The 85302-nt window shown below is 59.0% G+C and carries 81 protein-coding genes and 1 tRNA gene (1 of these 82 running past the window's edge); 32 read left to right on the top strand and 50 right to left on the bottom strand.

The genetic code is table 11. From position 1 onward, the window contains the following. Positions 1-246 precede the first annotated feature (246 nt). Positions 247-1098: a D-alanyl-D-alanine carboxypeptidase family protein gene (locus tag FHT73_RS23880; RefSeq protein ID WP_112610323.1), complete on the bottom strand. Its 852-nt coding sequence runs from the start codon at positions 1096-1098 to the stop codon at positions 247-249. 5 nt (positions 1099-1103) lie between these two features. On the opposite strand from FHT73_RS23880, the gene FHT73_RS23875 reads away from it, so the two are divergent. After that, positions 1104-1352 (top strand): hypothetical protein, encoded by a 249-nt coding sequence (locus FHT73_RS23875; RefSeq protein ID WP_162708081.1) that lies wholly within the window; start codon positions 1104-1106, stop codon positions 1350-1352. A 15-nt stretch (positions 1353-1367) separates the two neighbouring features. Here FHT73_RS23875 and FHT73_RS23870 read toward each other — a convergent pair whose 3' ends face one another. After that, on the bottom strand, positions 1368-1595 hold the full coding sequence (locus FHT73_RS23870; RefSeq protein ID WP_246712207.1) for a DUF1127 domain-containing protein: 228 nt from the start codon (positions 1593-1595) through the stop codon (positions 1368-1370). Positions 1596-1650: 55 nt separating this feature from the next. Here FHT73_RS23870 and FHT73_RS23865 point away from each other — a divergent pair, with 55 nt between their 5' ends. After that, a complete protein-coding gene (locus tag FHT73_RS23865) occupies positions 1651-2577 on the top strand; it encodes a LysR family transcriptional regulator (protein WP_112610317.1) in 927 nt (308 codons plus the stop codon). Positions 2578-2632: 55 nt separating this feature from the next. Here FHT73_RS23865 and FHT73_RS23860 read toward each other — a convergent pair whose 3' ends face one another. Next, positions 2633-3289 (bottom strand): dihydrofolate reductase family protein, encoded by a 657-nt coding sequence (locus FHT73_RS23860; RefSeq protein WP_112610315.1) that lies wholly within the window; start codon positions 3287-3289, stop codon positions 2633-2635. A gap of 227 nt (positions 3290-3516) precedes the next feature. Here FHT73_RS23860 and FHT73_RS23855 point away from each other — a divergent pair, with 227 nt between their 5' ends. The 6 genes from FHT73_RS23855 (at position 3517) to FHT73_RS23830 (ending at position 10354) form a co-directional block, all read left to right on the top strand. Further along, entirely contained in the window at positions 3517-5406 is a 1890-nt protein-coding gene (locus tag FHT73_RS23855) for an ABC transporter ATP-binding protein (protein WP_183715242.1), read from the top strand. A gap of 2 nt (positions 5407-5408) precedes the next feature. After that, entirely contained in the window at positions 5409-7310 is a 1902-nt protein-coding gene (locus FHT73_RS23850; protein ID WP_183715240.1) for an ABC transporter ATP-binding protein, read from the top strand. Between the two features lie 37 nt (positions 7311-7347). Continuing rightward, positions 7348-7938, top strand: a complete 591-nt coding sequence (locus FHT73_RS23845; RefSeq protein WP_112338394.1) for an NAD(P)H-dependent oxidoreductase — start codon at positions 7348-7350, stop codon at positions 7936-7938. Between the two features lie 146 nt (positions 7939-8084). After that, complete coding sequence (locus tag FHT73_RS23840; RefSeq protein WP_112610307.1) at positions 8085-8591, top strand: helix-turn-helix domain-containing protein; 507 nt, start codon at positions 8085-8087, stop codon at positions 8589-8591. A gap of 17 nt (positions 8592-8608) precedes the next feature. Next, entirely contained in the window at positions 8609-9874 is a 1266-nt protein-coding gene (fabF, locus tag FHT73_RS23835; RefSeq protein ID WP_112338392.1) for a beta-ketoacyl-ACP synthase II, read from the top strand. Between the two features lie 57 nt (positions 9875-9931). Next, positions 9932-10354, top strand: a complete 423-nt coding sequence (locus FHT73_RS23830; protein WP_183715238.1) for a DUF4864 domain-containing protein — start codon at positions 9932-9934, stop codon at positions 10352-10354. Positions 10355-10534: 180 nt separating this feature from the next. Here the strand turns inward: FHT73_RS23830 and FHT73_RS23825 are convergent, their stop codons facing one another. The 7 genes from FHT73_RS23825 to coaD all read right to left on the bottom strand — a co-directional run bounded on the left by FHT73_RS23825 (position 10535) and on the right by coaD (position 16308). Further along, on the bottom strand, positions 10535-11425 hold the full coding sequence (locus tag FHT73_RS23825; protein WP_183715254.1) for a cell wall hydrolase: 891 nt from the start codon (positions 11423-11425) through the stop codon (positions 10535-10537). A 253-nt stretch (positions 11426-11678) separates the two neighbouring features. Further along, a complete protein-coding gene (locus FHT73_RS23820) occupies positions 11679-12104 on the bottom strand; it encodes a VOC family protein (RefSeq protein WP_183715252.1) in 426 nt (141 codons plus the stop codon). Positions 12105-12347: 243 nt separating this feature from the next. Further along, the gene (tgt, locus tag FHT73_RS23815; RefSeq protein ID WP_183715236.1) at positions 12348-13478 is read right to left on the bottom strand and encodes a tRNA guanosine(34) transglycosylase Tgt; all 1131 of its coding nucleotides are present in this window, start codon (positions 13476-13478) and stop codon (positions 12348-12350) included. 6 nt (positions 13479-13484) lie between these two features. Then, positions 13485-14570, bottom strand: a complete 1086-nt coding sequence (gene queA / locus FHT73_RS23810; protein WP_183715234.1) for a tRNA preQ1(34) S-adenosylmethionine ribosyltransferase-isomerase QueA — start codon at positions 14568-14570, stop codon at positions 13485-13487. Positions 14571-14658: 88 nt separating this feature from the next. After that, a complete protein-coding gene (locus FHT73_RS23805; protein ID WP_015339890.1) occupies positions 14659-15159 on the bottom strand; it encodes a peptidylprolyl isomerase in 501 nt (166 codons plus the stop codon). A 34-nt stretch (positions 15160-15193) separates the two neighbouring features. Further along, positions 15194-15766: a peptidylprolyl isomerase gene (locus tag FHT73_RS23800; protein ID WP_183715232.1), complete on the bottom strand. Its 573-nt coding sequence runs from the start codon at positions 15764-15766 to the stop codon at positions 15194-15196. 29 nt (positions 15767-15795) lie between these two features. Then, the gene (gene coaD / locus FHT73_RS23795) at positions 15796-16308 is read right to left on the bottom strand and encodes a pantetheine-phosphate adenylyltransferase (protein ID WP_015339888.1); all 513 of its coding nucleotides are present in this window, start codon (positions 16306-16308) and stop codon (positions 15796-15798) included. Positions 16309-16510: 202 nt separating this feature from the next. Between coaD and FHT73_RS23790 the strand changes: the two genes are divergently transcribed. From FHT73_RS23790 to FHT73_RS23780, 4 genes are all read left to right on the top strand, one after another. After that, a complete protein-coding gene (locus FHT73_RS23790; RefSeq protein ID WP_246698826.1) occupies positions 16511-16735 on the top strand; it encodes a hypothetical protein in 225 nt (74 codons plus the stop codon). Positions 16736-16826: 91 nt separating this feature from the next. Beyond that, entirely contained in the window at positions 16827-16985 is a 159-nt protein-coding gene (locus tag FHT73_RS23785; RefSeq protein ID WP_015339886.1) for a hypothetical protein, read from the top strand. A 39-nt stretch (positions 16986-17024) separates the two neighbouring features. Continuing rightward, positions 17025-17159 carry a hypothetical protein gene (locus FHT73_RS29755; RefSeq protein WP_257713997.1) on the top strand — a complete coding sequence of 45 codons (135 nt, stop codon included), beginning with the start codon at positions 17025-17027 and terminating at the stop codon, positions 17157-17159. A 179-nt stretch (positions 17160-17338) separates the two neighbouring features. Beyond that, positions 17339-18259, top strand: a complete 921-nt coding sequence (locus FHT73_RS23780; RefSeq protein ID WP_246712206.1) for an NAD(P)-dependent oxidoreductase — start codon at positions 17339-17341, stop codon at positions 18257-18259. Positions 18260-18406: 147 nt separating this feature from the next. On the opposite strand, the gene gyrA is transcribed toward FHT73_RS23780, so the two are convergent. After that, the gene (gene gyrA, locus FHT73_RS23775; RefSeq protein ID WP_183715230.1) at positions 18407-21193 is read right to left on the bottom strand and encodes a DNA gyrase subunit A; all 2787 of its coding nucleotides are present in this window, start codon (positions 21191-21193) and stop codon (positions 18407-18409) included. A gap of 224 nt (positions 21194-21417) precedes the next feature. Between gyrA and FHT73_RS23770 the strand changes: the two genes are divergently transcribed. Together FHT73_RS23770 and FHT73_RS23765 are read left to right on the top strand one after the other, a co-directional pair. Beyond that, entirely contained in the window at positions 21418-22050 is a 633-nt protein-coding gene (locus FHT73_RS23770; RefSeq protein WP_069612164.1) for a MarC family protein, read from the top strand. Positions 22051-22220: 170 nt separating this feature from the next. Continuing rightward, positions 22221-22415, top strand: a complete 195-nt coding sequence (locus FHT73_RS23765; protein ID WP_162701001.1) for a hypothetical protein — start codon at positions 22221-22223, stop codon at positions 22413-22415. Between the two features lie 69 nt (positions 22416-22484). Here FHT73_RS23765 and FHT73_RS23760 read toward each other — a convergent pair whose 3' ends face one another. Then, positions 22485-23030, bottom strand: a complete 546-nt coding sequence (locus FHT73_RS23760; RefSeq protein ID WP_112415241.1) for a single-stranded DNA-binding protein — start codon at positions 23028-23030, stop codon at positions 22485-22487. A gap of 273 nt (positions 23031-23303) precedes the next feature. On the opposite strand from FHT73_RS23760, the gene uvrA reads away from it, so the two are divergent. Both uvrA and FHT73_RS23750 read left to right on the top strand, forming a co-directional pair. Further along, positions 23304-26225, top strand: coding sequence for an excinuclease ABC subunit UvrA (uvrA, locus tag FHT73_RS23755; RefSeq protein WP_112610291.1), 2922 nt, complete (start codon positions 23304-23306; stop codon positions 26223-26225). 33 nt (positions 26226-26258) lie between these two features. Then, positions 26259-27065: a DUF72 domain-containing protein gene (locus tag FHT73_RS23750; protein WP_183715228.1), complete on the top strand. Its 807-nt coding sequence runs from the start codon at positions 26259-26261 to the stop codon at positions 27063-27065. 2 nt (positions 27066-27067) lie between these two features. Here FHT73_RS23750 and FHT73_RS23745 read toward each other — a convergent pair whose 3' ends face one another. Then, the gene (locus FHT73_RS23745) at positions 27068-28543 is read right to left on the bottom strand and encodes an NAD(P)H-hydrate dehydratase (protein ID WP_183715226.1); all 1476 of its coding nucleotides are present in this window, start codon (positions 28541-28543) and stop codon (positions 27068-27070) included. On the opposite strand from FHT73_RS23745, the gene FHT73_RS29750 reads away from it, so the two are divergent. From FHT73_RS29750 to hspQ, 4 genes are all read left to right on the top strand, one after another. Then, positions 28542-28673 carry a hypothetical protein gene (locus tag FHT73_RS29750; RefSeq protein WP_281409876.1) on the top strand — a complete coding sequence of 44 codons (132 nt, stop codon included), beginning with the start codon at positions 28542-28544 and terminating at the stop codon, positions 28671-28673. The two genes, FHT73_RS23745 and FHT73_RS29750, sit on opposite strands and share 2 nt — an antisense overlap. A gap of 218 nt (positions 28674-28891) precedes the next feature. Beyond that, positions 28892-29230, top strand: a complete 339-nt coding sequence (locus FHT73_RS23740; protein ID WP_015339877.1) for a P-II family nitrogen regulator — start codon at positions 28892-28894, stop codon at positions 29228-29230. Between the two features lie 62 nt (positions 29231-29292). Further along, positions 29293-30702, top strand: a complete 1410-nt coding sequence (gene glnA, locus FHT73_RS23735) for a type I glutamate--ammonia ligase (protein ID WP_112400637.1) — start codon at positions 29293-29295, stop codon at positions 30700-30702. 208 nt (positions 30703-30910) lie between these two features. Further along, positions 30911-31240 (top strand): heat shock protein HspQ, encoded by a 330-nt coding sequence (gene hspQ, locus FHT73_RS23730; RefSeq protein WP_015339875.1) that lies wholly within the window; start codon positions 30911-30913, stop codon positions 31238-31240. Positions 31241-31392: 152 nt separating this feature from the next. Here the strand turns inward: hspQ and FHT73_RS23725 are convergent, their stop codons facing one another. Then, positions 31393-32052 (bottom strand): invasion associated locus B family protein, encoded by a 660-nt coding sequence (locus tag FHT73_RS23725; RefSeq protein WP_015339874.1) that lies wholly within the window; start codon positions 32050-32052, stop codon positions 31393-31395. Positions 32053-32316: 264 nt separating this feature from the next. On the opposite strand from FHT73_RS23725, the gene FHT73_RS23720 reads away from it, so the two are divergent. Both FHT73_RS23720 and FHT73_RS23715 read left to right on the top strand, forming a co-directional pair. Then, a complete protein-coding gene (locus FHT73_RS23720) occupies positions 32317-34128 on the top strand; it encodes an extracellular solute-binding protein (RefSeq protein WP_183715224.1) in 1812 nt (603 codons plus the stop codon). A 93-nt stretch (positions 34129-34221) separates the two neighbouring features. After that, the gene (locus FHT73_RS23715) at positions 34222-34893 is read left to right on the top strand and encodes a DsbA family oxidoreductase (RefSeq protein ID WP_112610283.1); all 672 of its coding nucleotides are present in this window, start codon (positions 34222-34224) and stop codon (positions 34891-34893) included. Positions 34894-34973: 80 nt separating this feature from the next. Here FHT73_RS23715 and FHT73_RS23710 read toward each other — a convergent pair whose 3' ends face one another. Then, positions 34974-35561: a TetR/AcrR family transcriptional regulator gene (locus FHT73_RS23710; protein ID WP_183715222.1), complete on the bottom strand. Its 588-nt coding sequence runs from the start codon at positions 35559-35561 to the stop codon at positions 34974-34976. A gap of 163 nt (positions 35562-35724) precedes the next feature. Between FHT73_RS23710 and FHT73_RS23705 the strand changes: the two genes are divergently transcribed. Both FHT73_RS23705 and ubiA read left to right on the top strand, forming a co-directional pair. Continuing rightward, positions 35725-36147, top strand: coding sequence for a RidA family protein (locus tag FHT73_RS23705; RefSeq protein WP_112610281.1), 423 nt, complete (start codon positions 35725-35727; stop codon positions 36145-36147). Between the two features lie 152 nt (positions 36148-36299). Beyond that, positions 36300-37214, top strand: coding sequence for a 4-hydroxybenzoate octaprenyltransferase (gene ubiA / locus FHT73_RS23700; protein ID WP_183715221.1), 915 nt, complete (start codon positions 36300-36302; stop codon positions 37212-37214). Between the two features lie 48 nt (positions 37215-37262). On the opposite strand, the gene mfd is transcribed toward ubiA, so the two are convergent. Together mfd and FHT73_RS23690 are read right to left on the bottom strand one after the other, a co-directional pair. Beyond that, a complete protein-coding gene (mfd, locus tag FHT73_RS23695) occupies positions 37263-40763 on the bottom strand; it encodes a transcription-repair coupling factor (protein WP_183715219.1) in 3501 nt (1166 codons plus the stop codon). Beyond that, positions 40760-41074, bottom strand: a complete 315-nt coding sequence (locus FHT73_RS23690) for a succinate dehydrogenase assembly factor 2 (RefSeq protein WP_183715217.1) — start codon at positions 41072-41074, stop codon at positions 40760-40762. Before FHT73_RS23690 ends, mfd begins: the two co-directional genes overlap by 4 nt. A gap of 173 nt (positions 41075-41247) precedes the next feature. Here FHT73_RS23690 and recG point away from each other — a divergent pair, with 173 nt between their 5' ends. Then, positions 41248-43353 carry an ATP-dependent DNA helicase RecG gene (gene recG, locus FHT73_RS23685; protein WP_183715214.1) on the top strand — a complete coding sequence of 702 codons (2106 nt, stop codon included), beginning with the start codon at positions 41248-41250 and terminating at the stop codon, positions 43351-43353. 42 nt (positions 43354-43395) lie between these two features. Here recG and FHT73_RS23680 read toward each other — a convergent pair whose 3' ends face one another. The 15 genes from FHT73_RS23680 to pcsA form a co-directional block, all read right to left on the bottom strand. Then, positions 43396-44883, bottom strand: a complete 1488-nt coding sequence (locus FHT73_RS23680; RefSeq protein WP_246712205.1) for an esterase-like activity of phytase family protein — start codon at positions 44881-44883, stop codon at positions 43396-43398. 240 nt (positions 44884-45123) lie between these two features. Beyond that, positions 45124-45816: a DUF502 domain-containing protein gene (locus tag FHT73_RS23675; RefSeq protein WP_112610275.1), complete on the bottom strand. Its 693-nt coding sequence runs from the start codon at positions 45814-45816 to the stop codon at positions 45124-45126. Between the two features lie 176 nt (positions 45817-45992). Further along, positions 45993-47819, bottom strand: a complete 1827-nt coding sequence (gene glmS / locus FHT73_RS23670; RefSeq protein WP_183715210.1) for a glutamine--fructose-6-phosphate transaminase (isomerizing) — start codon at positions 47817-47819, stop codon at positions 45993-45995. Between the two features lie 114 nt (positions 47820-47933). Then, on the bottom strand, positions 47934-49295 hold the full coding sequence (gene glmU, locus FHT73_RS23665; RefSeq protein ID WP_112400643.1) for a bifunctional UDP-N-acetylglucosamine diphosphorylase/glucosamine-1-phosphate N-acetyltransferase GlmU: 1362 nt from the start codon (positions 49293-49295) through the stop codon (positions 47934-47936). Between the two features lie 100 nt (positions 49296-49395). Further along, positions 49396-50142, bottom strand: coding sequence for a FadR/GntR family transcriptional regulator (locus FHT73_RS23660; RefSeq protein ID WP_112400644.1), 747 nt, complete (start codon positions 50140-50142; stop codon positions 49396-49398). Positions 50143-50158: 16 nt separating this feature from the next. Continuing rightward, positions 50159-51127, bottom strand: coding sequence for a galactofuranose ABC transporter, permease protein YjfF (gene yjfF, locus FHT73_RS23655; protein WP_112338369.1), 969 nt, complete (start codon positions 51125-51127; stop codon positions 50159-50161). Next, positions 51124-52152, bottom strand: a complete 1029-nt coding sequence (locus tag FHT73_RS23650; protein ID WP_112338368.1) for an ABC transporter permease — start codon at positions 52150-52152, stop codon at positions 51124-51126. Before FHT73_RS23650 ends, yjfF begins: the two co-directional genes overlap by 4 nt. Next, positions 52149-53672: a galactofuranose ABC transporter, ATP-binding protein YtfR gene (gene ytfR, locus FHT73_RS23645; RefSeq protein ID WP_183715208.1), complete on the bottom strand. Its 1524-nt coding sequence runs from the start codon at positions 53670-53672 to the stop codon at positions 52149-52151. Before ytfR ends, FHT73_RS23650 begins: the two co-directional genes overlap by 4 nt. A 131-nt stretch (positions 53673-53803) precedes the next feature. Then, positions 53804-54766 (bottom strand): galactofuranose ABC transporter, galactofuranose-binding protein YtfQ, encoded by a 963-nt coding sequence (gene ytfQ / locus FHT73_RS23640; RefSeq protein WP_112338366.1) that lies wholly within the window; start codon positions 54764-54766, stop codon positions 53804-53806. Between the two features lie 141 nt (positions 54767-54907). Continuing rightward, the gene (locus FHT73_RS23635; protein ID WP_112400646.1) at positions 54908-55984 is read right to left on the bottom strand and encodes a BMP family ABC transporter substrate-binding protein; all 1077 of its coding nucleotides are present in this window, start codon (positions 55982-55984) and stop codon (positions 54908-54910) included. 53 nt (positions 55985-56037) lie between these two features. Continuing rightward, the gene (locus tag FHT73_RS23630; protein WP_112610267.1) at positions 56038-56958 is read right to left on the bottom strand and encodes an ABC transporter permease; all 921 of its coding nucleotides are present in this window, start codon (positions 56956-56958) and stop codon (positions 56038-56040) included. After that, complete coding sequence (locus FHT73_RS23625) at positions 56955-58040, bottom strand: ABC transporter permease (RefSeq protein WP_112610265.1); 1086 nt, start codon at positions 58038-58040, stop codon at positions 56955-56957. Before FHT73_RS23625 ends, FHT73_RS23630 begins: the two co-directional genes overlap by 4 nt. After that, on the bottom strand, positions 58030-59604 hold the full coding sequence (locus tag FHT73_RS23620) for an ABC transporter ATP-binding protein (protein WP_183715206.1): 1575 nt from the start codon (positions 59602-59604) through the stop codon (positions 58030-58032). The genes FHT73_RS23625 and FHT73_RS23620 overlap by 11 nt, the downstream gene beginning before the upstream one ends. Before the next feature lie 42 nt (positions 59605-59646). Then, positions 59647-60630: a quinone oxidoreductase gene (locus FHT73_RS23615; RefSeq protein WP_183715204.1), complete on the bottom strand. Its 984-nt coding sequence runs from the start codon at positions 60628-60630 to the stop codon at positions 59647-59649. Between the two features lie 61 nt (positions 60631-60691). Next, positions 60692-61417: a phosphatidylcholine synthase gene (gene pcsA, locus FHT73_RS23610; RefSeq protein WP_015339851.1), complete on the bottom strand. Its 726-nt coding sequence runs from the start codon at positions 61415-61417 to the stop codon at positions 60692-60694. A 212-nt stretch (positions 61418-61629) separates the two neighbouring features. Between pcsA and FHT73_RS23605 the strand changes: the two genes are divergently transcribed. Beyond that, positions 61630-62832 carry a UbiH/UbiF family hydroxylase gene (locus FHT73_RS23605; RefSeq protein WP_183715202.1) on the top strand — a complete coding sequence of 401 codons (1203 nt, stop codon included), beginning with the start codon at positions 61630-61632 and terminating at the stop codon, positions 62830-62832. Here the strand turns inward: FHT73_RS23605 and FHT73_RS23600 are convergent. Then, positions 62809-63771 (bottom strand): AEC family transporter, encoded by a 963-nt coding sequence (locus FHT73_RS23600; RefSeq protein ID WP_183715201.1) that lies wholly within the window; start codon positions 63769-63771, stop codon positions 62809-62811. The genes FHT73_RS23605 and FHT73_RS23600 overlap by 24 nt on opposite strands. A gap of 64 nt (positions 63772-63835) precedes the next feature. Continuing rightward, positions 63836-64588, bottom strand: a complete 753-nt coding sequence (locus FHT73_RS23595) for a cytochrome c biogenesis CcdA family protein (RefSeq protein ID WP_112610253.1) — start codon at positions 64586-64588, stop codon at positions 63836-63838. Positions 64589-64870: 282 nt separating this feature from the next. On the opposite strand from FHT73_RS23595, the gene FHT73_RS23590 reads away from it, so the two are divergent. Further along, positions 64871-65152, top strand: coding sequence for a PsiF family protein (locus tag FHT73_RS23590; RefSeq protein WP_112338356.1), 282 nt, complete (start codon positions 64871-64873; stop codon positions 65150-65152). Positions 65153-65339: 187 nt separating this feature from the next. On the opposite strand, the gene FHT73_RS23585 is transcribed toward FHT73_RS23590, so the two are convergent. From FHT73_RS23585 to FHT73_RS23575, 3 genes are all read right to left on the bottom strand, one after another. After that, entirely contained in the window at positions 65340-65540 is a 201-nt protein-coding gene (locus tag FHT73_RS23585; protein WP_162708079.1) for a hypothetical protein, read from the bottom strand. Positions 65541-65984: 444 nt separating this feature from the next. Continuing rightward, positions 65985-66347, bottom strand: coding sequence for a hypothetical protein (locus FHT73_RS23580; RefSeq protein WP_246778834.1), 363 nt, complete (start codon positions 66345-66347; stop codon positions 65985-65987). A 799-nt stretch (positions 66348-67146) separates the two neighbouring features. Next, positions 67147-67222: transfer RNA gene (locus FHT73_RS23575), tRNA-Lys, on the bottom strand. 377 nt (positions 67223-67599) lie between these two features. Between FHT73_RS23575 and FHT73_RS23570 the strand changes: the two genes are divergently transcribed. The 3 genes from FHT73_RS23570 (at position 67600) to FHT73_RS23560 (ending at position 69056) form a co-directional block, all read left to right on the top strand. Further along, positions 67600-67857: a GlsB/YeaQ/YmgE family stress response membrane protein gene (locus tag FHT73_RS23570; RefSeq protein WP_015339842.1), complete on the top strand. Its 258-nt coding sequence runs from the start codon at positions 67600-67602 to the stop codon at positions 67855-67857. A 193-nt stretch (positions 67858-68050) separates the two neighbouring features. Continuing rightward, positions 68051-68257, top strand: a complete 207-nt coding sequence (locus tag FHT73_RS23565) for a hypothetical protein (protein ID WP_112338352.1) — start codon at positions 68051-68053, stop codon at positions 68255-68257. 184 nt (positions 68258-68441) lie between these two features. Next, entirely contained in the window at positions 68442-69056 is a 615-nt protein-coding gene (locus tag FHT73_RS23560) for a GntR family transcriptional regulator (protein WP_183715197.1), read from the top strand. A 53-nt stretch (positions 69057-69109) separates the two neighbouring features. On the opposite strand, the gene FHT73_RS23555 is transcribed toward FHT73_RS23560, so the two are convergent. From FHT73_RS23555 to cysG, 5 genes are all read right to left on the bottom strand, one after another. Next, positions 69110-69922 (bottom strand): ferredoxin--NADP reductase, encoded by an 813-nt coding sequence (locus FHT73_RS23555; protein ID WP_112338350.1) that lies wholly within the window; start codon positions 69920-69922, stop codon positions 69110-69112. Between the two features lie 245 nt (positions 69923-70167). Then, entirely contained in the window at positions 70168-70680 is a 513-nt protein-coding gene (locus tag FHT73_RS23550; protein ID WP_112338349.1) for a DUF934 domain-containing protein, read from the bottom strand. An 11-nt stretch (positions 70681-70691) separates the two neighbouring features. Further along, positions 70692-72371, bottom strand: a complete 1680-nt coding sequence (locus tag FHT73_RS23545; protein WP_183715195.1) for a nitrite/sulfite reductase — start codon at positions 72369-72371, stop codon at positions 70692-70694. Positions 72372-72388: 17 nt separating this feature from the next. After that, positions 72389-72703 (bottom strand): DUF2849 domain-containing protein, encoded by a 315-nt coding sequence (locus FHT73_RS23540; RefSeq protein ID WP_015339836.1) that lies wholly within the window; start codon positions 72701-72703, stop codon positions 72389-72391. 3 nt (positions 72704-72706) lie between these two features. Further along, positions 72707-74143: a siroheme synthase CysG gene (cysG, locus tag FHT73_RS23535; RefSeq protein ID WP_183715193.1), complete on the bottom strand. Its 1437-nt coding sequence runs from the start codon at positions 74141-74143 to the stop codon at positions 72707-72709. A gap of 295 nt (positions 74144-74438) precedes the next feature. Here cysG and FHT73_RS23530 point away from each other — a divergent pair, with 295 nt between their 5' ends. Continuing rightward, positions 74439-75026: a nucleoside deaminase gene (locus FHT73_RS23530; RefSeq protein ID WP_183715191.1), complete on the top strand. Its 588-nt coding sequence runs from the start codon at positions 74439-74441 to the stop codon at positions 75024-75026. Between the two features lie 22 nt (positions 75027-75048). After that, entirely contained in the window at positions 75049-75897 is an 849-nt protein-coding gene (gene mazG / locus FHT73_RS23525; RefSeq protein WP_183715189.1) for a nucleoside triphosphate pyrophosphohydrolase, read from the top strand. Positions 75898-75904: 7 nt separating this feature from the next. Here mazG and hflX read toward each other — a convergent pair whose 3' ends face one another. From hflX to dusB, 8 genes are all read right to left on the bottom strand, one after another. Continuing rightward, entirely contained in the window at positions 75905-77239 is a 1335-nt protein-coding gene (hflX, locus tag FHT73_RS23520; RefSeq protein WP_183715187.1) for a GTPase HflX, read from the bottom strand. Positions 77240-77317: 78 nt separating this feature from the next. Beyond that, positions 77318-77560, bottom strand: a complete 243-nt coding sequence (hfq, locus tag FHT73_RS23515; protein ID WP_003539403.1) for an RNA chaperone Hfq — start codon at positions 77558-77560, stop codon at positions 77318-77320. A gap of 107 nt (positions 77561-77667) precedes the next feature. After that, the gene (locus FHT73_RS23510; protein WP_183715185.1) at positions 77668-78531 is read right to left on the bottom strand and encodes a D-amino-acid transaminase; all 864 of its coding nucleotides are present in this window, start codon (positions 78529-78531) and stop codon (positions 77668-77670) included. A gap of 49 nt (positions 78532-78580) precedes the next feature. Beyond that, positions 78581-79945, bottom strand: coding sequence for a sigma-54 dependent transcriptional regulator (locus FHT73_RS23505; protein WP_183715183.1), 1365 nt, complete (start codon positions 79943-79945; stop codon positions 78581-78583). Then, positions 79935-82208 (bottom strand): PAS domain-containing sensor histidine kinase, encoded by a 2274-nt coding sequence (locus FHT73_RS23500; protein ID WP_112338342.1) that lies wholly within the window; start codon positions 82206-82208, stop codon positions 79935-79937. Before FHT73_RS23500 ends, FHT73_RS23505 begins: the two co-directional genes overlap by 11 nt. A 283-nt stretch (positions 82209-82491) precedes the next feature. Beyond that, a complete protein-coding gene (gene ntrC, locus FHT73_RS23495; RefSeq protein WP_183715181.1) occupies positions 82492-83943 on the bottom strand; it encodes a nitrogen regulation protein NR(I) in 1452 nt (483 codons plus the stop codon). After that, positions 83940-85097 (bottom strand): nitrogen regulation protein NR(II), encoded by a 1158-nt coding sequence (locus FHT73_RS23490; protein ID WP_183715179.1) that lies wholly within the window; start codon positions 85095-85097, stop codon positions 83940-83942. The genes ntrC and FHT73_RS23490 overlap by 4 nt, the downstream gene beginning before the upstream one ends. Then, positions 85094-85302, bottom strand: the end of a protein-coding gene (gene dusB / locus FHT73_RS23485; RefSeq protein WP_183715178.1) for a tRNA dihydrouridine synthase DusB. Its footprint extends 820 nt past the window's final position; only the last 209 of its 1029 coding nucleotides appear in the window; the start codon falls outside the window, past its right edge; its stop codon occupies positions 85094-85096. Before dusB ends, FHT73_RS23490 begins: the two co-directional genes overlap by 4 nt.

Below are 85302 nucleotides of genomic sequence, written 5' to 3'. Positions count from 1 at the left end.
ATATCTATAGAATCTTGCAAATGAAGTAATAACAGATATTATTGTGTCGCGTTTCTAAATTGATTACTTTGTCTCATCTCTAAATAGCCGTGACAGTATGTGGTTTACGGGTACATTCTATTTTAAAGTGCGACATGCCAATGATTTTCAATGGCTTCACTTTGGAGGTTTTGGCATGTCCCACTGCTGTCAGCAACTCACCCTCGCCGATCGACGGCGTCTTCCTCCTCCCTCGATGCGCCAAAATCAGTTGGTGGTGCTCTGTTTAACCGTCACTGTCGAACCGGTAGCGACGGTCGCTGTCGGCACATAAGCGTCAAGAAGGCTCGCCATCTTGTCGTCGCGAATTTGCGCCGTCTTTTCGCCCATCACGACGCCGACTACGCGGCGGCCGTTTTTCGAGGCTGACGTCACGAGATTGTAGCCGGAGGCATCGGTATAACCGGTCTTGATGCCATCGGCGCCTGCGTATCGATACATCAGATTGTTGTGGCCCCGCAGCTTCATGCCGCGGAACTTCATGCCGCGAAGCGAGAAAAGTTTGAACTCTTCCGGAAAGTCGCGCATGAGCGCAACGCCCAGCGTTGCCATGTCGTGCGCGGTCGTGACCTGTTCCGGATCCGGCAAACCTGACGGATTCTTGAAGACGGTCTTGCTCATGCCAAGCTGGTGCGCCTTCGCAGTCATGATCTTGCCGAAGCTCTCCTCCGAGCCACCAAGCTGCTCGGCAATCGCGACAGCCGCATCATTGGCCGACAGGACGACGATGCCTTCGACAGCCTCGCGCGTCGTGACCTTGCGGCCTGCACCGATCGCGAATTTGAAGGGCTCCTTGCTCTCCGCATTCTCCGACATGGTCAGCTTCTGATCCCATTTCAGGCGACCGTCATGCAGCGCTTCGAAGGCGAGATAAAGCGTCATCATCTTGGTGAGCGAGGCCGGATAATTCAGCTCGTTCTCGTTCGATGCTTCCAGCACTTGGCCGCTATGCGCATCCACGAGATAACTCGCCTGCCCGGCCTCCGCTGCCGAAGCTGCACCGAGAAGCGATAGGGTCGAAATCGCCGCGGCGAGGAGCAGGGATTTTGTCTTGAGCATGGATTTTGCGGTCTCGTACTTTGATGTTCCGGGCGAAACAGCAGATCACCGAGGAAACCGGCTGCCTGCTTTCGAGCGGAATGGATCGGGCAAATCTGTGGCGGAAAAAAGAACAATGGGATGAAAAAAGGACGATCGGAAAATACTCCCCAGACCATTTTGCCCGCCCTCGCCCAAATGCCAAGCTTTCAACCGCTTTCCGCCGGCAATCGCTGCAAGATACCGCTATTCCAACCCGCGCGCCGATGGTTTGAACGCCCTCAAGCGCCCTATCCCCAGAACCATGACTTATTGACTTCGGTCCTAGCCTCGGCGCGCGTCATGCCAATGTCTCGAAGCTGGTCATCGGTCAGCTCGCGCAGGTTCCATCTCGTCTCGCGCTTTTCAAGATAGGTCAGGAATCTCTCCAGCGCTTTTCGCCACAATTCTCGCGTTCGCCGACCTCTACCTGCAACGGCGGCCGCTGCTTGCATCGGTCTGTTGATATCGGTCGTCATTTTCCTGCTCCTCAGGCTCATTTGAACATGAGCTTAGGATGCACTGGCGCTGACAATGAATGAAGCTTATGATATTTATACAAACCATAAGGAATTCTTTTTGCTCAGCCTGGATCAGCTAGCCGCCTTTGTCAGTGTTGTCGATCTCGGAAGCTTTACAGCCGCTGCCGATAAGGCCGGGCTCACACAACCGGCTGTCAGCCTGCAGGTGAAACTGCTGGAACAGCGTCTCGGCGTAAAGCTGATCGAGCGCGTCGGCAGGCGGGCGCAGCCCTCGCCGGCCGGGCTTGATTTGCTTGCGCATGCCCGCCGCATCATCGAAGCCTGCTCGATCGCAGAGGAGTCGATGACGCCTTTTCGAGAGGGATCGGTCGGACGCGTGCGAATCGGCAGCGGCGGCACCGCTTCGATTCATCTGCTGCCCCGCGCCATCGCCATAGCAAAGAAGCGCATGCCCGATCTCGAGATCATCGTCCGTGTCGGCAATATCGAGGAGATTCTGCGTGATCTCGAAGCCAATGCGTTGGACCTCGCGGTCGTTGCCCTGCCCGCCTCTGGCCGTTCGCTGGAAGTCGAGCCATTCCATGAAGACGAGCTTCTGGCCGTAGCCCCCAAGGGAAGCGTGATGCCGGAGGGCGGGCCGGATGTAGAGTTCATGAAAACCAAGACGATGCTGCTTTACGAAGGCGGCAACACGCGTCGCGCCACGAATGGATGGTTCGAGGCCGGCAGGGTTCACCCCGAGCCGGCCATGGAGTTTGGGAGTGTCGAAGCCATCAAGGAACTGGTCGCCGCCGGCCTCGGATGGTCCATCCTTCCCGACATGGCTCTGAGACGGGATAGGTCGGGCCAGCTGGTTACCTCGCCACTCAAGCCGAGGCTCGTTCGGCAACTCGGCATGGTGTTGCGCCGGGACAAGCATCTCACAAGAGGTCTTCGCGAAGTCATGAAAGCGCTGCGTGATTTTCAAACATCGGAATAGGCGATGTAAACCTTGGCAGGACATCTAGACAGTGTCCCGCCCCGGCCTTGGCTGCCTATTCGAGCCGCCTGCGGCGCTCCATCTCCTCTTCAGAGGGATTCTGACCAACAAAGGAGCCCGTCTTCACCGGCCCATCGGGTTCGTAGGTCGCGAAGATGACGCCGGTCGGAGAGATCTTGCTGCGCAGCAGCTTCATTGCGCAAGGCACTGCCCCGCCGGCAAACAGCTTCTTGCCGCCGCCCAGCACCAGCGGAAAGATCACCAGATGGTATTCGTCGATCAGCCCTTGGCGGAGCAGGGTCTGAATGAAATCGCCACTGCCCTGGATCAGCAGATCCGGCCCCTCACCCGCCTTCAGTTCCCTGATTGCAGCAACGACATCCTTGCCGAGCGATCGGCTCTTGTTCCATTTCAATTCGGCGTCGCCGCGCGTCGCGACATATTTGGTGACGCTGTTGAATTTATTGGCAATCGGATTGTCGTTGTCGATATAGGGCCAATAGGCTGCGAAAATGTCATATGTCTTGCGGCCGAGCAGCAGATCGAACGGCTTTTCGAACAGTTCGAAGAGCGTCTTGCCGGTTTCCTCGTCAGAGTGCGGGAAGACCCAGCCGCCATACTTGAAGCCGCCGGTCGGATCCTCGTCCGGACCACCGGGTGCCTGCATGACGCCGTCGAGGCTGATGAATGTCGCTGCGATAATCTTGCGCATGATGCTCTCCTTTTCTGGCATGGTGCCCAAAGGACGCCTCATCAAGCTCCATCCCGACATCTCATCGGCAATTTTTTGAACACGCAATCTAACGTTCGCGTGGCACTTGTGACCGATTGACTCTTGAACGTCGCCATGGAATCGGCAAAATTCATCCTATCAATACTTTCCCTGAGATACGAACCCGTCAGCGGGCCCGCCTCGTTCAATTATGCCTGGATAAAAGCGTGAGCAGCGATTCATCAAGAAGCGCGGCGAAGCCATTGGCCTCGCGTGCGCATATCAATGCGGTCGGGTGGGGCCAAGGCCTGTCGACGATTGTCCGGATCACCCATATGACGCTGCGCCACCCATGGCAGACGAGCTTCGCCATAGGGGCAACATTCGTAGCTGCAACGTTGCAGCTGACGATCCCGCGCCTGCTCGGTCGCGCGGTCGATCAGACACAGACAGCGGTCGCTGGTGGTACCGCTGGCCAGATCGCCGAAAATGCTTTGATGACGACCGCTTTGCTGCTGCTCGTCGTCAGCGTTCTGCGCGGCCTGTTCACGATGGTGCAGAACTATTACAGCGAATCCGTCGGCCACCATATGGGCTACGAGCTCCGGCTTGCCTGCTACGAGAAGATCCAGCAGCTCTCCTTCAGCTTCCACGATAAGGTCCATTCCGGTGATCTCATCACCGTCGGCCTGCTCGATCTCGAAGGCGTGCGCATGTATTTCTCCACCGCGCTGGTGCGCATGGTGCTGCTCACCATGCTGATCGGTGTCGGCGCCTATATGCTGCTTACGACGGATGTGGCACTTGGCCTCCTGGCCTTGAGTTTCGTGCCCTTCGTCGCCTGGCGTTCCTCCGTCACGCAGCTGCGCCTGCGTTCGACATGGCTGGAGCTACAGGAACGGCTCTCGGTGCTGACGCGCGTCATGGAGGAAAATCTCGGCGGCATCCGTGTCGTCCGGGCCTTTGCCGCTCAGGCGCATGAAATCCTGAAGTTCGATCGTGCCTCCCACAATGCGCTTTCGCTGGCGCACAAGCGCGTCGGCATCCGCGTGGTTAATACCAGCGCCATGAACTTCTCCTTTTTCGCGTCTATGGGGCTAGTGCTTTGGCTGGGTGGTCTCAAGGTCATTGCGGGCGAGATCAGCGTCGGCACGCTGGCCTCGTTCCTGACCTTCATGACCATCCTGCAGATGCCGGTGCGCCAGCTTGGCCTGATGGTGAATGCTTTTGCCCGCGCATCGACCTGTGGCTCGCGCCTGTTTGCGCTGCTCGATCTCGATATCCCCATCAAGGATGCCCCGGACGCCAAGCCGCTCGTCGTGACCGACGGCACGCTGCGGTTCGAGAATGTCGACTTCAGCTATCCAGGCGCTGAAGAACGCCCGGTGTTGAAGAATATCTGTTTCGAGGCAAGACGCGGTGAAACGATCGGCATTGTCGGCCCGCCCGGTAGCGGCAAGTCCACCATCGCGCATCTCATTCCACGCTTCTACGATGTCACGGCCGGAGGGATCACTCTTGACGGTCAGGATATCCGCAAGACGACACTGCAATCGCTGCGGCAGAACGTTGCCGTCGTGCAGCAGGATTCCTTCCTGTTCACGACGAGCATCGAGAACAACATTGCCTATGGCGATCCTTGGGCAAAGGAAACCCGCATCGAGCGCGCCGCAGAGTCGGCGCAGTTGCATAATTACATTCTCGGCCTGCCCGCCGGCTACACCACGGTCGTCGGCGAGCGCGGCGTATCTCTTTCCGGTGGTCAGCGCCAGCGCCTGACGATCGCCCGGACATTGATGCTGAAGCCCGCCGTCATGGTCTTCGACGATTCCACCGCCGCGATCGACGCCGCGACGGAGCAGCGCATCCGCAGCGCCATGAAGCGTTTTGCCCGCGACCGCGTGACCCTGATCGTCGCCCATCGACTGAGCTCGCTGATGCATGCCGACCAGATCCTCTTCATCGAGGATGGCGAGATCGTCGAGCGCGGCACGCATGAGCAGCTTTTGGCCGCCGCTGGCCGTTACAAGGCGCTTTACGATCTCCAGGTTCGCCCGGAGGACGATGTCGTCAGGACGTCGGGCGACGTGCTCGAAAGAGCAAAGAGGGAGGTATGACAATGTCGGACATCACCGAAACCGAGCGCAACGATGTGCGCGACGACGGTCGCCGCCCTCCCCGCGCAGTTGTCGGCTCGCACCGTGTCGAAGAAGAGATCTTTGGCAAGGTCTTCGACAGCAAGATCATCCGCCGCATCTGGGCCTTCGTCAGCCCCTACCGCCGGCAGGTCTATATTTCGGTCGTCGCCGTTCTGCTTTTCACGGGATCGCAGATCGTCATCCCGCTCGTGATCCGGCATGCGATCGACAAGGCGATGGCACCCGGTGCCATCGATTACTCCGCGCTTTGGCTGTCCCTGGCGATTTTTTCTGCGGCCATTCTCGTCAACTACGGCGCGAGCTACGTGCAAGAAACCTTTGTCGGCCAAGTCGCCGAAGAAGTGTTGTTCGACATCCGCCGGGCGATGCTCGCGCATCTGCAGCGCGTCTCTCTGTCCTTCATGGACAAGACGGAAGTCGGACGTTTGATGTCGCGCCTGCAGGGCGACGTGAACTCGATGCAGGAATTCCTTGAAACTTCAGTGCTTTCCGTCGGCGATATAGCCCTGCTTTTCGGCATCGTCATCGTCATGCTGTCGCTCGATTTCCGGCTCGGCCTTCTGACGCTATCCGTCATGCCGATCCTCTTCATCGTGCGGCTGTTCTGGCTGCCGAAGGCGCGTGTCGCCTTCATGAACGCGCATGAGACCAACTCCGTCACCAATGGGGCGCTGGCGGAGGCCATCCATGGCGTACGCGCTGTCCAGGGCATGCATCGGCAATCCGTCAATTTCGCTCTTTTTGATGACAAGGCACATACGAATCTTCAGTCGCATCTGACGGCGGCACGCTATGCGCAGATCATGGTGCCGATCGTCGATACGCTGACCGGCATGGCGATGGCGATCGTTATCATTGTCGGCGGCTCGATGGTGCTGAACCACAGGCTCGATGTCGGCATCATGGTCGCTTTCCTGTTCTACATCCAGCGCTTCTTCGATCCGATCCGCTCGCTCACCATGCAATATTCGGTGATGCAGCGCGCCATGGCCTCCGGCCAGCGGTTGACCGAAGTGCTCGACGTTCCGGTTGACATCAAAGATGCGCCGGATGCGATCGAGCTCTCGGCCGACATGGACGGCTCCGTGGAATTCCGCGATGTGATCTTCGGCTATGATCCGAAGCACCCTGTGCTGAAGAATGTCAGCTTCAGGGTCAATCCAGGAGAAACGGTGGCGCTGATCGGGCCGACGGGCTCGGGCAAATCCAGTTCGATGGCGCTTATCCATCGCTTCTATGATGTGCAGCAGGGCCAGGTACTGGTCGGCGGTCACGACGTGCGCTCCCTCACCCAGGATTCGCTCGGCCGCCAGATCGCCATGGTGTTGCAGGAGCCGTTCCTCTTCACCGGCACGGTGCTGGAGAACATCCGCTACAACAAGGCGGAAGCGACGCGCGAGGAAGTCATAGAAGCCGCCAAGGCCGTCGGCGCGCATGAGTTCATCATGCGCCTTCCGGATGGCTACGATTCCGTTCTTGGCGAGCGCGGCGGCGGTCTTTCGCTCGGCCAGCGCCAGCTCGTCAGCTTCGCCCGCGCTCTCGTGGCCGATGCCAAGATCCTCGTGCTCGACGAAGCGACGGCGAATATCGACAGCTACACCGAAATGCTGATTCAGAAGGCGTTGGTGAAGCTGCTCGAAGGCCGCACCGGTCTCGTCATCGCCCATCGCCTAGCCACCATCCGCGAAGCCGACCGCATCATCGTGCTGCAAAACGGCCAACTGCTTGAAAGCGGCAACCACAATCAGCTGATGGCAAACGGCAAGCTTTACTCAAAGCTCTATAACCTCAATTATGCGTCCTTCGACGACATTCCGGAGGAAGAGGCGTCTGCTTCAGTGCCTGCGGAGTCGCAGACCTAGAGTAAGGTCACAAAAAACTGTGGGGGCATAATCAACAATGACCGACAGTATTCTGGTTCTCTACGGTTCCTACCGCTCGGATCGCCTCGGCATCCGTCTCGCGAATTATCTCGTAACCAGCCTGCGTCAGCGCGGAAACGATGTGGAGCTCATCGACGCCAAAGCAGTTGGCCTGCCGATGCTGGACCGGATGTATAAGGAATATCCCAAAGGCTCCGCTCCCTCGGCCATGGAGCAGCTTGCCGAGAAAATTCTGGCTGCCGATGCCTTCGTCTTCGTCACGGGCGAATATAATTGGGGCATGCAACCCGGCCTGAAAAACCTGACCGACCATTACCTTGAGGAGTGGTTTTGGCGACCGGCGGCGATTGCCAGCTATTCCGGCGGCCGCCTTTCCGGCGCACATGCGGCGGTTTCCTGGCACGGCACCCTTTCCGAGATGGGAATGGTCGTCATCTCAAGTGCTCTTGCTGTCGCCAATATTTCAGCTGCATTGGACGTTGAAGGCAAACCGACAGGGAGCGGAGGTGATGCCCTTGCAAAAGCGTTTCCCCGTTTTGCCGAGGACCTCGCCTGGTGGACCGAGGCAGCAAAACTGCAGCGTGCCCGCAAGGCACCTCCTTACTGAAAACCTGCCGCCTGGCCGCAGCCAGGCGCATTTCGCTCATCCCCACCTAGCCTCGCATGCCAGCAGATTGAGTTCCAGCTTCGCGCAAATCTGGCTCCGCGATAGTAACTTGCATCATGATAGTTACTCGTGCTATCTGCCTCTGCATGCAAAGAACGAGCTTCAGCAGTTTCAAATGCCCAGCCGCCCGTGCGCTCGAAAGCGTCGGTGACTGGTGGAGTATTCTGATCTTGCGCGATGCGCTTCAGGGGTTGAGGCGGTTTGATGAATTCCAGAAAAGCCTTGGAATTGCACCCAATATTCTGACGCGCCGGCTCAAGCATCTGACCGATGAAGGTCTGTTTGAGCGGCGGCTCTATCAAGAGCGGCCGCCTCGCTACGAATATGTCTTGACTGACAAGGGCCGAGATTTCTTCCCTGTGCTGATGGCGCTCTTCACTTGGGGCAATCGGCACTTGCCTGCCGAAGAAGTCGCCGTGCGGCTAGCCGACGCTAACACCGGTGAAGATCGTGACCCGCTTCTCATCGACCGCGTCACCGGCCGCGCCTTTCAGCCCGAAGACACGATCCTCGTGCCGGGACCGGCCGCCGACGACGCGGTTCACGAACGCATTGCCCAGATGAAAGCATGGTTTCTGGGCTTCGACGCCTGAGATAATAGGAGCAAAAGATGGATCGTATCGTCGTCACCGGCATGGGCCTGGTTTCGCCCCTGGGCGTGGGTGTCAATGCAAGCTGGAAGAGGCTTGTCGAGGGGCGCTCAGGCCTGAGGCTGTTGCCCGAAGAAATGGTGGGCGATCTCGGAGCGAAGATCGGCGGCGTCGTTCCCGATAGCGCCGAAGATCCCGAGGCGGGCTTCGATGCCGATCGCTATGTGCCCGTCAAAGACCAGAAGAAGATGGATCGCTTCATCCTCTTCGCCATGGCTGCCGCCGAGGAAGCGATCCTCCAGTCGGGCTGGCAACCGACTGACGTCGGCGCTCTGGAGCGGACGGCCACGATCATTGCATCGGGCGTCGGTGGCTTTCCCGCCATCGCCGATGCCGTGCGCACAGCCGAAACGAAGGGCGTGCGGCGTTTGTCACCCTTCACGATCCCCTCCTTCCTCGTCAATCTTGCCGCTGGCCAGGTGAGTATCCGCTATGGCTTCAAGGGGCCGCTCGGTGCACCGGTCACCGCCTGTGCGGCCAGCGTGCAGGCAATCGGCGATGCGGCGCGGTTGATCCGCTCCGGAGAGGCCGATGTTGCCATCTGCGGCGGAGCGGAAGCCTGCATCGACAAGGTCAGCCTTGGCGGCTTTGCTGCGGCGCGCGCGCTTTCGACAGGCTTCAGCAATCGCCCCGAGGAAGCCTCTCGTCCCTTCGACAGTGGCCGTGACGGCTTCGTCATGGGTGAAGGCGCGGGAATGCTTGTCATTGAGACGTTGGAGCATGCCCTTGCGCGTGGTGCCACGCCGCTTGCCGAGCTTGTCGGCTATGGCACCGCCGCTGATGCCTATCACATGACGGCAGGGCCGGAAGACGGCGATGGCGCACGCCGGGCTATGCTCGCTGCCCTCGCCCAAGCACGGATTTCGCCTGCCGAGGTCAAACACCTGAATGCGCACGCGACATCGACCCAAGTCGGTGACCGCGGCGAGATGGAAGCAATTAAGACCGTCTTCGGCCGCGAGGGTGCGATTGCCGTCAGTGGCACGAAGGCGGCGACTGGCCACCTTCTGGGCGCGGCCGGCGGCATGGAAGCGATCTTCACCATCATGGCGCTGCGGGACCAGATCGCGCCGCCGACGCGCAATCTGCAGGATCCGGATCCGGCGGCCGAGGGCATCGATATTGTCGGCGGCACGGCGCGACCGATGGCCATGGACTACGCAATCTCCAATGGTTTCGGTTTCGGCGGCGTCAACGCCAGCGCCCTCTTCCGCCGCTGGCAGTAATCGCTTCTGCTTGCGGTCAAAGCGCGCTAAGCTTTCTCCATATGGCTGGGGATGGACATGCGCGCTTTTTCTTTCGCCGTTTTTCTCTTCTGCGCTGCCTTTGCACCGGTCGCTTACGCGGAAGATCCGGTGCAAACGGCGCAGAGCCTTATTGAGCAGCAGATCGAAGCTTTTCTGCACGATGATGCGGCGACCGCCTATTCCTTCGCCGCACCTGGCATCAAGGCGCTCTTTCCCGACAAGGACAGCTTCTTCGCCATGGTGAGGAAGAACTACCTGCCGGTCTATCATCCCGGCAACTATGCCTTCGGCAAAAGCCGCGCGATCGACAATGGCGCAGTCGTCTATCAGGAGGTGTTGATCACAGGTACCGATGACAAGGACTGGACGGCGATCTACCAGATAACTCGTCAGCCGGACGGCAGTTATAAGATCAACGGCGTGCAGATTCTTGCCAAAACGGCAAGTGAGGGCATTTAGAGCATTTCCGCTTTTATTCGAATCGCGAAAACGCTCTATCTTTTTGTTTTTACGCAGTTCCGGACGCAAAACCGCTTCGCACTTTTGCTGGAACAGCTCTAAAGCATCGCTGGCTACAAAACGCAAACAGCGCACCTCTAAACAAGAGACGCGCTGTCATCAAGCATGGGCCCGATCTTATTAACCGCGAACTCTAAGCGAATTTCCTGCGGGCGTGTTGCCTTCGAATTCCGGCCGCGGTTGCGGAATCACAACTGTCGAAGCCGGCATAGGCGTATTCGTGTATGTGGTCTCGCCGCTCGAGAGCGGTCCTGAAATTGCCATGTCGGTAGGTGCGGGCGTCGGAATCGGAACCGCAGTCGGGATGACGACGGCACTCTGCGGCATGGTCACCGTCGGATTCGAGACCGGCGTGAAGGCTGCTACGGCAGACGTCATGGACGCAGGCTGCGTTTCCGGCAGGACGAACGGAGATTGCGGCGCGCCCTGCGCGGGCACGTAATTCATCGCAACTTCATAGGCCGGAAGCGGCGCAGGCGTCTGTAATTCGCCATCGCGACCACGCTTCTCATAGAACGCGTTGCCGCCGGCATAAGCGACGTAGTGCATATTATCGTATGGGAATCTCAGGCCTTCGGTATGAAAGAACATCGCGTCCTTCACCTGGGGATGCCGCTCGCCGCGCAGGATCTTCGAGGCAGCGACTTCAAGATCGGGCTTTGCCTGATCCTTGACTTCCCTGGTCATCACGCCTGGAGCGAACTGCTTTTCCTGGGCAACGACGCCGCATATCGTGGGTGGATAAGCACCGGAGGTCAGCCGGTTCATTACGACCGTACCGACAGCCATGTAACCGCTCGGGTCGGAACGCTCTGATTCGAAGTACATTGCACGTTCGAGACAGTCCTTGTCCTTCGTCGTGTAATTGTACGTTACTTTAGCGCCACGAATGGGCTTGGTGGTATTGCTGGGGGTGGGGGTTGTCTTCTGCGTCGTCGTGCAGCCCGTAGCGGCCAAACCGACAACCAATAGCCCCGAAAAACATGCCCCGAATTTGCGTTGCGCCCTCAACGGCAAGTGCCTCCTATTTTCGGTAGTACAGCCCTTATCGATTAAGAGAATGCGTTTTAGCCGGATTTTTTCAAAATTCCAAGCGGCCACGCAATCAAATCTGCCAATGACGTTTTTCAAAGGCGGATGGACCGTTTATTCCGATTCGCTATTTTTCCCAATGGTTTATTGTCGCCGAGCTCATTTTGAAACACGGCCGGGAACGGAAATTGCCCAAGGCAAGCCCGTTCCGGCCGGCTCAGAATGATGTTTGTTAAGGATAGCAATCAATCGATAATAAATGATTTACCAACAGAGCAAGGTCCATGCGCCAGCCGACTTCGACGAGGATTCGCCCCGGCGCGAAACAATAGAACGACCAATTGCCGCGTATGATCGAAGGTGGCTTCGAAACTTCACAGCCGCTCGATTTCACCCGCTCGAACAACAGATCAACCGCCTCGCGGGAGTGCTGCATGAAGCCGATGTGATAGGTATTGCGACCGACGGAGACGCCATCGGCGCCGCCGAATTTCGCGACAGGCCGGCTGATGACAAGTTCAAGTCCGGCATCGTCGCGAAGGATGGCAAGGCCATTTGCGCCCCGCGTTTCCACCTCCGTCAGACCGAAAACGGAAACAAAAAAATCCCGGGTCGCGGCGACATCGGGAACGTGCAAATCCAGGTGGTTCAGTCTCATGACAGCTCCAAAAGGCTTTCCCGCGGAGACATGTCGGTCGAAACGGCACGCCAACGCGAGACACTCGACCACAATGGTCAAGTTCCGCGTCGCGGGCTCTCATAACCAACGGCTAGGAGCAGTGCTTCCAGATTGGAAGGGGTTGGGCCTACCGAAACCAACCCTGCCTTTTCCGACACGCTTCTGTTAGCGCGAAACCGCCACTGGAGCAAGATCGCGTGGCGCATCCTCGTCGTCATTGAATCAAACGGGCTCGAGATCACCCCTCGCCCAATTTTCCTGCGTCTCGGCCATGAAATCGGCAAAGCGGCCTTCGGCGATCGCCTGGCGAATGCCCTGCATCAGTTCCTGATAGTAGGCGAGATTGTGCCAGGAGAGCAGCATACCGCCGAGCGCTTCGTTGGCGCGGACGAGATGGTGCAGGTAGGCGCGGGAATAATCCCGCGAAGCCGGGCAATTGGACTGCTCGTCCAACGGACGCATGTCTTCGGCGTGGCGGGCATTGCGGATATTCACCTTGCCGCGGCGCGTGAAGGCCAATCCATGACGACCCGAGCGGGTCGGCATCACGCAATCGAACATGTCGATGCCGCGGGCGACGGATTTCAGGATGTCGTCGGGCGTGCCGACGCCCATCAGATAGCGCGGCTTCTCAGTCGGCAGCTCCGGAAGCGTGATCTCGAGCATGCGCAGCATGACTTCCTGTGGCTCGCCGACGGCAAGGCCGCCGACCGCATAGCCCTTCAGGTCCATACCGCTTAGCGCCTTTGCGGAGCGGACGCGCAGCTCCGGCACGTCGCCACCCTGGACGATGCCGAACATCGCCTTGCCCGGCTGGTTGCCGAAGGCAACCTTGCAGCGCTCCGCCCACCGCAGCGACATTTCCATGGCGCGCTCGATTTCTTTCGGCGTTGCCGGCAGGGCGACGCATTCGTCGAGTTGCATCTGGATATCGGAGCCGAGCAATCCCTGGATCTCGATCGATCGCTCCGGTGACATGTGATGCAAGCTGCCGTCGACATGCGATTTGAAGGTGACGCCCTGCTCATCGAGTTTACGCAGACCGGACAGCGACATCACCTGAAAGCCACCTGAATCGGTGAGGATCGGGTGCGGCCAGCGGATCAGCTGATGCAACCCACCGAGGCGGGCGACGCGCTCGGCTGTCGGGCGCAACATCAGGTGATAGGTATTACCGAGAATGATATCGGCGCCTGTTTCGCGTACCTGATCCAGATACATCGCCTTGACAGTGCCGACGGTACCGACAGGCATGAAGGCCGGCGTGCGGATCGTGCCGCGCGGCATGGAGACTTCCCCGAGGCGGGCGCCGCCATCGGTCTTCTTCAATTGAAACTGAAAGCTCTCGCTCATTTCGTTCTAGTCTTTCCGGTGGAGCAGGCTGCCATCGCCATAGGAATAGAAGCGATAGCCCGTCTCGATAGCATGGGTATAGGCCGCGCGCATCGTATCGAGGCCGGCAAAGGCCGATACGAGCATGAACAGGGTCGAGCGCGGCAGGTGGAAATTGGTCATCAGCATATCAACGGCCTTGAAGCGGTAGCCGGGCGTGATAAAAATGCCCGTGGCGCCTTGCCAGGGCTGGATTGTGCCGTCATCAGCGGCGGCGCTTTCGATCAGTCGCAGCGACGTGGTGCCGACGCAGACGACGCGCCCGCCCCTCGCCTTGACGGCGTTGAGCTTCTCGGCGGTGGCGGCATCCACATAGCCGATCTCGAAATGCATCTTGTGATCGTCGGTATCGTCGGCCTTGACAGGCAGGAAGGTGCCGGCCCCGACATGCAGCGTCACGAAATGCCGCTCGACACCCATGGAATCGAGCGCGGCAAACAAGGATGGCGTGAAGTGCAGGCCAGCGGTGGGCGCTGCGACCGCGCCCTCTTCACGCGCATAGATCGTCTGGTAATCGGCGCGATCGCGCTCGTCTTCCGGGCGCTTCGCCGCGATATAGGGTGGCAGCGGAATATGCCCAACGCTGGCAATCGCCTCGTCGAGAGCCGGACCGGACAGATCGAACCGCAGGGTAATCTCGCCGCCCTCGCCCTTGTCCTCGACAGTGGCGTCGAGCGAACCGAGCGCGCAGACATTTTCGCCGTGACCGAACTGGATGCGATCGCCGATCTTGATACGCTTGCCGGGTTTGGCAAAGGCCTTCCAGCGGTCGGGTGCGGCGCGCATATGGAGGGTAGCAGACACCTGCTGGCCGGGCGCGCCTTCGCGGTGACGAATGCCTTCCAGCTGCGCCGGGATAACCTTGGTATCGTTGAAGACCACCGCGTCGCCTGGGCGCAGGAAGGATGGCAGATCCCGTATCTGATAGTCGCTCAGCGCATGCGAGCCATTGTTCGGATCGACAACAAGCAGACGCGCGCTGTCGCGCGGCTCGGCAGGCCTGAGCGCGATACGCTCCTCCGGCAGGTCGAAATCGAAAAGGTCAACACGCATTCAATTGGTCCAGGCAGTTCATCCAGGCAAAGCGAAACCCGCCCCTCACGCCCAAGGCGCAAGAGGCGGGTTTCAGGAATAATCACGATCAGACGTCGGCGGCAACCCGCGCGGAGACGATCGAATCCGGATCCTTTACCGGCTCGCCGCGTTTGATCTGGTCAACAAACTCCATGCCGGAGATGACCTGACCCCAAACGGAGTACTGCTTGTTCAGCCAAGGTGCATCTGTGAAGCAGATGAAGAACTGCGAATTGGCCGAGTTCGGATTTTGCGAACGAGCCATCGAGCACGTACCACGAACGTGCGGAGTTGCGGAGAATTCAGCCTTCAGGTCAGGCTTGGACGAGCCGCCGGTGCCGGCGCGGGCGGTGTTGCCGCCAACCTTGCCATGCTCGACATCACCGGTCTGAGCCATGAATCCGTCGATGACGCGATGGAAAACAACGTTGTCATAAGCCTTTTCACGGGCAAGCTCCTTGATGCGGGCAACATGTTCCGGAGCGACCTGCGGCAGAAGCTGAATGACAACCTGGCCCTTGGTGGTTTCCAGGATGAGGGTGTTTTCTGGATCCTTGATCTCAGCCATGTTCGTTTCCTTGTTCTCTCTGTTTGCTTTGGAGTTATTTCTTGGTGACGGTGACCTTGACCATCTTGTCAGGGTTGCTCACTTCGCCGTTCTGGCCTTCGCCACGCTTGATCTTGTCGACGAGCTCCATGCCCGAGATGACCTTGCCGACGACCGTGTACTGGCCGTTCAGGAAAGCGCCGTCGGCGAACATGATGAAGAACTGCGAGTTGGCGGAATTCGGGTCCTGGGCGCGCGCCATACCGACAATGCCGCGCGTGAACGGAACCTTGGAGAATTCGGCCGGAAGGTTCGGCAGATCGGAACCGCCGGTGCCGGCCTTGTTCGGATCAAAACCCTTGGAGGCGTTACCATACTGAACGTCGCCCGTCTGAGCCATGAAGCCATCGATAACGCGATGGAACACGACGTTGTCGTAAGCGCCCTTCTTCGCCAGCGCTTCGATCTGCGCGACGTGCTTCGGAGCAACTTCCGGCATCAGCTGGATAACCACCGGGCCGTCCTTGAGCTGGATGGTCAAAAGATCTGCAGCTGCGGCCGAGAACGCACTGCCTGCGAAGGCGGCAAGGCTCAGGAATCCTGCCAATGCAATATGAAAGAGTTTCATGGATGCTCCGTTCGGGATTGGATTTCGGCTCAGCTGTTGCCGCTGGCCTTATTTTTGAGTTTGCCGTTCAGCGCTTCCAGAACCGCCGACGGCACGAAGGCGCTGACATCGCCGCCCATGGATGCGATCTGCCGCACCAATGTGGCGGTTATAGGCCGCGAGGCCGTGCCGGCAGGCAGAAACAGCGTCTGAATATCCGGCGCCATCTGCCTGTTCATGCCGGCCATCTGCATTTCATAATCAAGATCGGTGCCATCGCGCAGGCCGCGTACAAGCAAGGTCGCGCCGTGGGCGCGAGCGGCATCGACAACCAGATTGTCGAAAGCGACGACGGAAATATCGCCCGCCTTCTGCGGCAGAGCCTCACCGAGCGATCTGCGGATCAGCTCCGCCCGCTCCTCGAAAGAGAAAAGCGGCTTCTTGCCCGGATGAATGCCGATCGCGACGATCACCTTGGCGGCGACATTCAACGCCTGCACGAGGACATCCAAATGTCCGTTGGTCATCGGGTCGAAGGACCCTGGATAGAAGGCTGTCGTCATTATCAAGCCGGCTCGTTGTTTCGACGCCTTTTGTCATGGATGAGGCCGTATCGCAAGTGATTTGCAACCCGGCGGCAGCCTCTGAACTGCAGATGAACACGCCGTTCAAGCCTGTTTCAGCTCGACAATGCTTTACTGGCATCAACATCGAAACGGGCCTGGTTCAACGGCTCGCCGATCTCGGTTTCAGGGACATCATGCCATGCTCGTCTTCATCATCGCAGGCGCCATCATCGGTTCATTTTTCGTCGAATACCTCGTTCATCTTTTCTCCGACCATTATGAGATCGAATGGGATTCCGCCTCGGAAAACAGCAAAGATATCAATTTTGCCCAAGAAATCGCCACTGCCATGCGCAAGACGCATCGCGAATCTGAACGCCAGATGAACAAGGCATTCAAGGTCGCTTCAGGCACACATTGCTAGATAGCTCTCAATATCGGCGGAACCATTTGGAAAACGCCGCGTTAACAGTCCGAAACTCAGATTGCACATTGCGGCAAGAAGGAAGAAGAGTATGCCCGACAAGATCACCCTTATTAACGTTGTTTGGATGGCCATGATTTCGGGAATGCTTGCAGCAACCGTTGCGCTTTACGATCAGAAACCCGACCAGTCGAAGATCTACGGTCCCTTTGCTTCGGCTCGTCCCTTCGTTGCCTCGAGCCAGTACTAAGGGATCTGAACGCTAGTCCCACCAAAGGAGGGAGCGATCATGTTCACAATTTTGACGCTGCTTACACTTTTCATCAGCATCATGTTTGTCGTGTCAGTCGCATCCACCATTTCGGCGCTTCATCGCGAAAGCGAAGAGAGCAAGAGGCTGCATAAGCGTCACAAGACGCTCTGATCTCCGCGTACCGAGCACCTCCCCCGCCACATAGCTCGCATGGAACCTGAACCGGACGCTTTCCCCGCCAGCGTCCGGTTTTTTTCCCTTATGGTCCCGGCGCTTCCCTTAGGCCCCACTGCCAAGACGCAAAAGCATGATTTTGTAAGAGGAAGCGCGCCGGTTGCTTCAATCATGCTATGGTGATCGCGGTTCATCGAGGGATCAAGATGCGCATTGTCCTGATAGGCAGCTCCGGGCGACTTGGCCGGGCGATCTTTAATGCCCTGGCGCCAAGCCATATGGTGATAGGCATCGATCGTTCACCGTTTTCAACGACGCATCTCCTTGGAGATTTTACCGATGCGGCGTTGCTGCGCCGGGCGCTGACGGATGCGGATGCAGTCATCCATTGCGCGGCCTTGCACGCCCCTCATGTCGGCACGGTTTCCGAGGATGAATTTCGGCGCATCAATGTGGATGGAACACGGCAGCTGGCGGAAGCGGCGCTGGCTGCCGGCGTGAGACGACTGGTGTTTACCAGTACGACCGCACTTTATGGTCGAGCGGTCGTTCCCGGTCATTGCACATGGGTCGATGAAGACACCGCACCGCAACCGAAAAGCATCTATCACCGCACGAAACTGGAAGCCGAGCAGATCCTTAAAGGCATGACTGGCCCGGGTTTGCAGGTCCGCGTTTTACGCATGTCTCGAAGCTTTCCGGAGCCGACCAATGTGATGGCTGTTCATCGCCTGCATCGCGGCGTCGATATCCGCGATGTTGCGGATGCCCATGTCGCGGCGCTGACGAACAGCGGCAAAGATTTTCAACGACATATCGTTTCCGCCGGCACGCTATTTAAACCACAAGACTGCGAAGCGCTCGCGGCCGATGCCGCCTCCGTCATCCAGCTGCGCGCGCCCGGCCTTGCCGCGAAATTTGCACAGCGAAACTGGTCGCTGCCGGACAGAATCGATCGCATTTATGCATCTAAATCTGCGGGCACGGTTCTCGGCTGGCATTTCCGTTTTGGTTATGACGAGGTTTTCGCACAGCTCGAGCGGGAAAGCCTGGAGGTTCTTCCGCCTTTTTCGCAGGGCAACGGACAAGCGGAATAAAGGGTTAGGAACGGCCACCAGATTCGGTGCGCTATGCTCCAAATGACAATTGCGTGAGCCTGTTGCCAAGCTCACGCGATCGAAAACCTTCAGCGTCCAAGATGGGCCAGCCCGGCCCCACTGCTCTCCAAGCGGCCACAGCGAAGACTATTCTTCGCTGCCACCCTCGCTGCCGGCATCTCCGGCAGCAGCATCGTCCTCGGCTGCCGAAGCATCATCCTCGTCGCCTTCCGGCTCGCTGATACGCTCGACGGATACGACTTTCTCGTCCTTTGCAGTAGAGAAGATGGTGACGCCCTTGGTGGCGCGGCTGGCGACGCGGATGCCGCCGACCGGCACACGGATCAGCTGACCGCCATCCGAGACGAGCATGATCTGATCGCCATCTTCGACCGGGAAGGCGGCGACGAGTTCGCCGATCTCGCCCGTCTTCGACGTGTCGGTGGCGCGGATACCCTTGCCGCCGCGACCGGAGATGCGGAAATCGTAAGAAGACGACCGCTTGCCGAAGCCCTTTTCCGAAATCGTCAGGATGAACTGCTCGAGCGCCTTGAGTTCTTCGTAGCGCTCGTCGCCGAGCTGTCCCTCTTCGGTGACTTCTTCGCCGACCAGTGCAATCTCCTCATCGTCACCCGTCGCGGAGCGGCGCTCACTGACGGAGCGCTTGAGATAGGCTGCGCGCTCCCACGGCTCGGCATCCACATGCCGGACGATCGTCATCGAAATGATGCGATCGCCTGGTGCAAGCGTGATACCGCGAACGCCGATCGAATTGCGGCCGGCAAAGACACGCACATCCGATACGGAGAAGCGGATGCACTGGCCGAGCGCCGTCGTCATCAGCACGTCGTCATGTTCGGTGCAGGTCTCCACGGAGAGGATTTCGTCACCCTCCTCCTCGAGCTTCATGGCGATTTTGCCGTTGCGGTTCACCTGAACGAAATCCGACAGCTTGTTGCGGCGCACGGTTCCGCGCGTCGTCGTGAACATGACGTCGAGATTGTCCCAGGTGCTCTCGTCTTCCGGCAACGGCATAATCGTGGTGATGCGTTCGCCGGGCTCCAGCGGCAGCATGTTGATCAGCGCCTTGCCGCGCGATGTCGGCGTGCCGATCGGCAGACGCCAGACCTTTTCCTTGTAGACGATACCGCGAGACGAGAAGAACAGGACTGGCGTATGCGTATTGAGAACGAATAGCCGGGTAACGAAATCTTCGTCACGAGTGGTCATCCCGGAGCGGCCCTTGCCGCCGCGGCGCTGCGCACGATAGGTGGTCAGCGGCACGCGCTTGATGTAGCCGAGATGGGAAACGGTGACGACCATGTCCTCGCGGGCGATCAGATCCTCGTCGTCCATCTCAAGACCGCCATCAACGATCTCGGTGCGGCGCGGCGTCCCAAATTCGTCGCGAACGGCAGCAAGCTCATCTTTTACGATGGTTTGGATGCGGGCACGCGACGAGAGAATATCAAGATAGTCCTTGATCTCAGCGCCGATCTGATTGAGTTCTTCATCGATTTCGTCACGGCCGAGAGCGGTTAGACGTGCCAGACGCAGTTCGAGAATGGCGCGAGCCTGCTCCTCCGAAAGATTATAGGTTCCGTCTTCGTTGATGCGATGGCGGGGATCGTCAATTAGCCGGATAAGCGACTCAACGTCAGCCGCATTCCAGCGGCGCGTCATCAGCTCTTCGCGGGCCGATTGCGGATCCGGCGCCTGGCGGATAACACGGATGACTTCGTCGATATTGGCGACGGCAATCGCCAGACCGACCAAGACGTGAGCGCGATCACGGGCCTTGCGCAGCAGATATTTGGTGCGGCGGCTGATGACTTCCTCGCGGAACGCCACGAAAGCGCGCAGCATGTCCATCAGGTTCATCAGCTCGGGTTTGCCGCCGTTCAGCGCCACCATGTTGCAGCCGAAAGAGGTCTGCAGCGGCGTATAGCGATAAAGCTGGTTCAGGATGACGTCGGCATTGGCATCGCGCTTCAGCTCGACGACGACGCGATAGCCCTGGCGGTCGGACTCATCACGCAGGTCCGAGATGCCCTCGATGCGCTTCTCGCGCACGAGTTCGGCCATCTTTTCGATCATCGACGCCTTGTTCACCTGATAGGGAACCTCGGTGATGATGATCTGCTCGCGATCGCCACGCATCGGCTCGATGGTCGCGACACCGCGCATGACGACGGAGCCGCGCCCCGTCTCATAGGCGGAGCGGATGCCGGCGCGGCCGAGAATTTTCGCGCCGGTCGGGAAATCCGGACCGGGGATGATCTCCATCATCTCAGGCAGCTCGATCGCCGGATTGTCGATCAGCGCGATACAGCCGTTGATGACTTCGGAGAGATTGTGCGGCGGAATGTTCGTCGCCATACCGACCGCGATGCCGCCGGAGCCGTTGACGAGCAGGTTCGGGAAGCGCGCCGGCAGAACCTTCGGTTCTTCCGTCGTCGCGTCGTAGTTTTCCTGGAAATCGACCGTTTCCTTGTCGATATCCTCGAGAAGCTCGTGGGCGACCTTCGTCAGGCGGGATTCCGTGTAGCGCATCGCCGCCGGCGGATCGCCGTCGATCGAGCCGAAATTGCCCTGCCCGTCGATAAGCGGCACACGCATCGACCAATCCTGCGCCATGCGGACCAAGGCGTCATAGATCGAAGCGTCGCCGTGCGGGTGATAGCTACCCATGACGTCGGCGACGGGACGGGCCGACTTCACATATTTGCGGTTCCAGTGATAGCCGCTCTGATGCGCCGCGTAGAGGATGCGCCGATGAACGGGCTTCAAACCATCGCGAACGTCAGGAAGCGCACGGCTGACGATAACGCTCATGGCGTAATCGAGATACGACCGCTGCATTTCCTCGATGATGGAAATCGGCTCGATGCCTGGCGGGAGCTTCCCGCCGCCGGGTGGTGTTTGCTCAGTCAAAACAGATCACGATCTCTTTTAGAATCACTGCGAAATTTATAGCCGAAAGGCCTGGCGAGCGCCAATTTTGGCCGGTGTTTTTGAACAGGTTTTGCCCCTTTAAGCCATGGAATCGAACATTTCCATGGCGAAACTGATCAACACCAGCGCATGACCCTTTGCGAAAGCCCGTTCCTCGCATAACAATGCTCGCTAACAGCGACAGAACAAGCTTCGGGGACTATATGGCGAGCGCGGATACGCTGATCAATGCCTTCACGACTCTGCTTGTCACTGTCGATCCGCCGGGGCTCGCGCCGCTTTTCATCGGACTTACGGCTGGCATGAATCGTTCGGAGCGCAAGCAAGTGGCGCTGCGCGGCTCGCTGATCGCCTTCTTCATCCTGGCGGCCTTCGCCCTGTTCGGCGCCAGCGTGCTTGGTGTGCTTGGTATCTCCATCGGCGCCTTCCGCATTGCCGGCGGCTTGCTGCTGTTCTGGATCGCCTTCGAGATGGTGTTCGAGCGGCGGCAGGACAGGAAGGAAAAGACGACCGAAGTCGCGATCACCAAGGATCATATCCGCAATATTGCGGTCTTCCCCCTCGCCCTGCCCCTGATCGCCGGTCCTGGCGCCATCTCCGCCACCATTCTGTTGGCCGGCTCGCTGCAAACGACGCTTGACCGGGCGCAGCTGATCGGCGTCATCGCCGTCAATCTCGCCCTGGTCTTTGCAGCCCTTGCCATTTCAGACAGGCTCGACCGAATGCTCGGCGCTACCGGCCGCGCCATTCTCACCCGGCTGCTCGGGGTTATTCTTGCGGCGCTTGCCGCGCAGTTTGTCGTGGATGGAGCAAAAGCGGCGCTCACGCTTTCGTGAAAAGCACGTCGGTCAGACGGTTTGTTCGATGAGCCGGGATACTCGGTAACTGAAAGCGCTCGGAGCTCTCGATGTTAAAAAGCGTAATAAGATCAGTCTTCAAAAGGTATGGCTATACGTTTCTCAAGACGGTGTATCTGCGCGACTATAAGGACAGCGAATATGCTTCAATGAGCATTGTCACCGAGGATGACCTCAACAAGAAAATCCTGTTCATCTATCTGCGCGATGAGGTTACCCGAACACATATTCTCACCGAGAAAAATCTCACTCAAACTATCGATGCGTGTGAAGCTATACTGAGAGAAATTAAAGGGGCTACGAAGGATAAATCAATTGATAATCCAGCCGCCCTAGAAGAATAGCGAAGACAAATCGAAGCTGATAAAAACCCGCCAAAAGACGGGTTCCAAAGTCAGTCGGGCACGCCGATCTCAGAACGGGATGTCATCATCCAGATCGCGCGAGAAGTTGCCGCCGCCCTGGCTGCTGCCACCACGGTTGCCACCGCCACGGGAGGAGCCTTGCGATGAGGACTGGCCGTAGTCGTCGCCACCGTAGTCGCCGCCAAAATCACCGCCGCCGCGGCCACCACGACTTCCACCTTCGATGGAACCGCCGCCCTCGCCGCGGCCATCGAGCATGGTCAGGGTCGAATTGAAGCCCTGCAGCACGACTTCGGTCGAGTAGCGGTCCTGACCGTTCTGATCCTGCCATTTGCGCGTTTGCAGCGCGCCCTCGATGTAAACCTTGGCACCCTTCTTCAGATATTGCTCAGCCACCTTGCAGAGGCCTTCATTGAAGATGACGACGCGGTGCCATTCGGTCTTTTCCTTGCGCTCGCCGGAATTGCGGTCGCGCCAGGTCTCCGACGTGGCAATATTGAGGTTGGCGATCGGGCGGCCGTCCTGCGTGCGGCGGATTTCCGGGTCCGCCCCGAGATTTCCAACCAGAATTACCTTGTTCACACTACCGGCCATGATACCACCCTGCTTGCCGCCCATCGACGGCTTTGAAATTCTATGGGGAGCACCTTAACCCATAGCGGGCGTCAGGTGCTATTTATGCGGCCTTCTCAGTTCCGTTCATCCACAAAGAAATCGCCGCGATAATTTTGTTCTTTATTTGTTCTAATTTATCCCTATGATGATGTCAACGGAATCGAAAACCCGGCTCCATCCCTTCATTTCAGCCTCGACTCGCGGGCTGACATCACTAAATAAAGGCAGACTCCAAAGGACCTGCATACGACGATGAGCGAACTGAAGACTATTTCGATACGTGGTGCGCGCGAGCACAATCTCAAGGGCATCGATCTTGATCTGCCACGCAACAAGCTGATCGTCATGACCGGCCTTTCCGGCTCCGGCAAGTCGTCGCTCGCCTTCGACACCATCTATGCCGAGGGCCAGCGCCGCTATGTCGAAAGCCTTTCAGCCTATGCGCGGCAGTTCCTCGAAATGATGCAGAAGCCTGATGTCGACCAGATCGACGGCCTCTCGCCAGCGATTTCGATCGAGCAGAAGACGACCTCGCGCAATCCGCGCTCGACGGTCGGCACGGTTACGGAAATCTACGACTATATGCGTCTGCTGTTTGCCCGCGTCGGCGTTCCCTATTCGCCAGTCACGGGCCTGCCGATCGAGAGCCAGACCGTCAGCCAGATGGTCGACCGCGTGCTCGCCTATGAGGAAGGCACGCGGCTTTATATTCTCGCGCCGCTCGTGCGCGGGCGTAAGGGCGAATACAAGAAGGAACTGGCAGAGCTCATGAAAAAGGGCTTCCAGCGCGTCAAGGTCGATGGCCAGTTCTACGAGATCGCCGATGTGCCGGCGCTCGACAAGAAATACAAGCACGACATTGACGTGGTCGTCGACCGTATCGTCGTGCGTCCAGACATGGCGGCGCGCCTTGCCGACAGCTTCGAGACATCACTGCGTCTTGCCGATGGGCTTGCGGTCGCGGAATTCGCAGACAAGCCGTTGCCGCCTGAAGAAACCGCTGCCGGCGGTTCCGCCAACAAGTCGCTGAACGAGACACATGAGCGTGTGCTCTTCTCGGAGAAGTTCGCTTGTCCGGTTTCCGGCTTCACCATTCCGGAAATCGAGCCGCGCCTGTTCTCCTTCAACAATCCCTTCGGCGCCTGCCCGTCCTGCGACGGCCTGGGCTCGCAGCAGAAGATCGATCCGGAACTGATCGTGCCGGAGCCGGAACGTACGTTGCGCGATGGCGCGATCGCTCCCTGGGCCAAGTCGACCTCGCCTTATTACAACCAGACGCTGGAAGCGCTCGGCAAGCACTATGGCTTCAAGCTCGGCAATCGCTGGAACGAGCTGTCCGACAAGGCCAAGGATGTGATCCTGAACGGCACGGAAGACAAGATCGAATTCCACTATGCCGATGGGGCGCGTTCCTACACCACGCATAAGAATTTCGAAGGCATCGTGCCGAACCTCGAGCGCCGGTGGAAGGAAACGGATTCCGCCTGGGCACGCGAGGAGATCGAACGCTTTATGTCGGCCGCCCCCTGCCCGGCCTGCAACGGCTATCGCCTGAAACCGGAGGCTCTGGCGGTCAAGATCGACAAGCTGCACATCAGCCAGGTGGCGGAGATGTCCATTCGCGTTGCTCGCGACTGGTTCGATGCGCTGCCGGGCACGTTCACCGACAAGCAGAACGAAATCGCGGTGCGCATTCTCAAGGAAATCCGCGATCGCCTCCGCTTCCTCAACGATGTCGGCCTCGAATATCTGAGCCTGTCGCGTAACTCCGGCACGCTGTCCGGCGGCGAAAGCCAGCGCATCCGGCTCGCGTCGCAGATCGGGTCGGGCCTGACCGGCGTTCTCTATGTCCTCGATGAGCCGTCGATCGGCCTGCATCAGCGCGACAATGCACGCCTTCTGGAGACACTGAAGCATCTGCGGGATATCGGCAATACCGTCATCGTCGTCGAGCATGACGAGGACGCCATCCTCACAGCCGACGATGTCGTCGATATCGGCCCCGCGGCCGGCGTGCATGGCGGGCAGGTGGTGGCGCATGGCACGCCGCAGGAGATCATGGCGAACCCCAAGTCACTGACCGGTAAATATCTTTCCGGCGAGCTCGGCGTGCCGGTTCCAGACGAGCGACGCAAGCCCAAGAAGGGTAAGGAGATCAAGGTCGTCGGCGCAAGGGGCAACAATCTCAAGAATGTCACGGCGTCTATCCCGCTCGGTGTCTTCACTGCAGTGACTGGCGTGTCCGGCGGCGGCAAGTCTACTTTCCTGATCGAGACGCTTTACAAGTCGGCGGCGCGGCGTGTCATGGGCGCTCGTGAAATCCCCGCCGATCATGACCGCATCGACGGTTTCGAGCATATCGACAAGGTGATCGACATCGACCAGTCACCGATCGGCCGCACGCCGCGCTCGAACCCAGCGACCTATACCGGCGCCTTCACGCCGATCCGCGACTGGTTTGCCGGACTGCCGGAAGCCAAGGCGCGCGGCTATCAGCCGGGCCGCTTCTCCTTCAACGTCAAGGGCGGCCGCTGCGAGGCGTGCCAGGGCGACGGCGTCATCAAGATCGAGATGCACTTCCTGCCCGACGTCTACGTCACCTGCGACGTCTGCCACGGCAAGCGCTACAACCGCGAAACCCTCGACGTCACCTTCAAGACCAAGTCGATCGCCGACGTGCTCGACATGACGGTCGAGGAAGGCGTCGATTTCTTTGCGGCCGTCCCAGCCGTGCGCGACAAGCTGCAGAGCCTGAAGGATGTCGGTCTCGGCTATATCAAGGTGGGACAGCAGGCCAATACGCTTTCGGGTGGCGAGGCGCAGCGCGTCAAGCTAGCCAAGGAATTGTCGAAGCGATCGACGGGCCGCACGCTCTACATTCTCGACGAACCCACAACTGGATTACACTTCCACGATGTCGCCAAGCTTCTGGAAATGCTGCACGAACTGGTCAATCAGGGCAATTCCGTCGTGGTCATCGAGCACAATCTCGAAGTCATCAAGACCGCCGACTGGATCCTCGATTTCGGTCCTGAAGGGGGTGATGGCGGCGGCGAGATCGTGGCTGTCGGCACGCCGGAGGCGATCGTGAAGGAGAAGCGCTCCTATACGGGGCAATTCCTGAAAGAACTGCTGGAGCGGCGGCCGGTGAAGAAGGTTGCCGCGGCGGAGTAAGGTTCACCCGGACTGACGTCCAAGGAGGAGAGAATGACCAAAGCGGGCGAAATCCGCACAGGTATCGGCGGATGGACCTTCGAGCCCTGGCGCGGGACCTTCTATCCCGACACGCTGAAGCAGAAGGACGAGCTGAATTATGCCAGCCGCCAGCTGAAAGTGATCGAGGTCAACGGCACCTATTACAGCACGCAGAAGCCTGAAGTGTTTGCCAAATGGGCCGCCGATGTCCCCGACGGCTTTATTTTCTCCCTGAAGGCGACGCGTTTCGTCACCAACCGCCGCGTCCTTGCCGAGGCGGGCGAGTCAATGCAGAAGTTTCTGGAATCCGGCATCAGCGAGCTCGGCGATCACCTCGGCCCGCTGCTGTGGCAGTTCGCGCCGACGAAGAAATTCGATCCGGATGATTTCGAGGCTTTCCTGAAGCTGCTGCCGGCCAAGCAGGATGGTCTTGCGCTGAGACACGTCGTCGAAGTCCGACACGATTCCTTCAAGGTGCCGGAGTTCGTCGCGCTGCTCGAAAAATATAATGTCGCGCCCGTTTGCGCCGAGCATTTCGAGTATCCGATGATTGCGGATGTCACGGCCGACTTCGTCTATGCCCGCCTGCAGAAGGGATCGGATGATATCAAGACCTGCTATCCGCCGAAGGATCTGAAAGCCTGGGCGGACCGCTTGAAAACCTGGGCCGCCGGCAAGGTACCGGACGATCTGCCGCTGATCGATGCAAAGCGTAAGGTCAAGGCGGAACCGCGCGATGTCTTCGCCTTCATGATCCATGAGGGCAAGGTAAATGCGCCGCCCGGTGCGATCGCCTTGCAGCAGGAAGTGGCGAAATAGCGCTATAGCGGTTTAACGGCTGCGACCAGGTCTTCGGCAGTGAGCCCGTTGCCGGCACGTTGACCGGCAAGACCATGCAGCCAGACGCCGGCGGCCGCCGCCTCGAAGGCCGGCGCCCCCTGCGCCATCAGGCCGCCGACAATGCCGGCAAGCACATCGCCCGAACCGGCGGTCGCCAGCCAGGGTGGCGCGTTGGCATTGATCAGTACCCTGCCGTCCGGAGCGGCGATCACGCTATCGGCACCCTTGTAGATGATCGCGGCATGGGCTCTGGTAGCCGCCGCTCTCGTCTTGTCGATCTTGCTCAAGCTTTCATCCGCAGCGATATCCGGAAAAAGTCTCGCGAATTCCCCCTCATGCGGCGTCAGCACCAAGCGTGTCGGTCCTTCGGCAAAGGCATCGAACAGCCTTTGCGGCTCGTCGCGAAATGAGGTGATGCCGTCCGCATCCAGCACCAGATGGCGATCCGCGAGCGCGAGGCAGAATTGCCGCGCCTTCTCACCGGCGCCGAAGCCCGGCCCCAGAATGAAGGTCGAAAGACGCTGATCTGTAAGCCATTTCCGTAAAGCGGCTTCGTCGTCGACTGCATGCAGCATGATTGAGGTCAACAAACTGGCGTTAACCCCCAGAGCCTCCGAGGGCGATGCAATAGTGACGAGCCCTGCCCCAGCCCTCAGGCCCCCCATTGCCGACATGCGCGCGGCACCTGTCGCGTTCGGCCCGCCCGAGAAGACGACGAGATGACCTCGCTTGTATTTGTGCGTCTCGACGCCTGCCGAAGGTATGGCCGCCTGCCACTGTGCCGGCTTGTTTTCGGCGAGCAAGCGATCGGCATTGGTGCGGACGATACGGTCGGGAATGCCGATGTCGAAAACCTCAAGCTCGCCGCAAAGGTCACGACCGGGAAGGAGAAGATGTCCCGGCTTGCGCGTCATGAAGGTCACTGTTCGCACAGCGCGAAAGGCAGCGCCGAGAATGTGGCCGCTGCGGCCATCGAGGCCCGAGGGCAGGTCAACGGCAATCACCGGAATGCCAGCCTCATTGACACGCCCAATAATGGCCACCACATCATCCGGCACGGGACGGGAGAGTCCTGCGCCAAAGATAGCATCGATCACCACATCTCCGGTCATCGGGGCATAACCACTGAACGCAGCGCCATCGATTGGACACTCGGCGAAAGCGCGGGCGGCGTCCCCCTTGAGCCGCTGTGGATCGCCCAGATGAAAGAGCTGCACGTCGGCTCCGGCCTGTCGCAGCGCCCGCGCCGCCACATAGCCGTCCCCGCCATTATTGCCAGGCCCGCAAAGGACGACATAACGCAGCGCTTCGGGAAAGTGCCGAAGTGCAGCGGCAGCAACCGCCTGCCCTGCCTTCTCCATAAGGCCATAGGAGCCGATGCCGGATGCGGCCGCAGCGCGGTCGACGCGAGACATGGCGTCAGGGGTGAGAAGCAGATCGGCGAGCGGGAACATCATGGCGGATATTATAGATGCGAAATCTGCCTCAAAAACAACCGCTATTGCGGCGGCCATTTTGGTTTATAAATATGCATTTGCACAACAATTAACCGATAACATTCAAGACCTTGCTGGAGCACAAACATGACGCGCACAGCACTTTTTTGCGAAATTTTGCTTATCCAACGCATTTCGACGCGAAATCGCTTCCATTTTCCCGAAAAATCCTCATCAATTCATCGTCTCGGTGCGAAATCGCCGGGAATTTTTACGGCAGCTTGTTTTCAATTGGCATGATACGTGCATTACGTTGGCCGAGCGGGAAATAGGCCTGCTGTAACAGGAGAAGCGGAGAGACATTTTCTCATGAAAAAGATCGAAGCGATCATTAAGCCCTTTAAGCTCGACGAAGTGAAGGAAGCCCTTCAGGAAGTCGGCCTGCAGGGCATCACCGTCACGGAAGCGAAGGGCTTCGGTCGTCAGAAGGGCCACACGGAGCTTTACCGTGGCGCCGAATACGTCGTCGACTTCCTGCCGAAGGTGAAGGTCGAAGTTGTGTTGGCGGACGAAAATGCGGAGGCGGTGATCGAGGCCATCCGCAAGGCCGCACAAACAGGGCGTATCGGCGACGGAAAGATTTTCGTTTCCAACGTGGAAGAAGTCATCCGAATTCGTACCGGCGAAACGGGCATCGACGCCATCTAATCCGCCCGGCCCTTCGGGCCGCGGCTCGTTCAATCGTCATCTATGTCAAGGGAAGTAATTTCATGACGACTGCAAGCGAAATTTTGAAGCAAATCAAGGACAACGACGTCAAGTTCGTCGACCTGCGCTTCACCGATCCGAAGGGCAAGCTGCAGCATCTCACCATGGATGTGGTCTGTGTCGACGAAGATATGTTCGCCGATGGCGTCATGTTCGACGGCTCCTCGATTGCGGGCTGGAAGGCCATCAACGAATCCGACATGGTGCTGATGCCGGATCCGGATACGGTCCACATGGATCCATTCTTCGCGCAGTCGACGATGGTCATTCTCTGCGACATCCTAGACCCGATCTCCGGCGAATCCTATAACCGCGATCCGCGCGGCACTGCCAAGAAAGCCGAAGCCTATCTCAAGGCTTCGGGTATCGGCGACACCGCCTACTTCGGCCCGGAAGCCGAGTTCTTCGTCTTCGATGACGTCAAGTACAAGGCTGATCCCTACAATACCGGTTTCAAGCTCGATTCCAGCGAACTGCCGTCCAACGACGACACCGACTATGAAACCGGCAACCTCGGCCACCGTCCGCGCGTCAAGGGCGGTTACTTCCCGGTTCCGCCGATCGACAGCTGCCAGGACATGCGTTCGGAGATGCTGACGGTTCTGACCGAAATGGGCGTTACCGTCGAAAAGCACCACCATGAAGTCGCAGCCGCCCAGCACGAACTCGGCATCAAGTTCGATACGCTGGTACGCAGCGCCGACGGTATGCAGATTTACAAGTATGTCGTCCACCAGGTCGCCAATGCTTATGGTAAGACGGCAACCTTCATGCCGAAGCCGATCTTCGGAGACAACGGCTCGGGCATGCACGTTCACCAGTCGGTCTGGAAGGGTGGCAAGCCGACGTTCGCAGGCGACGAATACGCAGGTCTTTCCGAGACATGCCTCTATTACATCGGCGGCATCATCAAGCATGCCAAGGCGATAAACGCCTTCACCAACCCGTCGACGAACTCCTACAAGCGCCTCGTTCCGGGTTACGAAGCTCCGGTTCTGCTCGCCTATTCGGCTCGCAACCGTTCGGCTTCCTGCCGTATCCCGTTCGGCTCAAACCCGAAGGCAAAGCGCGTCGAAGTCCGCTTCCCTGACCCGACGGCCAACCCCTATCTCGGTTTCGCCGCCATGCTGATGGCCGGCCTCGACGGCATCAAGAACAAGATCCATCCCGGCAAGGCCATGGACAAGGATCTCTACGACCTGCCGCCGAAGGAACTGAAGAAGATCCCGACGGTCTGCGGCTCGCTGCGCGAAGCTCTGGAAAGCCTGGACAAGGACCGCAAGTTCCTGACCGCCGGTGGCGTTTTCGACGATGATCAGATTGATGCCTTCATCGAACTGAAGATGCAGGAAGTCATGCGCTTCGAAATGACCCCGCATCCGGTCGAATACGACATGTACTATTCGGTCTGATATAAGTTGTGAAAGCCCCGGCCTTGCCGGGGCTTTCTTCATTATGAGGAAGCCGGTGGCAGGCGTCCCTCCAAATATCGTCTTCACATTGAGCTGCTGCTCGGAGCAGAACCGAGCCGAGTGTGACAGTTCAATGAAGGAATGGGGGCAAAATCCTTGATATCAGTGGTGAAAGTCACCACATGATTGCTTGAAAGGAAGTCGTGCCATGAAACAACGAAACGCAAAATTCAATATTGGCGACGTGGTTCGACACCGGATGTTCCCCTTCCGCGGTGTCATCTTCGATGTCGATCCGGAATTCGCAAATACAGAGGAATGGTGGAATTCCATTCCCGCGGAAGTGCGTCCCGATAAGGACCAGCCCTTCTACCACCTTCTCGCCGAAAACGACGAGACGGAATATGTCGCATATGTATCGGAGCAGAACCTCATCAACGATGAGAGCGGGCTTCCCTTGCGCAATCCGCAAGTCGCTCAGATCTTCGACCAGGCCCCGACCGGGCAGCTCAAGCCCAAGATGAGCTTCGCCCATTAAGCGTGGGTAAAACCTATCCTATTCCAAAGGGAAGGCGCTCCCAACGCCTTCCCTTTTTATTTGGCTTCCGAGCATCGCTTGCCCTCCCCAGCGCAAAGAAAAAGCCCGGATCGCTCCGGGCTTTTTTTATAGGATAATGAAATTCCGCAAGCTTACTGCGCTTTGGCAGCCTTCTGGGCGTCTTCCAGCTTCTTGCGTGCTTCCTCAGCCTTCTTCTGCATGCTGTCCTGCAGGCTCTTCTGGCTTTCGGCGAGCTTGCTGTCGGAGATAGCCGGGCCATCAAAAGCGGCGCCGAAGCCGGTCAGCGAGATCTTGATCGGGTTCGGAGCGCGACGGAAGTTCACAGACGTGAAGGTGACGTCGGTGCCCTTCTTCAGCGAAGCAATCATCGCGTCCGTCACGGGGACTTCCGCGGTGCACTTGTCTGGAAGGCAGACGGCGTAATCGAGCTTCTGACCCTTGCCGCCATCGACCTGCATGGTGATGCCCGGCGGAATGAGGCGGGCCGTCGGAACGGAGATCTGCAGGATCTTGCGGTTTACCTTGCCGTCGACGGAGATGAGGCCAACAGCCGTAACGAGCTGGCCGTTGTTTGCCATGATCAGGTTCTGCACGATGCAGATGTCGGCATCGTCCTGTTTGGTGCAGGTCTTGTACCAGCCCAGACGCGGCTGGTTGGGATCACCACCGCCATCGGCCGGAGCTGCGTTGGACGCATCCTGCGCGAAAGCGGCAGCCGGCATGGCCGCGCCAATCATGAGAGCCAGAGCAGAAAGACCTGCCCGCATTTTGTTGTCAGTCTTGAACATCATAGCGAAACCGCCTCCTGAAATCCGCTGCGGGACGACAGCGCGCCGTCCCATGCAATTCGGGTCAAACCGTCGTCCACCTGTCGAATGAATAAGGCAAATACATGACCCGAGAAACCCGGCACCCCTGTTACATCGCACTGGCACGGATATCCAGCTTTTCTTTGGCCTTTTCTGCCAAGTCCTAAGATTTCCGCAGTCGCGTGTTGAATTCGGCACGCTCATGATAATGTTCGGCCGAATCATACCCTTCCCGGAAAGGATGCCATGCAAGCGCTCCGGATCGCTGCCTTCCTGTTCTTAGCAACCTTGTGCAATGCCGCGGCAGCTCAGCCGCTTTACGGCATCGCCATGCATGGAGATCCGGCGCTGCCGGCGGACTTCAAGCATTTCCCCTATGTCAATCCGGATGTCAAAAAGGGCGGCCGCGTCAGCTATGGCGTCGTCGGCACTTTCGACAATCTCAACCCCTTCATTCTGAAGAGCATGCGCACGACGGCGCGGGGCATGTGGGACCCGGAATATGGTAATCTCGTTTATGAACCGCTGATGGTGCGCTCGCGCGACGAGCCTTTTACGCTGTATGGGCTGCTGGCGCAGACGGTCGAATGGGACGACAGCCGAAGCTATATTCAATTCAACCTCAATCCCGATGCCAAATGGTCGGACGGGCAGCCGGTGACGCCGGAAGATGTGATCTTCACGTTCCAGCTTCTTCGCGACAAAGGCCGCGTCCCGTTTTCATCGTGGCTTGAGACCATTGCCAGCATGGAGAAGGTTGGTGAGCACAGCGTGATGATCCGCTTCAACGATAAAGCCAATCGCGAAACGCCGCTCATCATCGCCTCGTCGCTGCCGATTCTGCCGAAGCATGCGATCGACACGGATAGTTTCGATCAGACCTCCCTGCGCATTCCGATCGGCTCCGCCCCCTATAGGATTAAGAGCATCGATCCCGGCCAGCGCATCGTCTTCGAGCGCCGTTCTGACTACTGGGGCAAGAACCTCCCGTCGAAGGTCGGCATCGACAATTATGATGAAATCACCGTCAATTACTTCCTGCAGGACACGACGCTGTTCGAAGCTTTCAAGAAAGGCGATGTCGATATTTATCCCGACGGCAGCCCGGGCCATTGGCAGCAGGCTTACAATTTTCCTGCGGTAACGTCCGGCGCCATCATCAAGGAGACCTTTAGGCCAAAAACGCCGAGCGGCATGTTGGGTTTCGTCTTCAATACGCGGCGGCCGATGTTTGCCGACAAGAATGTGCGCAAGGGGCTGACCCTCGCCTTCGACTTCGAATGGCTGAACCGAAATCTCTATTCAGGCGCCTATAAGCGCACGGAGAGCTATTGGCAAAATTCCGATCTTTCGTCGTTCGGCATTCCCGCGGATCCGCACGAGCTCGCCATGCTGGGACCGATCAAGGATCGCATCGATCCGGACGTGCTCGATGGCACCTACAAGCTGCCCGTCAGCGACGGTTCCGGGCGTGACCGCAAGATCCTGCGCGAGGCGGTAGCCCTGCTCAAGCAGGGTGGCTATACAATCCGCGGTGAGAAGATGGTCGATAAAAACGGCCGCCAGCTCAGCTTCGAAATATTGACCCAAAATGCAGATCAGGAGCGCATGGCGATCCCCTATCGCCGATCTCTGGAATTGCTCGGTATTGCAGTAACGATTCGCACGGTCGATGATTCGCAATATCAGCTCCGGACGATCAACTACGACTACGACATGATCATCAAGTCCTACCCTTCGTCGCTATCGCCGGGCATCGAGCAAGTGGGGCGCTGGAGCTCCGCTGCCGCCAAGACCGAAGGCAGCCTTAACTTCGTCGGCGTCGCAGACCCCGATGTCGATACGCTGATATCGCATTTTCTGATGGCGCGTTCGGCCGAGGATTTCCGCGACGCCGTGCGTTCTTTCGATCGGATGCTGATTTCCGGATATTATCTAGTGCCGCTCTACCATATCGACCAGCAATGGGCAGCGCGGCGCAGCCGCATCAGTCATCCCGGTGTTCTGCCGCTTTACGGGTACTATCTGCCTGCGTGGTGGGATGCTTCCGCGCAATAATCTCGGCCGGTTCCCTTTCGGTAACCGGTTGAAGCCATCGGCACAAAGGCATAGATGGAGAAGAACAGCGCGAAAAACCGAAAGGATAAAACCATGGAACGCATCACGATCGACATCGTCTCGGATGTCGTCTGCCCATGGTGCTATCTCGGCAAGGCCCGCCTGGAGCTCGCCATTGCCGAGGTGCAGGACGAAGTAGGCGTCGACCTCAACTGGCGACCCTATCGGCTCAATCCCGACTATCCGCCCGAAGGCGTCGACCAGAAAAAGGCGCTGGAGCAAAAGCTTGGCGGCGCCGAGCGTGTCGCCGAGGGGCACAAGATGTTAACCGAGCTCGGCCGCGAAGTGGGAATCAAGTTCGATTTTGACGCCATCAAGATCGGCCCGAACACGCTCGATGCCCATCGCCTCATCCACTGGTCCGTCACCGAAAGCCGCGAAAAGCAGGACAAGGTGGTCGATGCGCTCTTCAAGGCCAATTTCGAAGAGGGCCTCAATGTCGGCGATCATGCCGTACTGCTCGATATTGCCGAAAAGGCCGGGCTCGACCGCTCGGTCATATCAACGCTGCTAGCCTCCGATGCGGACCGCGATCTCATCATCGGCGAGATCGACGCCGCCCAGAAGATCGGCGTCAACGGCGTTCCCTTCTTCATCTTCGACCAGCAATATGCCGTCAGCGGCGCGCAGACGCCGGATGTGCTCGCCGAGGCCTTGCGCGACATCGCCAAGATGAAAGCGGAAGCACGGGCGGGGATGAACTAAGCGGGATTCCGCTTTTTCGATCATAGCTGCAAGAGCTTCCGCGATCTGCGATTCGCGGAAGTAGCCGCGTCATACCGGCATCAGGTTTTTGCCAGTAATCCCGAAGCCATCGCCCGGAAGGCTTCTATCGCCTTGGGCAGCACTTCCGCCGGATTATCGCTGGCAGCAACCCAGAGGGCAGCATTCAGCGCCGCACCGGAAATGAGCCGGGCAGCCGCCTCGGGATCGACCGGCTTGACCATTTCTTGTTCCAGAAGTTTTGAGACCGTCTGCCGGGTGCCGGCGAGACAGCTGTTCTGGCTGGGCCATTTCGAGGGGTCGCCCAGAACGGCCGGACCGTCGAGCAAGACGATGCGCTGGACCTCCGGATCGAGAGCCATCTTGATGTAGGCTTCGCCTTCCGCAAGCAGACCTTGCCAGTCCCCATCCGCCTGCACGCCGATCTCCTTCGCCCGTAGCGCCAGTTCGTTGTCGATCTGATCGACGACGGCGGCGAGCAATCCGCGCTTGTCGCCGAAATTATGATAGAGGGCGCCTCTCGTCAGGCCGACGTCTGCCGTCAACTCATCCATTGAGGCCGCTGCAAATCCTTTCTCCGCGAAGGCTTTCCGCGCAGCGGCAATCAGCTTGCTCCGATTTTCTTCCATGGTTTCCAGGCGCTTTGCCATATCACTCTCAAATTTCACATACGTTTCGTATTTGAAATATTGACATACGTCGCGCATATGAATATTTCACATACATATCGTATATCAAACGAAGCGGCAGTTTGGAAGTCTCGCGCGAGCTTGCTTTCTTCCGATCTTTTCACATCAACGAAAGCCAAACATTATGACGACACGTAACGCAATCTTCCCGAAGAACAGGCATGCGCTTTATGAGGAGCACGGCTATTCCGCCGCAATCCGCTCCGGCGATCTGCTCTTCGTCTCCGGCCAGGTCGGCAGCCGCGCGGATGGAAGCCCAGAGCCGGATTTCGAAAAGCAGGTCCAGCTCGCCTTCGACAATCTGAGAGCAACTTTGGAAGCGGCAGGCTGCACCTTCGATGACATCATCGATGTCACGTCGTTCCACACAGACCCGGAGCGGCAGTTCGGTGCGATCATGACCGTCAAGAACCGGATATTCACCGAAAAACCCTACCCGAACTGGACGGCGATCGGCGTCAATTGGCTGGCGGGCTTCGATTTCGAAATCAAGGTCATCGCGCGCATTCCGGATGCCGCGGAGATGCGCGAGCCACAAGCGGCTTGAGGGTATGGTCAGATTTCAGCTCGCGGCGGAAAATGACCGTCGCGGGCTGGGCGTGGCCGTCAAAGCTAAATTTGTGCAGCCGCGCTTCCAGCCGTTGCGAGATGTGCGGAAGTCGCTACTTTTCTTCGTCGATGAAACTGCGGATTTCGATGATGAACGTTTCCACCCGCCCCGATCTGAGCGATATAACACTGGGAGACTGGGTGGATCGCCGTTTGCCTGCGGCGTTGAGACCGTACACGCGACTTGCGCGGCTGGACCGGCCGGTCGGCATTTGGCTCACGCTTTTTCCCTGCTGGGCAGCGCTCATTCAAGCCTCATATGGTTTTCCAGATATCAGACAGCTGGCCATCTTCTCGCTGGGCGCATTGCTGATGAGAAGCGCAGGCTCGACGGTCAACGACATCGCAGATCGGAAATTCGACGGCCATGTCGAGCGAACCCGCTTCCGCCCCTTGGCAAGCGGTCAAATCGGCGTGCGGCAGGCCGTGCTGTTTCTTGCGGCGGAACTGGCGCTGGCCGCCTCGCTTCTATTCCTTCTGACGCCCTTTACGCGCCTCGTCGCGATCAGTGTCCTGCCCCTCGTCTTTGTTTATCCGCTCTGCAAGCGTTTCACATACTGGCCCCAGTCCGTGCTTGGCGCAGCATTCAATTGGGGAATGCTGATGGCCTGGTCGGAAGTCACAGGCGCGATCCCCGTCGGTGCGGTTCTGATGTGGCTTGGAGCCATCGCCTGGCAGATCGGATACGATACCGTTTATGCCTATGTCGATGTTCGCGACGATACGCGGCTGGGCTTGAAGTCGACCGCCATCCTGTTCGGCGACCGCGGCAGGGCATGTATCGGCCTGTTCTATACCATTGCCATCGCGGCATGGTCCGCCGATGGATGGTTGACGGGCATGTCATTGCCTTATGCGACAGGAATGCTTGTCATCGCCGCCCATCTCGGCTGGCAGACTTGGCGCCTCGATCTTTCACGCCCAGAGATCAGCTACCGGCTGTTTCTAGCGAATATTCTAACGGGTATGTTGCTGGCCGCAGCGGCCTTTGCTGGAACTCTATAAGCCGCGCCCAAAGGAAGAGATGCGGATTTTCGGCTCAGAGCCCACCTCCTATTTCGCCAGCTCCGCCAGCTGCGTCATGACAACTGCCGCTCCCTGCAGCCGCTTTTCCGGCGTCGGCAGGTCGCGGGTCAGGAAGACGCTGTGGTCGGGGCGGATCTTGGCCATGGTGCCCTGCTTGGCGATGTAGCCGACGAGATTGGCGGGGTTCGGGAATTCCTTGTTGCGGAACTGGACGACGACACCCTTCGGGCCGGCATCCAGCTTCTCGACGTTGGCGATGCGGCACAGCGACTTGATGTAGACGACCTTGAGGAGGTGCTGCACCTCCATCGGCAAGGGACCGAAACGGTCGATCATCTCGGCGCCGAACCCGTCGATCTCCTTCAGCTCGGTGATCTCGCCGAGGCGGCGATAGAGCGCCATGCGCAGATGCAGATCGGGTACGTAGTCATCCGGGATCATGACAGACGTGCCGACGGAGATCTGCGGCGACCAGCCGGTATCCTGGATTTCGTCGACGCCCTTGACCTCGGCGACGGCCTCCTCGAGCATCTGCTGGTAGAGCTCGAAGCCAACTTCCTTGATATGGCCTGATTGTTCTTCGCCCAGCAGATTGCCGGCGCCGCGGATATCGAGATCGTGGCTCGCCAGCTGGAAGCCGGCGCCGAGCGTATCCAGCGACTGCAGCACCTTGAGCCGGCGCTCCGCCGTAGTGGTCAGAACCTTGTTGACCGGCAGGGTAAACAGCGCGAAGGCCCGAACCTTGGAACGGCCGACGCGGCCGCGGAGCTGATAGAGCTGGGCAAGGCCGAACATGTCGGCGCGGTGGACGATCAGCGTGTTGGCCGTCGGCACGTCGAGACCGGATTCGACGATGGTCGTCGATAGCAGCACGTCATAACGCCCCTCGTAGAAGGCATTCATGATGTCTTCCAGCTCACCGGCGGGCATCTGGCCATGGGCGACCGCCACCTTCAGCTCCGGCACATCCGATTGCAGGAAGGCATGGATATCGGCGAGATCGGCGAGGCGCGGACAGACATAGAAGCTCTGGCCGCCACGATAATGCTCACGCATCAGCGTTTCGCGGATGACCAGCGAATCGAAGGGCGAGATGAAGGTGCGCACCGCCATGCGGTCGACCGGCGGCGTGGTGATGAGCGACAGTTCACGTACACCGGTCATCGCGAGCTGCAAGGTGCGCGGGATCGGCGTCGCCGACAGCGTCAGCACATGCACGTCGCTCTTCAGCTCCTTCAGGCGCTCCTTGTGCTTGACGCCGAAGTGCTGTTCCTCGTCGATGATGAGCAGGCCGAGATTGGCGAACTGGATGCCGGCGCCGAGGAGCGCGTGGGTGCCGACAACGATATCGGTCTTGCCATCGGCCACTTCCTTCTTGGTGAGCGCCAGTTCCTTGGAACCGACCAGGCGAGATGCCTGCTGTATGCGGATCGGCAGCCCACGGAAGCGCTCGGAGAAGGTCTTGAAATGCTGGCGCGAAAGCAGCGTCGTCGGCACGACGACGGCGACCTGCGCGCCATTCATGGCAGCGACGAAGGCCGCGCGCAGCGCCACTTCCGTCTTGCCGAAACCGACGTCGCCGCAGACGAGACGGTCCATCGGTCGGCCGGCGCCGAGATCCTCACGTACAGCCTCGATGGCGTTCATCTGGTCGTCGGTCTCGTCATAGGGGAAGCGCGCGGCAAATTCGTCATACAGTCCGTCCGGCGTGCTGAGTACAGGCGCATGCCGCGTCAGGCGTTCGGCCGCGACGCGAATCAAGGCGCCGGCCATATCCAGCAGGCGTTTCTTGAGCTTGGCCTTGCGCATCTGCCAGGCGCCGCCGCCGAGCTTATCCAGCTGCGCCTCGGTGCCCTCGCCGCCATAGCGCGAGAGTAGATCGATGTTTTCGACCGGCAGAAACAGCTTGGCATCGTCGGCATATTGCAGCTCGAGGCAGGCGTGCGGTGCGCCGGCTGCCTCGATGGTCCTGAGGCCAACGAAACGGCCGATACCGTGCTCGGCATGAACGACGATCGAGCCTTCATCCAGGCCTGCTACTTCCGAGATGAAATCGGCGGCGCGCTTGCGCCTCTTGGAACGGCGCACCATGCGGTCGCCGAGAATATCCTGCTCGCCGATAACGATCAGATCGCCGGCTTCGAAACCGGCTTCGAGGCTGAGCACGGCCGCGGCCGCCTCACCCTTCGCCAGGCCGCCGAGGTCCTTGAAGGCCTCGATCGTCTTGACGCGCGCCAGCCCGTGTTCGGATAGCACCTGCAGGAGGCGATCGAGCGAGCCTTCGGTCCAAGCAGAAATAAGCACTTTGCCGCCCGCAGCCCGCTTGTCGGCGATATGTTTGACGACCGCATCGAAGACGTTGACGCGCTCGCTATCGGTTGTGTCGGTCGCTGACCGCGCCCAGCGCGGCCCTTGGCGGGCATCAAGCTCGATGACGCGACGCGCCTCGCCCTCATGCTCGTTGAAGGGCGAAATACGGATAGCGTCAAAGGCATCGAGCGCATTGCCGAAAGCCTTACCATCGAGATAGAGCTGGCCGGGCGTTACTGGCTTATAGGGCGTGCCCTGTGCCATCTGCCCCTTGGCCTGCTGGCCGGATTGAAGGCGGGCGTCGTAATAGTCGAAGACGAGCTTGGAGCGCTCCTCTGCCGCTTCGCGCACGGTGTGATCCGTGACCAAGCGAAAGCCTTTAAGGTAATCGAAGACCGTCTCGAGCTTCTCGTAGAACAGCGGCAGCCAATGTTCCATGCCGGCGTATCGCCGACCTTCGGACACGGCGAGATAGAGCGCGTCGTCGCGCGTGGCGGCACCGAAGGCGGAGAGATAGTTCTTGCGGAAGCGGCTGATCGTATCCGGCGTCAGCGTCACTTCGCTCATCGGATTGAGATCGAGCGAACGCACCTGCCCTGTCGTGCGCTGGCTGGCCGGATCGAAGCTGCGGATGCTCTCCAGCGTATCGCCGAAGAAGTCCAGGCGCACCGGCTCTTCCGTGCCTGGAACGAAGACGTCAAGAATGCCTCCGCGCACGGCATATTCGCCGACCTCACGCACGGTTGCCACGCGCTCGAAGCCGTTACGCTCGAGACGAGCCGCAATATCGTCCATCCGGACCTGGTTCCCCGGACGTGCCGAGAACGCCAGGCTTTCGATGATATCCTGCGGGGCGACCTTCTGCAGCATGGCGTTGACGGTCACCAGCACAACGGCTGCATGCGGCTTGTGATGATGCGCGATCAGGCCGGACAAAGCCGCCAAGCGCCGGGCCGAGGCGTCGGAGCTTGGGGAAACGCGGTCATAGGGAAGGCAATCCCAGGCCGGCAGGGTGAGTACCGGAATTTCAGGCGCGATGAAGCCGAGCATCTGCTCGACATCGGCCATGTGCTGGCCGTCGGACATGACATAGGCGACCGGCTGGCCGGCCTTTGCCATTTCGGCAATCAGGAACGGCTCAAGACCAGTCGGAACATGACCGATCGTTGTCGGCTCACTGGCGGCGAGCAACTTCTTCGCATCGAAACCGGGGATCATTTCGTTAATCCGAACCTTTCGGCGATCTCTTCGAAATCGGGCTTGTAGGATGCCAGGCGCTCAAAGAGCGGTGTGCGCAGATGCGGCGGCGTCGGCTGGCTACCGAGGATCCACTTCAGGAGATCGTTGTCCTCTTCGGCCATGATACCCTCAAGCTCATCGAGATCGGCTTCAGCGAGGCCCGGCAGTTCGTTGTCGGCAAATTGGCCGAAGACGAGATCCATCTCACGGATGCCGCGATGCCAGCAACGGAAAAGGATGCGCCGACGGCGAGGATCGAGATCGGCACTGCTGAGGGTCAGCCCAGTCATCAAAAACACCTTTATGTTGATGCGTCTCTATAAAACCAGCGCTCAAAGGTGGGAACCGGTTTTTCAGAAAAAAGCACCCGCGATGCAATTTTCCGGGGAGTGTTAGGCTCAACGGCGCCGAGTTTCCCGCTGCCCCTTGCCAAATGCGCCCTGCCCGTCGCATTTTGCCGGCCATGCGTCCCGCTATCCTCGACCCGCTATTTGCCTCCATTTCTTCGCTATCAGGCGTCGGGCCGAAGGTATCCGAGCTGCTGGTGAAGCTGCTCGATCGCGAGACGATCGACGATTGCCGCGTCATCGACCTTATTTTCCACGCGCCGCATTCGATCATCGACCGGCGCGAGCAGCCCGGCATCGCGAGAGCACCGCAGGGCGCCATTGTTACCATAACCGGTCGTGTTGACCGACATCAGCCGCCGCCCAACCCGCGCAGCAATGTGCCTTATCGTGTCTATCTGCACGATGAGACAGGCGAACTTGCGCTGGTCTTTTTTCGTGGCAAGGCACAGTGGCTCGAAAAGCAGCTGCCGATCGATGAAACCGTTACCGTCAGTGGCAAGGTCGACTGGTTCAACGGCCGCCCGTCCATGGTGCATCCGGATTATATCATGCGCGAGAGCGAGGCGGAAAACCTGCCGCTCGTCGAGCCGGTCTATCCGCTAACCGCCGGGCTTACGCCGAAGTTCCTGCGCAAGACGATGGAGGCAGCATTGCCGCGCATTCCGCAGCTGCCAGAGTGGGATGATATCGCCCTGACGCAGAAGCAGGGCTTTCCCTCGATCGCCGATGCCTTCCACATGCTGCATGCGCCCAGGGATGCGGCGGATATCGATCCGCAGGCACCGGCGCGGCGCCGGCTGGCCTATGACGAATTCCTGGCGGGGCAATTGTCACTTTCGCTGGTGCGCCAGAGGTTGCGCAAGGTTGCCGGTCAACCCGTGCATGCAACTGGAGAAATCAGCGGCAAGATCCTGGAATCGCTGCCCTTCTCGATGACGAACAGCCAGCGTGATGCGGTTGCCGATATTCTCAAGGATATGGCGGGCACCGAGCGCATGCTGCGACTGCTGCAAGGCGACGTCGGCGCGGGCAAGACGCTAGTGGCGCTGATGGCGATCGCCGCCGTGATCGAAAGCGGCGGCCAAGCCGTGCTGATGGCACCGACCGAAATTCTCGCCCGCCAGCATTACGCTACAATTTCAAAATTCGCAGCGAGTGCAAACTTTTCCGTCGAAGTTCTCACAGGCCGCACGAAGGGGCGCGAACGGGATGCGATCCTGGAGCGCATCGCCTCCGGCGAAGCGCAGATCGTCATCGGCACGCACGCTTTGTTTCAGGATAGTGTTGCCTATGCCAACCTCATGCTGGCTGTCGTCGACGAGCAGCATCGCTTCGGTGTCCATCAGCGCCTGCGGCTGACTGCGAAGGGCATTTCGCCCCACATGCTCGTTATGACCGCAACGCCGATACCGCGAACGCTGGTGCTGGCCGCATTCGGCGACATGGACGTTTCGAAGCTCACCGAGAAGCCCGCGGGCCGCAAGCCGATCCAGACGATCACCATTCCGAATGAACGAACCGGCGACATCGTCGCGCGCCTAAGGAGTGCGCTAGCGGAAGGTAAAAAAGCCTATTGGATATGCCCACTTGTGGAGGAATCCGAAGAATCCGATTTAATGTCGGTGGAGGAGCGGCATGAGACACTGACCAAGGCGCTCGGCCCAAGCATCGGTCTCATCCATGGCCGGATGAGCGGCCCGGAGAAAGACGCTGTGATGATGGCGTTCAAGAACGGCGAGATCCGCCTGCTGGTGGCCACGACGGTCGTCGAGGTGGGCGTCGACGTGCCGGACGCGACGATCATGGTCATCGAACATGCTGAACGTTTCGGCCTGGCACAGCTTCATCAGTTGCGCGGCCGCGTCGGACGTGGCGACGAGGCCTCGACCTGCATTCTGCTTTACAAAGGGCCGCTCGGCGAAACCGGGCATGCCCGGCTGTCGATCATGCGAGAGACCGAAGACGGCTTCCGCATTGCCGAGGAGGACTTGAAGCTGCGCGGCGAAGGTGAGCTTCTTGGGACACGCCAGTCCGGCACGCCAGGCTTCCGCATCGCCAGCCTCGAGGCTCATGCCGATCTCCTGGAAATCGCCCGCAAGGATGCCGCCTATCTGATCGAGCGCGATCCGGAACTGACCAGCGAGCGTGGCAGTGCGGTACGCACCCTGCTCTATCTCTTCCGCCGCGACGAGGCGATCCGCTTCCTGCGAGCGGGGTAGCCGGATGGACGCGTTAGCCGCGTCCATCCCCGTTTCATCAGATCACTTTGCGGCGAGACCGGGAATGGTGACCTGGAATACCTGGAACATGGTATCGACATCCGCGCCGCTATCATCCTTGTAGGCAGCACCGACCTGGAAACCATCCTGGGTGATGAAGTCGTTGTCATTGGCGACGAACAGGAAGTAGTCGTCAGGCAGCTTCGGATCCTGAACGCTGACAAGCGACATGGCTTCCCACTTTTCCGAGAGGTTGTTGCGGTCGTTCGGCGCGCCGTTGTGAAGGCCGAATCGGGCCAGATCGGCGCTGTCGTTGATGTCGATGAACTGACTGAGGACAGCCGGCTTGACGGAGGGATCAAGAACGCCCTTCGGCGCGACCGCCGTATCGGCATCGAACTTGCCGCCGGCCATGTCGGTGGCAGCGGACACGTCGACAGCAACGATGCCGCGATAGAGCGACTTATCGCCCTTCTGGCCGTAGCCATTGTTGCTATCGCGCGCCAGCATCAGGAAGCTTGTCGGTGAGAGCGCCACGATTTCGCTCTGGGCGGCAACGGCTGTCTTACCCTTCTCATTGGTGAACACCGGCAGAGGCACGACATATTCGTGCACCAGCTTCAGATTTGCAGAGTCGGCGGCATCATAGACAAGCGCGCGGGTATTCTGGCGCGTGGAGCTGGAATCGCCGCCATCCTGGCGAGTCGCGGACTGGAGCACGACGATCAGGAACTTACCGTCCGGGGTCAGGGACATGCCCTCGAAGCCTTGGTTGTTCTGGCGCCCGCTGGTCGGATCTTTCGGATCGGGAGCGGTTTCGCCCGGGCCGGGATTGTTCGAGGAAAAATTCACGGCGCCGTGGCGCATCGGCAGAAACGCGCCCGGTGGTGCCGTGGCCGAGATCATCAGCCCATCCGCCGAGAAGCGGTAGATATAGGGACCGTACTCATCACTGATGAACATCGAACCATCGGGCAGCCGGGCAATGGCTTCGTTATCGAGCGAAATCTTACCGTTTGGTGCCTGTGGCAAAAGCGGCAAGCCGCCTTCCGCCTGGCGAACGCCGTTGGCTGGGTCAAGACCGGTGGTTTCGTTGCCCTTATTATCCTTCAACAGCAGCGTATCCGCGAGCTTGGCTTCGACGCCCGCCTGTTCCTTACCGGCTGGAGGCTTTGCACCGGAGGCAACCGGCGTCAGTTTGATATCGATGGTGTTGAGACGCGCACGGTAATCGGTGGTGCCGGCGACATTGTAACCGCGGTCCGGCAGCAGCCACAGCGAGCCCTTGTAAGTGCCGTCGGCGTTGCGGGTCCAGCTCTTGGTGTCGATCGACATGCCTGAACCGGAGCCGAAAGTCTCACCGAACTTATCGCGCTGATTGGCCGGAATGCGGCCGATCGCGACGCGGCCTTTATTGACCAGCTTAACACCGTCAATCGTCACGGAATTATCCGCCAGCGCCAGCATTGGAGCCGTGAAAACAAATGTGGCAAACGCTGCCGACAGCAGCGGCAAGCTCTTCGAACGCATATATCTCAAAACCATATCCTCCTGATCAAAACTTTATGAAGGCAACGACATCCATCTCCGGCCATTTCGGACCGCGTTGGAGAACCGCAGCTCGGTGCCTGTGCCCCGAACATACGATGCTGAGATACGTGCGATTATCTGCCCCGACTGACGATCTAAGGCGTCAATATGATAGAGGCATGACAATTCGCGCAGAACGCGAAGGCATTGATCCAACTATTAGAAGATGAGCAATTGAGGTTAAGGAGCCACGGGAACCCGCTGCCGCAATTCCTTGGCTGCGACCAGCTTCTCGTATTCCGGCGCCACAAGGCCGCCCGAAATCAGCAGCTTGGCGCCATCTTCAGGGCTCATATCGAGCACCGTGATCTTTTCGCGCGGAACGAAAACCAGAAATCCGGCCGTCGGCACGGGCGTCGGTGGCAGGAACACCGCCACCATGTCCTGACCCATGGCATTGAATTTCGAAGCGATCTCGCCTTTGGCATCGGTCGATATGAAAACCATGGACCAGAGGCCGGGGCTCGGATACTCGATCAGCCCTACCTTCTTGAACGAACTGCCCTGCTCTTTGAGCACAGTCTCGAAGATCTGCTTGACGCTCTTATAGATGGTTCGCACCAGCGGCACGCGATTGACGATCGACTCGCCGAAGCGGACGATGCTCTGACCGATCAGGTTCTTGGCCAGAAAGCCGACGATCGTGATGAAGATCATCGCGATCACCAGGCCGGTACCGGGAACGGCGAAGTTCAGATAGCTTTCGGGATCGTAGCGCGCGGGAATATAGGGGCGAACCCAGCTATCGGCCCAATGGACGACGGACCAGGTCAGCCATAGGGTAATGGCGATCGGGGCACAGATAATCAGGCCGGCCAGGAAATTGTTTCTGATCCGCGTCGTCACGGACATTTTGATGAGTTTTTCAGTCATTCGCCGCTCGAAAACTCCGTCCCGTCGCTACCGCTTCCCGGCAAACCCTCCCCACCATCTCCGTGGGCGAATCGTGCCAGAAATTAGCGCGGCATACAACCCGCTAGCCACATCTGTGAGCCCAACAAGCGATCGACTCACGAGGACGTGACGGCAAATGCGCGGCGGAAGGAATCCTATTCCACGGTGACCGATTTGGCGAGATTGCGCGGCTGATCGACATCCGTGCCCATGAACACGGCCGTATGATAGGCAAGCAATTGAATCGGCAGCGAGAATATGATCGGGGCTATGATCTCGTCCACGACGGGCAAGGTGATCGTCGCCATGGTCGGCAATGTCGATGCGGCAGCGCCAATTTCATCCGTGATGAAGATGATTCGGCCGCCGCGAGCCGCGACTTCCTGCATGTTGGAAACGGTCTTGTCGAAGAAGCGGTCATGCGGGGCGATGACGATAACGGGCATGTTTTCGTCGATCAGCGCAATCGGTCCATGCTTCAATTCACCGGCCGCATAACCCTCCGCGTGGATGTAGGAAATCTCCTTGAGCTTCAGCGCGCCTTCCATGGCAAGCGGGAAGCTGGTGCCGCGGCCGAGATAGAGCACATCCTTGAACTTCGAGATCTCGCGCGACAGGCTTTCCATCTGCGGCTGGATGATGTTCAGGACATTCGCCATGATACGCGGCATCTCGACGAGATGGCGCACCATTTCCTGTTCATTTTCGGCGCTGATGTTACCTCGAGCGACGCCGGCTCCAATCGCCAGCGAGGCAAGAACGGCAAGCTGGCAGGTGAAAGCCTTCGTCGAGGCGACACCGATTTCCGGGCCGGCCAGGATCGGAAACACGGCATCGGATTCGCGCGCGATGGTCGATTCCCTGACGTTGACCACGGCACCGATCTTCAAGCCGTTGTCCCGACAGTAGCGGAGCGAAGCCAAGGTATCCGCGGTTTCGCCTGATTGGGAAATGAAAAGGGCCGCCTGCGACGGCAACAACGGCATTTCGCGATAGCGGAACTCGGAGGCAACATCGATTTCGACCGGCAACCGCGCGTAGCGCTCGAACCAATATTTACCCACCAGGCCGGCGAGATAGGCGGTGCCGCAGGCTGATATCGCAAGGCCGGAAACCCCGCCGAAATCGATGGCCGAGACATCCGGGCGCACGCGATGGCTGGCGAAATCGACGTAATGGCTCAGCGCATGGGAGATGACCTCCGGCTGTTCGTAGATTTCCTTTTCCATGAAGTGACGATGATTGCCCTTGTCGACCACATAGGCGGTTGCCTGCGAAATCTGCCGCGGCCTAGTCACTTCATTGCCGTTGAAATCGAGAATGGTCGCGCCGGCATGGGTGACGATGGCGCAGTCGCCGTCGACGAGATAGCTGATCTCATTGGTGAAGGGCGCAAGGGCGATCGCATCCGAACCGAGGAACATCTCGCCCTTGCCGTAACCCACGGCAAGCGGCGGGCCAGAACGCGCCGCCATCAACGTGTCAGGATCATTCTGGAACATAACGGCCAATGCGTAAGCGCCGGTCACGCGGTTCAGCATTTTCAGCATGGCTGTACGTGCGTCCAAGCCCTCGCGGACATATTTGGCCAGAAGATGGGCGACGACTTCCGTATCCGTCTGCGAGGCAAATTCCTGCCCTTCGGCCTTCAGCTCTTCGCGCAGCTCGGAGAAGTTTTCGATGATGCCGTTATGGACGACGGCAACGCCTTCCACGAAATGCGGGTGGGCATTGATTTCATTCGGAACACCGTGGGTTGCCCAGCGCGTGTGCGCAATGCCCGTAGTGCCAGGCAGAGGATCCGTCTCCAGCCGCTTCTCCAGATTGAAGAGCTTTCCTTCCGCGCGGCGGCGATCCATCACGCCGTCATGGATCGTCGCGACTCCAGCCGAATCATAGCCGCGGTACTCGAGCCGCCGCAGCGCGTCCACCAAACGCTCCGCCACAGGCTTCGTTCCGACGATCCCAACAATACCGCACATACAGCTCTCCGTCTGGCCTCAGATATGAAGGCAAGTCCTAATCATTCCTGCAATTTTCTCAATTGCCACAACGGTCACTTTCGATTTCCGACCGTTACGTCAACGCGCGAGAGTTTAGTGGCCGCCCTTTTTCGCTGCCTTGATGGCAAGGGCTCGCTCGCGGATCACCTTGGCCCGCTCCGGCTTTACTTCCTGGCGAGCCCGGCCGAAGGCCAGCGCATCGGCCGGAACATCCTCCGTGATGACACTGCCGGAAGCAATATATGCGCCGTCGCCGATATGGATGGGCGCAACCAGCGACGAATTGGAACCGACGAAAGCGTTGGCGCCGATATGCGTTTCATGCTTGTTAACGCCGTCATAATTGCAGGTGATCGTACCCGCGCCGATATTGCTGCCGGCTCCGATCGTCGCATCACCGATATAGGTCAGATGATTGACCTTGGCGCCCTCGCCGATCTTGCCGTTCTTGACCTCGCAGAAATTGCCGACCTTGGCGCCACCGGCGAGATCGGCCCCCGGGCGCAGCCTCGCAAAGGGGCCGACCGTAGCACCCGCACTGACATGGGCGCCCTCGATGTGCGAGAAGGCATGAATGACTGCGCCTCCCTCGATGACTGCGCCCGGACCGAAGACAACATTCGGCTCGATCAGCGCATCCTGGCCGATCACGGTGTCATAGGCGAGGAAAACGGTTTCCGGCGCTATCATGGTCACGCCCGACAGCATTACCTCATGCCGGCGGCGCTCCTGCCAGAGGCGCTCGATGAAGGCAAGTTCGGCGCGGTTGTTGCAACCAGTCATCTCGACTTCGGGCGCATCGACGGCAACGGCGCGTCCGCCAAGCGAGCGGGCGATCTCGACGAGATCGGTGAGGTAATATTCGCCCTTGGCATTGTCGTTGCCGATGCGATCAAGGAGATCCAGCGCCTTGCGGCCGTTGATCGCCATCAGCCCGCTATTGCACCACTTTATCGCCAGTTCGGCGTCGGTTGCATCCTTGGCTTCTCGAATGGCGATCAGCTCGCCATCCTTGACCAGCAACCGGCCATAGGCGTTGGGATGTTCCGTATGAAACCCGATGACGACGATGTCGTTACCATCGGCCAGTCCCTGGCGGGCGGCACGAAGCGGCACATCGGTCAGCAGCGGGACGTCTCCGTAGGCAACGATAATATCGTCATATCCGCGAGCAATCGCCTCGCGCGCCGCCAGCACGGCATGGCCCGTGCCGAGACGTTCCTTCTGAAGATAGGATTCGATGGTGATGCCGCCGATCGACGCTGCCGCGCTGACTTCATCCGCATTGCGCCCGACTACCAGCGCCGCCGCCGAAATTCCGGTCTTGGAGATCGCATCCATGACATGGGCGATCATCGGGCGCCCGGCAATCGGATGCAGGACCTTCGACATCGATGACTTCATGCGGGTACTGTCGCCAGCGGCGAGGATGATGGCGAGGCAGCTGCGTTCCATTTCAGGCTCCGAGATATACGGTCAGGCGTCGGCACAGGCCGAGCGAGTTCCCTCATACCAACAAGTCGAGCGATGAACTACGGCGAAATTCAAGACGACCTCAGGCCTCGGCAAGAGCCTCGAAAGCTTCGAGGACATGCTGACGCCCATCGATGATCACAAATTCCATCGCCTTATAGGCAGCAAGGCCGTCCCGTGCCGCTATCGCGTCCACTATGGCCATATGCGTATCAGCAATATTGGCGAAGCCATTGGTTGACGGCGGCGCGCTCATGCGAAACATGCCAACCAGTGCGGCTTTGATAAGCCCACCCAGCGATCGCATGAACGGATTTTGCGAAGCCTCAGTAATTGCCAAGTGGAAATGCAAATCGGCGACTGCGAGGCTATCGGATGTATGGTGCGGCGCCGCCATGGCGGCTGCAAGATTGCGAAGCAGTTCGATATTCTCGCGGCTCGCCCTTTTTGCCACCAGACTCGCGGCAAAAGGCTCGAACGCCATGCGTATATCGTAAAGATGAAGAAGAAATTCCTTGTTGACTCCGCTCTCGAAATGCCAATTGAGCACTTCATTATCGAACATGTTCCAATGGATCTTCTCGGTCACGCGCGTGCCGACGCGCGCACGCGGCACCACCAGTCCCTTTGCCGCCAATGTCTTCATGCTTTCACGCAGGACCGTGCGGGATACCTTGAACCGTTGCAGAAGCTCGCTGTCACCGGGAAGAATGCTTCCGATCGGAAATGCACCCGAGACGATCGCCTTACCCAACTCATCGACCACTTGAGCGTGGCTCGTGCGCGATTTTCCCTCGGATTTTCCGGTCTCAAGCATTCGGTTTCGCAAGAGCTCTGTCCCTCCCTCAGACATATCGTCGGTTTAAGCGGGAAAGCAGCAGAAGTCCCTTCTGCATCAGAATAAAGGCAAACAGCAACAAGCCGATCAATATCTTCGTCCACCAACTGGAAAGCGTTCCATCGAAGGTGATGTAGGTCTGAATCAAGCCCTGTATGAGAATTCCGATGAGTGTTCCTCCGACGAATCCCGCTCCTCCCGTCAGCAGTGTTCCCCCTATGACCACGGCAGCGATCGCATCGAGTTCGACGCCGACCGTGGCAAGCGAGTATCCGGCAGATGTATAGATAGAAAAAACGATTCCGGATAGGCCAGCAAGAAATCCAGAAAGGGCATAGATCTGGATCGTCGTCTTGCCGACAGGCACGCCCATCAGCACCGCCGTTTGAGCGCCGCCACCGAGAGCATAGACGTTGGCGCCGAAGCGAGTGCGTTGCGCCAGCACAATGCCGCCGGCAAAGACGAGCAGCATGAGACCGCCGATCAAAGTCAGCCGGCCGCCGCCGGGCATCAGCCAATAGAGATCGTTGAGCTGAGAGTAGAAATCATGCTCGATCGGAATGCTGTCGATCGACAACACGAAGGCGATGCCCCGCGCCAGAAACATGCCGGCCAGCGTCACGATGAAAGGCGGCATGCTGAGATAGTGAATGATGGCGCCCATGCCGGCGCCAAAAATCGTCGTGATGACAAGAACAAGAACGAACGCGATCAACGGGTGGATCGCCGTATCGCGCAGAATGACAGCCAGGAAAACCCCGGTAAAGGCAATGATCGAGCCGATGGACAGATCGATGCCGCCCGAGATGATGACGAAGGTCATGCCTACGGCGGCAATTCCCAAAAATGCGTTATCAGTCAACAGGTTGCCCATTACCCGCGTCGACAGCATGTTCGGATACTGCGTCACGCAGGCGATATAGGCCAGAATGAAGATGAGGATCGTCGCAAGCAGCGGAAGATATTTCGAATTCACTTTGCCTGCTCCTTTTGCACCATCTGCCCCTCGTCTCGGCGACGCCAGAAGAATGACGTGGCGGATTGAACCGCCGGAGACTGGATGACCAGAATGACGATGACGATAATCGCCTTGATCACCAGATTGAATTCCGGCGGAAAGCCGGAGAGCAGGATGCCTGTATTGACCGATTGAATGATCATTGCGCCGATCAGCGAACCGACGATGCTGAAACGACCGCCGAGCAGCGAATTGCCGCCAACCACGACCGCAAGGATCGCATCCAGTTCAAGCCACAGACCGGCATTATTGGCGTCCGCACCCTTGATGTCGGCCGTAACGATGATACCCGCGATGGAGGCACAAAGGCCGCTCAATGCGTAAACCGCAATCAGCAGCACCGGGGTCCGGATACCGGACAAGGTGCTTGCCCGGCGATTGATGCCGATGGCTTCGACCAACATTCCGAGAGCCGTGCGCCGGACCAAAGCGATCACCAAAAGCGCAGCGACAAGCCAGATCACCACCGGCATCGGCAGGGCGACGAATGAGCCGCTACCAAGAAAGATCAGTCCGTCATTGTTGAAAGTGAGGATCGCGCCCTCAGTGATCAATTGCGCAATGCCGCGGCCCGCCACCATCAACACCAGCGTTGCGATGATCGGCTGGATATCGAGTACGGCGACGAGGAAACCGTTCCAGAGCCCACATGCCAGACCGACGCCGATCGTCAACAGCAGCGTATAGGAAAGCGAGTAGCCGGCAACGATCGAGGATGCCGCAACAGCACCGCAGATCGCGATGACCGCGCCGACGGACAGATCGATGCCTTTCGTGGCGATGACCAGCGTCATGCCAATGGCAAGCAGCGCTACCGGCGCACCACGATTGAGTACGTCCACCAAGCTCCCGTAGAGCCTTCCATTCTGGACTTCCAGATGAAAGAAATGCGGGAACATTATGAAATTCAAGAGAAGAATAACCGCGAGCGCAATGAGCTGAGGCATCAGCCGAAGCAAGGAGGTTTTGATTGGCGAGCTCATGCGTCCTCCCGCGTCTTTTGCGCCGTGGCGATAGCCTCGACGATATTTCCGGCCGTGATCTCACTTCCGGCCAACTCGGCAATATGTTCGCGGTCACGCAGGACGATGACGCGCGAACTATAGGCGACAAGCTCCTCAAGTTCGGATGAAATGACTACCAGGGACATTCCCTGCCGGCAAAGATCCTCGATCAATCGGATGATTTCCGCATGAGCACCGACATCGATGCCGCGCGTCGGCTCATCCAGGATGAGGAAGCTCGGATTGGTCGCCAGCCATCGCGCAAGGATCGCCTTCTGCTGGTTACCGCCTGAAAGGAGCCTGATCGGCTTTTCGCGGTCGGTCGTGCGGATATCCAACGCCTTGATATAGCGATCGGCGATGGCGTTTTGCTCGCTGCGCGGCAAGGGCCTTGCCCAGCCCCGCCTTGCCTGTAACGCCATGACGATATTTTCGCGAATGGAGAGATCACCGATGATGCCATCGGTCTTGCGGTCTTCCGGGCAAAAGCCGAAACCGCTCTTGATCGCCGCGCGCGGACTGGAAAGCGCAATGGGCTTGCCTTCGATCTTCGCCTCGCCGCTGTCGGCGCGCTCGACGCCGAAGAGCACTTCGGCGGTCTCGGTCCGCCCTGAGCCAAGCAGGCCCGCAATGCCCACAACTTCGCCGACGCGTACCTCCATGTCGAACGGCTTGATCTTGCCGCGTTTGCCGAAATTCGTGAAATGATATCTGACCGGGCCGCTTTCCGTCTCGCTCTGCTTTATAGTGCCTTCAGCCTCGGCGAGTTCGCGGCCGAGCATCATGGCGATTAGAGTCTGCCGCGGAAGACCGTGCGCATCGCGCGTGCCGACCAGGCGGCCGTTGCGGAGAACGGTGATGCGATCGCAGATCTCGTAAACTTGCTCTAGGAAATGCGTGATGAAGACAATTCCCAGACCGCGCTGCTTCAATCGCCTGACGATACCGAACAGCATCTCGACTTCATGCGTGTCCAAGCTCGCAGTGGGCTCATCCAGGATGAGGACCTTGCCGGAGAGATCGACCGCGCGGGCGATGGCGATCACCTGCTGAATGGCGACCGAAAAGCGATCGAGCTGGCGGCTGACATCGATATCCAGGCCATATTGTGACAGCAGATCTCTGGCCATCTTATTCATGACGCGGCTGCTGACCATCCCGAATCGTCGCGGCTGGCGGCCCAGAAACAAGTTTTCCGCGACGCTCAGATTGGGCAGCAGGTTCACTTCCTGGTAGACCGTTCCGATACCGAGCTTTTGAGCGGCAAGCGTATCATGCGGATCGATCTCCTCCCCATCGAGAACCAGAGTGCCCGCATCGCGGCGATAAGCGCCGGTCATGCATTTGATCAGGGTCGATTTTCCGGCACCATTCTCGCCGAGAAGCGCATGGACCTCGCCGCGCATCAATGTGAAATCGACATGATCGAGAGCGGTCGAACCGGGGAAATATTTACAAAAACCTGTCGCCGTCAGAAGTCGCTCTACGTCGTGAGCCATGAAGCGCGAATTTCCTTGGAATGAATCAAATTGCGAAAGCGATAGCCGGCGCATTCCGTCGGTGCGCCGGCATCTTGCACAAGATATCGCACCGGCGCGGCATTGCCGATCCGGCGCGATGGGCTTTCGTCTTAGTAGCCGAGGTCCTTCTTCTGCTCGTAGACCTTCTGCGGATCATCCGCCTGGGTATAGAGCTTGGATTCCGTCTGGATCCACTTCGGCGGCTCTTTCTTGGTCTTCAAATACGCATCGAGCGCGTCGAAGGCAGGACCTGCCATGTTCGGCGTCAGTTCAACGGTTGCGTTCGCCTCACCGGCAGCCATGGCCTTGAAGAGATCCGGAACCGAATCGATCGACACGGTCAGGATGTCCTTGCCCGGCTTCAGGCCAGCTTCCTTGATCGCCTGAATAGCGCCGACGGCCATATCGTCGTTATGGGCGTAGAGCGCGCAGATATCCTTGCCGCCGTTTTCAGCCTTCAGGAAGCTTTCCATGACTTCCTTGCCCTTGGCGCGGGTGAAATCACCGGTCTGGCTGCGAACGATCTTCAGGTTGTCGTGACCCTTGATGGCTTCCTCGAAGCCCTTCTTGCGGGCGATGGCCGGCGAGGAGCCCGTCGTGCCCTGCAGCTCGACGATGTTGCACTTCTTGTCGCCGACCGTCTTTACGAGCCAGTCACCGGCGACCTTGCCTTCATGAACCAGGTCGGACGTGACAGCTGTCAGATAAAGGTCCTTCGGTGCAGCAACCGTGCGGTCAAGCAGAATGACCGGGATCTTGGCTTCCTTGGCTTCCTTCAGGACAGCATCCCAGCCGGTTTCGACGACCGGTGCCAGCAGGATCGCATCAACGCCTTGCGCGATGAAGGACCGGATCGCCTTGATCTGGTTTTCCTGCTTCTGCTGCGCGTCGGCGAACTTCAGATCGATGCCGCGCTTCTTGGCTTCCTGCTTCGTCAGCGTCGTTTCGGCCGCACGCCAACCAGACTCCGAACCGATTTGCGAGAATCCGACGACCAGGTCTTTAGCCGATGCCGATGTGAACATGCAGGCAGCCAGCATCGTCGCACTGATCAGTGCAGTCTTCAACTTCATGATTTCCTCCCAAAGGCCATTTCCTCAGGCCAAGGTTTAAAAATCATATAGTAATACTTTTGTAAATCATCATTCGATGTTGCAACGCAACAAAAAGGGGCGTTTTGAACGCCCCTTTTCAACTTAAACTATTTCTTCTGCTTACTTAGAAGCCGGCAGCTTGTCGTCCACGCCTTCGATGTAGAAGTTCATACCGAGCAGGGTGCCGTCATCGGCCTTTTCGCCGGCCTTGAGCCAGGGCGTACCGTCCTGTTTGTTGATGGGGCCGGTGAAGGGAGCAAGCTCGCCCGACTTGATCTTGGCTTCGGTTTCTTGAGCCATCTTCTTCACGTCGTCAGGCATATTCGTATAGTCGCCCATCTTCAAGATGCCGTCCTTCAGGCCGTCCCAGCTCTGCTCGGACTTCCACGTGCCATCGAGCAGCGCATGAACGCGCTTGGAGTAGTAGTTACCCCAGGTGTCGATGATCGCCGTCAACTGCGCCTTCGGGCCAGCCTTGATCATGTCAGAAGCCTGACCGAAAGCATGGATGCCGCGCTCTTCAGCCACCTGCATCGGCGCCGTCGTATCGGTGTGCTGCGTCAGGATATCGACACCTTGGTCGACCATGGCCTTGGCTGCATCGGCTTCCTTGCCCGGGTCGAACCAGGTGTTGACCCATACGACCTTCAGCTTGAAGCTCGGATCGATCGAACGGGCGCCCTGTTCGAAGGAGTTGATACCCATCACCACTTCCGGAATCGGGAAGGACGCGATGTAGGCGGCGCCATGGTTCTTCGACATCTTGGCGGCGATCTGGCCGAGGATATAGCGGCCTTCATAGAAGCGCGAGTTGTAGGTTGCGAGATTCGGGCCGCTCTTGAAGCCGGTCGCATGTTCGAACTTCACCTTCGGGAACTTGGCGGCAACCTTGACGGTCGCATCCATGAAGCCGAACGAAGTCGAGAAGATCAGCGAGCAGCCGGAACGGGCAAGACGCTCGATGGCGCGCTCGGCATCCGGGCCTTCCGGTACGTTTTCGAGATAAGGCGTCTCGATCTTGTTGCCGAATTCCTTCTGGATCTGCTGACGGCCGAGATCGTGCGCCTGCGAATAGCCGCCGTCCGTGTGCGAACCGACATAGACGAAGCAGACCTTGGTCGGTGCCGCTTCAGCGGCGGCAGCGAAACCAACGATGGCAGCGGCTGTCGTTGTGAGGGCGAGTGCTAGTTTTTTCATGGTTACCCCTACTGGTTTGACATGTTTTGCAGAAATCGGTCCGGCTGTTGCAATCAGCGCTCCGGAACGAAGGCTTTGCCGAGCGACGCTGGCGTGTTGATCAAGGTCGCGCGGCGATTTTGAGAGATGATGACGAGAACCACAATAGTCGATGCATAGGGCAGCATCGACAGGAATTGCGAGGGTATGCCGACGCCGAAGCCCTGCGCATGGAATTGCAGGATCGTCACGGCGCCGAAGAGATAACCGCCGGCCAGCACGCGCATCGGCCGCCAGGAGGCGAAGACCACGAGCGCCAAGGTCACCCAACCGCGACCGGCCGACATGTTCTCGACCCATTGCGGGGTGTAGACCAGCGACAGCTGAGCGCCTGCAAGCCCCGCGCAGGCACCGCCGAACATGACGGCGAGATAACGGGTGCGGATGACGTCGATACCGAGAGCATGGGCCGAGCCATGGCTATCGCCGACGGCGCGCAGCTTCAGGCCGGCACGGCTGCGGAAGAGGAACCAATTGACGCCGGCGAGCAGCGCGATCGACAGATAGAAGGTCAGGTCCTGCCTAAAAAGTACCGGACCGAGGAACGGTATGTCCGACAGCAGCGGAAAGACGATTTCATGCAGCTGCACGCCCGGCACGCTGACATAGCCTTCGCCGATCATGCCCGAAAGGCCGAGCCCAAGGATGGTCAGCGCCAGGCCGGTCGCGACCTGGTTTGTTACAAGCGTCAGCGTGAGAAAACCAAACAGCAGCGAGAAGAGCGCGCCCCCGACGATGCCGGTCAGCAGGCCGACATAGGGCGATCCGCTCATCTGCGCTCCAACAAAAGCGGCGACCGCACCGATGATCATCATGCCTTCGACACCGAGGTTGAGGACACCGGAGCGTTCCACCACCAGTTCACCCAGGCCGGCAATGACGAGCGGCGTCGACGCGGTGATGATGGTGAGCAGGATGGCTTCAAACACACTCATGCCGCACCTCCACGGACCCGCGACCAAAGCACACGGATTTTGTAATAGATCAGTGTGTCGCAGGAGAGCACGAAGAACAAAAGCAAGCCCTGGAAGACGCTGGCCGCCTTGGCTGATATCCCCGGCGACAATTGCGCGGCTTCGCCGCCGAGATAGGTCAGCGCCAGCACCAGACCGGAGAGAATGGCTCCGAGCGGATTAAGGCGCGCAAGGAAGGCGACGATGATGGCGGTGAAACCGTAACCCGGCGAAATCGCCGGCTGCAGATGGCCGATGGAGCCGGAAACTTCGGATATGCCAGCCAGTCCCGAGAGCGCGCCGGAGACGAGGAAGGCGAACCAGACCATTTTCCGCGAGGAAAAACCGGCAAAGCGCCCTGCCCGCGCCGACTGTCCAAGCACGCTTATCTCAAAGCCTTTCAGCGTATATTTCATAACGAACCAGGCAAGGATCGCCGCGACCACGGCGAAGACGATGCCCCAATGCGCACGCCCGGAGTCCTCCCAGATCGCCGGTAAAACCGCTTCTGGCGGAAAGTCGATGCTCTGCGGAAAGTTATGGCCCTGCGGATCGCGCCACGGCCCGCGCGACAGCCAATCAAGGAAGAGCTGCGCGATATAGACCAGCATCAGGCTCGTCAGGATCTCGTTGGTATTGAAATGCGCCTTCAGGAGCGCCGGAATGGCGGCATAGAGCGCGCCGCCAACGGCGCCGGCGATCAGCATCAAAGGCAGGATCACGGGCGAATGCCAGTCGGTGAAGACGATCGGGATGAATGATCCGGCGATCGCGCCCATGGTGAACTGCCCTTCGGCGCCGATATTCCAGTTGTTGGAGCGATAGCAGAGGCAAAGGCCGACGGCGATCAGGATCAGCGGTCCGGCCTTGATCGCCAGTTCGTGCAGCGACCAGACCTCCAGCAGAGGTTCGACGAAGAATGCATCGAGCGCCTCGACGGGATCCTTGCCCATGACGGCGAACATGATGGTGCCGGCGATCAACGCCAATGCGAGAGCAAGCAGGGGCGATAGCAAGCCGAACAGCTTGGAGACCTGCGGGCGCTTTTCAAGTTCAATGCGCATGTGCAGGCTCCGAATGCGTCTTCGATTCATGCAGACCGCCCATCAGCAGTCCGATCTTTTCGCGCGTCAGCTCACCGGCCGGATAGGACGGCGACAGCCGTCCTTCCGAGATGACGGCAATATCGGTCGCGACTTCGAAAATCTCATCCAGATCCTGGCTGATAACGAGCACGGCCGAGCCTTCGCGGGCGAGATCGACCAGTGCCTGGCGGATGCGGCTTGCGGCGCCGGCGTCAACGCCCCAGGTCGGTTGATTGACGACGAACACGCTCGGCTGGCGATCCAGCTCACGGCCGACGATGAACTTCTGCAGATTGCCGCCGGACAACGCGCCGGCAGCCGGATCCTCGCCGCTCTTGCGGACATCCATCGCCTCGCAGATGCGCTTCGTCGCCTGCTTGACCGCGCCGTGCCTGATGACATTGAAGAAGCCACCACCCAGGAACGACTTGCGATCCGACTGATGCCGGGCAAGCACGAGGTTATCCGACAACTTCAACGTCGATACCGCAGCATGGCCGTGGCGTTCTTCGGGTACGAAACCCGCGCCGATCAGCCGGCGCGCATTAATGCCCTTGGTGCCGACAGCCTTGCCGCGCAACTGGACCAGATCATCCGCGGGGACGGTGTATTCGCCGGAAATGACATCGAACAATTCGCCCTGGCCGTTACCGGCAACGCCGGCAATCGCCAATATCTCACCGGCCCGCACACGCAGGGAAACGTCCTTCAGCGCCATGGCAAACGGGGTTCTCGCCGGTGCCGAAAGGCCTGCGATCTCCAGGAGAATATCGCCCTTGTTGCCAAGCCCCTCGTGCTGCACGCTGGCGACATCGCTGCCGACCATCATGCGGGCAAGCGAACCGGTCGTTTCCTGCCTAGGATCGCAGGCGCCCGTGACCTTGCCGTGACGCAGGACGGTGGCGCGCGAACAGATGCGCTGCACTTCCTCCAGCCGGTGGCTGATATAAAGCACCGATCGGCCCTCGTCCCTCAACTTGAATAGCGTTTCGAACAGTCGATCGGCTTCCTGCGGTGTCAAAACGGAGGTGGGCTCGTCGAGAATGATCAGTTTAGGGTTTTGCAGGAGCGCCCGAACGATCTCGATGCGCTGGCGTTCGCCGACCGAGAGGTCGGCCACATGCGCATTCGGATCGAGCGGCAAGCCATAAGCGTGAGAGAGCTTCGCGGCTTCCTCGGAAATTTTTGCGAGCGGGATATTGTTGTCGAGCGAGAGCGCTATATTTTCCGCGACAGTCAGCGCTTCGAACAAAGAAAAATGCTGAAATACCATGCCGATGCCGAGCTTGCGCGCCGTGCCCGGCGCATCGATCGCCACAGGCTGCCCCTGCCAGATGATCTGCCCATGCGACGGTTCGAGCACGCCGAACAACATCTTGACGAGCGTGGATTTGCCTGCGCCGTTTTCTCCGAGGAGAGCGTGAATTTCTCCCGGCTGGATTTCAAGATCGATTTCGTTGCAAGCAGTAAAACTGCCAAACAGTTTCGTCAGTTTGCGAACCGACAATAGTGCGCCGGTTGCCGGCGCATCGGATGACGACACGTTCCCCTCATTTCCTTCCCACCGTTCCTGCCCTTTACGGATCTATGGGATCAGCAGTGTAGTTCCACTCGTTTTCCTGGCTTCCAGATCCGCATGTGCGCGCCCTGCGTCAACAAGCGGATAAGTTTGATGAATATTGATACGCACTTTGCTGCTTTGCACAACAGCAAATAACGACTTTGCACTGGCTCTCAACTCGTCAGGTGTACCGACATAGGCGAAAAGGCTCGGCCGCGTGGCAAAGAGCGAACCCTTCTGGTTGAGGATGGCGAGATTGAAATTCTCGATCGGACCAGAAGACTGGCCAAAGGTGACCCACATCCCGCGCGGCTTCAGGCAATCGAGCGACTGCGGGAAAGTATCCTTCCCAACCGAGTCATAGACGACATCGACGCCCTTGCCTCCGGTGATTTCGCGAACGCGCTCGGCAAAATTCTCCTTGCTGTAGTCGATGACGTGGTCGTAGCCATGTGCCAGCGCCAGTTCGACCTTTTCGGCGGAACCGGCAGTGCCGATGACGGTTTCGGCGCCGAGGGCTTTGGCCCACTGGCCGGCGATCAGGCCAACGCCACCGGCGGCCGCGTGGAACAAAAGCGTCGTTCCAGGGCCGACCTTGAAGGTGCGGTTCAGCAGATACTCGGCCGTCATGCCCTTCAGCATCATCGATGCCGCGGTTTCGAGCGTGATATCATCGGGCACCTTGACCAGATGACGCGTCTCGATATTGCGCTCGACGCTGTAGGCGCCATCGCTGCCGACATAGGCGACGCGATCGCCAACAGCAAAATCGGTCACGCCAGGCCCAACTTCGGTGATCGTGCCCGCAGCTTCCTTGCCGAGCGGCAATGGAAACTGAGGTGCCTTGTAGAGGCCGGATCGAAAATAGACATCGATGAAGTTGAGGCCGATCGCAGCTTGACGAAGCTGCACCTCACCCGCGCCGGGAGGCGGCAGATCCACCTCCTCCAGCTTCATGACCTCCGGACCGCCATTCTCGTGGATACGGATGACTTTGGTCTTCTTCATGATGCACAATCCTTACTGACGTCCTAGGGACGGGGCCTTACTGACGACCTAGGAACGAGCCTTACTGACGTCCGAGCGACGGGAAAAACTGCAGCACGGCACCGATGCAATAGAGATAGATACCGCTGATAATGAAGAGGACAACGGCCCATTGCGGCATGACGAAATGCATCAGCAGCGAATAGATGCCGAGTGCCGACCAGAAGAGAAATATGCCAAGGTTCAGCGGCCGCAAGCGCTTGACACGCACGGGGTGCAGAAAATTGATCGGCAGAAAGGTCAGGACGACGGAAACGCCGACGAGGATCATGGCCGTCGTGGCGCTGGCGCCGATGACGAAAAGCGTGAAGATCACCATGTTCCAGACGACCGGGAAACCGGAGAAGAAATATTCGTCCGTCTTCATGCCGGTATCGGCGTAATAGATGGCACTGGAAACGACAATCATCCCGGCTGCGACAAACGACCAGGGCTCGCCGATCATGCCGCTCTCATAGAGCGCGAATGCCGGCAGGAGCACGTAGGTCACGTAATCGATGATATTGTCGAGCGTGTCGCCGGACCAGTTGGGCAACACTTCCTTGACGCGGACCTTGCGTGCGATCGGCCCATCGATGCCGTCGACCAGCAGCGCCAGGCCAAGCCACCAGAACATATCGACAAAGCGATGTTCTGATGCCGCGACGACGCCGAGAAAGGCGAGAAACGATCCGGATGCCGTCAGTATATGAACGGAGAAGGCACGCATCTCCGCATAAGGCACCCGCTTGTAATTGAAGATTTTCATCCGCCCCACGACTCGTCAGCTTATTCACCTGCCCCGGCAGGCGGTTTTTCTTGCTAATATGCATCCTTTGGTCGGCATCGCCAGCGCAAAAGCGTTTATCTGGGCACGCTAGCGCGACTTACTGTCATTTTCACCCGTTGCGATGTTTCATCCCATGGATTTCAACAGGCTAAGCGCTTATTTTCAGTACCGAAGGCAATTGAGGCATCGATATGAAGCAGATTGAAGTGGCCGTTATCGGCGGTGGGCTCGCCGGCATGATCACGGCTTTCGCGCTGGCGCGCGGCGGAAGATCCGTCGCCCTTGTGGCCGCGCCGCACAACAAAGCCGACAAGCGGACTACGGCGCTGATGGATCAATCGATCCGCTTTCTGGAGCGACTGACGGTATGGGAGAAGATCGCGCCTTCGGCGGCGGCGCTGACGACGATGCGCATCATCGACGGCACGTCGCGGCTGCTGCGGGCACCGACGGTCTCGTTCCGGGCATCGGAAATCGGCCTGGATGCCTTCGGTTACAATATTCCGAATGCCGTGTTGCTGGACAACCTCAGCCAAGCCATCGAAGCGGAAGGCAATGTACTTCGCATCGAAGCCACGGCTTCCGAAATCGCCTTCCGCGACGATGGTGTCGCGATCACGCTCGACAATGGTGATTCGATCGAAGCTGCATTCGTCGTCGGCGCGGACGGCCGCAATTCGATGGTGCGAGAGACCCTCGGAATCAAAACCAAGGGCTGGTCCTATCCGCAATCGGCAATGGTTCTGAATTTCGCGCATAGCCTGCCGCATCAGAACATCTCCACGGAATTCCACACCGAAAGCGGCCCCTTCACGCAGGTACCCCTGCCCGGCAGACGCTCCAGTCTCGTCTGGGTGCAGAAGCCGACCGAAGCCGCTGCCAACGCGGAGAAGTCGCTCGAAGAACTCGGCCGGCTGGTCGAGGAGCGGATGCAGTCGATGCTCGGCCAGGTCACGATCGAGGACAGCGTGCAGGTCTGGCCGCTTTCCGGTATGACGGCCTACCGTTTCGGCAAGGGTCGCGCCGCGCTGATCGGCGAAGCAGCCCATGTCTTCCCGCCGATCGGCGCGCAGGGCCTCAATCTCAGCCTTCGCGATATCCTGGCTTTGTCGGACATTCTCTGCTCGCGCGCAGACCTTCCGATCCCGGCGACATCGGGCGACAGTTTCGATCGCAAGAGGCGCGCCGATATTGTCAGCCGCACGGCGAGTGTCGATCTCCTCAATCGCTCGCTTCTGTCGGATTTTCTGCCCGTGCAGATGCTGCGGGCAGCAGGCCTGCATGTGCTTTCGGCCATCGCGCCGCTCCGCAACATCGTCATGCGCGAGGGCATCGAACCCGGCGGCGGCCTGCGCAATTTTTCCTCGGCGTTACGGGAAAAGCTGCGCCGGTAAGACGCCCGCCTTTATCAGGTAAAGCACCAGTGAAACCGTCACCACGGAACAGGCCGTGGTAATCAGGATAGTGGCGGAGGCCCGCTCCTGCCAGACACCATATTGCTGACCGATGACAAAGACATTCGTTGCCGTCGGCAATGCCGCCAGCAACACGGCTGCCTCGACCCAGATCGGATCAAAGCCGCCGACCGCCTGCAAAACGATATAGACCACAAGAGGATGCAGGACGAGTTTTGCCGGCACGATGTAGCCGATCTCGACCGGAATCCGCTTGAGCGGGCGCAGCGCGAGCGTCACACCCATGGCAAATAGTGCGCAAGGAGCAGCAGCTTGCGCGAGATAATTGACAAATCGCTCGAAGGCGATCGGTTGATGCAGCGATAACGCAGCCACGACGAAACCAAGCGCCGTCGACAGGATGAAAGGGTGCAGTAGCACCTTCCGGGCGATATCCGCAGCAAGCCGCGGCGGGGAGCGCTTGTCGGCACCTTCCAGCGCCATCAGAGCGGGTGCGACGATGAAGTGCAGCGCATTTTCGAAGCAGATGATCAGCGCCACCGGAGCAGCCGCCTTTTCGCCCAGCGCCAGCAGCGCAAGCCCCGGCCCCATGTAGCCGATGTTGCCATAGGCTCCCGCAAAGCCCTGGATAGTGCTGTCGGCAACCGAATTGCGGCGCAGGAAACGGCCGATCAGAAACAGCAGCAGGAAAATCGAGTAAGTCGCGGCGATATCGGTGGCGATGAAGTCGATCCGCGTCAGCTCGTCGATCGGTGTTTGCGACACGAGCTTGAAAAACAGCGCCGGCAACGCGGCATAGATGATGAACGTGTTCAACCAGCCGAGCGCCTCGGCCGGCTGCTTCGTAACGCGTGCTGCGACGTAGCCGACCAGGATCAGCCCAAAGAACGGCAGCAACAGACCAACAATATCAGCCATGGGGGTCAGCCATCGGGCATGTTCCATTTGCCGAGAAGAACGAGAGGCGAAAATATCGCCCGACTTAGCCGATTTTCATCAGGATCGGAAAGGTCTGCTGAAACCAGATCGCCATGTCGCTGATATAGCCGAAGATGAAGGCGAGACCGGTGAGCACCAAAAGCCCACCCATGATCCGTTCGACCGTGCCGAGATGACGGCGGAAACGGGAGAGAAAACGCATGAAGGCACCGGAAAAGCCGGCGGCGATCCAGAAGGGGATGGCAAGCCCGAGAGAGTAGACGGCGAGCAGGCCAGCGCCCGCGCCGATCGTTTCGCGCGATGCGGCAACGCCGAGAATAGCGCCGAGCACCGGGCCGATGCAGGGCGTCCACCCGAAGGCGAAGGCAAGGCCCATGATATAGGCGCCCGTCAGCGTCGCCGGCTTGCCGCCGCTCTGAAAGCGCGCCTCACGGGCCAGAAGGCCTATGCGGAAGATGCCGAGGAAGTTCAGCCCCATGATGACGATGATGAGGCCGCCGATCTTGGCGAGAATATCGAGGTGCTGGCGCAGAAGCATGCCGATCGAGGACGCACCGGCGCCGAGCGCGATGAATACGGTGGCAAACCCCAGGGTGAAGAACAGCGCCGACATCAACACATTGCCGCGGATGCCCGGTGCCTGAGCGACGGCCGCTCCGCCGCCGCGAAACTGCTCGACCGAAATTCCCGCCATGTAACAGAGATAAGGCGGCACGAGCGGCAGCACGCAGGGTGAAAGAAACGAAAGCGCTCCGGCGACCAAAGCACTCAGAAGCGAAATATCGGCAAGCGACACGATGGACTCCGGCTATATCATTCCGATCCCCTTCCTAACGGCGCGGGTATCGGAAAGCCAATCACCTTTTCGAGCGGGCGGCATCTTGCCTTAAAGTTGACGGAATTGGGAAAGCTGCAGCCTGTTGCAAAACCGCGATTTTCCCCGATTTTCCGGGCGGGAACAGGCATCCGCAAGCTGCTCGATGAGCGAATTGCATTTGTAAAAATATTGGTTCAAGCTGTTGATGTTCGTCGGACAACGCACATTCCACTCAAGCTAGTCAGCAGAGGAAAAGCCCCAATGAGAATTGCTACCATGTTCACGACTGCAGCCTTTGTCGCACTCTTCAGCGTAAGCGCGATGGCACAAACGGCAACTACTCCGAGCACGACGACAACGACTACGCCAAGTGCAACCACATCGGCTCCATCGACGACCAACACGATGAAGCCAAAGGCAATGAAGCCCGCTCAAACCGCGGTTTCGAAGGCATGTTCGGCCCAGGCCGATGCCAAGGGCCTGCACGGAAAGGCGCGCGCCAAGTTCCGAAGCGATTGCAAGAAGAACGGCGGCAAGGCCTAGACTTTTTCACTATGAAATCGCGGTCAACTTTACCATCCAGCCGGCGGTAAGGTTGATCGCGACCGGCTCGTTACTCTCACGCAAAATTCAGATGAAATGCCAGGCCTCGGCGAAAATCGCGTCAGCCGGATTTGAATTTCGTTCGATCGTTCAGATGGCCACCAAATGTATGAGCAGCAGTTAGCGCTCATGCATCTCTCGGTTTGCGCTCCTTTGTCGCCGGATCGGTTTTACCCTCCACAAGCCTATTTCTGGGATCGGCAACGACTGAAGCTCCATCCTTTTCCCTATTCATTCGATCGCTCTCATGCGCCTTGCTGTGCTGTATCTTTGCCAGCGCTTGCTTCTTCTCACGTTCGCCATTCGATTCATGTCGATCTTGTGCCAAGGCGTGCCTCCTTTTTGTTAAAGAGGGAACTCACCTGATGAAATTAGGTTCCAATCGAAGGCACGACACGATTATGTTTAGCGGTCCCTATCCCACTAACGAGCAGATTTGTTGTCTTTGAATTAGGCAAATGCCGCTTCGCTGTACTTTTAGCGACATATAATATAATAATGCGACGACAGGCGTGAAACGAATCTTGAATTCCATCCGTTTCAGCTTCGCTGCCATGTGAGGAATGCTGATCATGACGTCGATCGAAAGAAAGAAGCTCGCGCGGCTTGTTATGCTCAAATTGCTGCCGATCTTCGGTGGACTGACGGCGGTCGCAGTCGTTGCGCTCTCAACAATCGCGTAAGTACCGGTCACGACCTCCGCAGAGGCGAGCGCGGTAATAACGCTATCGGGATCTCGAATCTTGCTGCTCGATATTTCGCCTGCCCAACGTCAGGAACAGTCGGTGCTGTCGACCGAAAACGAATAGTCCCTGCCCTTCAGCTGATAGATATAGTTCGCCAAAGATGCTTCGCCGGAACTGAATTTCGGCAGTAGGAAGTCGCAGAGATCCGTAAGCTGCGCGGATTTGACGAGAGGCGGATCGAAATCGTCATCATCGCCATCGAGATCGTAGAAATAGCTATAGATGTGATCGCTGAGGTCTATCTTCGTCAGCGTGGTTTTCTGGTCGATCTTCTTAGGCAAATCCTTGTTGGCGAAGATCACCGGATAACGCTCAGAGAGGTAGGGGATCACAAGCCGCTCGGTCACGGGCGCGGTGATCGCGATTCCGAGAAGCGGCAGCACTCTCAAGGCTATAGAAAACCTCCTGCCCGCGATCAGCCCGGCCAAAAGGCCCAAGGATACCAGCAACCCGCAAACGATTGCATAAATCTCCCACAGAGACAGCTCTGCCACGAATTCCATCATTCGCCCGTCGTCTTCACCAACAGTCTTATTGATGAAGCTATGATACTATCAAATCGAGATTCGTCACCAGCCAATTCGGACTCAACGTCATCAACAACCTGTGCGTTCTGGTTGACGGACGAAAGCGCGATGCGAACAGAGGCAAGACAATCAGCGAGATTCAGCAATGCAAAAACTGCGAAGGTTGCCGGGCTGTGCGTGGCCTTCGGGCAGGCTCATGATCGTTCTAATGAACCAACTTCGCAACCTGCGGGACAGTTTGCATCGCGCTCTCGTGCCGTCCGGAAGTCAATCCGATGATGACCGCAACCGCAGCGACCATTACGTAAATAATGGTGCCTTTAGGCTTTCGGTCCGATAAGCAACGCCTTGTCGACTCTAATGAACGCGGATGGTCAGACATCTTGATCCTTTGGTATTTAAGAGCGCTCATTTAGTGGATCAGCGAGCTCAGTTAAATATCTCGATTCGCGCATCTCCCTTGCAGGCAGCGAATACCGGGTTATTCTTGTGTCTGGGTTGCTCGGTAAAAAATTGGCCCTTCCTGTTTTTGTGTCGCATCTTGGCCGGGTGCCTGGTCTAGGTAACGGCGATATCACTGGAAAATCGAGCAATACGAAAATTCGCACCTTCGCCTAAGGGCGTTTGGCGACCTATCTCTCCGGGCTGGACAAAGAAACGATGGTGAGAGCGATGGGATTCGAACCCATGACCTACTGATTAAAAGTCAGTTGCTCTACCGACTGAGCTACGCTCTCCCTCTCCGCTGGCAGAAGCTGCCCCGGCTGGAAGTGCGCGGAACATATGCAGACGCCTTATTGTGGTCAACCCATAAAATTGCGGTTGTCAGCGGCCGAGGATGCTTTTCCTCGCCTCACTACCACGAAACGACGCCATAGGGCCGAAGAAGCCGCCCGTTCTTCAGGAAAATCAGAACTCCGGCGCCAGCGACGAATGAGCTGCGGCAAGACAATCGATTCTCAGAGACCCAAACAACCGTAACAATCTCCCTTAATAATCAGGGTTGCAATGAACGGATCAATCGGCTCGCCATGCGCAACAGTTGGGGTGCGAATCGTTTTTGGTGTATATCAGCTATTGTTAACAACCTGTCGGGCCCTCAGGAGGTTCTTTTATGGAAGACGCAAACGTAGGTTGGATTGCAGCAATTATCATCGGCGGTTTGGCTGGCTGGTTTGCCGAGATGATCATGAAGAGCAACACCGGCATCATCATGAACATCATCCTCGGCATTGTTGGCGCGCTCGTCGCCAGCTGGCTGTTCCGTGCCCTCGGCATCGCGCTGCCGTTTCATGTATGGCTGAACTATCTGGTCACTGGCTTCATCGGCGCCTGCATTCTTATTTTCATCGGGCGATTGATCAGGCGATAGCAGCGTATCGGGCTGCATACGCCCGAATTGGGAAGAGGAAAAAAGGGAAGGCGGAGCAAATCGCCTTCCCTTTTTTGTTGCGTGAGCCCCGGCGGAAGGCTGCCTTTAGCGGAGGCAACGCGACTTTCAAGGTCTTTCCAAGCTCCACCTTGGCGCTATCTATCGGGTGAGGAACCGAAAGGAGGTTGGAAACATGATAGAAAACACCAATCGGACAACCGCCCGCAAAGTTATCCGCGGCCGCCCATACAGTATTGCCGAGTTTGCACGGAAATATCGTCTCGACGATGCGGAGGCAAAACGCCTCTTCTACAAGTTCGGCCCGTCGTCCACCGAGCTGGACCTGCTCATGGCCGCCAAACGAAGACCGCCCACCCTTGCCACCGCACTCGGCCAATAACGACGCGGCTCCTTTGCTCCACTTGCGAAATATCCCGAAATCGTCGGCCCTTAGGGACGACGATTTCCGGTACGGCGATTTGAACGGACCGCCAAGCCGGCCTTGTTGACGTGTCACGACCGTTGCCTTCGACGAGGCCAGATGACACTGTGTGCCCTCACGCATAAGCCGGACATGATTTCGGATGCAGAATTCGCTCAGCCATCTTGCCTATCTCGCGCTGGAATATGCGATCGTGTCGCTCGAGCTGAAGCCAGGCGGCCTTGTGACCGAAAAGCAGCTGATCGAGATGGCGGGACACGGACGAACGCCGGTGCGCGAGGCCATTCAGAAGCTGGCCTGGCAGGGATTGATCCATGTGCGCCCGCGCGTCGGCCTGCAAATCGCGGAAATTCGTCCGGAAGATCATCAATATGTCATGCAGGTGCGGCGCGAACTGGAACCGATTGCCGCCGCGCTCGCCGCCGCCTATGCCGATCCGCAGCAGCGGGAGCGATTGCGGGAATGCGCCCGACGGATGGAGGAATGCGCCGGTACCGGCGACCTGCCCGGTTTTTTCGCCGCCGACAAGACATTCGATGAAATTCTGGAAGCCGCCTGCCCCAACAATTTCATCACGGCAGCGCTCGCCCCAGTTCAAACACATGCGCGCCGGCTGTGGTATTCGACTGGAACGCATGACCGCATGGGCGGCGCGATTGCCATGCATGTTCAGGCGATAGACGCCATCCTGGACGGCGATGCCGACAAGGCACGCACAGCCATGGCCGCACTCATCGATTATCTCAACAATGCATGAAAAAGGCGGCTTCGTCGCCGAAACCGCCTTTTTCATGCATTGGAACAATTCGCTTAACCGACGAAAGCGCGTTCGATGACGAACTCGGCCGGCTTGTTGTTGGCACCTTCGTTCAGGCCGGCCTTTTCGAGCAGGCCCTTGGTGTCCTTCAGCATGGCGGAGGAGCCGCAGATCATGCCGCGATCGATCGCGGGATCCAGCGGCGGAACGCCGAGGTCGCTGAAAAGCTTGCCGTTTTCGATGAGATCGGTGATGCGGCCCTTGAAGGGGAATTCCTCGCGGGTGACGGTCGCATAGTGGCGCAGCTTATCGCCGACGACTTCGCTGAGGATCTCGTCATTGCGGATTTCCTCGACAAGATCGAAGCCGTATTTCAGCTCGGCAACATCGCGCGTCGTGTGGGTGAGGATGACTTCCTCGAATTTTTCATAGGTTTCCGGATCGCGGATAAGGCTCGCAAATGGCGCAACTCCGGTGCCGGTCGAGAACATATAGAGCCGACGGCCAGGCGTCAGCGCATCCAGAACCAGCGTGCCCGTCGGCTTCTTGCGCATCAGCACTTCGTCGCCGGGCTTGATGTTCTGCAGGTGTGAGGTCAGCGGACCGTCCGGCACCTTGATGGAAAAGAATTCAAGCTCGTCGGCCCAGGCAGGGCTCGCGATCGAATAGGCACGATAAAGCGGCTTCCCCTCGACCATGAGGCCGATCATGGCGAACTCGCCCGAGCGGAAACGGAAGCCCTGCGGCCGGGTCATGGTGAAGCGAAAGAGCCGATCGGTATAATGCGTGACGCTCAGCACCTTCTCGGCGAAGACGCCGGCGGGTACTGCTGAAGCAAATTCATCTGTCTTTGCGGGGGCGTTCATTCTGTCTCGAATCCCGTATTAGTCTTACGCGTTCTTCCTGGGCACGTATTCCCTGGCAGGCTCATTTCGCGACGCTGATATAACAATATAGCCGGTTTTGAAAGGCATTCCATTCCAACCGACGTTACGGGACTGAAATATGCCTATTCCAGTCAAGTTTCCATATCACCGAGCGTACATAATTCGAAAGGCTTGAATACGGCAATCCGACACCATCAAATTGCCGCAACGGCCGCCTTTCGACATCAGGCCGACTTTGCCGGCAATCGCCGCCAGCTATAGGCCTGCCCGCCTTCTGCGCGGCGCGCGGTCGGCTGATAGTAATGCGGAATGCCCGGAAGGCGGTTCTCCGCCAACCTCCTCAGTGCTGTTTCATTCGTCACCGAGAAACTATCAATGCCGACGCGCAGCATTAGCGGAATCTGGTCGATCAGCACGTCGCCGACAGCGCGCAGCTCATTGGCGTAGCCGAGGCGTTGGCGCAGCAGCGAGGCATGGCTGAAGGCGCGGCCATCGTTGAATGCCGGAAAAGCAACCGCGACGATATCAAGACGATCGAGATAGGGCTGCAGCCGTGTCACGTCGTCGGCTGGCTTGATGACGACGCCGAGGCCGGCCTCATTGCTCTCTTCCGCCTTTGCGATCAACGCATCGAGGCCAAGCAGCGGCTTCTGCGCCTCGGTTGCCTTGACCTCGTCAGTCTCGATGACCCACGGATCATGCTCCACGAAGCCTGTTTCACGCCAGATCTTGGTCATGGTCAATCTCCTTACGCTGCTTCGGCTGCCGACGAGGACGCGCCGTAAAGCGCGGTCTTGAACGGCTGCGGCCCGACGCGGCGATAAGCGGCGAGGAAGGTTTCGGAGGGATCCAGACGAAGACCGAGATAGGTGTCGACGATGGTCTCGATCGCGTCGGTCACCTTGTCGGGCTCGAAGCCGCGGCCGATGATCTCACCGATCGAGGTATTCTCGTCGCCGGAGCCGCCGAGCGTGATCTGATAGAGTTCTGCGCCCTTCTTCTCCACACCGAGCAGACCGATGTGGCCGACATGGTGATGGCCACAGGCATTGATGCAGCCGGAAATCTTGATCTTCAGCTCGCCGATCTCCGCCTGGCGCTCGGGCGAACCGAAACGCGTAGAGATTTCCTGCGCAACCGGAATGGAGCGCGCATTGGCAAGCGCGCAATAGTCGAGGCCAGGACAGGCGATAATATCCGTGATCAGGCCGGCATTGGCCGTCTCCAGGCCGATAGCGACGAGGCCGCGATAGACGGCTTCGAGATCTGCCAGTGCAACATGCGGCAGGATGAGATTCTGCTCATGGCTGACACGGATTTCGTCGAAGGCATATTCCTCGGCGATATCGGCGACAGCGTCCATCTGGACATCCGTCGCATCGCCAGGAATGCCGCCGATCGGCTTCAGCGAGATTGTCACCATGCCGTAATCGGGGTTCTTGTGCGGCTGCACGTTTTGCTGCACCCAGCGGGCAAAGGCCGGATCGGCCTTCCTCCAGCGCGCCAGGCTTTCCCAGCCTTCAGGGCGCTCCGGCAGCGCCGGCGGCGCGAAATAGGCCGAGATGGCCTGGACATCGGCTTCCGGCAGCTTCAGCTCGGTGTCTCGCAGCTTGTCGAACTCGACTTCGACCTGACGTGCCAGTTCCTCGGCGCCCGTTTCATGCACGAGGATCTTGATGCGCGCCTTGTACTTGTTGTCGCGGCGGCCATGCAGATTGTAAACGCGCATGATGGCGGTGATGTAGGAGAGAAGATCCGCTTCCGGCAAATAGTCACGGATCAGCTTGGCAACCAGCGGCGTACGCCCCTGCCCGCCGCCGACATAGACAGCAAAACCGATCTCGCCCTTGTCGTTTTTCTTCAGATGCAGGCCGACATCATGCACCTGAATGGCGGCACGATCGCGCTCGGCGCCGGTGACGGCAATCTTGAACTTACGCGGCAGGAAGGAGAACTCCGGATGAACGGAGGACCATTGGCGCAGGATTTCGGCATAGGGCCTGGGATCGGCGACTTCATCAGCCGCGGCGCCGGCAAAATGGTCGGCAGTCACGTTGCGAATGCAGTTGCCCGAGGTCTGGATGGCGTGCATCTCGACCGAAGCGAGATCAGCAAGCGCGTCCGGCATCTCGGAAAGCTTCGGCCAGTTGAACTGAAGGTTCTGACGCGTGGTGAAGTGGCCATAGCCGCGGTCATAAGTGCGGGCGACATGGGCGAGCATGCGCATCTGGCGCGAGCTCAGCGTGCCATAGGGAATGGCGATCCGCAGCATATAGGCGTGCAGCTGCAGATAGACGCCGTTCATCAGGCGCAGCGGCTTGAAGGCGTCTTCCGAAAGCTCCCCCGAGAGGCGTCGCTCCACCTGATCGCGAAACTGGGCAACCCGTTCCGCAACAAAGGCGTGGTCGAATTCATCGTAACGATACATGACTTCCTCGGGACTTCTCAGACTGCAATGAAATCGGGATCGGCGGCGGCATAGCCCGGCGCGTATTCCATGGTGGGACCTTCGGCGCGGATGCGCTCACGCAGGCGCAGCGGCCAAAGCTTGCCGCCGGTTTCCTGCACGTCGATCAGATTGACGTCGACGACCTTGTTGTCAGCATAGGCCTGCTTGCCGATCGCTTCCAGTGCGGCTTCCGCTTCGGCATGGCGAGCGACAAGCGCCTCCTGCAGCGATGTCACCCACTCACCATTTGCGTTCAGCCAGACGGCGACGCCATCGGTGAGCCGGTTTGCGGTCAGAACCTTGTCGACCATCAATCAGCTCCTTGCATAGTCTTGAGCAGCGGTCTCGCGACGGACCAGCGGCTCGGATTGCTCAAAATTCGCACCGGCGACGGCATCGCCGATAATGACCATGACCGGCCCACCCAGCTCATCGCGGTGTTCGAGATCGGGCAGATCCCGCAATATTCCGTGCATCAGTCGGCGATCACGCCGGCTCGCATTCTCGATGATGGCAACGGTCGTCTCGGGCGGCAGGCCAGCTTGCATCAGACGGCCGGCGACGGAAGCGGCAACCGTACGTCCCATATACACGGCAATCGTGGCGCCGGATACGGCCAAACTCGCCCAATCGGGCAGCACATCGCCTGTGAGATCGTGACCCGTTGTGAAGACCAGCGACGAGGCGACGCCACGCAGCGTCAGCGGCAACTCGAAATCGGCAGCGGCGGCGAAAGCCGAGGTGATGCCCGGAACGATCTCATAGCCAATGCCGGCAGCGCGCAGAGCCGCCATTTCCTCACCGGCACGGCCGTAAACCAGCGGATCGCCGGACTTCAGCCGCACGACGCGCTTGCCTTCACGGCCGAGCTGCACCAGCAGATCGTTGATCTCTTCCTGCGATTTGCTGTGGCAACCCTTGCGCTTGCCGACGGATAGGCGCTCGGCATCGCGGCGGCCCATGTCGACGATCGCCTGCGGCACAAGCGCGTCGTAGACGATGACATCGGCTTCCATCATGACGCGCTGCGCCCGCAGCGTCAGCAGATCTTCGGCGCCTGGGCCGGCACCGACCAGCCAGACGCGACCCTCGACCTCACGCGACGACCGCAGCAGCTCATCGGCTGCTTGTTCCGCCTGCACGACATGACCGGCATTGACGGCGTCGGCGACGGATCCGGAAAAGAACTCCCGCCAGAAGATGCGGCGAGCAACGCCACGCGGCACGAGGCGATCGACCGGTTTGCGGAAGCGCGTCGCCAATTCTGCAAGCTTGCCAAGCGACGGCGACAGCATCTGATCGATCTGCGCACGGATCATCTGCGCCAGCACAGGTCCGGCACCCTCGGTGCCGATGGCAACGGCAACAGGCGCGCGGTTGACCAGCGCCGGCGTATAGAAATCGCAATAATCGGGCTGATCGACGGCGTTTGCCGGAATTCGCTCGGCGCGAGCCGCATCGACGATAGCGCGATCAGCTTCCGCATCGCCAGTGGCGGCAAAGACGAGCGTCGCGCCCTTGACCTGATCGGGTGAAAAATCGCCACGTACAGTTTCGATGCGGTTGGCGATGAGGAAAGCATGATAGTCAGCCTCGGGCGCCGGCGTAAAGGCAACAACTTTCGCCTGCGTGTTCAAAAGCAGTCGCACCTTGGCAGAGGCCTCGTCGCCATTACCGAAGACAGCCGCCACCCTTCCTTCCACGCGGAAGAAAGCGGGAAACACCGAAAGCTGTTCAGTCCTGGGAGGCATCACTATTCCACTTCAAGATTTAGCGAATATCGCCCCTGCGGCCAAGAGATTGAAGAAACAGAAATTCTAATGCCCATGCATGCGCGTATTCTTTTGCTCGACATGCCAAGGATTTGAGCAAAACTCACCAGGCGAGCAGATCGCAATAAGCCTATAAAATTTATAGATTTTTATGACTTAGCCCCATTGCCGAGCTGCTTTATTGCTTGTGGCAAACATAGTCTTTAAGTTATTTACGCATACCGCCGCATTTGCAATCCCGATAGACTGCAGCGAAAATCGCTGGAGAAAACCCTTGCCTGACAATAGCATCGCTGCACGCCTCCTCAATGTCGTCGAGCATGACATCCTTCCCCTGACCCGCACAGGCGTGGCTGCCGGCAACAAGGTTTTCGGCGCGGCCATCCTGCGGAAGTCCGATCTCTCACTAGTCGTTGCGGAAACCAACAATGAATTGGAAAACCCGCTCTGGCATGGCGAGGTTCACACCCTCAAACGCTTCTACGAGCTTGGCGAGAAGCCGGCGACCAAGGATCTGATCTTCCTGTCCACGCACGAGCCGTGCACCATGTGCATGTCCGCCATCACCTGGGCCGGCTTCGATAATTTCTATTATTTCTTTAGCCATGAGGATTCGCGGGACGCCTTCGCAATCCCGCACGATCTCAAGATCCTGAAGGAAGTCTTCGGCCTGGAGCCGGGCGGCTATCGTCGCCAAAACGCATTCTGGAACAGCTTTGCCATCTCCGACCTGGTGGAGACGGAAGCGGATCCACGCAAAGGCGAGCTCAAAGACCAGACAGCACGCATCAAGCAGGCCTATGCCGATCTCTCCGACAACTACCAGGCCTCGAAGAGCGGCAACGACATCCCTTTGAATTGATAGAGCAAGACCAGAGGCAATGATGGAAGCATCGCGAGACATTTCCCGTCTGATCGACATCATGGCGGCGCTGCGAAACCCGGAGAGCGGTTGCCCCTGGGACATCGTCCAGACCTTCGAAACCATCAAGCCCTATACGATCGAAGAGGCCTATGAGGTCGCGGATGCGATCGAGCGCAAGGATAACGACGATCTTTGCGACGAGCTCGGCGATCTCCTGCTGCAGGTCGTCTTCCACGCGCGAATCGCCGAGGAGGCCGGAGCATTTTCCTTCGGTGATGTCGTGCACGCCATTACCCGCAAGATGATCCGTCGCCATCCACATGTCTTTGCCGTCTCCGATGCCAAGACCGAGGATGCGGTGACGCTGCAATGGGACCGGATCAAGGCCGAAGAGAAGCGGGAACGCGCCGAACGCCGCACCAAGAGCGGTATCACTGAAGATTTCAAGGCCGGTTTCCTGGGTTCAGTGCAGCGGACTTTCCCTGCCCTGACCGAAGCCTTGAAACTGCAGGAGCGCGCCGCCAAGGTGGGTTTCGATTGGTCTGCGCCGGAGCCGATCCTCGACAAGATCGAGGAGGAGATCGGCGAATTGCGGGCAGCGCTTGCAAGCGGCGACAAGGCCAAGGTCAGCGATGAACTCGGCGATCTAATCTTTGCTGTCGTCAATATCGGCCGGCATGTGAACGCCGATCCCGAACAGGCGTTGCGCGGCACGAACACCAAATTCCGCCGCCGCTTCCATCACATCGAAACAACGCTCGAGGCTAAAGGCGAGACGCTGGAAGGCGCCTCGCTGGAGCGGATGGAAGAAATCTGGCAGTCAGCAAAGGCCATCGAGCGGCAGCTGGCAGGTGTCAAGTTGGCGTAAAAGCCGTCTATTCCCAATCTTCGCGTTGCGGCTTCGGGCCGTTGCCCATGCGCCGCTCCAATTCAGCCGCTTCGGTCTCTGTGAGTCGGACGTCGAGCGTCACCGTGCCATCCTCATTGTCCTCGCGGTTATCGACGATGGCGTGATTGTAAAGCCAGGGCAGCAGCGCCAGCTTTTCGACGGGCAAGGTGATCGTCGTTTCCGTCAGCACGCCGGAAAGGCGCCGGCTGATTTCATCCATCAGACGATCGACGCCCTCGCCTGTTATCGCTGAGACGGCAATGACGTTTTCCGCGGTCGACGCCTTCTGGACGATGGCATCGTGAGCTTCCGGCTCCAGGCGGTCGATCTTGTTCCAGACCTCAAGGATGCGCTCGGCGCCTTCGGCCTCGCCAATGCCGAGATCGCCGAGAATGCGCATCACGTCAGCGCTCTGGGCCTGATTGTCGTCATCCGAGAGATCACGGACATGCAGGATCAGGTCGGCTTCCAGCACCTCTTCCAGCGTTGCGCGAAACGCGGCCACCAGATGAGTCGGCAGGTCGGAGATGAAGCCAACAGTATCTGAGAGAATGACCGTGCGGCCATGCGGCAGCTTCATGCGGCGCAGCGTCGGATCGAGCGTCGCAAACAGCATGTCTTCCGCGAGCACGCCGGCGCCGGTAATGCGATTGAAGAGCGTCGACTTGCCGGCATTGGTATAGCCGACGAGAGCCACAATCGGATGCGGCACCTTCTTGCGTTTGGCGCGATGAAGCTGGCGGGTGCGAACCACCTGTTCGAGCTCGCGCTCCAGCCGGATGATCCGTTCCTGCAGCATGCGCCGGTCGGCTTCGATCTGGGTTTCACCCGGGCCGCCCATGAAGCCGGCACCGCCGCGCTGGCGTTCAAGGTGGGTCCAGCTTCGAACCAGCCGGCCCTTCTGGTAGTTCAGATGCGCAAGCTCGACCTGCAGCGTACCCTCCTTGGTGGAGGCGCGGCGGCCGAAGATTTCGAGAATGAGGCCGGTGCGGTCGATGACCTTGGCGTTCCATGCCTTTTCAAGATTGCGCTGCTGTACCGGCGTCAACGGATGATCGACGATCACGAGGCCGGCGTTGAACTCGTCGAGCAGTGCAAGGATTTCCTCGATCTTGCCAGTTCCCAGCAGCGTTGCCGGCCGCGGATCGTTGATGGGAACGATTGAGCCGTTGACGACATCGAGATCGATGGCCAGCGCAAGCCCCTTTGCCTCTTCCAGTCGGCTTTCGGGCGGGCGTGAAACGGAGATGGCACTGTCGGCTTGAGCTGAACGCGCGGCGCGCGCCTGTTTCAGCACAGGCACGACGACAACAGCGCGCATGTCATCCCGGTGTTTTACGGTCTCCGGGATGAGGGAATCGTTTTTGGTATCGCGTGTCGTGATAACGGCAAGTCCCGGTTAAGATGCGGCTTCTTCGCTCTCGAACATCTGCATCGGCTGACCCGGCATGATCGTCGAGATCGCATGCTTGTAGACGAGCTGCGAATGGCCATCGCGGCGGAGCAGGACGCAGAAATTGTCGAATGAGGTTACGACACCTGTGAGCTTCACGCCGTTAATCAAGAAAATTGTGAGTGAAATCTTTTGCTTGCGAACAGTATTGAGAAACAAGTCCTGCAAGTTCTGAGAACGTTCCGCCATCGCGCCGCTTCTTTCTTTTTTGCCGACCTGAGCCGGTTGAATGTCATGGTATACAGAGGTCCCGGACGGGAGATACCCTCATTCTCTCCCCCCAGCGAATGTTGGTATCAAATCGCAGTCTTTTCCGCAACGTCGAAAAAGGCTTCACGAATTTTCTGTGACATGCTGCCCGGATGACCGTTCGCTATCGTCTCTCCATCGATAGAAACGACCGGAAAACAGATACTTGTCGCCGCCGTGATGAAGACTTCGCGGGCCTTCATCATCTCTTCGACCGAGAAAAATCGCTCGACGATCGTCACGTCGAGCTTGGCTGCAACGTCCATCAGCGTCGTGCGGGTGATGCCGCGCAGGATGCCGTGTTCGGCCGGGCGGGTGACGAGATTCCCGTCGTGATCGACGATCCAGACGTTGGTCGCCGCACCTTCCTTCACCATGCCGTTGTGATCGATATAGATCGCCTCCTGCGCGCCGGCCTCCTTGGCCTGCTGACGGGCCATCGCGTTCGGAAGCAGTCCGACCGACTTGATATCCACGCGATCCCAGCGGTTGTCGCGGACGGTGATCGCCTTGATGCCATTGGCGTTCTTCTTGGCGATCACGGACTGATCGGTGCTCTTGGCGGTGACGACGATCGAGGATGGCGTGCCGGCCGGCGGGAAGACGTGATCGCGACGGGCAACGCCGCGCGTCACCTGCAGGTAGAAGAGGCCGTCGCGGACATGGTTGCGGCGCAAAGTCTCGCGAATCACGAGAACCAATGCCTGGCGCGTCATCGGCCAGGCGATGCGCAGCTCGCCCAGCGAACGGTTGAGGCGATCGAGATGGCGCGTCAGGTCGACGATCACGCCATGACGAACCTCGCACACCTCGTAGACGCCATCGGCGAACTGATAGCCGCGATCCTCGATATGCACCATGGCATCGCTGTGCTTGACATAGCGGCCGTTGACATAAGCTATTCTCGGCATAGAAGCCCCTGATCCGAATTCTGTGATGTTCGAAATGTCGGGCGGCCGTTCAGACGCCCAACGACTTCAGCTTGCGATGGAGTGCCGAGCGTTCCATGCCGACAAATTCCGCCGTGCGCGAGATATTGCCGCCGAACCGGTTGATTTGAGCGATGAGATAATCGCGCTCGAACATTTCGCGGGCTTCGCGCAGCGGCAATGTCATGATGTGGTAATCATTCTTGGCGGAGACCTTCGGCAGCATGTCGCCGAGGTCGGTCGGCAGCATTTCCGCCGTGATCGGCGTTTCTGCGCCGTCAGAGCGCGCCAGGATCATCAGCCGCTCGATATTGTTGCGCAGCTGGCGGATGTTGCCAGGCCAATCATGCGCCTGCAGCACGGCCATGGCGTCGTCACCGATGCGACGCGGCCGGATGCCCGCCTGCTCCGAAATCTGGCGCATCAGCTGATCCACGAGGAAGGGAATATCCTCCCGGCGCTCGGCAAGAGCCGGGACGCGGACGGGCACGACAGCTAGGCGGTGATAGAGATCTTCGCGGAACAGACCCTCGGCAATGCGGCTCTCGAGATTGTAGGCCGTGGACGAGATGATGCGCACATCCACCTTTACCCGCTTGGAACCGCCGACACGCTCGAACTGCTGGTCAACGAGCACCCGCAGGATCTTGTTCTGCGTCTCGCGCGGCATTTCACCGACTTCGTCGAGATAGAGGATGCCGCGATGGGCCTCTTCCAGGGCCCCGATCTTGCGCGCCTGCCCCGGCGAGCCTTCGGTGCCGAACAGGGCGATTTCCATGCGCTCCGGCGTGATTGTGGCGGCGTTCAACGCCACGAAGGGGCTATTCGCGCGCGTTGACTTCTTGTGGATCATCCGGGCCACAAGCTCCTTGCCGGAGCCCGATGGACCGAAGATCATGATGCGGCTGTTGGTGGGAGAAACCTTGTCGATGGTCTGGCGCAGCTGCGACACGGCTACCGACGTGCCGATCAATTCAACGGCGTCGCCCGTGCGGCGCTTCAGCTCGGAGACTTCGCGCTTCAACTTGGAATTTTCGAGCGCACGCTCTGCAATCAAGATGAGGCGATCGGCCTTGAACGGCTTTTCGATGAAATCGAAAGCGCCGCGCTTGATGGCGGAGACGGCCGTTTCGATATTGCCATGACCCGAAATCATAACCACGGGCAGCTCCGGATGGCGCGCCTTGATCTCATCCAATAGCGCCAGACCGTCGAGCTTGCTGCCCTGCATCCAGATATCGAGGAAGATCAGCCGCGGCGCGCGATCGGAAATCGCGGCGAGCGCGCTGTCGCTGTCATGCGCAGTGCGAGTTTCGTGCCCCTCATCCGAAAGAATTCCCGAAACGATTTCGCGAATGTCTTCCTCGTCGTCGACTACGAGAATATCAGATGCCATAGACGCTTTCCTTGTCATTTTCTGTATGGGCGACGGCGGCTTGCTCACGGCGCGGCAGATGCACGCGGATCATGGCCCCCCTGCCCTGGTCGAAATCGGCCGGCGCGTCGTGGAGTTCGATCTGCCCGCCATGGTCTTCAATGATCTTCTTGACGATGGCGAGGCCAAGGCCCGTGCCCTTCTCGCGCATCGTCATATAGGGTTCGAGAATGCTGTGCCGGTTTTCCACCGGCAGGCCGCGGCCATTGTCGATGACGTCGACAGTGAAGCGATCACGATCCGGATCGAGCGACGAGCGCACGAGGATCTTCGGCTGCTCGCGAGCCTGGTCGCTCGGTACGCCTTCGATTGCCTCGACGGCATTCTTGATGAGATTGCCGAAGGCCTGGCCGAGCATTCGCGCATCGAACATGCCCTCGAGCCGTTCGTCGCCCAGCTCACGCCCGAACTGGACATGTGTATTGCCCATTTCGCGCAGGAACACGGCGTCGCGCAGAATATCGCGCAGATCGGTCGGCTCCATGGTCGGCTTCGGCATGCGGGCGAAGGAGGAGAACTCGTCGACCATGCGGCCGATATCACCGACCTGCCGGATGATCGTATCCGTGCACTGGTCGAAGACAGGACGGTCGGCATCGGCGATGTTCTTGCCGAAACGGCGACGGATACGCTCGGCCGACAGCTGAATGGGCGTCAGCGGGTTCTTGATCTCATGGGCAATGCGGCGGGCGACATCGGCCCAGGCGGTCGAGCGTTGCGCTATGACGAGATCGGTAATGTCATCGAGTGTGATGACATAGGACTCGTTGGCATCGCGCGATTCCTCACGCGTTACCTGAACGCTGAGCGTGCGTACCGTTCCGCCGCGAACAAGGCTGATCTGCTTGCGGAAATCGCTGCGATGGCGCGTCGTCGCTTCCGTCACGACTTGATCGACCTCTGGTGAGATATCAGACAGATTCTTGCCGATGAGCTCGTCGCTCTTGAGCGTCAGTAGATCTTCAGCCGAAGTATTGACGATGGTGATGCGCCGATCGTGCTCGACACCGATCACGGCCGCCGTCACACCCGATAGCACGGCCTCGATGAAGCGGCGTCGGTCGTCTACCTCGTCCTTCGCTTCAAGGATTTCATCGCGCTGCGTGCGAATTTCCGAGATCATCTTGTTGAAGGTGCGCGACAGGCTGCCGACGTCGCCGTCAGCCGAGCGCACCGGCACCAGCACGTTCATGTTCCCCGAAGCAACGTTATCCGCAGCGCTGATAAGGAGACGGATGGGCCTGACGATACGATCGGCAATTGCGATGGCTGTCCAGATCGCCGCCAGAAGTACGATGAGAGCAAAGCCGATATAAAGAACGGCAAAAGCGATCTGGAGCGACATGCGCCCTTCTTCCATCGCCTTGTACTCGACCGTATTGTCCTCCACCATCCGCATGGCATTCATGACGCGCGGGTCGACCGCCCGAACGGTGTAGAGAAACGCGCCGGGTATTTCATCGAGCTTGATGACAGCGCCAACAAGATTGGTCACGCCAGGCGGGATGAGAGTCGGTTGCCCGTTGGCCGAAGAATCAAGCGCGTCTTTTGGAATGGCCGGCAGCGGACGTTCGGTCTTGATCTCGGCCTGGACAATGGCGCTGCCGTCGCGGCGCACGAGAAATGCACCCAGCAAGCCGCGCCCGCGTGCCTGACGGGTCATCAAGTCGGCAAAGCCGGTGCGATCGAGATTGAAGAGCGAACGGTTGCGCTCCAGATCGTTTGCCATCGACACGGTCTGACCCTGCAGATAGCTCGCATTCTCCATCAGATAGGCTTGCGCGACGTTCTGGGAGGAGCTGATGATCTGCTGTGTGCGCACGCCGAACCAGCGATCCAGGCCGACATTGAGCGTCAGGCTGGCAACGATGGCAACGAGAATGGCCGGTGTGATCGCGACGATCGAGAACAGAACGACGATGCGGATATGCAGGCGGGCTGCCGCGCGACCACGGCTGCGTGCCTTCATCAGGCGCGCCACTTCGCGGGCGATCAGAGCGATCAGACCCAGGACGAAAAGTCCGTTGATAACGACCGAGGTGAAAACGACGGATGATGTCGGGGCGACTGGCGTCAGCCCGAGAAGCATCAGCAAGGTCGCGATGGCGCACAAAAGCGCGCCGCCGGCCAGGATCAGACCAGGTAGGGCAAAGGAAGCACGACGATCCGTCACCTTGACAACCGTCTCGTCGCTCGCCGCCGGCGACACCGCGTCCTGTATCATTCCCATCAATCTCCACGCCCGAGCGACGGTCGGCGCCCTGGTCAAATGCACGGCCAATTACGACCTTCATGCGAGTGACAGGCAGAGGCGGGAACTGTCGTCCGGTTTCGCCAAGGAGCGAAACCCTTACTTCAGGTCATCATTGCAAATAGCTGAAAAATCAGACGAACTCTTGCCTTTGGGAGAGCTGGCCAGACGAATCGCCACTGCAAAAACGACGAATCAACTGCGTGACCTTTAAGCAACGCATTGTGGCGAAAATGCAACGCATCGGCTCGCGTTGTCAAGCCGTTCGGGAACTTCTGTAAACCGAAACACCCAGTTCTCTGATCTTTTTGCGTAGCGTATTGCGGTTGAGACCCAAAAGATCGGCCGCCTTGATCTGATTACCGCGTGTCGCGGTCAGGGCGGCGAGAATCAGCGGATATTCCATCTCCGTCAATACGCGGTCGTAGAGACCCGGGGGCGGCAGGTTCTCGCCGAAACTGGCGAAATAGGTCCGCATATTCTCTTCCACCGCCTGCGCGATGGTCATGGAGCCGGTGCGGACCGGCCCTTTTTCGATCGGGCTGTCGGGCACGTCGGCGCGCAGCTCCGCGTCGATGATCTCCTTGGTGATGACATCCTGCGGATAAAGCGCCATCAGCCGGCGGATAAGATTTTCCAGCTCGCGGACGTTGCCCGGCCAGGGATAGGCCTTCATGAGTTCGAGCGCCTCCTGATCGAAACGCTTGGAACCCAGCCCCTCCTTCTCGGCCTGCTGGATGAAATGACGCACGAGATCCGGGATGTCCTCGGCGCGGTCGCGCAGCGGTGGCAGGCGCAGCGGCACGACGTTGAGGCGGTAATAGAGATCCTCGCGGAAGAGGCCCTGATTAATCGCCTGCTTCAGGTCCTTGTTGGTGGCGGCGACGATGCGGACATCGGTGCGGATCGGGGTGCGGCCGCCAACGGTGGTATATTCGCCCTGCTGCAGCACGCGCAGCAGGCGCGTCTGCGCATCCATCGGCATATCGCCGATTTCGTCGAGGAACAGCGTGCCGCCTTCGGCCTGTTCGAAACGTCCGGTCGAGCGGGTTTGTGCACCGGTGAAGGCGCCCTTCTCGTGGCCGAACAGTTCGGATTCGATCAGGTCGCGCGGGATGGCAGCCATGTTGATGGCCACGAAGGGACCGTTGCGGCGCTTGCCGTAGTCATGCAGGGCGCGCGCCACCAGTTCCTTGCCGGTACCGGATTCGCCAGTGATCATCAGCGTCAAATCTGTCTGCATCAGGCGTGCGAGCACGCGGTAGATTTCCTGCATCGCGGCGGAGCGGCCGACGAGCGGCATCCCATCCTGCATGTCGTCTTCAATCTTTGCCGGCTTGCGCTTCGGCTCCGACAGCGCGCGACCGACGATTGCGATCAGCTCGGTCAGGTCGAAAGGCTTCGGGAGATAGTCGTAGGCGCCCTTCTCCGATGCCTTGATCGCCGTCATGAACGTATTCTGTGCGCTCATGACCAGAACAGGCAGATCCGGCCTCGCCTTTTTGATGCGCGGCAGCAGGTCGAATGCGTTTTCGTCGGGCATGACGACGTCTGTTACGACAAGGTCGCCTTCGCCGGCGGAGACCCAACGCCAGAGCGTGGCAGCGTTCGATGTGATGCGTACATCGTAACCCGCGCGGCTCAAAGCCTGGTTGAGCACGGTGCGGATGGCCGCATCGTCATCGGCGACAAGGATCGTGGCTGTCATCGAGTAGTCCCTGTAGAGTTCGGAAGTGGGGCATCTTCAGAGGTGATGCCTTTGGAGGCAGGCATCAAAACACGGAATGTGGTGCGATGGTTCTGGCTGTCGCATTCGACGATACCGCCGTGGTCACCGATGATCTTGGCGACCAGCGCGAGGCCGAGGCCGGTACCATTCGTCTTCGTGGTGATGAACGGATCGAAGAGATGCGGCACGAGATCGGCCGGCACGCCCGGGCCGTTGTCGATAACGCAGAATTCCAGCGGCAGCGAGATTTTTTCGCGCGTGCCGGCAACCGAGAGCCTGATGCCGGGGCGATAGGCCGTTGTCAGCATGATCTCGCCGTCCTGACGGTCGCCCACCGCTTCAGCAGCGTTCTTCACCAGATTGAGAAAGACCTGTACGAGCTGATCCCGGTTTGCGAAAACCGCCGGCAGAGAGGGGTCGTAATTCTCTGAGATCTTGATGTTGCGGGCAAAGCCCGCCTTGGCGACGGCCTTCACATGATCGAGCACGGAGTGGATGTTGACCGGGACGCGATCGACGGGCCGCTCGTCGGAGAAAACTTCCATGCGGTCGACCAGTGAGACGATACGGTCCGTCTCGTCGCAGATAAGGCGCGTCAGGGCGCGATCGTCGTCCTCGACCGACTGCTCCAGCAGCTGTGCGGCGCCGCGGATGCCCGACAGCGGATTCTTGATCTCATGCGCCAACATGGAGGCAAGGCCCGTGACCGAGCGGGCGGCGGCGCGATGCGTCAGCTGCCGGTCGATCTTGTCCGCCATGGAGCGTTCCTGGAACACCACCACCACGGAGCCGGTGTCGCTGGAAATCGGCGCAACATAGATATCCACCAGCTTGTCCTGTCCCAGGCGCGGCGAACTCAGATCGACGCGATATTCGTTGACCGGCGCGCGGCGCTCCCGCACCTGATCGATCAACGCCAGCAAGGGGCTGCCGAACGGAATGAACGTCGAAATCTTGTAGCGCGACAGATGCGATGCGCTGGCGCCGAAGAAGGCCTCCGCCTCCCAGTTGGCGAAAGCAATCAAACCCGCCTCGTCGACCATGACGACGGGATTCTGGATTGCGTTGAGAACCGCCATGGCGACAGAGTTGGCCGCGGTATCACCGGCGCCGGAGCTGGATTTCGAGGTCATGCAGCCTCCTGAACGCATTGGGCGAGATCGGCGCCGGCCTGCAGCGCAGCACGGAAGGATGCAGCCACTTCGCCGCTATCTTTCGACGTCATAATTTTTGCCTTGTCGGTACCTGCCGTTGCCGACGCGTAGCGGTCGAGATACCAGGAGAGATGCTTGCGCGCATGGCGAATGCCGACCGTTTCGCCGTAGAATTCCAGCATCA

The organism is Rhizobium sp. BK098, assembly GCF_014193155.1.
Lineage (GTDB): Bacteria > Pseudomonadota > Alphaproteobacteria > Rhizobiales > Rhizobiaceae > Rhizobium.
Note: the sequence above shows the minus strand (reverse complement) of the source record. Positions and strands in the feature narration are given on the sequence as shown.

Excerpts from the sequence above, each read along its gene's own strand:
- FHT73_RS23880 (WP_112610323.1), bottom strand. The coding sequence starts at position 1,098 with ATGCTCAAGACAAAATCCCTGCTCCTCGCCGCGGCGATTTCGACCCTA.
- FHT73_RS23870 (WP_246712207.1), bottom strand. The coding sequence starts at position 1,595 with ATGACGACCGATATCAACAGACCGATGCAAGCAGCGGCCGCCGTTGCA.
- FHT73_RS23865 (WP_112610317.1), top strand. The coding sequence starts at position 1,651 with ATGAATGAAGCTTATGATATTTATACAAACCATAAGGAATTCTTTTTG.
- FHT73_RS23860 (WP_112610315.1), bottom strand. The coding sequence starts at position 3,289 with ATGCGCAAGATTATCGCAGCGACATTCATCAGCCTCGACGGCGTCATG.
- FHT73_RS23850 (WP_183715240.1), top strand. The coding sequence starts at position 5,409 with ATGTCGGACATCACCGAAACCGAGCGCAACGATGTGCGCGACGACGGT.
- FHT73_RS23845 (WP_112338394.1), top strand. The coding sequence starts at position 7,348 with ATGACCGACAGTATTCTGGTTCTCTACGGTTCCTACCGCTCGGATCGC.
- FHT73_RS23840 (WP_112610307.1), top strand. The coding sequence starts at position 8,085 with ATGCAAAGAACGAGCTTCAGCAGTTTCAAATGCCCAGCCGCCCGTGCG.
- fabF (WP_112338392.1), top strand. The coding sequence starts at position 8,609 with ATGGATCGTATCGTCGTCACCGGCATGGGCCTGGTTTCGCCCCTGGGC.
- FHT73_RS23830 (WP_183715238.1), top strand. The coding sequence starts at position 9,932 with ATGCGCGCTTTTTCTTTCGCCGTTTTTCTCTTCTGCGCTGCCTTTGCA.
- FHT73_RS23820 (WP_183715252.1), bottom strand. The coding sequence starts at position 12,104 with ATGAGACTGAACCACCTGGATTTGCACGTTCCCGATGTCGCCGCGACC.
- tgt (WP_183715236.1), bottom strand. The coding sequence starts at position 13,478 with ATGAGCGAGAGCTTTCAGTTTCAATTGAAGAAGACCGATGGCGGCGCC.
- queA (WP_183715234.1), bottom strand. The coding sequence starts at position 14,570 with ATGCGTGTTGACCTTTTCGATTTCGACCTGCCGGAGGAGCGTATCGCG.
- FHT73_RS23805 (WP_015339890.1), bottom strand. The coding sequence starts at position 15,159 with ATGGCTGAGATCAAGGATCCAGAAAACACCCTCATCCTGGAAACCACC.
- FHT73_RS23800 (WP_183715232.1), bottom strand. The coding sequence starts at position 15,766 with ATGAAACTCTTTCATATTGCATTGGCAGGATTCCTGAGCCTTGCCGCC.
- coaD (WP_015339888.1), bottom strand. The coding sequence starts at position 16,308 with ATGACGACAGCCTTCTATCCAGGGTCCTTCGACCCGATGACCAACGGA.
- FHT73_RS23790 (WP_246698826.1), top strand. The coding sequence starts at position 16,511 with ATGCTCGTCTTCATCATCGCAGGCGCCATCATCGGTTCATTTTTCGTC.
- FHT73_RS23785 (WP_015339886.1), top strand. The coding sequence starts at position 16,827 with ATGCCCGACAAGATCACCCTTATTAACGTTGTTTGGATGGCCATGATT.
- FHT73_RS29755 (WP_257713997.1), top strand. The coding sequence starts at position 17,025 with ATGTTCACAATTTTGACGCTGCTTACACTTTTCATCAGCATCATGTTT.
- FHT73_RS23780 (WP_246712206.1), top strand. The coding sequence starts at position 17,339 with ATGGTGATCGCGGTTCATCGAGGGATCAAGATGCGCATTGTCCTGATA.
- FHT73_RS23770 (WP_069612164.1), top strand. The coding sequence starts at position 21,418 with ATGGCGAGCGCGGATACGCTGATCAATGCCTTCACGACTCTGCTTGTC.
- FHT73_RS23765 (WP_162701001.1), top strand. The coding sequence starts at position 22,221 with ATGAGCATTGTCACCGAGGATGACCTCAACAAGAAAATCCTGTTCATC.
- FHT73_RS23760 (WP_112415241.1), bottom strand. The coding sequence starts at position 23,030 with ATGGCCGGTAGTGTGAACAAGGTAATTCTGGTTGGAAATCTCGGGGCG.
- uvrA (WP_112610291.1), top strand. The coding sequence starts at position 23,304 with ATGAGCGAACTGAAGACTATTTCGATACGTGGTGCGCGCGAGCACAAT.
- FHT73_RS23750 (WP_183715228.1), top strand. The coding sequence starts at position 26,259 with ATGACCAAAGCGGGCGAAATCCGCACAGGTATCGGCGGATGGACCTTC.
- FHT73_RS29750 (WP_281409876.1), top strand. The coding sequence starts at position 28,542 with ATGGCGGATATTATAGATGCGAAATCTGCCTCAAAAACAACCGCTATT.
- FHT73_RS23745 (WP_183715226.1), bottom strand. The coding sequence starts at position 28,543 with ATGATGTTCCCGCTCGCCGATCTGCTTCTCACCCCTGACGCCATGTCT.
- FHT73_RS23740 (WP_015339877.1), top strand. The coding sequence starts at position 28,892 with ATGAAAAAGATCGAAGCGATCATTAAGCCCTTTAAGCTCGACGAAGTG.
- glnA (WP_112400637.1), top strand. The coding sequence starts at position 29,293 with ATGACGACTGCAAGCGAAATTTTGAAGCAAATCAAGGACAACGACGTC.
- hspQ (WP_015339875.1), top strand. The coding sequence starts at position 30,911 with ATGAAACAACGAAACGCAAAATTCAATATTGGCGACGTGGTTCGACAC.
- FHT73_RS23725 (WP_015339874.1), bottom strand. The coding sequence starts at position 32,052 with ATGATGTTCAAGACTGACAACAAAATGCGGGCAGGTCTTTCTGCTCTG.
- FHT73_RS23720 (WP_183715224.1), top strand. The coding sequence starts at position 32,317 with ATGCAAGCGCTCCGGATCGCTGCCTTCCTGTTCTTAGCAACCTTGTGC.
- FHT73_RS23715 (WP_112610283.1), top strand. The coding sequence starts at position 34,222 with ATGGAACGCATCACGATCGACATCGTCTCGGATGTCGTCTGCCCATGG.
- FHT73_RS23710 (WP_183715222.1), bottom strand. The coding sequence starts at position 35,561 with ATGGCAAAGCGCCTGGAAACCATGGAAGAAAATCGGAGCAAGCTGATT.
- FHT73_RS23705 (WP_112610281.1), top strand. The coding sequence starts at position 35,725 with ATGACGACACGTAACGCAATCTTCCCGAAGAACAGGCATGCGCTTTAT.
- ubiA (WP_183715221.1), top strand. The coding sequence starts at position 36,300 with ATGAACGTTTCCACCCGCCCCGATCTGAGCGATATAACACTGGGAGAC.
- mfd (WP_183715219.1), bottom strand. The coding sequence starts at position 40,763 with ATGATCCCCGGTTTCGATGCGAAGAAGTTGCTCGCCGCCAGTGAGCCG.
- FHT73_RS23690 (WP_183715217.1), bottom strand. The coding sequence starts at position 41,074 with ATGACTGGGCTGACCCTCAGCAGTGCCGATCTCGATCCTCGCCGTCGG.
- recG (WP_183715214.1), top strand. The coding sequence starts at position 41,248 with ATGCGTCCCGCTATCCTCGACCCGCTATTTGCCTCCATTTCTTCGCTA.
- FHT73_RS23680 (WP_246712205.1), bottom strand. The coding sequence starts at position 44,883 with ATGCGTTCGAAGAGCTTGCCGCTGCTGTCGGCAGCGTTTGCCACATTT.
- FHT73_RS23675 (WP_112610275.1), bottom strand. The coding sequence starts at position 45,816 with ATGACTGAAAAACTCATCAAAATGTCCGTGACGACGCGGATCAGAAAC.
- glmS (WP_183715210.1), bottom strand. The coding sequence starts at position 47,819 with ATGTGCGGTATTGTTGGGATCGTCGGAACGAAGCCTGTGGCGGAGCGT.
- glmU (WP_112400643.1), bottom strand. The coding sequence starts at position 49,295 with ATGGAACGCAGCTGCCTCGCCATCATCCTCGCCGCTGGCGACAGTACC.
- FHT73_RS23650 (WP_112338368.1), bottom strand. The coding sequence starts at position 52,152 with ATGAGCTCGCCAATCAAAACCTCCTTGCTTCGGCTGATGCCTCAGCTC.
- ytfR (WP_183715208.1), bottom strand. The coding sequence starts at position 53,672 with ATGGCTCACGACGTAGAGCGACTTCTGACGGCGACAGGTTTTTGTAAA.
- ytfQ (WP_112338366.1), bottom strand. The coding sequence starts at position 54,766 with ATGAAGTTGAAGACTGCACTGATCAGTGCGACGATGCTGGCTGCCTGC.
- FHT73_RS23635 (WP_112400646.1), bottom strand. The coding sequence starts at position 55,984 with ATGAAAAAACTAGCACTCGCCCTCACAACGACAGCCGCTGCCATCGTT.
- FHT73_RS23630 (WP_112610267.1), bottom strand. The coding sequence starts at position 56,958 with ATGAGTGTGTTTGAAGCCATCCTGCTCACCATCATCACCGCGTCGACG.
- FHT73_RS23625 (WP_112610265.1), bottom strand. The coding sequence starts at position 58,040 with ATGCGCATTGAACTTGAAAAGCGCCCGCAGGTCTCCAAGCTGTTCGGC.
- FHT73_RS23615 (WP_183715204.1), bottom strand. The coding sequence starts at position 60,630 with ATGAAGAAGACCAAAGTCATCCGTATCCACGAGAATGGCGGTCCGGAG.
- pcsA (WP_015339851.1), bottom strand. The coding sequence starts at position 61,417 with ATGAAAATCTTCAATTACAAGCGGGTGCCTTATGCGGAGATGCGTGCC.
- FHT73_RS23605 (WP_183715202.1), top strand. The coding sequence starts at position 61,630 with ATGAAGCAGATTGAAGTGGCCGTTATCGGCGGTGGGCTCGCCGGCATG.
- FHT73_RS23600 (WP_183715201.1), bottom strand. The coding sequence starts at position 63,771 with ATGGCTGATATTGTTGGTCTGTTGCTGCCGTTCTTTGGGCTGATCCTG.
- FHT73_RS23590 (WP_112338356.1), top strand. The coding sequence starts at position 64,871 with ATGAGAATTGCTACCATGTTCACGACTGCAGCCTTTGTCGCACTCTTC.
- FHT73_RS23570 (WP_015339842.1), top strand. The coding sequence starts at position 67,600 with ATGGAAGACGCAAACGTAGGTTGGATTGCAGCAATTATCATCGGCGGT.
- FHT73_RS23565 (WP_112338352.1), top strand. The coding sequence starts at position 68,051 with ATGATAGAAAACACCAATCGGACAACCGCCCGCAAAGTTATCCGCGGC.
- FHT73_RS23560 (WP_183715197.1), top strand. The coding sequence starts at position 68,442 with ATGCAGAATTCGCTCAGCCATCTTGCCTATCTCGCGCTGGAATATGCG.
- FHT73_RS23555 (WP_112338350.1), bottom strand. The coding sequence starts at position 69,922 with ATGAACGCCCCCGCAAAGACAGATGAATTTGCTTCAGCAGTACCCGCC.
- FHT73_RS23550 (WP_112338349.1), bottom strand. The coding sequence starts at position 70,680 with ATGACCAAGATCTGGCGTGAAACAGGCTTCGTGGAGCATGATCCGTGG.
- FHT73_RS23545 (WP_183715195.1), bottom strand. The coding sequence starts at position 72,371 with ATGTATCGTTACGATGAATTCGACCACGCCTTTGTTGCGGAACGGGTT.
- FHT73_RS23540 (WP_015339836.1), bottom strand. The coding sequence starts at position 72,703 with ATGGTCGACAAGGTTCTGACCGCAAACCGGCTCACCGATGGCGTCGCC.
- cysG (WP_183715193.1), bottom strand. The coding sequence starts at position 74,143 with ATGCCTCCCAGGACTGAACAGCTTTCGGTGTTTCCCGCTTTCTTCCGC.
- mazG (WP_183715189.1), top strand. The coding sequence starts at position 75,049 with ATGGAAGCATCGCGAGACATTTCCCGTCTGATCGACATCATGGCGGCG.
- hflX (WP_183715187.1), bottom strand. The coding sequence starts at position 77,239 with ATGCGCGCTGTTGTCGTCGTGCCTGTGCTGAAACAGGCGCGCGCCGCG.
- hfq (WP_003539403.1), bottom strand. The coding sequence starts at position 77,560 with ATGGCGGAACGTTCTCAGAACTTGCAGGACTTGTTTCTCAATACTGTT.
- FHT73_RS23510 (WP_183715185.1), bottom strand. The coding sequence starts at position 78,531 with ATGCCGAGAATAGCTTATGTCAACGGCCGCTATGTCAAGCACAGCGAT.
- FHT73_RS23505 (WP_183715183.1), bottom strand. The coding sequence starts at position 79,945 with ATGGCATCTGATATTCTCGTAGTCGACGACGAGGAAGACATTCGCGAA.
- FHT73_RS23500 (WP_112338342.1), bottom strand. The coding sequence starts at position 82,208 with ATGATACAGGACGCGGTGTCGCCGGCGGCGAGCGACGAGACGGTTGTC.
- ntrC (WP_183715181.1), bottom strand. The coding sequence starts at position 83,943 with ATGACAGCCACGATCCTTGTCGCCGATGACGATGCGGCCATCCGCACC.
- FHT73_RS23490 (WP_183715179.1), bottom strand. The coding sequence starts at position 85,097 with ATGACCTCGAAATCCAGCTCCGGCGCCGGTGATACCGCGGCCAACTCT.